The sequence below is a fragment of the uncultured Roseobacter sp. genome (assembly GCF_947488185.1).
GTDB lineage: Bacteria > Pseudomonadota > Alphaproteobacteria > Rhodobacterales > Rhodobacteraceae > Roseobacter.
This window is the reverse complement of the sequence record NZ_CANKYM010000002.1, coordinates 561909-675145: the sequence shown is the minus strand read 5'-3', so window position 1 is coordinate 675145 and position 113237 is coordinate 561909. Positions and strand designations below refer to the sequence as shown.

The window sequence follows — 113237 nt, the reverse complement described above, 5'->3', positions numbered from 1 at the left end:
AGAGATCGAAGACCCGGTCAGCGGGTCCGACCTGATGTCTGCCGGACTGGTCAAAGCATTGACCGTCGGCGACGAAGGGGCTGTGCGTTTTGTGATCGAGGTGCCGCCCTCGCAGGCGGATCTTTACGCGAAGGTCCAGAAGACAGCGGAGGCGGCGGTGCAGGCGCTGCCCGACGCTGGCACCGTCTCGGTGGTCATGACCGCGCACAGCACGCCCTCCGCCCCGCCCGATCTGAAGCCGCAGAAAACCGCGCCCAGCGGTCCGCAGAAAGTGCCCGGCATTGACCGGATCGTCGCCATTGCGTCCGGCAAGGGCGGCGTAGGCAAATCGACCATCTCGTCGAACATCGCCTGCGCGCTGGCCGCCGAAGGCCGCCGTGTCGGTTTGCTCGATGCCGACGTCTACGGCCCGTCGCAGCCGCGCATGCTGGGTGTCTCCGGCCGTCCCGCCTCGCCCGATGGCAAGACCATCCTGCCAATGCGCAATTTCGGCGTGACCATGATGTCAATCGGGTTGATGACCAACGATGATCAGGCGACCGTCTGGCGCGGACCGATGTTGATGGGCGCCTTGCAGCAGATGATGAACCAGGTGCAATGGGGCGCTCTGGACGTGCTGATTGTCGATCTGCCCCCCGGCACCGGAGATGTTCAGATGACCCTGGCGCAAAAGTTCCAGGTCGACGGCGCGGTTGTTGTTTCGACGCCGCAGGATGTAGCGCTGCTGGACGCGCGCAAGGGGATCGACATGTTCAACCAGTTGGGCACGCCGATCCTGGGTATGATCGAGAACATGTCGACCCACATCTGCTCCAACTGCGGGCATGAGGAGCATGTCTTTGGCCACGGCGGCGTGGCGGCGGAGGCGGAAAAGCTCGGCGTGCCCCTGCTGGCGGAAATTCCGCTGCATCTGGATATCCGCATGGCGGCGGACGGCGGCGCGCCCATCGTGGTCTCCAAACCCGAAAGCCCTCAGGCAGAGGCGTTCCGCGCCGTGGCCCGTACCCTGATCGCCGACGGCAAGGCATGAACGGCGCGCAATTCCCGCCACTCTTCTCGGGTCTCGTGACCGCCGGGGCGGATCCGTTCCGTGTTGCCTGTGAGGAGGCAACCAAGGGCTGTGATGCGGGTCTGGTGACCTATGACATCGCGCCGGATCGGCTGCGTGCGGCGATTGTCTTTGCCCCCGAGATTTCCCTGCGTGATGCGATGGTCATGCTGCCGGTCTGCGGGGTTGGGTTTCAGAACGCCTTTGGCGCGCTGGCCCCGCCGGAAGTGTCCGTACATCTGGATTGGAACGGTGGCCTGCGGCTCAATGGCGCGCGCTGCGGCATGCTGCAGGCCGCGGCGGCCCCGGGTGATCCCGACAGCGCGCCGGATTGGCTGGTGATCGGGCTCGACCTCACGCTCTGGTCTGATCAGGAAGAGACCGGCACCACGCCGGACATAACCTCGCTCTCTGCCGAAGGCTGCGGTGAGGTGGACCCGGTGGAATTGCTGGAAGCCTGGGTGCGGCACACACTGGTCTGGATCAACCGCTGGGACGATGAGGGCGTGAAACCGGTGCACAACGAATGGACCGGGCTGGCCCATGGGATAGGCGATCCGATCACCCTGCAGGGCAAAACCGGCACCTATCGCGGCATCGACGAAACCTTCGGTTTGCTGTTGCAGCAGGAGGACGGCTCGACAATCATACCGCTGACCAGCACCTTGAGGAAGATGCCATGAAACTGGCCCGCGCCATTCATTTCGACGACAGCGACACCCGCGTCTTTCACAGCCCCGCGCGCACCGGCGAATGGTGCATTTCCGGCGGGTTCGAGTTTTCCAACTGGTCGGAGGCCGATCTAACAGGCAAAGCAAAACAGGCCTTCACCAACGGCTGGATGGGTGTGGAAACCTTTGGCCGCGCGAGCTTTGTCGCCGTCACCCAGATCGAGGAAAACGAGCGCGACGCCATTGCCACCGCCCTCGCCCAGCATTTCGTGGACATCTACGGCGCCCCGTCGGTCGAGGCGGCAATGGGGGTGGCGATGGAAGAGATCAACCAGATGTTGGAACTCTGTGAAGATCAGGACTTCAACACGCTGCTGACCGTCACGCGCGAGCTGACCGAGGCGGGCGTGAAGGAAAGCTACCGGATGATCGAACCACAGGACGCCGGCATCGAGCAATTCGCCATCCATGGATCACTGGATGACGACCCGCATCAGCATTAGGCAGACGAATTGGGCAAACTCTGGTAAAACTCACAAAAATAATGGCCGCGAAAAGCGCCTTAGTATCAAAGAGTGCAATGCGGGACCAAGTGTGAATTCGCTGCAGTTGCGCCAATGGCTGCTTTCGCTGTGCTCCAAAAATTGTCAGTCCTGATTGTCAGGCGGCCACAGAGAACACTTACGATAAGCTGAAAAGAATCTTACTACAAATAGGACATTGTGTTGATCAGGAGGCCTGAAATGCGAGTCGGGTTCTGGACAGTCGTAAAATCGGCGGCCGAACTTCAAATTCTAACCCGAGCGTCATACTTGATGCTCCTCTTGGTGCCAGTAATGGCAGGAGTTTGGACAACCGTCGAAGGTTTACTACCCACTGGGAATTTTGCCGCTCATCCGCTGCCTACATCGTGGGTATTGATCTACTTTGCCGCCGTTTTTGCAGTGTTGGGGCAGCTAATTTATCAAGCACGGGTTCCGTATCTCATCCAAAGGTTCTCCGAGAGCGAATATTTGGACGTTTGTCGAAATGAGTGGCAGAAATCACCAAATAACGAAGTGCTCGCCGCAGCCGCTGGTAGAGCGGGCCTCACACATAGTGACCGACTTGCGTTGCGTGATCGCGTTGGGGCGCATGTATTTGATTCATTTTATCATTTTTCAGACGAAGGAGCAAAAAAAGAGTTTCATGACAGTGTTAAGAACAACCAGTCCTTTGGCTTGGGAACGCCTAACGAAACTCAACACAAAAATTTCACTCCAACAGATGAAATGACGCTGATCTCAAAGATCGTGCGGCATTCTGCTATCAAAGACTATCAAGTCTACAACTGCCGGAACAGATTCTCATCGATTTTCTCGCTGATGCTTTACTTCGTTGCAATCATCTTAATACTTTATGTCGGGTTTGAGCAGACAAAGAATGTTCTCCTAGCCGCGCACATCGAACTATTCAAATAGCGTCCTTTTGGCGCCCTGTCCTTCCCCGAAATGCCAAAACTATAGTTCTCGATTTATTCAGGCGTTCTTACGGCACCGATCCAGAACTGGTTTCTGAGACAAGCGCGAAGCCGACATGGGTGCAGCTTGCAGCATCAGTCAGACTGGGCTCCAAGCGGTCACTGCGTTCAATTCATCGCCCTGACCGCTCGGACGCCATATTCACTCCGGTTTCGCGTTAAAGATAAAAAGCGTCTCACCATTGATGGTGTAGCCGTTGATCAGCTCTGCCGCGCGCGGGCTGGTCAGCCAGTCTTCCAGTTGCACGGCCAGATCATTCCGGACATGGGCGTGTTTTTCGGGGTTCACGGCCAGAAAAGCGTATTGATTGAAGAGTGCCGCGTCTCCGGCATAGAGCAGATCAAGATCCGCCTTGTTGCCAAAGTTGAGCCAGCTCGCGCGATCGGCCAGAACATAGGCGTCAAGGCCCGCCGCTGTGTTCAGGCTCGCGCCCATGCCCGCGCCCACCTCCCGGTACCAGTCGCCGAAGGTGTCAGGGGCCAGATCAGCCGCGCGCCAGAGGGCGATTTCCTTTTTGTGGGTGCCGCTGTCATCGCCGCGGCTGACAAAGGCGGGTTTGACCACACCGATACGCTTGAGAGCTTCGGCAGCTGAGCCTGCCTTGGCCACGCCAGCCGGATCCTCCTTGGGCCCGATGAAGACAAAATCATTGTACATGATCTCGCGCCGATAGGTGCCATGGCCTTCGGCCACGAATTTTTCCTCCGCCGTGCGGGAGTGCACGAGGATGGCATCCACATCCCCCGCCTGCCCCAGCCGCAAGGCCTGACCGGTGCCGACCACAAGCAATTGAACATCCAGATCAAGGTCTTCCTTGATGGCCGGCAACAGCACATCCGCCAGGCCGGAGTTTTCAAATGAGGTGGTCACGGCCAGCTTGATATCTTCAGCCATTGCGGCGGTGCCCAAAAGCACCGTTGTTAAAAGTGTTGCGATGCGCGTCATCATGCGATGATGTCTCCTCTGAAGAATGCCTGCAATTCGGCGGTCTGCGGCGTGCTGAAGAAATCCGATGCGGGACCCCTTTCATGCACGACGCCATGCAACATGAAGAGTGCATCACCCGCGAGACGTCTGGCTTGACCCAGATCATGTGTGGTCATGATTATGCGGGTTTTTTCGGTGAGCGCGGTCTGCAGAATGCTCTCGATATCGCGCGTCGAGGCGCCGTCCAGATTTGCACAGGGTTCGTCCAGAAACAGCACATCCGGTTTGCGGATCAGGGCGCGCGCCAGCGCCAGCTTCTGTTTCTCCCCGCCCGAAAGCCGCGTGGCCTGCAGTCCCATCCGCGCCTCCAGCCCGATCCGTCTGGCCCAGTGGTTCACGCTGGTCTCGATCTCCGCGCGGGGCGTTGCGATTAGTTGCAACGGATAGCGCAGATTGTCGGCCACCGTGCGTCGTAGCATGATCGGGGTTTGAAAGACATAAGCCTGACGGTGACGTGCCTCTTCCTCGGCCACAGCCCATGTCGCACTACCGTCGCTCAGCCGTTCCACCCCATGCATGACCCGCAGCAAGGTGGTCTTGCCGCTGCCGTTGGGACCCACAATCATGGTCAGCCCCTCCGGACGCAGGGTCAGGTTCACGGGTCCCAACAAACGCTTGCCGCGTCGGCGCACCACGACGTCCTTGAGGGTCAAGGGCAACATCATGCTCACCACCGCCCCTCCCGTTCCGTGCGGGAAAGCCAGTGAATGCTGATGTTGATGCCGATGGCCAGCGCAATCAGCACAAAGCCCAGGGCCAGCGCCAGGGCGAAATCGCCCTTGCCGGTTTCCAGTGCAATGGCCGTGGTCAGCACGCGGGTGGCGTTGTCGATGTTACCGCCCACGATCATGATCGCGCCGACCTCACCAATGGCCCGGCCAAACCCGGCCAGCGAGGCAGTCAGCAGGTTGCGCCGCCCGTCCCAGATCAGCGTCTTGATCCGCTGCCAGCCGCTGGTGTTCAGCGAGATCAGCAGGTCGTGGTATTCCGCCCAGAGCTCGCGCATCGCCTGATGGGTGATCGAGGCAATGAGCGGCGTGATGATGATCACCTGCGCGATGATCATGGCCGTTGGCGTAAAGAGCAGCCCCAGCACACCAAACGGCCCCGAGCGCGACAGCAGGATGTAGACGATCAGGCCGACTACCACCGGCGGCAGTCCCATCAGCGCGTTCAGCAAGGAGATCGTCAACCGCCGGTATCGGAACCGCCGGATCGCCAGAAAGGTCCCCAGCGGCAGCGCGATCACCGAGGCAATCACCAGCGCCGAGAGGCTGACCTGCAGGGAGCGCAGCGAAATTTGCATCAGGTCGGTGTCAAATGTGACTACCAGCCAGAATGCCGACACCAGACCTTCAAGAATATCGTTCATGTCTCAGGCCGGATCATCTGCCACGCGTTCACACTTTGGTTGATCCGTCCTAGGACATCGCCGGGGGCGGTGCAATCGGATCAGACGAGATCGGCGTCTGTCATGATTTCAACCAGGGCCGGCCCCTTGTGGTCCAGCGCTTCCCTGATCGCCGCCTCCAAGTCGCCTGCATCCGTGACCTTGACCCCGTGACCACCGCAGAGCCGGGCAAAGGCGGCAAAGCCGGGGTTCTGCAGATCGGTTTCCCAGACCGGCCATTCGCCCGACCGCTGCTCCTTGGAAATCTTGCCCAGCTCGCCGTTGTGCAGCAGGATATGGGTGATATCCATGCCGTATTTGACGGCCGTGGTGAACTCCATCGGGTATTGGCCAAAGCCGCCATCGCCCGAGATCGACACCACCTTGCAGCCGTTCAGATCGGGTTTGTCCTGTGTCGCGGCCCAAGCGCCCAAGGCGGCAGGCAGGCCGAAGCCGATGGAGCCCAGATAGCCCGACATCAGCACCCGCTGCGTGCCCTTGGTTTCCAGATAGCGGCCAAAGGAATAGGTGTTGTTGCCCACGTCCACAGCGAAAATGGTGTTCTCCGGCACCAGTCGCCCCAGCGCCTCGAAAATCGCAAAGGAATGGATGCCCTTGCCGAGATCTTCCGCCAGCCGCTGTTGCTTTTCACGCCGCCAGATGCCCCAGCGGTCGGCCAGTTCGGTGATCTGATCCACCGCATCGGGGTTTTTGTGATCCGCCTTGGCGATGGCATCGCAAAACGCGCCCACATCCCCCCAGATCGGCAGGGCCACGGGGTGGAATTTACCCAGCTGCATGCGTTCATGATCAATCTGGATGATCTCCTTGCTGCGCTCGATCCCGGTGTGGTTGGAAAAGCTGGTCCCGAGCGCGATGATCAGATCGGCCTCGTTCATGAACCAGCTGGCGATGGGGGTGCCGGACCGGCCCAGCACGCCGCCCGCGCAGCGGTGATCGTCCGGCAAGAGCCCCTTGGCCTTGAAGGTGGTCAGGACCGGTGTGCCGAGGGTTTCGGCCAATGTCGCGATCTCTTCGCGCACCGGATAGGCGCCGTGGCCGACCACGATGATCGGGCGTTTCGCGGCCTTGATCATTGCCGCCGCCTTGTCGATCTCACTTTGCGCCGGGATGACGGGGGCTACTGTCACGCGCCCGTCTGGCGCGCCAGCCGGTTTGTCGGATGGGTTCGTCTGCACGTCGTCCGGGAAGATCAGATGTGCGACGTTCTGCTCCACGATGGCCGTCTTGCAGGCGAGCGAGGCCAGTTCCGCGTGGTTGGAGCTGCCCAGCACAGGCTGCGAGAAGCTGGTGACGGCCTGAAACGCCGAGAGCAGGTCAATGTCCTGAAACGCCCCCGGCCCCATGACCTGCGTCTGCACCTGCCCCGTCAGCGCCAGCACCGGCGCGCGGTCGACCTTGGCATCCCAAAGCCCGGTGAGCAGGTTCGTCGCCCCCGGCCCCGCGATGGTCAGACAGGCGGCGGGCGTGCCCGTGAGCTTGCCGTAGGCGGAGGCTGCAAAGGCCGCAGCACCTTCGTGGCGGATGCCGAAATAGGACATCTTGCCATCCACCACAGCCAGCCGGATCGCATCCGACAGCCCCAGATTGGAATGGCCCACCATGCCAAAGACCGATTGCACGCCCCAGTTGCTGAGCGTCTCCACCATGACATCCGTGACCGTGCGTTCATGCGGCGGCTCGGGCGCGATGCCCACGAAAATCTCGCCCTCTCGCACCTCCACCGGGTACATCTGCTGCCCGGTGTCCTCATGCCCGCCCGGCGGCTTGCCGGTCAGCGGGTCGAAATCCCAGCCGTGCCAGGGGCAGCGAATCCAGCATTTGTCGTCGATGCCCTTCTCTATGGAGCCTTCGCCCAAGGGCCCGCGCTGATGCGGGCAGTGGTTGTTCATCGCCGCCCATTGCCCGTCGAAATGCACAAGACAGATTGACGTGGTGCGCGCGGTTACGGTCTTGACCCGGCCTTCGGGCAGATCGTCGGTGTGCCCAACGCTGATCCAGTCGAGGGTGTCGTCACTCATTTGGCTCTCCTGTTTCAGATGGCGTGGTGAAGAAATCATAGAGCTTCTGTGCAAGGCTCAGGATGGCGAAACACCCCAGCGCCCAGATCAGCAGCTCGAACGGGGCGGTGTTGGTGCCCCGCAGCCATTGGCCGACCAGACCACCCTGCGGGCGCAGCGCCTCAAGCCCGAAAAGGCCCGGGCGGTCCCAGAGCGACAGATACCAGAAGCGCGAGAGGTAAAAGAAGATCGCGGCGAGGCAAGCGATCAGGATCAGCATGAGAACGCGGCGCATCACTCCAGCACCTCCAGCGTGTCCGGGTCCAGCCGCAGCACCAGCAGGTCGCCGCGCCGTTCGACTTCGCCTTCCAGCGAGACGAATTGCGCCACATAGTGATAGGCGCTTTCCGGTAAATGCTCCCCGTTCGGTCCGGTGACCAACAGGAATTCGGAGCCATCTACAGGCTGGGTCGAGACAAAGACGGGCGGCACCTTGCCCAGCAGACAGAGATTGGCGCAGGCCTTGTGCGCCAGCCCGCGCCCGGGCCGCATCGCGCCTGCCAGGCACTTGCCGTCACAAATCTCACCCGCCAGCTTCCAGCGACCCAGCGGGATGGTTTCCATCTGCGGCGCATCCCCTTCGGCGGCCTGGATGCCGTTGCGCCCGCCGCGCAGTTGCAGCATATCCAGATCGCCCCGTTGCAGCATAACGCCGGAGACCTGTGCCAATTGGCCTTCCAGCGGAATCGCACGGCTTTCCACATTGGTCTTGCCGCCGCCCGCAAGCATCAGCGTGTGACCTGCCGGAATACGGTCGTTACCCTCGGTGACCCGCAAGAGAGGATAGGGTGTCAGTTCCACGACTCCGGTGACCGTCTGCCGCCCGTAGTCAAAACGAAACGCGCCCTCGCCGGGGTCGTCCTGAGCGATCCCCAGCGCCAGACCGAAACCGGCCAACCCCGAGACAAACAGCACACAGACCGCGAGCAGCAGACCCCGCAGCGCCTTGGGCGTAGGCAAGTAGCCGACGAAGAAGGGACGGTCCTTTGCGCTCATGATGTCACTCCTGCGGGTACCGGTTCCACGTAAGTCCCGGGCGGGTTGGCGCGGGCATCCACCAGCACGGCGGTGCCGTCGGTCTTTAGATTGTACGTGGGGATTTTTTCGGTGAAGGGCGCGGGCGACTGTCCGTTAGTGACATCATATTGAAAGCCATGCCACGGGCAGGTCACCAGACAGTCAATGATCTGCCCCTCACCCAATGGCCCGTTCTGATGCGCACAGGCGTTGGAAATCGCGCTGAGCTTGCCGTCGTTCAGATAGACGGCGACACGTTCGCGATTGGCCAGCAGCTTGATCTTGGCAAAGCCGTCCTTCATCTCAGTGGTGTCGCAGACGTGCACCCAGTCGGCGCTGTCTGCCAAAAGCGTCCGGTCGGTACCGCGTTCCTTCAATGCGGCCATCAGATGTAGAAGGCCCACCGCAGCCGCACCGCCGATGAAAATCACCGTAAAGGCGTGGTTCTGCTGGTCCTGCAGGATGCCAAAGGAGACATGCGCCACGACCGAGAGATAGGCCGGGTAAATCAGATAATGGATACGCTTCCAGACCGGCGGGCTGAGGAATTTCATCCAGAAGTCATGGCTCGTGGCTGCCAGCAGGATCAGCGTGAAGAGCGCAAAAATCCCGAACACCTCGAAGGGGAACCCCGCCAGCTGGCTGTAGCTGGTATTGGCAAACAGCAGCGCCTCGTATTTGTTCGACGACGAAAAGGCGAAGTACCAATCGACGATGTAGCCCGCATGGGTGATCGCCACGAAGACAGTCATCACCCCGAAGTGTCGCCGGTTGTAGAGCAAGGGCAGAAAACGGGGATCGAGCCGCGCTAAGGGACCAATGCAAAGGATCACCGTCAGCATGACAAAGGCGCAGGCCCCGAAGGCACGGGCATTGTGGACCTGGCTGTTGATCGGGCGCTCGTGGCTCAGAATGCCCGGCGCGGCGTAGAGAAACACATAGAGAAAGAGCGCCACGCCCAGCAGCATCACCGCATCGTAGATGTATTTGTTCGGGTTCCACTGGACCGGGATGTATTTGACGCTCATTGGCTGACCTCCGCCGGGGTGGAGAGTTGCACCGGCGCGATCTCCGCCGGCCATGTCTGGCGCAGGCTGAGCCCCGTCAGAATGATCAGACAGATGCCGATGGGCAATATCCACCCCACCGCGAAATGCGCCCGGCGCGGCGGATCATAGCGGCGCGCCCAGAGCTCGCGCCCGCTCTCGTAGAGGTACCAGCGCCAGAGCACCAGCGGCCAGATCACCAGAATACCGGGGATCAGTAGGGGGCGGAAAATATAGGCGCCGCGCGCATCCTCATCGATGCGGTCCATGCCAATGGTCAGGAAAATCGCGGCCACCACAGCGCCGATGCTGCCCCAGATGCGTAGCCCCATCAGAATGGCTTCGGCCTGGTTCATCGCGTTGCCCTGCCCGCTGCGATCTGTCCCTCATCGTGCTGTTGTTTCGGGGCGAAAAGGCAGGCAGGCATCTTGAACTCCGGTCTTTTTCTACGCAGTGGCGTTGTGCTGCGCGTATCCTGCCAAGCCTGCACGAAACCCGCGCCTGCCGCCAAATCACAATTTCAGTTTACTTCGTGAACGCCGGCAAAATGCCGCCAATGTGGTTTTCCTGCGTCACGTGCCACGTTGGCCCGCCCGCGCCTTAGTCCTTCACTTTTGGCGACAGGGCTGGCGTGCCTTTCACCGCCCGCACGCCCGCCCGCACAATCGCGATGATGGTCAGTAGGGTCATCGCCCAGAAGAACCATGTGATCGGGCCGCGCACCAAAATGGACGGGTCGCTGCCGGACATCAGCATCGACTGGCGGAAATTATCCTCCAGCAACGGGCCGAGAATGAAGGCAATCAGAAAGGGCGCGGCGGGGATGTGATAGCGCACCATCATGAAGCCGACCCAGCCCATGACGAACATCACGCCCACATCAAAGATGTTGTTGTTGACCGCAAAGACCCCGTAGATGCAGAGCACCAGAACGGCAGGGATCAGGATGCGCTTGGGGATGTCTGCCACGTATTTGAACCCGCGGATGGCGACGGTGCCGATCAGGAATAGAAACACCGAACTAACGATCAACCCGATAAAGAGCCCGTAAATGATATCCACGTTCAGAATGAACATCATCGGGCCGGGCTGCAGACCGTGGATCATGAAGGCGCCAATGATGATGGCGGTGATCACGTCGCCCGGCACCCCTAGCGCCAGCAGTGGGATCAGCGTGGCCCCCGCCACCCCGTTGTTGCCCGCCTCGGAGGCGGCCACCCCTTCGACCTCGCCCTTGCCGAAATTCTCCTTGTTTTTCGACGTGCGCCGCGCCTCAGAGTAACTGAGGAACGCCGAGGGGGCCGCACCAATGCCGGGGATGGAGCCGAGGAACACCCCGATGAAACTGCCCCGCACGATGGATTTGAAGCTGCGGCGGTAGTCGGCGAAGCTGACCCAATTCTTGCCGAGGCTGCGCGCCGTGCCCACATGCGCCGTCGGGTGCCAGACCATGGCCAGGATTTCCGGGATGGCAAACAACCCGATTAGAACGGCGATGAAGTTCAGGCCCCCCATCATGTTGGGATCGCCAAAGGTAAAACGGTTGGTGCCGTAGACCAGATCGAGGCCAATGGTCGCCAACAGCAACCCGAGCAGCGCCGACAGCGCCCCGCGCAGCAGGCTTTCGCCGGAGACACCCGCGATGATGGTCAGGGAAAACAGGATCAGCGTGAAAAACTCGGGCGGTCCGAAGCTGAGCGCGAAGGAGGCGAGCCAGCCCGCAAAGAGGATCAACGACAGGTTGGAGATCACATCCGCTGTGCAGGAGGCCCAAAGCGCCATGCCAAGCGCGCGGCCCGCTTCGCCCTTTTCCGCCATCGGGTAGCCATCGAGGATCGTGGCCGAAGACGCAGGCGTGCCCGGTGTCTTGATCAGGATCGCCGGGATCGAGCCGCCGAAAATGCCGCCCTTGTAAACCCCGAGCAGAAGCAGAATGCCGGTGATCGGCTGCATCGCGAAGGTGAAGGGCAAGGTCAGCGCCACGGCCATGGTGGCGGACATGCCCGGAATGGCCCCGCCGATCACGCCTATGGCGACGCCCATGAAAAGTGCCAGAAAGCTTTCGATATTGCCAACCAGGCTGAGGCCCGCGGCGAGACTGTCCAGAAAGCTCATGGCAGCCTCAGGATGTTGCCCTGCGGGATCGCGACCCCTGCGACATGCGCAAAAAACGCGTAAAGCACCAGCGGGATGATCACCGCGCAGAACACGGCCGTGACCGGATGGCGCGTGCGCACCAGAAAGGCGGTGGCGCCAAAGATCAGCATCGAGGTCAGCACCATGCCCAGACGCGGCAGGGCGATCATCGTCAGCCCCATGATCACCGCCATGCCCGCCAGCCGCAGCCAGGCGGCATTCGGGTTTTCGCTGGGCGTGTTGACGGGCGTGCCGGTGTCCTCAAGCCGCAACCCCGAAAACACCAGCCCCAGCCCGGCCAGACCCGTGAAGCCCGACAGCGCGTAGGGCCAGAACAGCGGCGACAGGATGACATTGCCCACATTGCTGGGCGAAGACACCCAGGCAGGAATGGCGTAGACAGCCAGAAAAATCGCGGCCAGCAGCGCCCCGAAGCCCAGCCGCAATTGCACCTGCCGTTGTGTCATCCTTCCTCCCCTCGCCCGTTCCGGGTCTCATGAAAAACGCCGGGCAGAGACAGTGCCCGGCGTTTCCGTCTCGCGCGCATCGCGGTCCTTGGACCTAGCCTTCGATCCTCATGCCCAGATCGTCAACAAGTTTCCGAAAGGTATTGTACTGTCCCTCGATGAAGGCATTGGCGTCTTCGGGCGACATCAGCTCGATCACCGACCCCCGTGCGGTCATCTTTTCGAGGAACTCGGGATCTTCCGTCGCGGCCGCCATCCAGGCACCCCATTTATCCGCCACATCATCGGGCAGGCCGTCCGGCCCCGCAATGCCTGTCCAGCCGACCAGCTGGTGCAGCGCGGGTTTACCCAGATCAGCGGCCGTGGGCACGTCGAACCCGGCTACCGGCTCCGCCGTGGTGACCATCAGCGGCACCAGCTGTTTGTTGGCGACAAAGCTCGCGATAGCGGACGAGTTGGTGCAGAGGAAGGTGGCTGTGCCATTGAGCACAGCGGTGGCCGCAGCCCCCCCGCCCTTCTGCGGGATATGCGTGGTCTTGGTCAGCGGTTCCTCGACGCCGAACTCTGACAGCACCATCACGGCGGCCAGATGCAGCAGCGATCCGACACCGGAGGAGGAATAGGTCACGCCCCCTTCGTCCACCTTCGCAATCAGATCCTCCATCGAAGTGATACCGGACGACGGGCTGACCGCGCAGGCCACCGGGTTGATCTCATAGACGGTGACAAAGCGGAAGTCATCCAGCGTATAGGGCAGCGTGGCTTTCATCGCCGGGTTCACCGAATGCGAGCCGACGCGCGCAAAGAGCATCGTATAGCCGTCTTCCTTGGCGTTCTGCACCGCAACGGAGCCTGTCGCCCCGCCTGCGCCGGTGACATTCGCCATCACCAGCGGCTTGCCCACCGCAGCGCCCAGAGGCTCGGCAATTGTACGGGCGGAGATGTCGGTCGCCCCGCCTGCCCCGTACGGAATCACCATGTTAATCGGGCGTTCGGGGTACTCCGCCAGGGCGGCTCCCGCCAGGCCAAGGCTCAAGGCGCAGACCGCGCCCAATGTTCTGAATGTCATCGTTTTCCTCCCAGTCGTGTCTTATTTCCGGACCTCCCCGGGCAAAGCCGACAGCGCCCTTGACAATTGGTAACGTTAAGACATGCTTCATAGAAGTAATAATAAATTACAGAATTGGTAAGTTCTGCTGACAAAAAGGATTTTGCTGGATGTCGATACGCACGCTGCGAACGCTGATCGCGGTGCATGATCACAAGACCTTCAGCGCGGCCGCAGATGCGGTTTACGTCACCCACGCCGCCGTCAGTCAGCAGATGCGCGCGCTGGAGGAAAACTGGGGCATCCAGCTTTTTGACCGTTCCAAACGCACGCCGGAACTGACACCTCTGGGCCGCGCGCTGGTGGCCAAGGCCCGCGATGTCGTGCGCGCCTACGACCAGATGCTGCCCTCCGTGCTGGGCGAAAGTGGTGTCAGCGGCGAGGTCTCTCTGGGCGCCTTGCCCACGACGCTGACCACGATGGTGCCGTCGGCGATTTCCATGCTGGTGGACGCCTACCCGGAGGTGCGCGTGCGTCTCTTTCCGGGGCTGACAATACAGTTGGTATCCCAACTGGAACGCGGGGCCTTGGACGCCGCGATCATCTCACGGCCCCAGCTGGTGCCCGCCGGCCTGGAGTTTCTGGAGATTGCCGAGGAACCGCTGCAACTGCTGGCCTCGCGCGATGTGCAGAGCGATGACCCCTTTGAGTTGCTGGCCAAGCACCCGTTCATCCGCTTCAACCGCGATGCGGTGGTTGGGCACATGATCGAAAGCTGGCTACAGAAAAAGAACATCCGCGTCAGCGAAGCCATGGAATTGGACGGACTGGAGGCAATCTCCAGCATGGTGTTTGCCAACCTCGGTGTGGCGATTGCGCCGAAACGGGCGGTCAAGACCAACAACCCTCTGCCGCTGAAACGCCTGTCGCTGGGGGAGGACGCGCCGGTCCGGCGGCTGGGCCTCGCCTTTCCGCGCGACACGGCGCACGGGCCAATCCTGACGGAACTGCACAGCGTTTGCCTGCGGTCGGTTCAGATCGGCGCCTTCGGCGCACAGACCAGTACAGAACCCGCTGCATGAGCGCCGAAGAGATGACCTATCTGGTGATCGGCGCGCTGGCGGGCGGTTTCATCAACGGTCTGGCCGGGTTCGGCACCTCGCTCTTTGCCCTGGGGTTTTTTCTCACCATCATGCCCGCCGTCGAAGCCGTCGCCATCATCGTGGTGATCTCGGTGGTCAGCGGGCTCCAAGGCCTCTGGGTCGTGCGCGGTGCACTGACACAAAACCCGCGCCGGTTGGCCCGGTTTCTTCTGCCTGCGATCATCGGCATTCCGCTGGGCGTCGCCTCTCTCAAGCAGATCGACGTGACCGCGCTCAAACTGCTCGTCGCGTTTTTCCTGATCCTGTACGGCGGATTTTTCACGCTCCGCCGTACCTTGCCAAAAATCGACCACCCGACCCCGATTATGGATTGCAGCGTTGGGTTTCTGGGCGGTGTCCTGGGCGGTGCGGCCTCTCTGTCCGGCGCGCTGCCAACGATGTGGTGCTCCATGCGGGCATGGCCCAAATATGAAACCCGCGCCGTGCTGCAACCGTTCAACGTGACCGTGCTGGCCCTGACCGCCGTGATGCTCGCCTGGAACGGCGCCTATCACAGACAGACCCTGCTGCACCTCGCCGTTGCGCTGCCCACGGCCATCGTGGCGGCGCAAATCGGCATTGTCGTGTTCCGCAGGCTTGAGGATGAGACCTTTCGCCGGTTGCTGATCGCAGTGTGTTTTATCTCCGGTACGGTCCTGCTGCTGCGCGAGCTGTTCTGACGCGGAGCTAACCGATCACCTCGTCAGACCGGTCGTCCGTCTCGCCGTAGCGCTTGAGCACGGCGGGCCGCGTGCCTTCATAAACCCGATCCAGATTTTGCACGATCTTGGCATTCTCACGCTCGAACAGGCAGTCGCCGTCAAGGTTTGAGGCCACGATGAACGGGCCCATACGCCGCGCCCGGATCACCCACATCGCCTGGGCGATGCCCAGCTCCTCATGCCAATGCACCGCCTCTACCGTCTCCACCCCGCGCCCCAGCAGCGCGCCGGTGCCGTACCCAACCGTGGACAGATAGACCGCCCCGTTCGGCACGAAGTAGTCCTTGTAATCCTTGGACGACATACCCCCCTTCCCGATGATCAGCCGGGCACCGGTCTTGGCCATCCATTCCGGCAACCACTTGGCAAAGCGAAAACTGGCTGTCGCCGTGACCGCGCCCAGATCAAACGACCCATCTTCTCGGATCACTGCGGCGGGCGAGCAGTGGAAATTCGCGGCACTTTGCGAGGGCAGTTCCATGGGAATGTTGGCCTTATCCTCCAGCGCGCGCATGTAAACGCCTTCGCGCGCGGTGTAGATCAACCCATCAAGGTAGACGATATCGCCCAGACGCAGATCAGCAATGGCCTCTGGGGTTGGCGTCGTGGACAGCGTGACCTCGCGGATTTTCATTCTGCAGCCTCCCGCGCCGGTTCCCAGTCTATGGTCTCGCGGCGCTGATAGTCGGTAAACCAATCGGGGTCTGTGCGATGCTCGACGCGGCCATCGGGAAAAATACGTGCAACGGCCCGGCGCGACGACAGGCAGAACGCATGCACCGACATCTGCATACCGCCAGTGTGGCAATATCCGACTTCAATATTGCAGTCTATCACCATGTTTTTACCGACAAATCCCATCGCCCCCATACCGATTGAATTGCCCAGTTCCTTGAACTCATCCTCCATCGCCGCAATCTTTGGATCGGAGTTCCGGCTGCCCACCGTGCGCAGGACCGAGGCGCGCTTGCCCAGCACCATGCAGGTGTCTTTCGATCCCCCGAGCCCGATGCCGATGATCGCGGGTTGGCACGCGAGCCCGCGTTTGCCGAAGGCGACGAGACTGTCGAGGTAGAACCGCTTGATCCCCTGAATGCCGTCAGACGGAAACAGCATCCGGTAATCCGTGCCGAAAAGCCCGCCCTTGTGTACGGTGATCAGATCAATCCACTCCCCTTCCGGCTCGAACCCGTATTCAATCTCCGGCGCGCCGATGCCGACGTTGTTGTTGTGATCCGTGCGCCAGAGCGGGTGCACCCGGTTGGGCCGCAAAGGCACGCCCGTTGTCGCATTGGCCGTGGCCCGACGTAGGGCGGCCTCCAACGCAATGGGCCCCCCTTCAATCCGCGCGTCATTGCCCATCTTCACGAACCAGCGCGGCACGCCCGTGTCGCCACACATCGCGCGCCTGTCTTCCTTCGCAGCTTCGTAATTCTCCAGCATCGCCTGCAAAACGAAGGACGAAAGATCGCCATCTTCCGTTGCCGCCGCAGCGCGCAGCCCGTCGAGATAATCCTGAGGGATCTCGATTGCCGCCTTGTCCATCAGGGTTTCAGCCGTCTTTTGAATGAGATCGATGGAAATCATCTGAAATCCTCCCGGTTGCGCGACACCAGCCCCCACATTTCATCCTCACCGGACCCGGAGAACGCGACCGCCCCCGCCCGGATCAACGCCATGCGCAGCGCATCGTCGTTTTCGAACCCACGCAGGTGGTGCTTGATCTTCTTGAGGCTGCGCTTCTGGTAGCTCTGGTTTTCCAGCAGATGCCGGATCGCGGCTTCGACAGAATAATCCAGCTTCATCTCTTCGCGTAGCTTTTCAAGATCGTTCCGGGCGGACATGCGGGCGGTGACAAAGGCCAGCACGATGCTGCACGCCAGCGTAAGGAATGCGACAACGGCCTCGCTCATTGCGCAGCCACCAGTGTTTCGGGCTCCCCCGCTGGCAAGATCGTCTCACCGGGGCGAACAATAGAGAAATCAACATCCTCCCGGGTGACGTTCACGTTACCCTCCTGCATCTGGGCAACCGTGAAGTAGGAAGCCTCCATCGCGCCTGCCTCCGGGAAATCCTCGCGGTAATGCGCGCCGCGGGAGTTTTCCCGCGCAAGCCCGGCCTTTGCAATCACCTCGGAAACCTCGCAAAGGCTCGCCATGTTCAGCCAGTCGTGCCACGTCAGGTTGAAGGCCAGGTTTTCCGCTGCCACGCCGACCTGCATCAGATCATCCCGGATCGCGCTGATCCTGTCCAACCCACGCGTCATCCCGCTTGCCGTGCGTATAACGCCGACGTCCTCCCACATGGCTTCCTGCAACCGATTGCGCAGCGGTTGAACCAGGTCCGGCGCTTGCGACAGCGGGTGCGTGGCCCGGGTATATTCGACGGCCAGCACCTCTTCATCCGGGTCCCGCAAGGTCGTCATGCTGCGAATGTCGACACCCATCGTATCGCCAGCAATGCCACCGTAGACGGTGGAATTCGCCACCCCGTTGCCACCCAGACGGTTGGACCCATGGGCGCCGCCTGCATCCTCCCCCGCCACATAGAGACCTTCGAGAGCGGTGCGCGTCTCAACGTCGACAACAACGCCCCCCATGAAGTAATGCGCGGTCGGCACCACTTCGACCAGACCACCCGCCAGATCAAAGCCGCTATCCTCGCAGCGTTTTACCATGCCCTTGAACTTGGCGCGCACATTCTCCGGCCCGAGGTGAGACATGGAAATGAACATGCCCACCTGATCGGGGTCGTTGCTCTTGCGCATTTCAGCGTAGATGCCCCGGCTGACCACATCGCGGGTCGCCCGTTCGCCCTTGCCATCGTAGTCAAACATGAACCGTTGGCCGGAGGCATTCAGCAACTGCCCACCTGCGCCGCGCAGCCCTTCTTCGAGAACAGTGCCGGTCATGCGGCTGTGCTCTCCTGCCAGCAGCCCGGTGGGGTGGAATTGCACCATCTCCATGTCCCGCAGCGGCAAGCCAGCCCGCAGCGCCATGGCCAACCCATCCATCGTTTTATCACCGCTGGGCGTGTGATATTTGTACATGGTCGGGCCGCCGCCCGTGGCCATCAGCACCGTCTTGGCGCGCACAAACCGAAAGCGCCCCGTGCGCATGTCGATCATCAGCACACCAGCCAAGGCACTGCCGTCCTTCGTGGGGATCAACCCCACGGCCCGGTGTTCCTGCAGCTTTTCAACAGGGCGGCTCAGCACTTGCTCCATCAGGCGGTTGATGATCTCGATGCCCGTCAAATCGCCCTTGTGCACCGTCCGGTCAGCGGTCTGCCCGGCAAAGGCTTTCTGGTGCAGTGTTCCGTCGGGATTGCGGTCAAAGAAACAGCCGATCTCGTTTTCTAACTCGCGGATGCGTACGACTGCCTGTTCGCAGAGCCGCCAGGCCATGTCCTGATTGGGCAGCCATTTGCCGCCCTCAATCGTGTCCATGAAATGCCGCTCGACCGTGTCGCCACCGCCCAGCGCCACGTTGTAGCCGCCCTGCACCATCCGCGTGCAGCCGCATTTGCCGATCAGCCCCTTGACCGCGACGGTGATTTTTGTGCCTTCTGGTGCCGCCTGCTGTGCGTGCAGCGCGGCGAAAAGCCCCGCTCCGCCCGTGCCGAGGATCAGAATATCCGTATCATGTCGGTCGATGTTGCACGCCATCTGTTACACCACCTGCAAGAGAAACGTGCCGGAGATCAGAACCGCCACACCCAACGCGCCCGCGGCCAGCGATTTCTGTGGGCCAGACCATGGCAGCCATTCCATCGCCATCAGGCGCAAGCCGCCGAAGACATGAACGGCCAGCAGGAAGACCAGTCCGAACTCCGCTAATTTAACAATAGGTTGCTCGGCGAAGCTGAGGAATTCATTGAGCTTTTCTGGCGTTGTCAACGCGTAGGATAAGACCCAGAAATGCACAGGCAGGAAAAGCGCCAATGCCAGACCCGATACCCGGTGCAGCACGAAAGCCAGCCAGAGTGGATGCGCGCGCGCGGGTCTCATGTCATCCCCGCAGGCCAGGTCACCGCAATCAGTGCCTGCGTGCCCATCGCCAGCAGCAACAGTCCCGTTCCCCAGGTAAATCCGGTCAGCGCGCGCCCCGTCAAACCGATCATCTCATGCGCTATCACGCGGAGCCCGATGGCCGCATGTGTCGCGACGGCCAGCACGAAGGAGCCATAGAACGAAAACCAGAAGACAGAGCCTTGCGTGCGGCCCAAAATCTCTTCCGCCGACAGCCCGCCTTGAACAGCGTAGATCATCACCGCGATGTGCCCGAGGGTCAGCGGCGCCATGATCAGGGCCGTGATGCGCTGCAGCATGTAGAGGCGTAGATCCAGCATCGCTTACTTGCGCCTCCGAAAGAAGGATTTCGCCGTTTCCCGCTTCAACCCGGCGATGGCGGACATCGGATCCAGGTCATTCGGGCAAAAGACAGTGCAACTGCCCATCGAATGGCAGTTGTGGCAACCTCCGACACCCGACACCGCATCCAAGATCTGGTGGGGCGCATCATGCTTTGCATCGTTCAGCAGCGTCCAGGCGCGTTGCAACGCTGCGGGGCCGAGATAGTCAGGATTCCCCGCTACCGTGTCACAGGCGGCATAGCAGATGGAACAGTTGATGCATTCTATTCCGGCGCTCGCCTCTACGCGGATCGCGTCTTGGGGATCGACTGGTGGGATGGGATCGTCCCGCGTGGCACTCGGCGCATGGGCACCTCCGGCGGTCACCCACTTGTCGAAAAACGGATCCATATCCGCGACCAAGTCCTTGATCACAGGAAGGTTTCTTAAGGGCCCGATCTGTACCTTCCCGGCCTTCAGCACCTTTTTGACATGGGTGCGGCAGGTCCAGCGGGGTTGACCATTCACCATCATCGCGCAGGACCCGCACATGCCGACACGGCAGGCAAAACGGTAGGTCAGGGTCGCATCCGCGTAGTGCTGTATCCACGACACCACATCAAGAATTGTCTGGTTTTCGAGCGCGGGAACCTCGAAGCGCTGATAATCGCCGCCCTGAGACGTGCCACGCCAGACCGAAACTTCGAGAGTGCCACTTTGCCCGTCCAATGCGCTTTCCTGACTTGTGACCGGTTCCATTGCGCCTATGGTATAACCGCCAGAATAACTAACGAGAAGGAATATGTACTTATGTTTCTTGTAAGTATTTCTTACTATTATCGCAGGTGTTTCAATGTCTGAAACCGCGCTCTCCGCAGCCCTTATCCGGCGCTTTGGCGAGACGCCGGAGGTCCCCGCGGGTCTGGCCGACATTCCGGCGTTGAAGACCCTTGCTGCACGCGGATCCTGCCGCAGCTTCACCGCTCAAACAGTCGATACGGACGTGCTTGAAACACTGTGCGCATTGGCGCTTTGCGCGCCGTCGAAAAGCGATTTGCAGCAGCGCGACATTCTCATCGTGACCGACCCGACACTGCTGGCGGCGCTAAAATCGCTGCTTGATGCGCAGGCCTGGATTGCCGACGCTCCGGCGATGATCCTGTTTCTGGCCAACAACCGACGTCAGCGCCAGGTGCAGATGATGCACGATCAACCCTTCCCGAACGATCACCTGGACGCGTTCTTCAATGCCAGTGTCGATGCGGGGATTGCTCTCGCCTTCTTCATGGCGGCAGCGGAGGCGGCGGGTTTGGGATGCTGTCCGATCAGCACCATTCGCAACCATCTGCCGCAGGTCAAAGACCTGTTGGCCCTGCCAGATCACGTCTTTCCGGTGGCGGGCATGGCCGTGGGATACCCCAGCGCCGCACCGGGCGTCAGCGCCCGCCTGCCCTTGTCCAAGACCGTCCATCGCGACCGGTTTTCGGATATCACCGAGGCAGACATCAAATCCTACGACACCCGCCGTCTGGCCGGGCAAAATGGTCCTGGATGGTCCGAGGCCAGGGCGAAGATGTACGCCACCCCCCAGCGCACGGATTTTGCCGCCTTCCTCCGCAGCATCGGCTTCACGCTGGAGTAATGCGGATCACAGCACCTCGTCGAAGGTCTTTTTCAGTTTCGTGACGATCTCGTCCACATGGGCGTCTTCGATGATGAAGGGCGGTGCCAGCAGCACGTGATCACCGGTCTGGCCATCGACCGTGCCGCCCATCGGGTAGCAGGCGAGCCCGTTCGCCATGGCGGTCTGTTTGATCTGCTTGTTGATGCCCTTCCCCGGATCGAAGGGCTTTTTGCTGGCGCGGTCCTCGACGATCTCCAGGCCCCGAAACAGCCCACGGCCCCGAATATCACCGATATGGGGATGCTGGCCAAACTCCGATTGCAAGGCGGACTGCAATTTCTCTCCCATCACCGCGCAACGCTCGACCAAGCCTCCGGTCAGTTTTTCGAGCACCGCGTTGCCCGCTGCACAGGCGGTGGGGTGACCGATGTAGGTGTGCCCGTGTTGAAAGAACCCTGACCCATCGGCAATCGCCTGATGGATCCTGTCGGTGCACATCATCGCCCCGATGGGCTGGTACCCGGCACCAAGCCCCTTGGCGATGGTCACGATATCGGCGGTGATCCCCTCCTGTTCATGCGCGAAAAGGCTGCCGGTGCGGCCCATGCCGCACATGACTTCATCAAGGATCAGCAGGATGCCGTATTGATCGCAGATCTCCCGGATGCGTTTGAAGTAGCCCTCAACCGGCGGCACCGCGCCAAGGGTCGCGCCGACAACCGGTTCGGCGACGAATCCGATCACCGTTTCGGGCCCCAGACGCAGCAATTCCGCCTCCAGCTCGTTCGCAACCCGTTGGCCGTAGTCAAAAGCGCTTTCGCCCTCCCTCTGACCGCGATAAGCGTAGCAAGGTGAGATCAGCGAGGTCTCCACCATGATCGGCGCAAAGGCCTGCTTGCGCCAGACGTTGCCGCCGGTGGCCAGCGCGCCAAGAGTGTTGCCGTGATAGCTTTGCCGCCGCGCAATGAAATGGCGCCGCTCGGACTGGCCGATCTCCACAAAATACTGACGCGCCAGTTTCAGCGCCGCCTCCACCGCCTCGGAACCGCCGGAGACGAAGTAGACCTTGTCCAGATCGCCGGGTGCGTCTTTCACGAGCCGGTCCGCCAATTCTTCCGCCGGATCGGAGGTAAAGAAGCTTGTATGCGCATAGGCCAGCTGCGCCACCTGCGCCTGAATCGCCGCGATCACATCCGGGTCGCCATGTCCCAGACAGGACACCGCCGCACCGCCCGATCCATCAAAATATTCTTTGCCATCAGCGTCATAGAGGTACGCGCCTTTACCTATAGACGCCCGTCGAAGATTGGTCCTAGAGTGCCGGGCAAACACATGTGACATTCGAAATCTCCCTTGTTGCGCTGCCAATTGTGAAACATATGGAGCCTTCGTTGACAATGCGCTGAAACAAATGAATCCTCTTCTGAGGATTCGTGACGGCTGGGGGAGCCTGCGTGGACGGACCACTCGATATCAGGATATCTGCGAGCTATGACGACCTCAGCGGCAAGCTGAAACAGGCCGCGGATTACCTTGTCGAGAACCAGATTGATATTGCGACCCGCTCCCTGCGGTCCGTGGCCGAGCAAAGCGATATCGCGCCCGCGTCCTTTTCCCGCCTTGCGCGGGCCCTGGGCTACGAGGATTTCGGTGCGTTGCGGGGGGATTTGCGCACCTCTATCGGGCGCCGCGTCAACCGCGCTACCCCGCGCGAGCAACAGCTGTCCACGCTGCAAAGCGAAGGCCAACTCGATTTCCCGGAAAGCTTTGCGGCGGCGTGCATCCGCAACATCGAGACCCTCGCCGGCAGCCTGCCCGCCTCCCAGTTGGACGAGACGGTGCAGAAACTGCACGCGGCCCGCACCGTCCTGGTGTTCGGGGCGCTGAGCTCAACCGGTGTCGCGGAACATCTGACCTATATGGCGGGTCTGCTTTTTGACAACTGGAGCCTGGCCGGACGCATGGGTGCATCGCTGGGCGCGGGCCTCGCCGGGCTGAACGAAGACGATGTGGTGATCGTCATCACCCAATCCCCCTTTTCACCCCGCGCCGCGCGGGCGGCGGAGCTGGCGCGCGAAAACGGGTGCTTTGTGGTGGTAATCACCGACACCCACACCTGTCCGGCGCTTAAATATGCAGCAGCCGGGTTCATCACGCCCTCCAAGACACCACATTTCTTTTCCTCCTACACAGCATCGCTTTTCTTTGTCGAAACCCTGATGGGCCTTCTGGCACGCATCGGGGGCGAGGCGTCGCGGCAGCGTATTGCCGAGGTGGAACAGAATAACCGCCGTTTACAAGAAGTTTCAGACGGCTAACCTACGACTCATAATCCAAATAAGGGAGACAAAAATGTTCAATGGATTGAAAATGACCGCCGCCGGTGCGGCACTGGCGATGTTGACGGCGCCAGTCGCAATGGCGGAGGAATTCATCACCATCGGTACGGGTGGTGTCACGGGGGTTTACTACCCCACAGGTGGCGCGATCTGCCGTCTGGTGAACAAGGGCCGCAAGGAACACGGCATCCGCTGCTCCGTCGAATCGACGGGCGGGTCAGTTTACAACATCAACACCATCCGCGCGGGCGAGCTGGAGTTCGGTGTGGCCCAATCCGACTGGCAGTACCACGCCTACAAAGGCACCTCGCGCTTTGAAGAGCAAGGGCCGTTTGAAGACCTGCGTGCCGTGTTCTCCGTGCACCCGGAACCCTTCACAGTGGTGGCGCGTGCCGATGCCGGCATCACCAGCTTTGCCGATCTGAAAGGCAAGCGGGTCAACATCGGCAACCCCGGCTCCGGTCAGCGTGGCACCATGGAAGTGGTGATGGAGAAGATGGGGTGGAGCACATCCGATCTGGCGCTGGCGTCCGAACTGAAGGCGGCCGAGCAGTCAGCAGCGCTTTGCGACAACCAGATCGACGCGATGATCTACACCGTGGGTCACCCTTCGGGCTCCATTCAGGAAGCCACAACCGCCTGCGATTCCGTGCTGGTTGAGGTGTCCGGCGCCGAAATCGACGCGCTGATCGGTGACAACTCCTACTACCGCTCGGCCAAGATCCCCGGCGGCATGTATCGCGGCACCGATGGTGACGTGGCCACATTCGGCGTGGGCGCAACCTTCGTGACCTCCGCAAGCGTCTCTGAAGATGCGGTCTATGCTGTTGTTTCGGCGGTCTTTGACAACTTCGAAGACTTCAAGAAGCTGCACCCGGCCTTCGCCAATCTGACAGCGGAAGAAATGGCAACAGCAGGTCTGTCCGCGCCGCTGCATCCCGGTGCTGCGAAGTACTACAAGGAAAAAGGCTGGGTTGAGTAAACCCACCTATGCCAACGCGAGGGGCGGTCCGCCGCCCCTTGAAGCCCGCCAAAGGGCACACCAAACGACAAAAAGCCGCATCCAAAAATAACGCGGCACGTCAGGGAGACAGTTAAATGGCAGATAAGACAAGCGGCGGCCGCGCGCTGACCGAAGAAGAACTTCAGGACCTCGTCTCCTCGTCGGACGCAGGGGCCCGTAATCCGGCAGGGTCCGTCGGCACCTTTCTGGCGATTGTCGCAATCGTCTGGTCGCTGTTTCAGGTGATGCTGGCCTCGCCGCTGTCCAATCAGCTGCTGCCCGGCTCCGTGATCAACAATTCGCGCCAGATCCACCTGGCCTTTGCCATTTTCCTGGCCTTCATGGCCTACCCGATGTTCAAGTCGAGCCCGCGCGACTACATTCCGATCCATGACTGGCTGCTGGCGCTCGGGGGCACTTTCATCGCGCTCTACGGCTACATTTTCTACGACAAGATCGTGAATTCCGGCGGCCTCGCCGATGACACAGACAAGTGGTTTGCGCTTGTGGGCCTGATCATCCTCTTTGAAGGCGCGCGCCGCGCACTTGGGCCTGCAATGGCGATCATAGCCACGATCTTCCTGCTCTACGTCTTCTTCGGCGCCTCGCAGGCGGTTCCGGACGTGATCCGCTGGAAAGGCGCGAGCTTGCAAAAGGCGATGAGCCACATGTGGATCACCTCCGAAGGGGTCTTTGGGATCGCCCTTGGGGTCTCGACCAAATTCGTGTTTCTCTTCGTGCTCTTCGGTGCCCTGCTCGATAAGGCGGGCGCGGGCAACTACTTCATCAAGATGGCCTTTGGCGCGCTGGGTCACCTGCGCGGCGGTCCGGCCAAGGCGGCTGTGGTCGGCTCGGCTGCGACGGGCCTGATTTCGGGCTCCTCCATCGCCAATGTGGTCACCACCGGGACCTTCACCATCCCGCTGATGAAACGCGTGGGCTTCTCGTCCGAGAAAGGCGGCGCGGTTGAGGTGGCCAGTTCGGTGAACGGCCAGATCATGCCCCCGGTCATGGGCGCTGCGGCCTTCCTCATGGTGGAATACGTGGGCATCTCCTACGTCGAGGTGATCACTCACGCCTTCTTGCCCGCAACGATTTCCTACATTGCGCTGGTCTATATCGTGCATCTCGAAGCGGTGAAGAACAACATGCCGACCCTGGGCGACCGCGAGGTGTCCATGGTGAAAACCGTTGTCGGCATGCTGTCGTTCTTCCTCGTCTTTGCCGGGCTTTGCTATGGCTCGCAGTTCCCCGTCGAGGCCGTGACCGCCTGGGCGCCGAACTCTGCCGGGCTGATCATGACCGCAATTGTCTGCGGCGTGTATATTCTGCTGCTGGCACTGGCCGCACAGGTGCCGGACCTCATGCCGGACGATCCGAACGCCGAACACGTCGAACTGCCGGTCATCGGGGAAATCTACAAGGCGGGTCTCTACTATCTGCTGCCGATCATCGTGCTGGTCTACTTCCTGATGATTGAGCAGAAATCCCCCGGCCTTTCGGCCTTCTGGGCCACCATGCTGCTGTTCTTCATCCTACTCACGCAGAAACCGCTCAAGTCCATCTTCCGCGGTGAAAACGATATGGTGAACGCGTTCCGCGACGGTGTCGTGGACCTGCTGCAGGGCCTCATTGACGGGGCGCGCAACATGATCGGCATCGGCCTTGCGACGGCCACCGCTGGTGTGATCGTGGGCACGGTGACGCTGACCGGTGTGGGACAGGTCATGGCCAATCTGGTGGAGTTCCTGTCGGGCGGCAATCTGATCCTGATGCTGATCATGGTGGCGCTCCTGAGCCTCATCTTGGGCATGGGGCTGCCCACCACGGCGAACTACATCGTGGTCTCATCGCTGATGGCCGGGGTGGTTGTCGAGCTGGGCGCGCAGTCGGGGCTGATCGTGCCCCTGATCGCCGTGCACCTCTTTGTGTTCTACTTCGGGATCATGGCGGATGTGACGCCGCCCGTGGGGCTTGCCAGTTTCGCGGCTGCCGCCGTCTCGGGCGGGGACGCGATCCGTACCGGCTTCATTGCGTTCTTCTATTCCCTGCGCACGGTCGCCCTGCCCTTCGTCTTCATCTTCAACACGGACTTGCTGCTGATCGATGTGGGATGGGTCCAGGGGATACTGGTCTTCATCACGGCAACCATCGCGATACTTGTCTTCACCGCAGGCACCATGGGCTATTTCCTGACCCGCAGCCGCATCTACGAGAGCGTCGCCCTCGTGTTCATCGCCTTCATGCTCTTCCGTCCGGATTTCTTCATGGACCGCCTGCAGCCTCCGTTTGAGGATATCGCCCCGGCCAACTTTGCCGAGAAGGTGGAGAACGCCCCCGTGGGTCGTGAATTCCGGGTCATCGTCAGCGGCCCTGACTTCGATACCGGCGAGACCAAGGAAACAACGCTGCTGGTGCCCATCGGTGAAGAAGCAGAAGGCACCCGGATGGAGGCTTACGGCCTACTGACCGTGGAGGAAGGGGAAGACATCGCATTGGAGGAACCGCTCTTTGGCACGCCTTATGCGGAGACCTTTCAGGGCTATGACTTCTACGGCGACGAATTCGTGACCGTCAAAGCCGTGAAAGCCCCGGCGGATCAGATGCCCAAGGAGCTAATGTTCCTGCCGGCGCTCTTGTTCCTGGGATTGATCGTCCTGCTGCAACGCGGCCGTGTGGGCAAAGAAGAAAAACAGGAAGGAGTCACCGCATGAGCCGTTCAGTTCTCTGCGCGATTGATGTCAGCCACAAAGGCCAGGACGCGGAGGTTCTGCGCGTGGCCAAAAAGCTCGCCGACCTCGACGGCGCATCACTCGACGTGATGACGGTTGTGCCCGATTTCGGCGAAAGCATCGTGGGCAGTTTCTTCGACGCCGACCACCACGAAAAGGCCGTCGCCGAGGCGCGGCAACTGCTGAGTGACGAAATCACCGCCAGCATTGGCGCGGATGTGGATGCGATGGTGCGCCATGTGGTGGCAACCGGGAACGCCTATGAGGAAATCCTGCATGTGGCGCGGGAGACGGATTGCGGGCTGATTGTGATCGGCGCCCATAAGCCGGACTTCAAGGATTACCTGCTGGGCCCGAACGCCGCCCGGGTTGTTCGGCACTCCAATTGCAGCGTGCACGTCGTCCGCTGATTTCTCAGTCTTTTGACCTCTGGAACGCGCTCCAAAAGGGGCGCGTTTTTCTTTGACCCCACCGCAGATCAGCCTTGCGCAGATCTATATTTCATATATTCATGAAATATGGAAAAAGACGCGCTTCTCCGCCTAACTACACTCAGCCACCCGCACCGGCTGAGTGTCTTTCGTCTGCTGATGCGGCGTTATCCGGATGAGGTTCCCGCCGGTGAAATTGCCGCGGTCCTGTCGCTCAAACCCTCGACAACCTCCGTCTACCTCGCGGCTCTTACGGATGCGGGCCTGATCCGCCAGCACAGGCAAGGCACCTCGCTGCTGTACCGTGCCGCACCCGGCGCGGCGGGGGAGCTGATCGATTTCCTCTTCATTGACTGCTGCCGGGGCCGACCGGAGTTGTGCCCCCCTCTCGCCAAAGGAGCACCAAAGATGACCGATACCCGCTACAACGTTCTCTTCATCTGCACCGGCAATTCCGCCCGCTCGATCTTTGCCGAAACCATTCTGCGCGATCTGGACGGATCCCGGTTCAACGCCTATTCCGCCGGCACGCTGCCCGCATCCGAGCTGAACCCGCTGGCGGTGGAGATGCTGATCTCCAAAGGGCATGACACATCCGCGTTACGATCCAAGCATACCTCGGAGTTTCAAAGCCCTGAGAGCCCGCGCATGGATTTTGTCTTTACCGTCTGCAATCAGGCCGCCAATGAGGAGTGCCCCTCCTGGGAGGGTCAGCCGATCAGCGGCCATTGGGGCCTGCCCGATCCGGTCAAGGCCAGTGGTAGTCTGGCCGAACGTCGGCTCGCCTTTCAACAGACCTATGGCGCGCTGCGCAACCGGCTGAAGGCCTTTGCCGCGCTGCCCATCAACACGCTCGATGCCATTTCACTGCAAGCCGCCATTGATGATATTGGCGCGGACCACCTGGAAGGAACCCCTGCATGACCACTTACGCCCTCAATGGCCTGGGCCGGATCGGAAAACTGGCACTGCGCCCCCTGCTGGAGCGCGGCGCAAAGATCGCCTGGATCAACGATGCTGTGGGCGATCCGGGAATGCACGCGCATCTGCTGGAGTTCGACACGGTGCACGGGCGCTGGCCTGCGGATTTCGCCGCCGATGAGGATAGTATCACCATTGACGGCACCCGGCTGCCCGTAACCGGCGAAACCGATCTGGCGGCCCTGCCACTGGATGGTGTGGATGTGGTGATCGATTGCACCGGTGCCTTCAAGACCGAAGCCGCCCTTGCGCCCTATTTCGCCGCCGGGGTCAAAAAAGTGGTGGTCTCCGCCCCAGTCAAGGACGGCCCGACCGCCAATATCGTCTACGGCGTCAACAATGACGCCTATGATCCGGCGCAGCATCAAATCGTGACAGCGGCCAGTTGCACGACCAACTGCATCGCGCCCGTGGTCAAGGTGGTGCATGAGAACCTTGGCATCAAACATGGCTCTATCACCACGATCCACGATGTCACCAACACGCAGACCATCGTGGACCGCCCCGCAAAGGATCTGCGCCGCGCGCGCTCCGCGCTGAATTCGCTGATCCCCACCACCACGGGCAGCGCCACGGCGATCACCCTGATCTACCCGGAACTGACGGCCCGCCTGAACGGTCATGCCGTGCGCGTGCCACTGCTGAACGCCTCGCTGACCGACTGTGTCTTTGAGCTGGAGCGCGAGACCACGGTCGAGGAGATCAACGGCCTCTTCGAAGCCGCCTCGAAAGCTGAACTCAAAGGCATTCTGGGCTATGAAACCCGCCCGCTGGTCAGCACGGATTACACGAATGATCCCCGCTCCGGGATCGTGGATGCGCCCTCGACCATGGTGGTGAATGGCACCCAGCTGAAAGTCTATGTCTGGTACGACAACGAATGGGGCTATGCCAACCGGCTGGCGGATGTGGCCTTCATGGTCGGCGCTTCCCTATGAGCGCCCCGCATGCAGGTGCGGCCTATGTGGCAGTGACGGCGGCCTATTGGGCCTTCATGCTGACCGATGGCGCGCTGCGCATGCTGGTGCTGCTGCATTTTCACACGCTGGGGTTTTCGCCTGTGCAACTGGCTTATCTCTTCGTGCTCTACGAGATCGCAGGCGTCGTCACCAACCTCAGCGCGGGCTGGATCGCGGCGCGGTTTGGCCTGACCTCGACACTCTACGCCGGTCTCGCGTTACAAGTCGGTGCGCTGGTGGCCCTGGCCCAGCTTGACCCAAGCTGGACGGTCGCCGCCTCTGTGGTCTTTGTCATGGCCGTGCAGGGCGCATCCGGTGTGGCCAAAGACCTTTCAAAGATGAGCGCGAAATCCGCCGTCAAACTGCTGGCCCCTGCCGAACAGGGGGGCCTCTTTCGCTGGGTGGCGCTGCTGACCGGCTCCAAGAACGCGGTGAAGGGGCTGGGCTTCCTGATCGGCGCGGTGCTGCTGGGGTGGGTCGGGCTCAAAGGCGCGGTGCTGGGCATGGCGGCGGTGCTGGCGTTGATCCTGTTTGTGATCGTCCTGAAAATGCCCGCCGGGCTACCCACGGGCCGCAAGGACGCGAAATTCCGCGAGGTTTTCTCCAAGAACGCCAATGTCAACTGGCTGAGCTTTGCGCGCGTCTTCCTCTTTGCTGCCCGCGATGTCTGGTTCGTGGTCGGCATCCCGATCTATTTCTACGCGGTGCTCTCCGATGGCACGGAGGCGGGCAACCGCGCCGCCTTCTTCACCATCGGCAGTTTCATGGCCCTCTGGATCATCCTCTACGGGGCGGTTCAGGCCGCAGCCCCGAAACTGCTGAAAGCCAAATCACGACCCGAAGCCGACATCATCCGCGACGCCCGTGCCTGGGTTGCGGCCCTTGTCATCCTTCCGGCAGGTCTGGCGCTGCTCACCTATGTCACGCCGGAACCCACCGGCTGGCTGACGGCCACGCTGATCGGCGGGCTTTTGCTTTTCGGTGCGCTCTTTGCGGTCAATTCAGCGCTGCATTCCTATCTCATCCTCGCCTTCAGCTCGGGCGAACGGGTCACGATGGATGTGGGGTTCTACTATATGGCCAATGCCGCCGGGCGCCTGCTGGGCACGGTGCTGTCGGGGGCCAGCTATCAGATCGGCGGCCTGCCCCTGTGTCTTGGGACCGCCGCCGCCCTGCTTGCGCTCAGCACCTTTGGCGCAGGCCGTCTAAGGACCTCCGATGCCAGTCAAAGCGCCACAGGCAACGCCTAGCCCGTGCTGGTGGCCAGTATCCGGCTGATTTCCTTCAGCGACCGTCCGGAGGCATGGTGCCACGTCGAAAATGCCTCCTGCACTGCGGTCATGGCCCCTTTGGACGTTGGCGGTTTGTCGATCACCCCTTCGGCAATCAACCGGGTGACCACGTCCTGGGACAGGATGTAGCCTTCCACGCCCATGAACCGCAGGAAGTACTGCCCCGACGTCCCACCGAGCCGTGTCCCTTCGGACTTGAGATGTGCCAGCAGCCCCGAAAAATCATCCACGCCCCAGCTTGCGACAAAAGCCCCAAAGCTGCCATGGGCCTCGGATTGCGCCCGCACATAGACCGCGTTTTCCTGCACGGCGCGGATTTTTGGCCCGTGACGCACGATCGAGGTATCGGTGATCAGCGCGTCGAACCAATCGTCATCCATCATGGAACACACACCCGGATCGAACCCCTTGAATGCGGTTTCAAACCCCGGCCACATTGCCTCCACGACCTTCCAGTTGAAACCGGCATTGAAGATCGCGCGCGACATGGCGGCCAGCCAGCGGTCATCCGAGGTCGCTGCCAACTGGTCCGCCGTCTTGGCAGGCTCAAAGCCTTCGAAGATCGCCGCTTCGGACCCTTTTCGTTCAACGCTGATCGCCAATATCTCTTCCAGGGTGCGCATGTGATCCTCCTCCTCGCTGGCGCATCAGTCTAGCCCCGCCGATGCACCCGCGAAATGCCCATTGTGGCACAGGCGCCTGTGCAAAAATCACGCCCCCGGCAGCATGCCTCGGTCGCGGCCCCTTGCAACCCCCCTGCCTGTGCAAGAATGTAGCCCCATGATCCGAAGGTTCACGAATAAGATTGCGTACGCGGCTCGCCCGACGTGGCGAGAGGCCGAATGATGCGGTTCTTGCTGATCTGCGCGCTCTGTCTCCTCGCTTTCCGTCTTGCACCTGCGCGCGCGGAACAAATCACGGTTTTCGCCGCTGCCAGCCTGAAAACGGCGTTGGACGAGATCACAGCGGGTTTCATCCAAGAGACGGACTATAGCGTATCGCTGTCCTATGCGGGCAGCTCCCTTCTTGCACGGCAGATTTCACAGGGCGCGCCTGCGAATGTCTTCATCTCCGCAAACCGCGCGTGGATGGATTGGCTGGAGGCACAACAGGCCCTGGCCCCGGAGACCCGCGGGGAGTTCATCGGCAACCGGCTTGTGTTGATCGCCCATGGCGCGGAGGCGGCCCCGCTGACGTTGACCCGAGAAACCCTTGCCGATCGTCTGGGTGCCGCACGTATCGCAACGGCGCTGGTCGAGGCGGTGCCCGCCGGCATCTACGCCAAGGCCGCCTTGTCGCATTTTGAGCTGTGGGACGCACTGTCCCCTCAGATCGTACAAACCGACAATGCGCGCACAGCACTGGCGCTGGTCGCTGTTGGTGAAGCGCCGTTTGGGATCGTCTATGCCACCGATGCGCAGGCCGAGCCACGGGTGAGCGTCCTTGCGCTCTTCCCGCTCGAAAGCCATCCGGTGATACGTTATCCGGCGGCCCTTCTTGAGGGGCGCGCATCACCGGCAGCGCAGGCTTTCCTCAATCATCTGACCACAGCCCCTGCGCGTCGGGTTTTTGAAAATCAGGGCTTCACCCTGCCGAGGGCCGCCCCGTGACAGAGTGGCTCGGCCCCGACGAATGGCGCGCCGTTGCGCTTTCCCTGAAGGTGTCCTTCTGGGCAACGCTCCTGAGCCTGCCCGTTGGCCTGTGGGTCGCCTATGTCCTGGCGCGCTATGAGTTCCGAGGCAAACAGCTGCTGAACGGGCTGGTGCATTTACCGTTGATCCTGCCGCCGGTAGTCACCGGTTACCTGCTACTGGCCACCTTCGGCACGCAAGGGCCCGTCGGGCGCCTTCTGGAGCCTTTCGGCATTGTCTTTGCCTTCCGCTGGACCGGCGCAGCCCTTGCGGCAGCCGTCATGGCCTTTCCACTGATGGTGCGGGCCATTCGCCTGTCGATCGAGGCGGTGGACCCAAAGCTGGAAGAAGCCGCCGCCACCCTTGGTGCGTCGCGGTTCTGGGTGTTTCTGACCATCACCCTGCCCCTGATCCTGCCGGGCGTGATCGCAGGCGCGGTGCTTGCCTTTGCCAAGGCCATGGGAGAGTTCGGCGCCACCATCACCTTTGTCTCCAACATCCCCGGCCAGACGCAAACAGTGCCCACGGCCATCTATGCCTTCCTACAGGTGCCGGGCGGTGAAACCTCGGCGTGGCGGCTGGTGATCATCTCGATCATCGTGGCGATGAGCGCGCTGCTGCTTTCAGAAGCACTCGCGCGCCGGGCCGCCAGAAAGGTGCAGGGCACATGACGCTTTCCGTTTCGCTGCAGCACCGCCTTGGCGATTTTGATCTGGACGTCGCGTTCGAGGCGCCACCCGGCATTACCGTGCTCTTTGGCCGGTCCGGTGCGGGCAAGACCACCATCATCAATGCCGTGGCAGGCCTGCTGACCCCACAAGCAGGGCGTATTGCCAGCAATGGTACCGTGTTGCTCGATAGCGCATCCAGGCAGATCGTACCGCCGCACAAGCGCAGGATTGGCTACGTCTTTCAGGACGCGCGACTTTTCCCGCATCTGAACGTCCGTCAGAATCTGGCCTATGGGCGCTGGTTTGCCCCCAAATCCGCCCCCCGCGAGGACAAGGCGCGCATTGTCGATCTGCTGGGCATCGGGCATCTGCTGGACCGCAGACCAACGGGGCTGTCGGGCGGTGAAAAGCAACGGGTTGCCATTGGCCGGGCACTGCTGGCCAGCCCACAAATCCTGCTCGCCGACGAGCCGCTGGCCGCATTGGACGAACAACGCAAAGCAGAGATCCTGCCCTACTTCGAAAGGCTGCGGGATGAGGTGACTGTGCCCATCCTCTACGTAAGCCACGCGGCAACGGAAGTGGCGCGGATTGCAACCACGGTCGTAGCACTGGACGGGGGCCGCGTGGCGCGTCAGGGTCCGGCGGCGGAGGTCATGAGCGATCCGGCGATCACGCCCCTCGGGGTGCGGTCCGCCGGTGCCATGCTCGACGCGCGGGTACAGGCGCATCACGCCGACGGCCTCTGCACGCTGGAAGCCGAAGGCGTGCCCCTGCTGCTGCCACGTATCGACAAGCCTGTAGGCGCCGCGGTGCGGGTCTGGATCGAAGCGCAGGACGTCATGTTGGCGACGGAAGAACCACGCGGCATTTCCGCCCTCAATGTGCTTGAGACAACGGTCACGGAACTGCGCTTGGGCGCGGGTCCAGGCGTGATCGTGCAGCTGTCTTTTGGCAGGGCGTTCCTTTTGGCAAGGATCACACGGCGTTCTGCCGAAGCGCTTGCATTGGAACCCGGCGCGCCTGTCTTTGCGGTCCTCAAGGCGGTTTCCGTGGCACGTGATGCGATCAGCGACGCCCCACGCCCTCAGGCCGAAACACCTAAAGGCGCGCAGGGCAGCTAAGACCATTTTCCAAAGAGCCGTGATGTAGTAGCGCCGAGATGGCGTGCCCGCGACGGATGACGCGCGCCATGCACTGAATCGCGTTTAAGCGCGCAGGAGCGCCTCTACCTCGCTGCGATCTGGCATCGACGGGGCGGTGCCGGGTCGGGTCACGGAAATCCCGGCGGTCGCACAGCCGATCTTGACCGCCTGAAGGGGCGACTGGCCTTCTGCGAGCGCCGCAGCAAACCCACCGTTGAAGGCATCCCCGGCCCCGGTTGTCTCAACCACCGGACCTGCCTTGATTGCCGGCACCAGCCCGTGACCGTCCAGATACGCCCCACGCTCTCCCATCGTGATGATGGGTGTGCCAACGCCAAGCGCCCGAAGAGCCGCCGCCGCGCGCTTTGCATCCGCCTCCGTCTCGACCGTGATCCCGGTCAGCGCTTCGCATTCGGTTTCATTCGGCGTCACGTAGTCACACAGCGCCAGCATCCCTTCCGGCAGATCCGCCGCAGGTGCCGGGTTGAGGATCGTCGTCACCCCAGCAGCGCGCGCAATACCCAACGCATGCAGAGCCGCTGGCATCGGTTGTTCCAACTGCGTAATGAACACATCTGCGCTTTTGATCAGGTCGGCGCGCGCATCAATATCCGCCGCGTCAATCAAGGCCGCCGCCCCCGGTGCCACGATGATGGCGTTGTCGCCGGAGCTTTCCTCGACAAAGATATAGGCCGCCCCGGTATAGCTCTCGCTGATCTGATCCGCATGAGGCGTCACCCCGGCACCCGCCCAGGTGTCGAGCGCGAGCTTGGCAAAATCATCCTGTCCAAGCTTGGAGATCATATGTGTCTCGGCACCAATGCGCGCGCAGGCCACCGCCTGGTTGGAGCCCTTACCCCCCGGCCCCAGCGCAAAACTGTTGCCCATAACGGTTTCGCCCATGCGCGGCATCCGATCCGCGCGATAGGAGGTATCCGCAACGAACACCCCAAGGATGACAACCTTCCCCATGTCTCAGCCCTCTGCCTCCGGCGGCACCACGCCCTTGCGCAGGGCAAAGCAGCCGTAAAACCGCCGCTCGCCGGTCTGGATCACCGCGTAGGCTTGTTTGGCCCGGTCATAAAAGGCAAACCGCTCGATCCCCAGCATCGTGGGCCCCTCTACGGCATCCACTTCGGCCTGCACCTCCTGCATCACCGGCAGGATCGTGTCGGGCTCTCCCACCACTTCCATACGTGCGGCGGCATCTTCGACGAAGGTATCTATCGGATAGACCGACAGAACCGCGCGCACCACATCCGCCGCCGGGCGGTCGATGCGCAACACCTCGCCCAGCACGGTTTCCCGCGCCACGCTGTCGGACGGGAAATTGGTATCGGCAATGATCAGATCGTCGCCATGTCCCATCGCGCGCAATGCATAGAGCACATCCGCGTTCAGGATCGGATCCAGTCCTTTGAGCATGTCTTGCGTCCTTCCTTTGTCAGTCCTTGAAAATGCGTAGCACAGCTTGCGCCATCGCGGCACCAATTGCAGCATGCGCCTCTGCCGTCAGATGGATACCATCAATCGGGTCCACCCGAGCAACGACGTTCACGTCAGTGAAATGCACGCCTTGCCGCTCCGCCACCGTCGCCAGCAGGTTAGGAACCAGAGCAGACTTCGCCTCCGCACCGGCAAAAGTCTCTGCCAGCGCCCCGGTTTCCCGGACCACCGCCGGCGCTGCCACCAGAACCTGCGGGGCGCTGCCGTCCGGTCCGCTATCACATGCCATGATGTCGCGCACCAGTCGCTGCACCCCCAGCGTGATATCATGCGCCGACTGGTTGAACCGGGCCTTAAGGTCATTGGTCCCCAGCATTACGATCACCAGATCGATGGGGCGATGCGTCTCCAGGAGCACCGGCAGCGCAGTCTGCCCGTTTTTGTGCGACCCCTCGATGGGGTCGTCAAAAACTGCTGTGCGGCCAGGGTGACCTTCCGCGACAACATCCCAGTCCGGGCCAAGACCCTCAGCCATGCGGCTGGGCCAGCGCATCTCCTTGGGCAGCCGCCGCCGATCCTCGGCGAAGCGCATCGCACAGGTCCCATGGGTATTGCTGTCCCCAAAACAAAGAACAGTGCGCGGCGACATCGGTTATCCGATCCGCTGACCGGTCGCGGCGTCAAAGCAATGCAGGTGATGCGGATCAGGCGTCAGATGAATGATGTCTCCCGGCGCGAAGGCGTGACGTTCACGAAACACCGCCGTCACATCGCGTCCGTCGAAGGTCAGGAACACCATGGTTTCCGACCCGGTCGGCTCCACCACCTTGACCTGCATCGGCAGCCCCTTGCCTTCGCTGGACAGCGCCAGATGTTCCGGTCTCACGCCCAAGCGCACCTGCCCTGCGCCCTCGACACCCGGCAGCGCAACAGAATGCCCGGCCAGATTGACAACCCCATTTGTCAGCGTGCCATACATCAGGTTCATCGACGGCGCGCCAATGAACGTCGCAACAAACTCGTTGGCCGGATTGTCGTAAAGCTCCAGCGGTGTGCCGATCTGCTCGATCCGGCCCGCCTGCATCACCACGATCCGGTCCGCCAGCGTCATTGCCTCGATCTGATCATGGGTCACAAAGACGGTTGTTGTCTTCAGTCGCTGGTGCAGTTCCTTGATTTCCGTACGCATCTGTATGCGCAGCTTGGCGTCCAGATTGGACAGTGGCTCGTCGAACAGAAACACCTGCGGGTCGCGCACGATTGCCCGGCCCATCGCCACCCGCTGGCGTTGCCCGCCCGACAGATGCCGTGGTTTGCGGTCGAGATATTCGGTGAGGCTCAGGATTTCGGCAGCCTCTCTCACCCGGCGGTCGATCTCGGCCTTGTCCGCACGCGCGACCTTGAGCGCAAAGCCCATATTGGCGGCAACCGACTTGTGCGGGTAAAGCGCGTAGGTCTGGAACACCATCGCGATGTCCCGCTGCGCCGGGGGGAGATTGTTCACGACCCGGTCCCCGATGGCGATGGTCCCGCCGTTGATTGGCTCCAGCCCCGCGATCATGCGCAGCAGCGTCGATTTTCCGCAGCCCGACGGGCCCACGAGGGCCACGAATTCACCGTCGGCGATATCGACATTCACCCCGTGAATAACCTCGACAGCGCCATAGGATTTCTTGATGTCCTGAATTGTGACGCCTGCCATGCGATGTCCCCCCGCCCTCGAATTTTGATGCTAGAGAAAGGAATTTGCCTTGTCCACGCCCGGTTTACAGCTTTTGTTGACTTAAGGTTAATCTCGCCCATAGTGAAATCCCGTGGGGGGATCACCTGGCGCTGCTGATCAAAAACGCAAAAAAAACGCGCGTCCAAACGTCTGCCCATGGACAAGAGAATATCACCAGGTCCCGGGAGGATGGATATGAAAGTTGACCTTTATAACTACATCAAAGCGGCGCAGAAGATGAACCGCAGGCAGGTGCTCAAAGGCACCGCCGCAGTGGGTGCTGTTGCCATGATGCCCAAGGCTGCAGCCTACGCCGACGGGCATGGGAATGTCCGGGCAGAAATCCTGAAAATCCCCGGTGTCGGCGCCGGTTCTCCCACCGACAGCGACTGGCAGAAAGTGGGCGAGATGTGCCTTGGGGCCACCAAGGAAAACGTTGCCGAAGGCGAATTGGCGGGGGTTGAACTGACCTTCATGGGGCTGAACAACCAAAACCTGCACAACTTCCTGTTCCGCGGTTTTCTGAAACCTTGGGAGGCCTACACTGGCGCCAAGATCAACTGGATCGACCTCGCACAGGCCGACTATAACGCGCGACTTCAGCAGTCGATTGCGACCGGCACCGTAGATTTCGACATCATCGAGATGGGCGCACCCTTTGAGGGTGACGTGCTGGGTCGCGGCATGGCCTCGGAGATGCCCGATTGGGTCCGGGACCAGATCGACATGGACGACTATGTGGATTACCTCAAGGCGCCCGTGGGCACCTGGGACGGCAAGACCTACCGCGTCTCCATCGATGGCGACACCCATACGTTTGCGTATCGTAAGGATTACTACGAAAGCGAAGAACTGGCACAGGCCTGGGCCGATGCGGGCAACACCACGCCCTGGGCACAGCCAACCACCTGGGAGGAAGTCAACGCGCAGTCGAAATTCCTCGTTGGCAAGACCGATCCGCTGACGGGCCTTGATGCGCATGGCTATCTTGATCCGCTGAAGGGGTGGGGCGGTTTTGGCTTCTACTTCCTGGAAAACCGTGCGGCACCCTACGCCAAGCACCCGGATGATCCCGCCTGGCTGTTCGACCCCGACACGATGAAACCGCGCGTCAACAACCCTGCCTTTGTTCAGGCGATCCAGGATGTGATGGACCTGATCGCAGCGGATGCCTATCCCGCCGACCAGATCAACGCAGACCCCGGCACAACCGCCTTCCAGCAGTTCCTGGCAGGCACGGGCGGCATGCTGAACTGGTGGGGCGACGTGGGTTCTTCGGCACGCACCTCGGATACCTCGGTTGTGGGCGACGTCGTCGGTTTCGACATCAACCCCGGCTCGGCAAGAGTCTGGAATTCGGCAAGCGGCGCGTGGGACGATACGCCCAATGTCTCGCCGAACAACGCCTACATCGGGTGGGGCATCTACGTCATGGCCACGGTCGACGGGGACGCCAAGAAGAAGAAAGCGGCATGGTCGGCAGCAGCCCACCTGGGCGGCAAGGATCTGTCGCTCTGGGCCTCCGCCTACCCGTCCGGCTTCCAACCTTACCGCCAGTCTCACTTCAACTACGATGAGTGGGAAGAGGCAGGCTATGACCGCGCCTTTGTTGAGGATTACCTCAGCTCGAACGCCGACAGCTACAACCACCCCAATGCCGCGATCGAGCCGCGTATTCCCGGCATCTTCCAATACTACTCCGTGGCGGAAGATGAGCTGGCCAAGGGCTATGCGGGTCAGTATGGATCGGCACAGGAAACGGCGGATGCCATTGCGGCAGCCTGGGAGAAAATCACCGATCAGATCGGACGCGAGAGCCAGATTGCCCTCTACAAGGCCTCTCTGGGCCTTTAGCCTGATATTGACAAGAATCACGAGGGCGCTGAGGTTTCAGCGCCCTTTTTTTGTTGACCCGCGTAAAGAACGCGCGCCAGCGTGAAATCCGAATCCGGCTGATTTCCGCTCAAACCTCTATAATTGTTCACAAATACCGCACTGATCTATTGACGGCAAAAGCCCGCCAAAAATCATTGTTCCCTATATCCGGATAATCCACCAAGTTTTTGGTGATTTTGGCATACACGTCGGATTCAACCTTAAGTTGGCAACTTACTCATTCTAAACGTGTTTTTTCCTCTAAACAGGGTGATATCAGCGTCTCAACGTTGACTCAAATCGGAACGAATCGTATTTTTGCCGAGCAACAGGAATTTGTTCCCGTGCATTGTAAAAGGGGTAAATTGAAGTGAAAAAGACTTTAGCAATATCATGTGTCATTGCGGGGCTTGCCACCGGCGGCAGCGCGGCGACACTTTTCTCCGGTTCCACATCCGGAACATTCAATGATCCAGGTGTGAGTTACAGCTGTACCTACAGCACCGCAGGCGGCAATGGCGTCGCTTGGGGCGAAAGTGGCAGCTGCCCGGACTATGGCGGCTCCGACGAGCATAGCCGTCTCTTCGTGCAGAACTATGAGTTCAGCGAACAGATCACCGGTCATGAGAAAGTTCAGATCGGCCAGATCAAGTGGAAGAACGAACCCAACCCATCGAGCAAAACCACCGATTTCTACGCCGGTCTCAATTTGGCGTTGAACATCGACAGCCCGACGGTCGCGAGTTTCAATGAATTCCTCTGGAATTTCATTGACAACACACCGAACCCGACAGGCGACCGTATTCTGACCTACCGCTGGGATGACTATGGTTTGGACATTCCGTATCTGCTGTCAGGCAGCCTGCGGATCGACGGGTTCTCCTTTGCTCTCGTTGGCAACACCAGTGGCGAAACGTGGTCGGAATCTGAATACGGCAGCGGGTTGAAGTTCAACTGGACCAACAAAGAAAACAACTGGTCCAAGCTGGCTATTTATGCCGAAGTTTCCCAGGTTCCGCTGCCAGCAGCGGGCTGGATGCTGATCGCTGCAGTTGGCGGTTTGGGTGCCATGCGCCGCAAGCGCAAAGCTTCCTGAACACTGCAAAAGACAAACAGATTGACAAAGGCGGCCTTCGGGTCGCCTTTTCTTTTGGCCTCGCGAATGTCTAAATGCGCGCTCAAAAATCTTTCTTCTCAAAGTCTTTGGTGCTTAACACGCTGGGCGGACGCCGCTAGTCTCCCGACATGAACACCGAAGGCGACCTGCTCCACACCGTCACGGCAGATGACATTCCCGAAAGCCGCAAGTTGACTGGCCGTGCCATGGTTTGGGTCACGGCATCGTTTTTTCTGGGGCTGGTTTCCATCCAGTTTGCACATGAATCCGGTTGGACGGAGGCCGGCTTTGAAAACTGGCGCCCTGTTCTTCTTGCCTATCTGCTGTGGGCTACGGCCCTCTGTGCCGCGCAGGTGATCGTGAACGGGGAAAAAGGCAAGCGGACACTTTTCGTCCTGCCCGCAGCCCTTTTCGTGATCAGTCTTGTGGTCTTCCCGCTGCTCTTTGCGCTCTACATTTCGTTTACCGACTGGAACCTCGCCTCGCTTGATGGCGCGCAGCCCAACGGTTGGGACAATATGCGCCAGATGTGGAGGGACGCGTTCTACTGGAACGCGCTGAAGAATATGGCGTATTACGTGGCTGCGGTCAGCGTGGAATACGTGATCGCCTTTGGCCTTGCGCTGCTGCTGAACGCACAGATCCGGGCGCGCAAGTTCTTTCGCGTTGTTTTCCTGCTGCCGCTGATGCTGAGCCCGGTGGCCGTCAGCTGGATGGTCGGCAAGTCGATGCTGGAAGTGCGCTTTGGTCCGGTGTCGCGCCTCGTGCGGGAAATGGGGTTCGAGCCCAGCTTCTTTGGAACCCCGGAGATGGCGCGCTTCATGATCATGGCGATGGACGCCTGGACCTTTATCCCCTTCATGATGATCATGTTGCTGGCGGGCCTGCAGGCCCTGCCCCGCGAGGTGATCGAAGCCAGCAAGGTCGATGGCGCCAGCGGCTGGCAAAGCTTCAAGGAGGTGATCTTCCCGCTGATGCTGCCCGTATCGGTAACCGCCATCGTTATCCGCATCATCTTTAAACTGAAGCTCGCAGACATCATCATCAACGTGACCTCCGGCGGACCGGGAGGGGCCACCGATAGCGTGACCAGTTTCATCTTCCGCGAATACCGGGACCGGTCGAACGTGGGCTATGGCACGCTGCTGGCCATGGTCTATCTGGTGCTGATTATCATTTTCATCACCGCCCTGCTCAAACTGGTGAGCCGCTGGATGGAGCGCCCGGCATGAACGCGATTTTCAAAGACGACGCGGTGGGGCGCAAGATACAAGTCAAGTGGTGGTCGAGCCGCGTGGCAATCTACGGCGCGCTGATCCTCTGGGCTTTGATCTGCCTCTTTCCGATCTATTGGACGCTGACTACCTCGTTCAAACTGGCTCCGGACGTGATGCGCGGGAACATGATTCCCTTCGTCGATTACACCCCGAAATGGAAGGGCTGGGAGAGCCTGGGCCTGTCGCCCCGCCTCATCGGCGAGGTCTCGACCGTGCGCGAGGAGTTCCTGAAACGCTTCTGGAACTCCACCGTGGTTGCCATCTCCGCCTCGACGCTGGCGGTCATGCTGGGATCGCTCGCCGCCTATGGCCTGTCGCGCTTCAACTACCGTTTTGGGTTCATGAGGAACTCCGACATCTCGTTTTTCTTTCTCAGCCAGATGATCCTGCCTCCTGTCGTGTTGGCGCTGCCTTTCCTCGTGCTCTATAAGTCACTCGATCTGCTCGACAGTCGGATCGGGCTCATCCTGCTCTACACGCTGATGGTGCTGCCCATCGTCATCTGGATCATGCGGGATCAGTTCCAGGGTATACCGGTGGAGTTGGAAGAGGCTGCCCTTGTGGACGGTCTCGGCATCTGGGGCGCATTCCTTCAGATTGTACTACCCATCGCCCTGCCAGGCATGGTGGCGGCCTTCATTCTCAGCCTCGTTCTCTGCTGGAACGAATACTTCTTCGCAGCCCTCTTGACCTCTACAGACGCCAAAACGCTGCCGGTGATGGTCGCAAGCCAGACCGGATCGCAGGGCATCAACTGGTGGTCCATGGCAGCCCTGTCGTCTGCTGCGATCCTGCCGCTGGTGATTGTTGCGATCTTTCTTGAGAAGTACATCATCAAAGGCATGGCAGCGGGTGCCGTCAAATAGAGGTGCCATGTGAGAACGGGATGCGCCGGACCCGCCTTAGGAAATCTCAGCCGCGATATCTTTTGTTTGCTCATAGAGCCTGCGAAACAACGTATAACTCTCCCGGTAGACATCGTGCGATTGAGCGGAGACGGTTTCGGTCGCGGGGTTCCAGGTTAGAATATCAGACCGGTCGACAGCCCCTATGGCAAGGGCCGCCAGGAACGCGTCCCCATAGCTGGCACCGGTTGCTTTTTCGCAAACCACCTGATCGATCCCAGTGATGTCCGAGGTCGCTTGCAACCAGAGGCGGTTTTGTGTGCCCCCACCCACGGCCAGCAACCGCTGGGGCGATTGACCAATCTCAGCGAAGGTCTCGGTGACATGCCGCGTGCCGTAGGCGATGCCTTCGATCAGCGCACGGTACATGTCGCCGCGTGTATGTGTCAGGTTCAACCCAAAGAGCGCGCCCTTGGCGTGGACGTCATGGATTGGTGTGCGCTCGCCCGAGAAATAGGGCAGCATGAGCAGCCCGTTCGCGCCCGGCGGAGAGGCCGCTGCTTCTTTGGCGAGTGTGGGGAAGGCTTTAACCGGATCAAGATCGCGGGCGATCTGGTCGCGGAACCAATGGGTGAGCGTGCCGGAGGTGGCAAGGCCGGCCATGGAGGCGTGCTCGCCCTTAAAGAGCCAGGGCGCATACCAGATGCGCGGGTCGGCCACACGCTCAGCGGCGCGCAGGATGATGAAGATGGTTGATCCATACATCATCATCATGTCGCCCGGTTGATCAACTCCGACCGAGAAGGCCTCGGCGGCGGCATCAATGGTCCCGGCGGTCACCGGCGTCCCGGGTGCCAGCCCGGTTGCCGCGGCGGCGGCCTGGGTGATTTCCCCGGCGATCTCGCCCGACCACATCAGCCGCGGCAACTTCTGCAAAGGTAGGATATCATCAGCCAGATCATCGATCCAATCGAGACGCTCGACATCATATAGCGGCGCGAAATTGGCGGCGGTGTAGTGGTCGATCACGACCTCACTGGTCAGCCGTTGTACGAGAAAGCTGGTGGAGGTCAGCACGTGTGCGGTCTGGGCGTAGAGCTCTGGACGGTGGCGTTTGAGCCAGAGGATTTTGGGTCCGACCGATTGCGACGTGAGCGCGTTGCCACAACGGTCGATCAATACGTCCTCGCCAATGCGGTCGGTGAGCTCCCGCACCTCGGCTTCCGCGCGACCATCGACGCCGTAGAGCACGCCGTTCATCAGCGGGGCGCCCTGCGCATCCACCGGCAACATGCAAGGGCCGATGGCGCTGCAGGCGACGGCCTTGATATCACGCGAATCCACGCCGCTGTCACGCAGCAGGGTCTGGCAGACATAAACGAAATCACCCCACCAATCCTCTTCGGGGCGATGCTCGGCCCAACCCGGTTGCGGCACCAGCATCTGGTGGCCCCGCGCTGCTTGCGCAACGACGCGACCTTCAAAATCAACCAGAACGCCCTTGGTTTCATAGGTCCCGATATCGATGCCCAGTGTGTATGCCATCAGGGGGCCTCGTCGCGGTTGAGGGAGAAATCCGGGGTGATGCGCGTGAGCATCTCCTGCAGAAGCCGCGAGAGCTGCCCGAGATCGGTCAGATCACAAACCTCTCGGGCAGAGTGTGAATAGCGCATGGGAAAGCCCAAATCGAGGCAAGCCACGCCTGCGCCCACCAGCTGCACATAGCTGAGGTCCGTCAGCACGCCCGTCTGTGCCGAGCGCTGCAATGGCAGATCAGCGGCGGCGGCGCTGTCTTCGACGAGGCGCACAAGTGCAGGATGCGGGATCACGCCGTTGAGCGTGCCGCGCCCGTGGAAACTGTAGAGGCTCATGCCCGGCCCCTGCCCCAAAGCCATCTCGCCACGCATGGCCATGTCCGGCGTGTCGCTGGCGAGCATCAGGTCGATCTGGAGCGCGATGTCCGGCTGCAGCCGCTGCGCGAGGGGCTGCGCGCCCCGCAAGTTGAACTCTTCCTGTACGATGAAACAGAGATGTACTGGCGGGCCACTGTCGCGCGCGGCGAGGTGCGCCGCCACGTCGATCAGCACGGCACAGCCGGCGCGGTCATCGACGCTGGTGCCCATGATGCGGGTCTCGCCCATCTCCACGGCACGGGGCGCATAGACCACGGGCGTGCCGATGCGGAGGCCTGCCGCCTCTGCTGTCGCTTTGCTGGCAAAGCCCGCGTCCACGAAAAGATCGGCGTAAGGCACAACCTTGTATTTCTCCTCCGGTGCCGTGGCATGATGGCTCTTGTTGGCGATTACGCCGGGGATATCGCGGCCCTCTCCCACGCAGATCAGCACTTCCTGGGCGGCGAGCGCCCGCTCTGGCACGCCGCCGAGACGTTCCAACCGCAGCAGCCCGTCGTCTTCGATCTTACGGATGATGAAGCCCAGCTGGTCCATATGGGTGAAGAGCATGACCGAGGGGCCCTGACCCGGAATGGTAACCCAGAGGTTACCGAGCACATCGGTCTGTGCGGAGTGCCCCATCGCGTCAAGACGGGCGGTGATCGCCCGTCGGACGCGATCCTCGTGCCCCGAGAGCCCGGGCACCTGCATCAGCTGCATCAGGTCGTCTTTTATCCGCCCGGTCATCCGCGCGCGGCCCGGACACGCGCCATGAAATCCGCAGCCCGTGTGGGATCGACCGGGTTCCAGGTGTCGCCGTCCACCTTCAGTGAGGAGCCGACGATACAGCCATCGGCCACGCGCAAAACATCCGCCACCGTATTGTGCTTCACGCCGGTGTTGGCCATCACGGGCGTGTCAGGCAGCACCGATTTCACCGCTTCGAGATCACTCATCGCCGCCGCTTCGCCGGTAATCTGGCCCGAGACCAGCACCGCGTCCGGAATCGAGGAAAACACCGCCGAGCGCGCCCGGTCGGGCAAGGGCCGCGCATCCAGCGAATGGGCGAACTCTGCCGAGACGTTGAAGAGCATCGCCATATCCGCTCGCCCGAGCCTGTCGCGGTAGCGCATCGCCGTACCCGCGTCCGGCGACCAGAGCCCCATATCGGAGGCATAGGTGCCCGTGAAAATCTCGCGCACGAAGCCCGCACCCGTAGCGGCCCCGACAGCCACGCTCGCCATTGGGTCCCAGAGCATGTTCACACCGAAGGGCACAGTGATCTCGTCGCGCAACTGGCCAATCACATAGGCCATCATCGCGGATGAGGCAGGATCCACGGTGAATTCATACGGCCTGTCGTTCTCATTCCCGAACATCACCGCGTCGAAACCCGCCGCTTGCAGAGCATGCAGATCAGCGCGAGCCGAGGCCACCAGATCAACCTCCGGATCATACAAGGGTGACCCCGGCAGTGCGCCCAGATGCACCATGGCGATCACCGGTTTTTCTGTTTTGAAAACCGTCCGGAACCGTTTGGTCATGCACCCTCTCCCCTTTGTGTCCGAGCTTAGGTTTTGTGACCTGTTCACGCAAAGGGAAACTGGTTTATGGTAGCGCCAACAGAATTGGGAGGCCCGCATGGCACTGAAGACAAGGCATTGGGATCGGATCGGAAATGGCGGTGTGACCTTTACCGAGCTGGGGTTTGGCACCGCCCCGCTGGGCAATCTCTACCGCGCGATTTCGGACGAGGACGCGCGCGCCACGCTGGATGCGGCCTGGGACGGCGGTGTGCGCTATTACGACACCGCCCCGCTTTACGGCATGGGTCTGTCAGAGACGCGGCTGAACCCATTTCTGCGCGGCAAACCCCGCGACGAATATGTGCTGTCGTCAAAGGTCGGGCGGCTGATGCAACACTGCGCACCCGAGCATCGGTCGGGTGTCGGCAAGTGGTTCGAGGTGCCGCAGCGACGCGAGCAGTATGATTACACCTATGACGGGGTCATGCGCTCGGTCGAGCATTCGTTTTCACGGCTGGGCGTGGACCGGATCGATATACTTTACGTGCATGATCTCTGCATCTTCAGCCACGGGTCCAAGGAAATCTCGGACATGCGGATCGAGGAATTCTTTGGCGGGCGCGGCTATGATGCGATGGTCAGTCTGCGCGACCAGGGCATGATCCAGGCAATTGGTGGCGGCATCAACGAGTGGGAAGTCTGTCAGACACTCGCCGAGCGGGGCGATTTCGATCTCTTCCTGCTCGCTGGCCGCTATACGCTGCTGGAGCAGGAGGCGCTGAATTCCTTCCTGCCACTCTGTGAAAGCCGGGGTATCGGGATCGTCACCGGTGGCCCCTACAATTCCGGCATTCTGGCCACCGGCGCAAAACCGGGCGCCTACTATAACTACGATCCCGCGCCCCAGCCAATCATCGACCGGGTGAACGCCATCGAAGCGGTCTGCAAAGAGCATGGCGTGCGCATGGTGGATGCGGCCTTCCAGTTCCCATTGCTGCACCCGGCGCATGTGGCGGTGATCCCCGGCGGGCAGGGCGTGTCCGAGATGCAGGCAAACCTGCAGGCGGCACAGGCCGAGATCCCCGCCGCGCTTTGGGACGATCTGAAGGCGAAGGGCCTGATGCGGGAAGACGCGCCGACGTGAAGATCGATGCGCATCAGCACTACTGGCAGCCCGCGCGCGGCGATTATGATTGGATGCCACAGGACAACCCGACCCTGAACCGCAGCTATGTGCCCGCCGATCTGGCCCCGTCACTGGCGCGCCAGCAGATTGACGGCACCGTGCTGGTACAGGCCGCCGCAACAGTGCGAGAGACCGAATACATGCTGGGGATCGCCGATGCGACGCCAAGCATCAAGGGGGTTGTCGGGTGGATCGATTTTGAAGATACCGGCCACCTTGCGACGTTAAAACAGCTTGCCAAACACCCCAAATTCCTCGGCGTGCGTCCGATGATCCAGGACATTCCGGACGTGGATTGGATGCTGCGCGACGATGTGCAATGGGCGTACCGCGCGCTCATCGACCTGAACCTGACGTTCGACGCCCTTGGCTTTCCACAGCATCTGCCTAATTTTCATAGCCTGCTGACGCGCTACCCGATGATGCGGGTGGTGATCGATCACGTGATGAAGCCCCAGATTCGCGATGCCATGACGGGACAAGATGCGTTCTCAGACTGGGCTGAGGGCATGCGACACCTCGCTGAAGACACACAGGCCTTCTGCAAGTTCTCTGGCATGGTCACCGAGGCGCGGGATGGGTGGCAGTTGAGCGATCTGCGTCCCTTTGCGCATCATGTGCTTGAGGTGTTTGGCCCGTCGCGCGTGATGTGGGGGTCGGATTGGCCGGTCTGCCGGTTGCAGGCGGAATACGACCATTGGCACGACATCGCCCAGGCGTTGACGGCACATCTTTCTGAAACCGAGCGCGCGGAGGTCTTTGGCGGCAGCGCCAGACGGTTTTACTACCTACGCTGATCCCGCAGAAACGTCTCGACCCTGTTGCGCGTGAGGTTTGCGCGCTCCGGCACCGGCGACGCCACATGCAAGGCCGCTGCAGCCTGCGCAAAGGGGATGGCGCCTTCAATACGGTGCCCACCCAACACCTGTGCAGCCAGCGCACCGGCAAACATATCGCCCGCCCCATGCGTAGAAGCTACATCGACTGGAAACCCGGTCATGTGCACTCCGCCGTAACGCACCCCGTCTGCCCCCAGCGTTTCTAGTTTTGGCACATCGACACCCGCATAGTGCGCCGCTTCGACCCGGTTCACGATCATCAAGTCCAACTCGTCCGACAGGGCGCCGGGCAGAGTGCGCGCCGGGGCCGCGTTCAGCCAGACAACCGCACCCGCGGCCTTTGCCCGCCGCGCAACCGAGAGGTTCACTGTTTCAGGCACTTCATTCTGAAGCAGAACCAGCTTTGTGCCGGGCGGGATCGAAACCCTGTCGGCCTCAATGTTCAAATTGGCCGCCGACACGATCACGGCGCCATACTCACCCTGCGCATCGACAATTGCCGCACTCATCCCGCTGGGGCCGGGATCGGTTTGCAATTGGGTAAGCTGGACGCCGCTGGCCGTCAGGGTATCGCGGATCATCACACCAAAACCATCGGTCCCCACCCGCCCGGCGAAGGCGACCTCGGCCCCCATGCGTGCGGCAGCTACGGCCTGATTGCCACCCTTGCCGCCAAAGACATAATCGACAGAGGACCCCGCAACCGTTTCATCAAGGGCCGGAAGATGCGGAGCGCGCAGGACCACATCGAGGTGCAAGGCACCAACAACAAGCAGGCTCACGCCAGCATCGCCCTGTTCACCAGACGCATGGCCAAAGGCGCATCCTGGGCCGCGATGGCGGCCCGCAATTCATCGTTCTGTACCAAACCGGCAGCGATGGCGCGCAAGCGTTCGACAACCTCGATATTGGTTTGCGCCTCGGCGACAGGGTCGAGACCGGAATGATCCGGGAAGGTGTCAAAGTAGATCGCCCCATCATATCCTGCCCGCTCCAGCTCGACCAATAGTTCGATCGTCTGAATGGGATGTACCGCCCCCACCATAAGCCCGTTGTCCCATTTGCCATACCCGTCGTTGAGGTGCACACCCAGGATTCGAGAATGGCGCGCCACCAGCGCGGCGGCAAAGGCAGGCATCTCATCAGCATAAAGCACATGGGCAAAGTCCAGCGTCACGCCGGTGTTGGCGCGGTCCAGCTCCTTGATTGCCAGCAGCGTGGTGGCGGCATCCGGCATCAGCGCAAAGGCGCGGGGCTCATTTGGTTTGTATTCCAACGCGATGTCGATGTCGGGGTTATGATCGGCCACCTCAGCCATGGCGGCGAGGGTGTGATCCCAGCCGCGCGCGTAGTCCATCTGGAACGAATAGTCGAAACCATCCTGCCCCATCCAGAGCGTCATCAGCCTGCCGCCCATCTCCGCCAACACGTCGAGACCACGCTTGGTTTCGTCAATGGCCGCGCGACGCACATCCTTGTCCGGGTGCGTAAACGCACCGAGTTTGTACCCCGGATCGGTGTAATAGCGCATGGCCATGCCATTCAGCACCATACCATTGGCATCCAATGCGCGGGAAAGATCGGCGGGCCGGTCAGCCACGAAATGATCCGGGTAGTTGAGATCAGCAGCGGTGAGCCCAGCAGAGGCAGCACGTGCCAGAAGGTCGGCGGTGGTTATGGAGTTCTTGCCCGGCCAATAGCTATCCGCTCCAATCTTGAATGCGTTCAGACGGGCGGCGTAACGGGGGCTTGGCGTACTCTTCATAGTCGCGAGCCTAACCGCAACCTGGGCCGGGTAGCAATTTGCATTTACCTGCATGTGCGGTCTGTGTGTCTTCCCGAAAGTGCCGATGTGGGTCAGCCGGGGCAATTCAGGCTGAATTGCCCCGGCGCACGTTTTGCGAACCGGCACCTGCCGGGCAAAAGCATCCTGAGGGTGGAGAGGGGAAACGCCCTCAGGCCAACGAAACGCACTGTCTGTCCGAAAAAAGTGCGTCTCGAAATCTCAGGCTCAGACCCCACCCGCTCTTGGCAGAGACGGATCCTGACCCCATTCCGCCCACGATCGGTGGTAGACGCGGACGCGAGGGTAGCCCAGCAGACGCAAGGCGACGTAGCTATGCGAGGACGCAAGACCGACTTCGCAATGGATCACGATGTTCTTGTCAGGGGTTACACCGTGCTCTGCGAAATGCGCCTGCAACGCATGCGCGCTCAAAAACAAGCCCTCCGCATCCAGATTTGCACTCCACGGGACATTCTCGGCCCAGGGAATGTGCCCCTTGGCGAAGGTCTTCGGCGGGCGCACATCGATCACCATGGTGTCGCGGTCGCGGCGATGCGCCATGATGTAATCGGCACTGGCGAACCGGCGTGGCATCGGAGCAGAGACAAAACGTCCGGGTTTGGGATCTGATTTCCGGCTGGCCAGCTTGCCGCCCTTCGCAATCCATGCCTTGAGCCCGCCATTCAGCAGGGTCACCTTCTGATGACCGAGGTATTCGAGCAGCCAGAACATGCGCGATGCGTGGAATCCATCACGATCATCATAGAGGATGATGTGACGGCTGGGCAGAAGGCCATGCTCTCCCAAAAGAGCTTCGATTTCCGCTTGCGATCGCAGGGCACCTTTGACCGGTCCTCCTTGGGCCACAACCGCATTGGCGTCCAGAAGGATGGCGCCCGGAATGTGCCCGGCGGCGTATTCCTTGGCGTTCCGGACATCGACCAGAACGGCAGGTTCGTCACCTTCCATCCAGACCTTGGCATCAAGATCTGCGGCACGGATCAGCAAGTCGGGGTGGGCATAGTCTGTGACATCGGCGACGGCCAGACGCGGCAAGGCAGTTGCCGCCAGCATCAGTCCGCCAAGTCTACGGCGTGTGAGTTTCATGGTCATTTTTCAATTCCTGAGGTTGGAGTTCAGCCTGGCTGCGCCACAAGGCGCAAATAGGGGCGCGGCGCGTCCCATCCGCCGGGAAATTTTTCACGGGCCTCTTCATCCGAGACCGCAGGCACGATGATGACGTCTTCACCCTGTCGCCAATTCGCCGGCGTCGCCACCTTGTGGCGAGCAGTCAGTTGCAGACTGTCGATCGCGCGAAGCACCTCGTTGAAATCACGGCCAGTGGTCATCGGGTAGAGGATGATCAGCTTGATCCGCTTGTCCGGACCAATCACAAACACACTGCGCGCCGTGGCATTGTCCATTGCCGTGCGATCTCCGGCCTCGCCTTCTGCCTCTTCGGGAAGCATCTGGTACAGCTTGGCAATTTCAAGGTTCGGGTCACCGATCATCGGGAAGTTGGGCGCCATGCCTTGTGTTTCCGCAATGTCCTGCGACCAGCGTCGGTGCGACGAAACCGGGTCAACCGATAAGCCGATGAGTTTAACACCGCGCCGATCGAACTCCGCTTTCATATGCGCCATGGCGCCCAGTTCGGTGGTGCAGACCGGCGTGAAATCCTTGGGGTGTGAAAACAGAAGGCACCAGTCATCACCGATCCATTCATGCAGTCGGATCTGCCCTTCAGTGGTGTCAGCGCAGAAATCCGGCGCTATGGCATTCAACGAAAGCCCCATAACAATCTCCTTTTGATCAAGCCCGGGATACGCAATCCATCCCGCCAGTCCTGACCTAGAGACTCGTGGGTGACTCGACCTGAAGAAATCCTGAACCTTTGTTGAAAGAACACTGCGCGTGAGCGCTCATAATCAATGGGCACGGCCGGATCAGCCTTCAAGCCGTACATCACGAGGCCTTGAGGTGGGGATCAGTTGCCGCTGTGCCCGTCCTGGATCGCATCTTTGAGGTCGTTTTCGTCCCAGAAGCCGATCAGGACGCCCTGATCCACCTCACGGCCCTGCCCCGCTTCGATCTCGGCATCGGTAATGGTCGTGCGGTTGTGGTGACGCCGCGCCCAGCGGTTCATGATCTCGGCAAGGCGTGCCTGCTCCGCCTCATAGGCAGGATCGGCACCCAGATCGTGAAACTCCTGCGGATCGGTTTGCAGGTCGTAAAGCATCGGGCGGAAGCCTTCGCAATGGATGTACTTCCAGCGCCCGTCAAAGACCATCACAAGGCGGCAATCCGCAATCGGCTGGTTCAACGCTTTTTGCGCCATGCGTCCCGAATAGTCATATTCGCTGATCACGGCGCCGCGCCACGGGACATCCTGACCGCGCAGCAAAGGTAACAGCGACCGCCCCTCCAGGATTTGCGGCCGTGCGGCCCCCCCGGCCCAGTCGACAAAGCTCGGGGCAAGATCAATGGCCTCGATCATCTGGTGCAGAACCTGACCCCGAGTCCGGTCCGCCGCCGGGGAGGGGTCGACCACGATCAGGGGCACCTTGACGGATTGTTCGTGGAACAGCTCCTTTTCCCCCAGCCAGTGGTCGCCCAGATAGTCGCCATGATCGGACGTGAAGACAATCAGCGTCTCCGCGGCCCGGCCGGTTTCGTCCAGCCACGCCATGAGCCGCCCGATCTGGTCGTCCAGCTGTGCAATCAGCCCCATGTACGCGGGGATCACGCGGGTGCGGACCTCGTCGCGGGTGAACACCTTGGAGAACCGGTGTTCGAAATAGGTCGCCAGGAGCGGATGCGGATTCTGCCGTTCGACATCAGAGCGGAGGGCGGGCAGCACATGGTCCGCACCGTAGAGATCATGATAGGGCGCGGGCACGATGTAGGGCCAGTGCGGCTTGATGTAGCTCAGATGCAGACACCACGGCTGATCCCCGGCCTCTTCGATGAAGGCCATGGCGCGGGTGGTCGTATAGGGCGTTTCGCTTTCCGGTTCGGGCACGCGCGCCGGTTGGTCGGCATGGGACATGAGCCAACCGGACAGGATCTCGTCATCCTCTCCGGCGGCGGAATTCGCCCATTGCTCCCAAGGGTTCGGCCCGCCGTATCCCAATCCCGCAAGGTGATCGTTGTAGTGAGACGGCGCTTTACCCCCCGTCGGGTGCACGCCATCCAACCGATCCCAGACCTCGAAACCGCATTCGGCAATCCGCGCGCCAATGCCGGAGGTTGGATCGATGCCAAGCCGCTTCATCCCTTCGGTATCCGCTGCCATATGGGTCTTGCCGCAGAGCGCCGTGCGCAGCCCCAGAGGCTCCAGATGATCGCCCAAGGTCATTTCGCCCACGCGCAGCGGCGTCTGGTTCCATGTCGCACCGTGGCTGCGCACATAGCGCCCGGTGTAGGTGCTCATACGGCTGGGCCCGCAGATCGGCGACTGAACATAGGCGTTGTCAAACCGGACGCCCCGGGCGGCCAGCGCATCGATATGCGGCGTCTTCAGATGCGGGTGACCGGTGCAGCCCAGATAGTCAAAGCGCAGCTGGTCACACATGATGAAGAGGATGTTCTTTTGCGCCACGTCTCACCTTCCGCTACCCGCCGCCGGGCTTCCGCACCCAAGCGCATATCACGCATGTCGCGGACAGCCTGAGCGTTTTGGATCGGAATGCCAAGGGCACCGGCAAAGGGTACGCAAATCGATTGCCTGAGCCGACCGGCGAGAAGCGAGGATTGGGCGGCGCGGCTACTTGGTCAGGATCAGCTTGCCCGCCCGCGTGATGCGCAGGAAATAGGGCTGTCCGTCCAGCACCAGCCGCGCTTGCACGCCTGTCTCAATCAAGGCACGGACATCGTAGGTCGCGATGTCATCCGCGATACTGTCTGCAGCGGCGGATTGTACCGGGGGCACCATGGCATTCATAATGTCACCTCCGGGCGGACCAAAAACGGGGCGCGTGTCAGGCGCGGTAAAGCGGGGAAAGGGCATGGCTCCATTGAGACCTCTAGTAAACTGCGTGGCTCCGGGCTGCCCGGTTCGGGTGGCTGGGCCGTGTTGAAATTCTGCGGGAATCCATGCCGGGAGTCAATCCCGACAAAAACACTTGGCTACTTTTCTCCGACGCGGCTTAGGCTGTCGGCGTGCACAAATGAAAAAGGGCGCGACCCTGCCGCGCCCGTCCCAATCGGTGTTCGAAAGGCGTTACTTCCAGCCAACTTCGTTGAAAATCTTCTGCGCGGCAGGCACATTCTTGGCCACGGCGGACAGATCAACCGCATCGGCCTTGTACGCACCCAGTTTCGACACACTTTCGCTCACCGGAACGCCCTCAACGGCCGGGAATTCGTCGTTCCCGGCAGAGAAATACTGCTGCGCCTGATCGGAAGCGAGGTATTCCATGAACTTGACCGCGTTGTCCTTGTTCGGCGCATGGGCGGCCACACCGCCACCGGAGAGGTTCATATGCGCGCCTTCCGCTTCCTGTGCAGGAAACACCCAGCCGATTTTCTCGATATCCGAGGTGACGCCAGAGACATCTTTGCGCAGCGCGCGGGCAAAGTAGTAGGTGTTTGAAATCGATACATCACATTGACCGGACACCAGACCGCGCAGCTGGTCGGTGTCGCCGCCTTCGGGCTCGCGCGCGAAGTTGTCGACCACACCCTGCGCCCAGGCCTTGGCGGCCTCTTCGCCGTGGTTTTCGATCACCGCGGCCAGCAAGGTCTGGCTATAGACGTTGGAGGACGACCGGTGGCAGACCATGCCCTTGTACTTGGGATCGGCCAGCGAGACGTAATCCACTGGTGGCTCTGCCACGTCCGCCTTGTCGTAGAAGATGATGCGCGCACGTTGGGAGAAACCGAACCACTGGTTGTCGCTGTCCTGCAGGTTTGCGGGAATGCGCTCTTCCAGCACCGCGCTCTCGATGGATTGCAGCACGCCTGCATCCTTGGCGCGCTCGAGACGGGAGGTGTCAACGGTCAGCAGAATGTCGGCGGGAGAGTTTGCGCCTTCCGCTTCCATTCGCGCAATCAACTCATCGGCCTTACCTTCGATCCGATTGATGGTGATGCCAGTCTGTTCGGTGAAATCGGAGTAGAGCCGTTCGTCGGTGTCATAGTGGCGGGATGAATAGAGGTTCAGTTCCCCTTCCGCCTGCGCCAGAGAGCCGGTGCTGATCGCAGTCGTCGCGGCCAGTGCAGCAAGCATGAATTTCGATGGTGTGGACATTGGTATCTCCCAAAAGGTTAATCCTTATTGATTTACTCAATTAATGATTCCGACCGGGAAAGCAATATTGTTGATAGAAATTGTTGGGTAAATTATGTGATTTTCCGAGTGTTTTTATAAACTTTAGTCAGCGGAGCGGTTTCAGCGCTTGCTCAACACGCTCGACCTCTTCGAGGCGGCCCGGTTTTCCCAGCGTCACATTTTACCCTTGAAGCGCGCGAAAGCCCGGTATCGTTTCACCAGCAAAACCAACTGCCCGCGACAATCACACAACCTGAAGCTGTTCGTGCATGTTGAAACTTCTTCAGGACTGACCGCTCAATCGGAGAGCTGTGCGAATTCAGCGCCGAGAAATTCGCGTTCCGGGAGCTGGGCAGAGGCGCGACCTAACCCATTGTTTCGATTGCCGTTACCAACCGAAGCAATGGGAATCCCCGTTACCTCATCTACTATGCCTTCAAAAATGAAACGTTTCATATTGACAAGAATCACTTTCACTGGCTTGCTTGGCTCAGGTTGAACATTCGCCGTGGGGGCGGCTGTGCGGCCGAGAATTACTCAGGGAGGCTCACATGAAGCTCATGAAATTCGCTGCCGCGGCAGCGACCAGTATCTTATTGTCTACATCCATCGCAGCTGCCGACGACAAGCCCGTTGTCGGGCTGATCATGAAGTCGCTGGCGAACGAATTTTTCCAGAACATGCTGGCGGGCGCGGAAGCCCACGCGGAGAAACGCGGCGACTATGAGTTGCGCGCGGTGGGCATGCAAAATGAAACCGACTTCGAAAGCCAGATCAACGCGGTGGAAAACTTCATCACGCAAGGCGTGGACGCCATCGTTGTAGCCCCTGCTGATTCCAAGGCAATGGTCCGTCCGCTGAAACGCGCGATGGAGGCGGGCATCGTCGTGATCAACTTTGACGTGGCCTTGGACGAAGGCGCGAAGAAACAGCAGGGCGTCGATTTGGCCTTTGTCGGGCCCGACAACCGCGGCGGCGCCAAAATGGCCGGTGATGCTCTGGGCAGCGCATTGGGCGAAGGTGCAAAGGTCGTGATCATCGAAGGCAACCCGGGCGCGGACAACGCGACACAGCGCCGTCTGGGCTTTGAAGATGCCGTGGCAGAGCACAAGCTGAACCTGCTCGACAGCCGCACCGCCCATTGGGAGACCGAGGAAGCCAACCAGGTCTTTGCCACCATGCTGACGGCGAACCCGGACATTCAGGGGGTGATGGCCGCGAATGATTCCATGGCCATCGGTGTCGTCAAGGCGTTGGAATCCGCAGGCCGCAGCGACATCAAGGTGGTCGGTTTTGATGCCATTCCCGCCGTGCTGCCGATGATAGAAGACGGGCGCCTGCTGGCGTCGGTCGATCAGTTTGGTCAGGAAATGGCGGCAAATTCCATCGACCTCGCCCTCGACGTGCTGGCCGGCGGCCCACAGCTTGAAGGCTGGGTCAAGACGCCAATCGAACTGGTTGCGGGCGAATAAACCGCCCCTTCATGGCATCCGGCGCGTGCCGTCGGATGCCCCACAACAGGATCAGAGCCATGACCGCGTCTCCCCTCCTCTCCGTTTCAGCTTTGCGCAAATCCTTTGGCGGCATTCACGCGCTGGACGGGGTCAGCTTTGAGCTCGAGCCCGGTGAGGTGCATGCGCTGGTCGGTGAGAACGGTGCCGGAAAGTCCACGCTGATCAAGGTTCTCTCGGGCGTACACCTGTTCGACGCCGGAGACATCACGCTGGACGGTGCGCCCTACCGGCCCGCCTCGCCGCATGCGGCAAAGCTGGCGGGCATCCAGGTGGTGCATCAGGAATTCAACCTGCTCAATGATCTGAGCGTGGCCGAAAACATCTCCATCGAGGCGATGCCAAAGACGCGGCTGGGTCTGCTGGACCGGGCTGAGATGAACCGCCGCGCCCGCGCCGCACTGGATGCCATCGGGCTCAGCGATGTGGATGTGACCACGCCCGTGCGGCAGCTTGGGATCGCGCATCGGCAGTTGATCGAGATCGCGCGCGCGCTGCAGAGCGAGAGCCGCATCCTGATCCTGGATGAACCCACTGCCACACTGACCGAACGCGAGACGGAACGGCTCTTTGAAATTGTCGCTGGCATCAAGGCCAAGGGCGTGACGGTGGTCTTCGTGTCGCATCATCTCGACGAGGTGTTTGGCATCTGCGACCGGGTGACCGTGTTCCGCAATGGTGAAACCATCACGACGCAACTTATTACCGATGTGACGCCTGCTGATGTGGTTCGCAGCATGGTCGGGCGTACGCTGGAAGACGCCCAGCATTCCGGGGCCGATGCGCATGCCAGCACCGAGGTCGCGCTGAACGTCGATGGCTTGCGCACCACGGCCAACCCTACCGGCACGCCGGTGAGTTTCGATCTGAAGCGTGGCGAAATCCTCGGCATTGCGGGGCTGGTCGGTGCTGGGCGCACCGAAGTGCTGCGTGCGATTTTCGGCGCCGATCCGAAGCTGGAGGGTCATGTCCGGCTGGACGGTCGGGCCCTGCGGATCAACGGACCCCGTGACGCAATTGCGGCGGGCATTGGCTTTGTCACCGAAGACCGCAAGGAAGAGGGGCTGATCCTGGACATGCCGATCAGCGCCAACAGCTCGCTGGTCGATCTGGGCGCCGTGTCACGGCGTGGCCTGCTGAATTTCGGCAAGGAGCGCGAGATGGCCGCCCGGGCCGGCGCACAGCTCAAGCTGAAATACGGTAAACTGTCTGACCACGCCGCCAGCCTCTCGGGTGGCAATCAGCAAAAGGTGGTGCTGGCAAAATGGCTGGCGAAAACGCCGAAAATCCTGCTGCTTGACGAGCCCACGCGCGGGGTCGACGTGGGTGCCAAAGCGGAGATTTACGGCATCCTGCGTGATCTCGTGGCGCAAGGCATGTCGATGATTGTGGTGTCTTCGGAACTGCCCGAACTGATCACGCTCTGCGACCGGATCATGGTCATGGCCGGTCAGGAAATTCAGGGTACGCTGGCGCGCGCCGATTACTCCCAAGAACGCATCCTGCATCTGGCTTACGGGCAGACGCAGACCGAAGAGAGGATCCCGGCATGAGCGCCGTCGACATCACCCCCCATTCCCCGGAGAAAACCAGCATGTCCATTCGGTCTGTGATCAACAACGCCGGGATCGGCATCGCGCTTTTGCTGATGATCCTGTTCTTTTCGGTGGCGAGTGAACATTTCCTGTCCGCCAACAATATCACCAACATCCTCACGCAGATCACCATCAACCTGGTGCTCGCCGTGGGCATGACCTTCGTGATCCTGATCGGCGGCATTGACCTGTCGGTGGGGTCGGTCATGGCCTTTGCCGCCGTGGTGGCGGGCAAGGCGATCACGCTGCCGGGGCTTGGGGCGACGGAGCTGATCATCCTCGCGGTGCTGGCGGGCGTGCTGGCGGGCATGATCTGCGGCATTCTGAACGGGGTGGTCAGCGCCTATTGGTCCCTGCCCTCTTTCATCATCACGCTGGGCATGCTCAACATCGCGCGGGGGGCGGCACTGCAAATCTCCGGAGCGCAGACGATCTATTCCTTTCCCTTCGCCTTCGAGGAATTCGGCTCGATGCTGATCTACGGGGTGCCGGTGGTTTTCCTTGTGGCGCTGGCGCTGGTGGTGATTGCCTGGTTCGTGCTGAATCGTACGGTCTTCGGGCGGCTGATCTATGGCATCGGCAACAACGAAGAGGCGGTGCGCCTCGCCGGTCACCCGGTGTTTTGGTACAAGGTGGCGGCCTTTTCGATCTGCGGGCTGACTGCGGGGATCGCGGCGATCATCTACATGGCGCGGCTGAACATCTCTTCACCCATCGCGGGCATCGGGTTTGAACTCAACGCCATCGCCGCCGTGATCATCGGGGGCACCAGCCTCTCGGGCGGACGCGGCTCCGTGATCGGGACGCTGCTGGGCGCCTTCATCATCGGCGTGCTGGCCAACGGGCTGATCCTGATTGGTCTCAGTGATTTTGTGCGGCAGATGATCACCGGGCTGGTGATCGTGATCGCTGTCATTCTGGACCATTATCGGGCAAAGTATTCCGCATCATGAGTGATATCGTCGTCGTCGGCAGTGTGAATATCGACCTGACCAACCACCTGCCCCGCTGGCCGCAGGTTGGCGAGACGGTCACGGCCACCCGCACGGAGGCGGGTCTGGGGGGCAAAGGCGCCAATCAGGCGGTGGCCGCAGCACGGCTCGGCGCGAAGGTCAGCCTGATCGGTGCGGTGGGCGCCGATGGCTTCGGGCAGCAGGTGACAGCCCTGCTGGCGGAGGCGAATCTGGATCTCGCCCTCGAAACCCAACCTCGGGACGCAACCGGCATGGCCTTCATCGACGTAGGCCCGGACGGTGACAATATCATCCGCCTCGCGCCGGGGGCGAATGCCTCCCTGACGCCAGAGATCATCCTGCGGCATGCGCCGCTCATCGCGCGATCCAAGGTGCTGTTGCTACAAAATGAAATCCCGCTGGCAGCCTCGCTGCAAGCCGCACAGATTGCGCGCCAACACGCGGTAACCGTGATCATGGACCCGGCCCCCGCCCCGCAGCCCATGTGGGCGGCAGATACGTTGGCACAGTTCGATATCCTTACACCGAACGCCCATGAGGCGGCGCTCATCACCGGCCACCTGCCGGGCGGTTTGCCCGAAGGTGAGATGACGGCAACTGCACTAACGACGCTGGGGCCGCGTGGCGCGATTGTGACCATGGGCGCACAGGGTGTGGCCTGGCAGATCGGCGACGCGCAGGGCCGCAAAGCTGCGCCAAAGGTCGATGCGGTGGATACCGTGGGCGCGGGCGACTGCTTCAACGGCACGCTGGCGGTGTTTCTGGCCGAAGGCGCAACACCGGAGCAGGCGATCACAATGGCGGTGGATGCAGCCGCCCTAGCGACCACACGACCAGGGGCCGCGGCAGCGGCACCCAACCTCTCCGACCTGCTGGCCTTCCGGTCGGAAGAGACCGTGCCAGCCGTCACAACCCATTGACACCAAAGCCGAAGGATCGGAAAAACTCAGGCTGACACAGAGCAGCGAGGACATATGTCGACTGTCAAGGATGTAGCGCGCGAAGCCGGGGTGTCGGTCGGCACCGTCTCAAAGGTGCTGTCCAACAACACCACGGTCAAGACGGCCCTGCGCGAGCGGGTGCTGCAAGCCGCTTCCGATCTAAACTATCGCCCGAATATGGCCGCCCGCGCCCTGCGCACCAACAAGATCAATATCGTCGGACTCGTGGTGCCAGACATCACCAACCCGTTCTTTGCTCAACTCGCCCTGCGAATCGAAACCGAAGCGGCACAGCGTGGGCATACCGTTATGCTGACCAACTCGCATGACGATCCGGCCACGGAAGAGCGCCAGATCGCGGCGCTGCTGGAGCAATCACCACACGGGTTGATCATCGTGGCCTCGAACGATTCCAGTTCACAGCTGTGCAACACGCAGGTACGGGTGGTCTCTCTGGACCGCCGCTTTCACGCCAGCCCCCTGGTCAGCACAGACCATGTGCAGGGATCAGACTGTGCTGCCGAACACCTGATTGGCATGGGGCACACAGGCATCGCCTATCTCGCCGGGCCGCAAAACACCGAAGTCGGGCGCCAGCGCCGATTGGGGTTTGAGCAGTGCGTGGCGCGCCATCAGGCGACGAACCCTAACCTGTCTCTGCGCGTCCTCGAAGGCCATTTTGACTACGAAAGCGGAGAGCAGATGGCGCGGAAGCTACTGATGTCGCCGTCCGACATCCGGCCCACAGCGATTGCCGCCGCCAGTGACCAGATGGCAATCGGCGTGTTGCGCGCTGCACGTGACATGGAAATCGCTGTACCGGAGACCCTTTCGGTGATGGGTTTCGATGACATCACGCTGGCCTCTCTTGTGGTGCCGCGGCTAACGACGATCTCTCAGCCAAGCGCCCTGCTGGCGAAAGAAGCCGTGCGACAAGTTCTGCTGGACAGAGATGCGCAGACGAATGACGCCCTCATCGAGGGCGAGTTGGTCATTCGAGGCTCTACCGCCGCACCGGGAGTTTGATACGCCGTCAGTACGTCAGGACCTGTAATCCCGCTCAAACTGGTACAGCCAGTCACAAAATCTTCCAGCAAACCGAATGCTGCTCTTAACGTTTCCGCAAACCCGGGCAGAAGGCTATGTGAGTAGGCAACTGCCAGTGTGGCACAGATATTGGGCGGACAATACCATCCAGGCGCCCGTGGTCAATCAGCGGGTGACGTAAGCTGCCGCATGGCCTGAGTGTATCCTGCGCCAATACAAGGACGACGGTCTCAGGCGCCGTTACCGCGCGGCGTTTGCGCCTTTTGACGCCGTCTTTTCGGACGTATCGCCAGCCTGAACCTGCAGCTCGACAGAAGTGTCCGTCGGGATGAGCCCCGAGGCATATTTCGATGAAGTGCCCTCGGCATCTCCACCATTTTCGGCGATGTCACCATCTGGCGTAATGGAAGTTATGCCCAGACCACCCCTTCATTTGTGGTCGCCAAGTCTCTCGCCACGACATCAACCCTTTGGATGACCGCGTCACCCTCGAATATGCGACCTCCATACAGATCACGGACCATGCGCGTGATGCCCATTCTGCGCTGCCACCGCGCAAGCGTGCCGTGCAAAACCCGCCGGAAACATCAAAGCAGGTTGGGTGTCGGGTCTGGTTGGGAACCGTGTCACGTCAAGCGCGAAGTGCCAAAACACCACTTGAAGGCGGCGCAAAAACCGGAGCTTCATTGCGTCCAGACGTTTGGATTCCCCAAAAATTGCCACAATTGGCCAGAGCAACGTCACCCTAGTCGATCTGGGTGCCGCGTTCGGCAACACATCGGTTCCTTCGCATCGCAATCCGCAAATACTTAACAATCCGCCGACGCAACCCAAACGCGTTTACGAAGCCTTTACACTTCGTCGAAGCCTGAATGCGGCTAAACTATGAAAACTCAATGTTAACAGTATGTAAATCTCGGATTTGACGTTCGGCGGCACGCAAAATCCATGCACTAAAAAGTTGAATCTAGTTGTTGCGAAATCGCGTTCTGACGTGCAAGTCTATGCACCGGGGGACCAACCTACAGTAGTGTGATTCTACCACATTACCATGCTGCACGCTGGAGAACCGCGAGATGTTTTCATTCCTGAAATGGCTTTACGACACCGGTGGCCTGTCCGATTTCTTTCAAAAGCTGACCGAATATTTCGAAGCGACCCAAGAGGACACGTCAGAGGATCCCCCCGTTGATCCTGCACCCATCGATCCGCCCCCGGACACTGGTGGTGAAGACACTCCGGAAACGCCGCCCGAAGCAGGAGAGGGCCCCGTTTGTGAAGAGCACGATCAGGATCCGGTGACACCGCCCAATGAAGATGGCGAAGACCCTGACCCCCCCTTCACGCCGCCGGAATCAGGAGGAGGTGACGCTCCTCAGGACCCGGAAACGCCGCCGGAAGAGGGACATGGCGACGAGCCGCATGATCCTGAAACGCCACCTGAAGACGGGCATGGGGATGAACCGCATGACCACGGCTCAGACCTGCCACAGACCCCGGAGGAAATCGAAGCATTCGTGGCCGAGGTCAGAGCTGGGCAGGATGGTCACCACCACCACGATCCGGGCTCACCCCAGGGTATGGAACATATGGCGGCGCTGAACCTCGTCTCGCCCGCAGACGCCACGCATATCGCCATCGGCAACGGCAGCTGGTTCGACGCCGACAACTGGTATCAGGGACAAATCCCTGACGCGGATGCACGTGTGGTAATCCCGGATGGGGTGCATATGACTTATGACGCCGTGAGCGACGCCAGTCTCCTTACCGTCCGTGTCGACGGACATCTGGAGTTTGCTCATGACGCCGACAGCCAGATGGTCATTGACACGATGGTTGTCTCTCCCAGCGGCACATTGACCATCGGCACAGAAGAGACACCAGTGCAGGCGGATGTCAGCGTTGATATCGTGTTCGCCGGAAACGGCCCCATCGATACCGATTGGGACCCGACGCTGCTGTCCCGAGGACTGATCGCCCATGGCGAAACAAACATCCATGGTGCAGAGAAAGACGCCCATGAAAAGGTAATTGACGATCCAATGGAAGGCGACACGTGGGTCGAGTTCGACAGTGCCCCGGAAGGCTGGGAGGTGGGCGACACCATTGTCGTGGCGGGAACCCATTATCGCGGGCACGACTGGAATGGCGTCAATGGTGTTGACCCTTTCCCCTCGCAAGACGAGGTGCGCACGATCACCGACATTCAGGACGGCATGGTCTACTTCGACGACCCGTTGCAGCATGACCATGACGCCCCACGCGATGATCTGAGCACGTCCGTGGCGAATTACTCGCGCAATGTCACCTTCTCGTCCGAAGACGGCGCAGATGCGGAAATCTACGCGCGTGGGCATGTGATGTTCATGCACAATGATGATGTGGATGTGCGTTATGCGGCATTTCATGATTTAGGGCGCACCGACAAATCAGAATCCGCGCAGGATGCCAGTGATATCAATGATATCAGCTTTGATGATAACGTAAAAGGCCGCTATCCGGCGCATATTCACAAGGCAGGAGTTGGGGATCTGGAGGATCCGGCAATACTGATGGGCAATGCTGTCTTCGGCTCTCCCGGTTGGGGTATCGTGCACCACGATTCCAATGCGATTGTCGATGGAAACGCGACTTTCGATACCTTTGGTGCCGGCTATGTGGCCGAATCCGGGAATGAAACCGGTGTTTGGAGCAACAACATTGCCATTTACGCCGAAGGCAACAGCTGGGCCGCCCCGAAGGACGGCAATGATATTGCCAATTTCGATCTGGGTCAGACCGGCGATGGCTTCTGGTTCCAGGGGCGCATGGTGGAATCCACCGACAACATTGCCGCCAGCGTAAATCACGGGTTTGTCTACATGCACCGCGGGTTCGAAGAGGGTCTCTATACCGCTGACTCGGATGTCTTTGCGGCGCCGGATGCCTTCTTTGGCGACGAGACGGTATTCCTTGATCACTTCCCTGTGCTGGGTTTCGACGGCAACGAGACCTTTGCCGCCAAGGAAGGCCTGCATGTGGTGAAATCCAACCCCAACCAGGGCCACGATCTACACAGTAAGTTCAGCGATTTTACCGCGTGGAACGTGCGGTCGGGCGCGCATTTCGAATATACCTCGCACTACATCATCGAGGATTTCGATCTGATCGGGGAAGGTCCAGGGGTCAGCTACAGCTCGGCACAGGTCGGCGTCGATTTCGGCCCGAACACAACTGACATGACCCTTATCGGGACGCAGATCTCGGGGTTCGATACGGGCATGGATTTGTTCAAATGGTTCACACCGAACAACCCCGGCACGCCGGATCAGTTCCAGCATACGATCATTGATCCGACCTTCGAGAACGTCAATCAGGAGTACGAGAACTTCAATCCAGCGATTGATGAGATCGTGAACTCTGCCGATCTGCCGGAGAACTTGCAGCCCGATCTGGTGCTGGATCCGATGACCTACCGCGAGGGCTGGCCTGATCCGGGTGCCCGGATCGTGGAAATCAGCGGCACCAAGACCGACAGCCTGGGGCAAACCAGCTTTCCGGCAGGAACCGACAGCTACAACATGGATATGGAGGACGTGCTCCGGGTTCTGGAGACGGATGGCTACTATTCGACGTCTGGCGGCGAAAACTACTTCATGGTCGATCTCTACTTCTCTGACCGGATTACCGGTGACATCTACACCGAGAGCCATCCGGTGATGATCGATCCGAATGTCCCGCTGGGCAATCAGTTCACCTCCTATGGAGATGTAGTCTTCAACGGGGTAGCTGATCTGGATGGTAGCGAAAGCGATCCGACGCAGGAAGCCGCCGACCTCTTTGCGCAGTTGACGGACGGTCAGGTGATCCTCGCCGAAGACCCACCTGACCCGGAAGAGGAGGAGTTGCCGGAAGAGGCCACGGCCTGAGGAGTTCGTGACGGGTTGGCACTTGCTGACCGCTCAATGTCTGGCGAGATGAAGGCTGGCAGCGCGACGCTGCCCGCCTTCATTTCATCATTGTAAGCCAGGACACCATGCTTCTCGTTCTACGTGTCCAAGATTACAGACAGGCCCGTCATGATTCCCATACCACTGAGCCACTTCCCGTAATTCCGTTGCTTTTCTGATGGGTACGGTAGTAAAAAAGGTAGTTAACCAACGGACTGTAGTTTCTCGCGAAGCCCGATCACCGGCGTTGTAAAACCCGTTTGTGAGTTCCGGGCTTGGCTGGAAGGATAAAGATATGACTCACGAAACTACAGCGATCATCACCTGGCGCCCGATGGGGCTGGAAGATATCCCCCGGATTTCGGGCTGGTTCTGGAACTTTACGGATGTTGCTCTTTTTGACCGCGCCCTTCCCGTACCGGTGAGTGTCGATGCATTGCGCGAAAGCTGGCGGGAATCGATGATGCAGAAATCCTCGCCGGGGGCCTATTGGTTCATGGCAGAGGATGACAACGGCAATCCAATCGGGATCGCAGGGTTGGAATCAGTGAATTATATCCAAGGCGATGCGGTTTTGCCCTTCTTCGTCACGGAGGATTTTCGTAAGAAAGGTCTGGCGACGGCAATGACCGTCTCGATGCTGGATTTTGCCTTCAAGCGGCTGCGCCTTCACCGGGTGACCACCTTCTACCGCTCGGACAACGCCGCGACACAGCGCGTGTTGGAGAAATTCGGTTTTGCCGAAGAAGGTCGTTTCCGCGAAGGCTGGTTTGTCGACGGCATCCGAAAGGATACGGTAATTGCTGGCATTTTAGGAACGGAATGGATTGCAACTCGCGGCGAGGTCATTGAAACTGTCGCGGGGTCCTGCAATCTCTCGTTCTCGCCAACCTGTTGGAAAGAAAATCTTGGCTGATACTGCAAACAAACCCGGGTCACGCGAAACCCTGAAACGTCGTCTGGTGGCGATCGTCTTTGCTGATGTGGCGAACTTCAGCACGATGATGAGCGTGGATGAGGTCAAGACGACGATCTCGGTCACCAACCGGTTGGAAAAGTTTCGCGATGTCATCACGTCCTACTCGGGTGAGTTCAAAGGCTCTGCCGGTGACAATGCCTTCATGGTTTTCGAAAGCGCCGTGGACGCGGTGACCTTTGCGGTTGAAATGCAAAAGACGCTGGAAGAAGAGAACAGCGGGCTGCCGGAAGAAGAACAGATCCACTTCCGCTTTGGCATCAATCTGGGTGAGATCCTGATCAGCGGCAACGAAATCACCGGCGAGAGCATCAACATCGCCGCGCGCATCGAAGCCTTTGCGGCACCGGGACAGGTCTGCATTTCAGGCGCGGCCTATGATCACGTCTGCACCAAGCTGAAATACGGCTACGAATACCTTGGCGGTCAGGACTTCAAGAACATTGGCCGGACCATCGATGTGTTCCAGGTGCACGAGAACCCGACCACGGCTGCGATGACGCCAGGGCTGCGGCGCAATCTGGAAAACTCCGCCGAGTTCAAGGAGCGCCCGGTCGCCAACCAATCTATCGTTGTCCTGCCCTTTGGGTTCCAGGGCAGTGACCAGGGGGACCAGTGGTTTGCCGAAGGTCTGACCGAGGACGTGACAACCAACCTGTCGCGCTTTCAGGAGTTCTTTGTCATCGCGCGCGGATCGGCCAATATGTTTGCGGATCGCACCAAGTCGCCGGCGCAGGCCGCGCGGGAACTTGGCGTGCGCTATGCGGTCGACGGCACGGTGCGCAAGGCTGGCAAACGTATCCGGATCACGCTGCAGCTGCTGGATGCGCTGCAGGATCGCACCATCTGGGGTGAACAGTACAACCGCGATATCGAGGATATCTTCGATTTGCAGGACGAGATCACGCAGATCATCGTCTCCGCAACCGCAGCCCGGATCGAGGCCACAGAGCGCGACCGCATGCGCCTGTTGCCCCCTGCCAACCTCATGGCCTACGGATTCGTGCTCAAAGGCCACAGGCATGTGCTCAAATACACCCAGCCGGAAGTGAAACAGGCGCGCCATCTCTATGAAGATGCCATTGGCAGCGATGCACGCTACGCGCGGGCCTATGCGGCCAAATCCCGGACCTTCAATCTGGATTGGCGGTATGATTGGGCAGAGCAGCCGGATCTTGCCCTGGACGATGCGTTGAGTTTCGCCCGCGAAGCGATTGATCTGGACGAAGCGGACGCCCGTGGTTTCGGAGAGCTTGGGTTTGCCCATCTCTACCGCAAGGAGCATGATCCGGCGATCAACGCCTATGATCGCGCGCTCAAGCTCAATCCAAACGACGCCGACCTGATGTCGGACATGGCCGACGCACTGGCTCACATGGGCCGGTCAGAGGAGGCGGTGGAGCTTTTGCAGAAAGCCATGCGGCTCAACCCGTTCTATCCGGATCAATACATCTGGCACCTCGGCGGCGCCTACTTCAACCTGCAGCGCTACGAAGATGCGATCAACACCATTCAGAAAATGCAGAACCCGACCGAAGGGCGCCGCATCCTTGCCGCCAGCTATGCCCATCTTGGGCGCACCAAGGAAGCGCGCGCGCAAGCCGATCTTGTGCGTGAAGCGCATCCAAATTTTTCGGTGGAACGTTGGGCAGCCGTCCAGCCCGACAAGTTCGAGGAAGATGTTCAGCACTTCCTCGATGGCATGAAGCGCGCGGGCCTCTGAGGCCCGCACCCCTTTCCTGATTAATCGCTGGCGTCGCCGCCGCGCGCACCGCTGATCCGGGCGCCGGAAATACGTGCCCCCGAAACCCGTGCACCTGCCACGCGGGCACCGGACACCCGGGCACCCGATACACGCGCACCGGAAACGCCACTGACACCGTCAGCAGCCATGGCCAGAAGCACATCCTCGAACTTACCCTGATCGACATCAAGCCGGATGGTGTCGTCGGATTGCTTCACGATCCAGGCACGCAGGTCCGCATAGAACTTCTTGTCCCGCGGATTAGGTCCGGGCACCGGCACCTTGTCGGGGTCTTTGCTCTCGCCTTTCACCATGAAAAGAACAGGTGTCGGGATCTCAAAATAAGCGCCATCGTAGCTGAACCCGTAAATGCGGGCAAACTGTCCATCCGCCTTGCTTAGCACCTGGTTGTCGCGACTGGCGGACACCACCGCCAGATCGTCGACTTCCCGTCCGAACAACACGATAGATGCAGATGTATAAAGGGTTTCTTTCATAATGTTTGTCCTTTCGTGAGGGAAATCTGCCCCCTCAGCCTTCAGCAATTACAGTGTTAACCTATTCTGGTTTTTCAGTCCATCGGAAGCATCGTTCTGACCGAATTTGCGTGGCTGTCTTTTCCGAGCGGTTCGAGCTGCGGACCCACCGCAACAAGCCCGATGTCGCGCATTCTGAAATTACCAAGGATGAGCTTCTCGAACCGGCCGCCGGTGTGTGCGCGATCCACGTCGAGGAAGACCTCCGCAACGTCGACGAAATTCAGGCCCTGCTCATCCAGCCGCTCCCAGGTATCGGCCAGGTAGGTGCCCATGATATCGCGCGCATCCAGCAGCGCCATCTTGAATTTGTCCGGGTTGGCGGCATAGGCCTCGTCGAAAAGCTCCTGCATCACCGGCGCGTAATTCGACGTGGCAAGCAACTCGTCCGACAGGTGCTCCATCTGCGGCGTGATTGCCCCATAGTCGAGCAGCATTTCGTGGAAGATATCTACCAGAATATCAAAGAACGCGCCCGTCAGCGGCTGCGACAGGTGGTGCTCCTTGACCCAGCCTTTGGCGAATTCGCCCAATCGCTTGTCATTGGCTGCGATCCTGATCTGTTTGTTTTCCGAGAGCTCTGCAACACGGTTGACCGCGTTCAGCATGTAGAGATTGCCGCGCGTGTTCTCGAGCAGCCGATCGACCAATGAGTTGAAATGCAAAGAGGAAATCAGCGCAACGAGGTCGGCGGCGCTCTCGTGAAAGCCAAAATATTCGCCGGTGACATTCTGCGGATCGGGCACGCCGACCTCGGAATAGATGATCGCATGGCCCACTTCGTGGGCGATCACATCAAAGTTCAGGCTGAAGGGACGCGTCTCGCCAGCGCTGCGGTCTACGCCCATTTCAATAAAACCGTAGCCCGAATAGGCATTCTCCAGCGAATGCAGGATCGTCAGCTCCTGGCGGTCATAGCTCGCCTCTCCCTGCCACGGGATTTCCCGGTCGAAATAGTCTTCCCAGATGTCCATGACAAACCGCACGGTGCCAAAGAGATGCGCCGTCTCGAACTGCGGCGTGCCCGGTTCCAGATAGTCGAAATGGCCGTCGGCATCCGGCACCGCCGGGGCTTCGACCTTGCCGGTCCAAGGTGGCGCCGACGGGTCCGACCCATCGGGCGAAATACCATATGGTTCGGTCTTGCCGATCGGAAAGATGCTGTACATCCGGCGGTCTGATGGCCCCGGCCCGACCGTGCCCGGCGCCGACGACACCTCGACCACCTCCGGCTCGGCATATTCGTCCAGAAACTGGGGCTGTGGGAACAGTTTAAACCGCGTTCCTTGCATGCACTCTCACCTTCAAACCGACCACTTACATTCTATGGCTATCGCAATCGTATCGTTCAGTCCATCACTCGTCTAATCGTCGCGGAAAGACAGCCCGCCGGTCAATCGGTACCCGCCCTGCATCGCTGCAACTTCCTGTCGCGCGCGCTGCCGCCAGATTTGCACCACATCGTGCCAAAGCGCCGTCTGCTCAAAGTGAAAGGATGCGGAAGGGGGCCGATGCGCTTCCTCGGCCATGTGGCGCAGGAGAAGCTGCGCATCCAGCCGCTTCTGATCCACCTCGTTTTGCGCGATCCACGTTTGTAACGTCGGCAGCGCGCTATCCCCCTGCCCCCCGGTCTCACCGGTCCGGAAAATGCTGTCCCATGTGCGGGTCTTGTAGAACTCTGTCTTGGCCCGCGCGATCAGGGTTTCGGCTGTATTGGACGAAACGACACCCGCCTCTTGTGCGGCCTTCAGCGTCGCCCGCACATTCACCATGGCAAGGCTCAAACCGGGGTATCCGACCTCTGCCGGGCCATGCAGCAGGGCAACCTCGTCATCGTCTTCCAGCACGTCATCGCGGTAGTCCTCGTAGATGGCGCCAAGGCCGATCATACCAAAGGCATCCAGTTCCGCCGCCCGCAACGCCCCCATGCTGGAGGCCCCGTAAACTGCGATCCCTTGCGTCAGAGCCCAAAGAATTTCCTTGTGCCAGACAGCGGGCACGCCTTCGAAATACCCGTCGATGATGCCAATGGCACGGGGGGTCTCCAACGTCGCCAGGTAAACATCCCCCTGCTGCGCGGGTGGCCGCATGTCGAATGTATCAGGCACCTCTGCATCCGCGCCTGCCAGCGATGGACCTGCAAAAACGATCATGACCCTGCGCTTTCGTTTTGCACCTGCACAGCGCGCGGGCCGGCCACGTAGGCGACGTCATCATGCGGCGCCTCAAGACCGGGGATGATTACGCGCACCACGGGTATTTCAAAATCCGCATGCGTCAGATCGACAACCGCAATCTCTTCGATCCCGGCCCCTTTCAGGCAGTTTTTCAACCACGCAAGGTCCTCGCCCAGCGTCCGATTGGTCGCCCCTGCGACCTCATCGAAGCGGCGTTCACCCGTGGAACCAATCAGCAGATCTTCAAAGGCCTGCGCCTTCGCCTGCCGTCCCTCGGCGCTGTATTCGTCATGAAACAGATCCTCGCGCGCGCCAGAGATGTAGTTCAGCCGGGTCTGCGCCGCTTCGTTCAGCGCGCGGTGCAGGGCAATTGTCGGGTCCGGATGGGTGCCAGAGCCGAGGCCCAGATGATCCGCCTGCGCGCCGGGATCAAAGACGATGCTCAGAAAGCTCGGCACCCCGGTATCGCAGGTCACATCCCAGATGGCACAGTCCAGCCCCGCGCGTTTGAACTTGCCCAGCGACGCCTGCAGGGCGGCATCCTCAATCGATCCCGGATCGAGCCGACTGTCGCGTTGCGCTTCGATGGGCCGTGCGTGCCAGATGGCCAACGCGTCCCGCTCCGCGACTTCGCAAATGCCATGACAGATGGCCTCCAGCAGGTGATTGCCGGAGGCAAGGCCGTTCGTGCTGGCCGGATAGCGCCCGGCTTCGGGCGACACCGGGTGCGTGTAATCCGCATGCACCATCTCGAAGGGTACCAGCTTGTCCCGCCCGCTCAGGATGTCAAAGGCCGTAACCCAATGCTGCCGTTCCGTGCGATGCGGGCGCGGGTGCGGCGTCTGCGGCAAGCGGTCCAGATCGACAAAACAGTGCCGCGCCTCCAGATCGGCGATGCTGGCGTAGAACACCGGCATGTCGATGCGCTCCGCATGCCAGATTTCTATCGCTTCCATCAACGCTGAGGCCTTGGCATGCGCCAGCGTCATCCCCTTGCCCTGCGAGATCGCAATGGACCGCGCGTTGGGCCGCACGGCGATAACCACGGGCAGACCCACGCTGTCGAGCCCGGTCACATTTGCCAGCCGGGTGATCCCGAACTCGTGCTTGAGCGGGAGGATGCGCGCCAGGGTGTCGCTCGCCGCGCAGATGCGCTGCGATCCTTTGAGGAATTGCTTTTCGACATGCGCCGTCAGGTCCATAGGTCCGCCCGTGGGAAATGTGCTGGCGTCCTTCAAACCATATCCGGGGTGATTGCGGAACGGGAATTTCACCTCTGTCGGATGTGCGGCCAAAGGTTTTTGCGAAATCCGCTGCACTGGCGCATAAACGATGACAACACCGCCTTGCTGCACCCTGATCGAAAGGACCCCGAGATGAGCTTGAAGGACGCCCCTGAGAACACGCAGGCCCGTCAGCAGTTCTACGACGCGATCGAGCCGGAATCGATGCGGGCGCTCTGGTCGGTCATGGCAGGCATCATCACGCCGGAACCCAAATCGGACTGCATTCCATTCAAATGGCGCTACAGCTCTGTCCGTGCGCGGTTGCTGGAAGCGGCAGAGCTGATCACGGCGAAAGAGGCGGAAAGACGTGTGCTGATCCTCGAAAACCCAGGGTTGGCGGGCAGTTCCAAGGTCACGACCAGCCTCTATTGCGGCGTGCAATGTGTGATGCCGGGTGAAGTCGCACCGGCGCACCGGCATACGCAATCCGCCCTGCGCTTTGTGCTTGAAAGCGAGGGCGGCTTTACGGCGGTGGGCGGCGAGAAAACTGAGATGTCTTTCGGCGATTTTGTCATCACGCCAAACTGGGAATGGCACGACCATGGCAACGACACGAATGAACCGATTTTCTGGCTCGACGGGCTGGATATTCCGGTGGTGCAGTTCTTTGACGCCTCCTTTGCCGAAGGGCTGGGCGAGGATCAGCAACCGATCACAAGGCCCACGGGCGACAGCACCGCCCGATATGGCGCCAACATGCTGCCGCTGGGCTACGCGCACCAAACGCCGACCTCGCCGATTTTCAACTACCCCTACACCCGGTCCCGCGAGGCTTTGGAGCAGATGCGCAAATACGAGGAGTGGGATCCCTGCCACGGGCTGCGCATGCGCTACATCAACCCTGTCGATGGCGGTTGGGCGATGCCGACAATCGGCACTTGCCTGCAACTGATGCCCAAGGGGTTTCAGAGCGCGCCGTATAAATCCACCGATGCGACGGTCTATGTCGGGGTGGAGGGGCGCGGACGCCTGCGTGTCCGCGACGAGGTGATCGACTGGGGCCCGAGGGATGTCGTTGTCGTCCCCTCCTGGCATGAAATCACGCATGAGACGGCGGAGGATGCGGTGCTGTTTTCCTATTCGGACCGGCCCATTCAGGAGAAACTGGGGCTCTTTCGCGAGCACCGCGGAAACGCATAGCGCACCGGCATTCATCAAAAAGCGAGAAGAAAAGTTTCAGGATACAGTCTGATCTTGACCTGCGAAAGAATGCTCTTTCTATTGTAAAGCTGTAAATTAACGCGCGACAAATATCGAAAGAGGGCCAGTTTCTGAACGGCGGCATCCTTTAGCGGGATCAATGCATGCGCCGAAGGCCAGAGTTGAGGCATGAGCGAGAGCAAGATCAAGAACATGGCGGAGTTTGCGAGCGTGAGCGGGATATCCCGCCCGACGATCTCCAAATACTTCAATGATCCCAGCAGTGTACGCGCCACCATCCGCACGCGGATCGAAGCGGCGCTGGAAGAGCACGACTACCGGCCCAACATCTACGCAATGAACCAGAACCGGCGGCTGACCAAGAACATCGGCATCGTCGTGCCCTATCTGTCGGACCCGTTTTTTGCCGAAATTGCCCGTAACATCGAACAACGCTGCATTGCTGCCGGGTTCTGGCCCACGCTGTTCTCTTCCCACGGCTCGCGCGAGTTGGAGTGTAACATTCTCGACAGCTTGCGGTCCCTGAAACCTGCGGGCGTGCTCTTTGCGCCGCTGGGGCGGGCTTCGGACAGATCGGTCATCGAGAAATTCTGCAAGGACGTGCCAACGGTGCTGTTTGACAGTGATCTCGAAGGGATCGGCGCCGCCTTCGTGGGCTCGGACAACTTCAGCTTCGTTGCGCAAAGTGTCGAATATCTGGTGCGGTCCGGCGCCCCACCCTGCTTTTTCGAAATGCGCACCCCGGCGAACCCAAACGCCAACAAAAGGCGCAAGGCCTATATCTCGATCATGGAGCGTCTTGGGTTCGAACCTGATGTCATCAAGGTGGACGGCGAAGGCTGGGCGTTCGAGGACATCGGATACCGCGGCGCGATGCGTGTGCTGTCGGAAGACACCCTGGCCAGCGACACGGTGCTTTGCAGCAACGACCGTCTGGCGATTGGTTTTCTGGCGGCGGCCTTTGAAAAGGGCATCCGTGTGGGGCGGGAGCCTGACAGCGCGCTGCGCGTCGCAGCCCATGACGATCACCCGTTTTCGCGATTTACCTGCCCGTCGCTGACCACCGTCGCGCATGACTACGAGGCCGTCTCCAACCGCAGTGTCGAGACGCTGTTTGAGCTGATCGAAGGGGGGGGACGACTCACCTCGCGCACCGAGAAACTCTTTGAGGCCCGGCTGATCCTGCGCGCATCAGCTTGAAATCACTCAATATTAACGCGCGAAAAATAAAATATTGACGCGCGTTAAAATTTTTTCGATGCTGACGACGGGACAATCCATAATACTAGGGAGGAATCGGATGTACCTGAGAACCGCACTTTGTGCGGCGAGTGCACTTGCACTTACCGCTGGGGCTGCCATGGCGCAGTCCACCCTCACCATCGCGACCGTGAACAATGGCGACATGATCCGTATGCAGGGGTATACGGGTGATTTCACCGAAAAGACCGGGATCGCTGTGGAGTGGGTCACGCTGGAAGAGAACGTGCTGCGTTCGCGTGTGACGACCGACATCACCACCAAGGGTGGTCAGTTCGACATCATGACAATCGGTATGTACGAAACCCCGATCTGGGGTGCCAACGGCTGGCTCGTGCCGCTGGACGATCTGTCCGCGGAATATGACGTCGATGACATCCTGCCCGCGATGGCCGGTGGTCTGAGCCATGAGGGGACGCTTTATGCGGCACCGTTCTACGGCGAAAGCTCCATGATCATGTACCGCACCGACCTGATGGAGAAGGCCGGGATGGAAATGCCGGACGCCCCTACGTGGCAGTTCGTGCGCGAAGCTGCGGCGGCCATGACCGACCGCGATGCCGACATCAACGGCATCTGCCTGCGTGGCAAGGCCGGTTGGGGTGAAGGCGGTGCTTTCATCACGGCGATGTCCAACTCCTTCGGCGCACGCTGGTTCGACATGGAGTGGAACGCGCAGTTCGACACCGAAGCCTGGGCAAACACGCTCAACTTCTACAAGGGCATGATGGATGAATCCGGCCCTGCGGGCTATGCCACGAACGGCTTCAACGAGAACCTGAGCCTCTTCAACCAGGGCAAATGCGGCATGTGGATCGACGCCACGGTTGCGGCCTCCTTCGTGACAGGCGGCGATTCCACCGTTGCAGATTCGGTTGGCTTTGCTCTGGCGCCGGACACGGGCCTTGGCAAACGCTCCAACTGGCTTTGGGCCTGGGCTCTGGCGGTTCCGGCCGGGACACAGCAAGAAGCCGAAGCCAAGCAGTTCATCGAATGGGCCACCTCCAAGGAGTACATCGCCTTGGTTGCCGAGAACGAAGGCTGGGCCAATGTGCCTCCGGGCGCGCGGACGTCTCTCTATGAGAACCCGGAGTACCAAAAGGTGCCCTTCGCTCAGAAAACGCTGGACTCGATCCTCTCGGCTGATCCGACCGACTCCACCGTCGAGCCAAGCCCCTATGTGGGTATCCAGTTCGCCGCGATCCCCGAGTTTGCTGGCATCGCAACCGAAGTGAGCCAGGAATTCTCGGCGGCCTACGCAGGTCAGCAGTCTATTGAAGACGCATTGGCCAAAGCACAGGCGATCACCAACGAAGCAATGGAAGCGGCTGGCTACAGATAAGCCGCCCCCTTCAATCGGAGGGCGGCGGACAGTTGAGCCGCCCTCCACCTCTCACGTGTCTTTAAGTCCTAGACCCCCAATTCTGCAGTGCTGCCCACCAGAGGCCGCTGCGCACAGAGGAGACGTGTCAAATGGCCACCAAAGCCTCCCGATCAGCCGCCCGCGTGATGATGGCGCCCGCCGTTGTGCTCTTGCTGGGCTGGATGCTGGTGCCCCTGATCATGACCCTGTGGTTTTCGTTCCGCACCTACCTGCCCCTGCGCGGCGGGGATCAGGGATGGACCGGTTTTGACAACTACGTCCGCTTTGTCACCTCCAGCTCGTTCTGGCCCGCGATTTCGACCACGCTGGTCCTGCTGATCGGCGTTCTGACCATCACCATCGTCTTCGGCATCCTGCTGGCGATCCTTCTGGATCAGCCGATGTGGGGGCAAGGGGTGGTCCGCATCCTCGTCATCGCTCCCTTCTTCGTGATGCCCACGGTCTCCGCGCTGGTGTGGAAGAACATCTTCATGGACCCGACGAACGGCCTGCTGGCCCATTTGTGGCGATTCTTCGGGGCCGATTCGGTCAGTTGGCTCTCAGACGCCCCCATGGTGTCGCTGATCATGATCGTCAGCTGGCAGTGGCTGCCCTTTGCCACGCTGATCCTGCTGACCGCGATCCAGTCGCTGGACGGCGAGCAGATGGAAGCGGCAGAGATGGACGGGGCCTCGGTGCTGTCGCGGTTCTTCTATATCGCCCTGCCCCACCTCAGCCGCGCGATCACCATCGTGATCCTGATCCAGACCATTTTCCTGCTGGCCATCTTTGCCGAGATCTTTGTGACAACGGGCGGCGCTTTCGGCACCCGGACGCTGTCTTACCTGATCTTCCAGCGCGTGCTTGAGAGCCAGAACATCGGGCTCGGGTCCGCGGGCGGGGTCTACGCGATCATTCTCGCCAATATCGTTGCCATCTTCCTGATGCGCATCGTTGGCAAGAACCTCGACTAAACAAGGGAGGACGACGTCATGGCACGTGCTGTCACAAACCAACGCAAGATGATCAACACCGGTGCTGCGTGGATCATCGGTCTGCTGATCTTCTTCCCGATCCTGTGGACGATCCTGACCAGCTTCAAGAGCGAGGCGCAGGCCATCGCCGATCCGCCGATCTTCCTGTTCTTTGACTGGACGACCGAGAACTACTCGACGGTCATGGAGCGGTCGAACTATGGCCGGTTCCTCTGGAACTCCATCTTCATAGCCGGGGGCTCGACCATCCTGGGGATCATCATCGCGGTGCCAGCGGCCTGGAGCATGGCCTTCGTCCCCTCCAAGCGCACCAAGGACATCCTGCTCTGGATGCTGTCCACCAAGATGCTGCCGGCGGTTGGCGTGCTCTACCCGATCTACCTGCTGTTCATCCAGTTTGGCCTGCTCGACAATGTTTACGGGCTGACCTTCGTGCTGATGCTGATCAACCTGCCCATCATCGTGTGGATGCTCTATACTTATTTCCGCGAAATTCCGGGCGAGATTCTGGAGGCAGCCCGGATGGATGGGGCCACGCTGCGCGACGAAATCCTCTATGTGCTGACGCCGATGGCCATTCCCGGCATCGCCTCCACGCTGCTCTTGAACTTCATCCTGGCATGGAACGAAGCCTTCTGGACGCTCAACCTGACGGCAGCCAAGGCAGCGCCGCTCACGGCCTTCATCGCCAGCTATTCCAGCCCTGAAGGCCTGTTTTACGCCAAGCTCTCCGCTGCCTCGACGATGGCCATTGCGCCCATCCTCATCCTCGGCTGGTTCAGCCAGAAACAACTCGTCCGCGGCCTCACCTTCGGCGCAGTCAAATAAGGAACGATACCATGGGACAGATTACGCTTCAGAAAGTCACCAAGAGTTTCGGCGACGTCGAAGTGATCCCGCCGCTGGATCTGGATATTCAGGATGGCGAGTTCACCGTGTTCGTCGGCCCCTCGGGCTGTGGCAAATCCACCCTCCTGCGGCTGATCGCGGGGCTGGAGGACATCACCAGCGGCCACATCAGCATCGACGGTAATGACGCCACCGACATTCCGCCCGCCAAGCGCGGCCTTGCGATGGTGTTCCAATCCTACGCGCTTTATCCGCATATGTCGGTGCGCAAGAACATCGCCTTCCCGATGCGGATGGCCAAGATGGACCAGGCAGAACAGGATCGGCGCATCGAGCAGGCCGCCGCCGCGTTGAACCTCACGGATTATCTTGACCGGCGTCCCGGTCAGCTGTCCGGGGGTCAACGTCAGCGGGTTGCCATCGGGCGTGCCATTGTGCGTGAACCGGCGGCTTTCCTGTTTGACGAGCCATTGTCGAACCTTGATGCCGCCCTGCGCGTCGGCATGCGCATGGAAATCAGCGAGCTGCACAAGAAGCTTGCCACCACGATGATCTACGTGACCCACGATCAGGTCGAAGCGATGACCATGGCCGACAAGATCGTGGTGCTGCGCGCAGGCCATATCGAGCAGGTTGGCTCCCCGCTGGAGCTTTACCGCAATCCGCGCAACACCTTTGTAGCCGGGTTCATCGGCTCGCCGAAAATGAACCTGATCGAGGGCGAGGAAGCGGCGAAGAACGGCGGGCACACGCTGGGTATCCGCCCCGAGCATATCGATGTCTCCGCCACCGAAGGTCAATGGCAAGGCACTGTTGGCGTGGCCGAGCATCTCGGCTCTGACACCTTCTTTCACGTGCATCAGACGGGCCTCACGGACACCATCACCGTGCGCGCACCGGGCGAGGTGAGTTTCCGCCATGGCGACACCATCTACATGACCCCGCGCACCGAGCAGCTACACCGTTTTGACGACAAGGGCTTGCGGATTGCATGACGCGACTTGACGGAAAAACGGCCCTGATCACCGGGGCCGCGCGTGGGATCGGTCTTGCCTTTGCACAGGCTTACGTCCGCGAGGGCGCGCAGGTTGCGATTGCCGATATCGACATGGTGCGCGCCCGGCAAGCCGCCGATGATCTGGGCACTGCCGCCATCGCGGTAGAGATGGACATCACTGATCAGGCCAGCATCGACCGCGCCATCGCCGAGACCGTGCAGCAGCTTGGCCAGATCGACATCCTGATCAACAACGCGGCCCTCTTCACCGCCGCGCCGATCACTGAAATCACGCGCGCGGATTATGCCCGCGTCTTCGATATCAATGTGGGTGGCACGCTTTTCACACTGCAGGCAGTGGCACGGCACATGATCGCGCGTAAGGGCGGTGGCAAGATCATCAACATGGCCAGCCAGGCCGGGCGGAGAGGCGAGCCACTTGTCGCGGTCTACTGCGCCACCAAGGCGGCGGTGATCAGCCTGACGCAGTCTGCCGCGCTGAACCTGATCGAACACGGGATCAATGTGAACGCGATCTCGCCCGGCGTGGTGGATGGCGAACATTGGGACGGGGTCGATGCGTTTTTCGCCAAGCATGAGAACAAGGCGCCGGGACAGAAGAAGAAAGAAGTCGGCGAAGCTGTTCCTCACGGGCGGATGGGCACGGCGGAGGACCTCACCGGCATGGCCGTCTTTCTGGCCAGTGACGATGCCGACTACATCGTGGCACAGACCTACAACGTGGATGGTGGTCAATGGATGAGCTGATCCGCCTGTCGAATGCCACGTTGGCCCAGCTGCCCGCCGACGTCCGGGTGCCCACCTATGACCGGAACGCCCTCACCCCCGGCATCGTACACATCGGGCTGGGCAATTTTCACCGGGCGCATCAGGCGTGGTATCTGCACCGGCTCTTTGACGCGGGGATTTGCCACAACTGGGCGATTATCGGCGCCGGTGTGCGCCCGCAGGACGCGGCGCAGCGCGACAAGCTGCTGGCACAGGATTGCCTGACGACTCTGGTGGAGCTCGACCCAAAGGGCAGTGCAGCAGAGGTTGTCGGCTCCATGATCGGCTATGTCCCGGTGGAACCCGGACATGCGCCGCTGATCGCGCAAATGGCGGACCCGGCCATTCGCATCGTGGCTTTGACGGTCACCGAAGGCGGTTACTACATCGACCCGGCCACCGGAGGATTTGACGCAGGCCATCCCGATATTCAGCACGACGCCGCTTACCCCGAGACACCGCGCACCGCCTTTGGTGCGATGATCGCCGCCCTACGGCAGCGCCGGGAGGCGGGCACCGGGCCCTTCACCGGGCAATGCTGCGACAACCTGCAAGGCAACGGCGATATCCTGCGCCAGACCGTGGTGTCCCTGGCGCGGTTGTCAGACAGCGATCTGGCGAACTGGATCGACGACACCTGCAGTTTCCCCAATTCGATGGTCGATTGCATTGTGCCTGCTACCGGCCCGAAAGAGTTGGCGCTGGTGCAGGATATCGGTATCGACGATCAGGCCCCCGTCACCCATGAAACCTTTCGCCAATGGGTGATCGAGGACGATTTCTGTGCAGGCCGCCCGGATTGGGACAAGGTCGGCGCGACCCTTACCAGCGATGTGCACAGCTACGAAGCGATGAAGATCCGCATTCTGAACGCGGGGCATCAGATCTTGGCGAATGCGGGTGAGATCATGGGGTTGGAGACCATTGCCGACTGTATGGCGCATCCGCAGATTGCCGCGTTTTCCCGCAAGGTTCAAACCGAGGAGATTGCTCCCCATGTATCCGCCGTGCCCGGCATGACGGCGGCAAGCTATGTCGATCTGATTGAGCGGCGCTTTGCCAACCCCATGATCGTGGACACCACCCGGCGCGTGGCCTTTGACGGCTCTTCGCGGCATACCGGCTTTGTCCTGCCCACGGTGCGCATCGCCCTGGACGCAGGGACCGGTATCGAGGGGCTTGCACTGGTCGAAGCGCTCTGGGCGCGGATGTGCGAGGGCACGCGCGAAAACGGCACGGTGATCAGCCCCAATGATCCCCATTGGCCGTTGCTTGCGGAGGCGGCCAAGGCCGCGCGCACGCGGCCTGCTGCCTGGTTGGAACAACGCCAGTTTTACGGAGACCTGGGCAGCAACGCCCTCTTTGCCAAGACCTTTGACCGTTGGCTCGAAGCTCTCTGGTCGCAGGGATGTGCTGCCACGCTCAACACCTACATCAGTGACGGATCAATGGCCGCCCGCGCATAACCGGGCGACCCACAAGTTGATCCCGTCAGGCCTCCTGCGCGACCTTTTTGGTTTTAAACATGCTGCGCAGCGTCACGTAAAAGACCGGCGTCAGGAACAACCCCAGGAAGGTCACACCCGACATCCCGAAAAACACCGCCGTCCCCAGTGCCTGCCGCATCTCGGCACCCGGGCCAGAGGCGATCATCAGCGGGATCACCCCGAGAATGAAGGCAAAGGCAGTCATCAGGATCGGACGGAACCGCAGACGGCTCGCCTCGAGTGCGGCCTCGACCGGGTCCAGCCCCCGTTCTTCCTGCGCCTGTTTGGCAAACTCCACGATCATAATCGCGTTTTTCGCCGCAAGACCCACCAGCACGATCAATCCCACCTGCGTCAGGATGTTGTTGTCCATCCCGCGATAAAGAACACCCAGAAGCGCGCCGAGGATCGACAGCGGCACAATCAGGATGATGGCAACGGGCAGGACCCAGCTCTCATAGAGTGCTGCCAGAAACAGGAAGGCAAAGAGGATCGAGAAGGCGAAGATGTAGGCGGCGGTATTGCCCTGGTTCCGCTCCTGAAGGGCCAGCTCAGTCCATTCAAAGTCGACCCCCGGCGGCATGATCGACTGCGCCAGTTCTTCCATCACGATCAATGCGTCACCGGTCGAAACACCGGCTGCCGCTGAACCCTGAACAGGCACGGAGACCTGTTGGTTGTAGCGTTGCACCAGGGCGGGTCCGGCGGTTTCCCGGATGGACACAAGCGTGCCCAGCGGGACCAGAGCGCCGGTGGCAGACCGCACGCGCAGGGTGGAGATGTCCTCCTCCTCCAGCCGGAACCGTTCATCGGCCTGCGCCCGCACCTGGAACAGACGACCGAAGGCATTGAAATCATTCACGTAGGACGAGCCGAGATTGATCGCGAGGGTTTCAAAAATCGACCCGATGGGCACGTTCAGCATCTGCGCCCGCACCCGGTCAATCTCCAGGAACACCTGCGGTGAGGAGGCGGAGAAGGTGGTGAACAGCCCCTGCACCTGATCAGACTGCTGCGAGGCGCCCATGATCGCATAGGCCGAGCCCAGAACGCGGGACATATCCGCGCTTTCGTTCTCCTTGAACTGCAGCTTGAACCCGCCGCCGTTGCCCACACCGCTGACAGCGGGCGGGGCGATGGCGATGATGAAAGCCTCGCGCAGGCTCTGCATGCGGCCAAAGAGCTGGCCGATGATCATGCCCGCCGTGGTGCCGCTTTTCGCCCGGTCCTCGAAGCTTTCAAAGGTGGTGAAGATCACCCCCTGATTGGTTGCATTGGTGAACGTCGCACCAGAGAAGCCGGCAAAGGCAACGGCATTTGTCACACCGGGCGTGCTCAGGGCGACCTCCGTTGCCTGTTTCATCACCGCGTCGGTGCGCTCCAGCGACGCGCCATCCGGCAATTGCACAACGACAATGGCATAGCCCTGATCCGCCTCAGGAATGAACCCGGTGGGGACTTGTTCATTGACCAGATAGGTGGCGCCCAAAAGGCCCACGAAGACCGCGAGCGACAGGACGATCATCGCCGTGGAACCCACCAGCAGCCGTACCACGCGGGTGTATCCGCGCGTCACGGCATCAAAGCCGCGATTGAACCCGCGCGACAGGGGCCCGGTAATCCGCGCCAGCGGACTGGGCCGTTCTGACGCATCCTTGGATTTCAGCAGGATGGCCGCCATGGCAGGCGAGAGGCTCAGCGAGTTGATCGAGGAAATGATCGTCGCCACGGAGATGGTCACGGCAAACTGCGTGTAGAACTGCCCAGTGATCCCCGGCACAAAGGCTGAGGGCACAAAGACCGCGATCAGCACCAGCGTGGTGCCAATGATCGCCCCCTGCACTTCGTCCATCGTGCGGGCGGAGGCATCGCGCGGACTCATCCCGTCCGCGATGTTGCGCTCCACGTTCTCGACCACCACGATGGCGTCATCCACCACGATGCCGATGGCCAGGATCAAGCCAAAGAGCGTGAGCAGATTGAGCGTGTACCCCAGCGCCAGCATCACCGCAAAGGTGCCGATCAGCGACACCGGGATGGCCAACAGCGGGATCAGCGCCGTGCGCCAGTTCTGCAGGAAGACGATGATCACAATGACGACCAGCAGCACCGCCTCGAAGATCGTTTTGTAAACGGCGTTGACCGAAGCGGCGATGAACTCGGTCGGGTTGTAGACCACCTGATATTCAAGACCCGCCGGGAAGTCTTCGGAAAGCTCCTCCATCACCGATATGATCTCATCCGCAGAGGCCAGCGCGTTGGAGCCGGGCCGTTGGAAAATCCCCAGCGCGACCGCCGGTTTATTGTTCAGATAGCTATTCGTGATGTACGACCGTGCCCCGATTTCAACGCGCGCCACATCGCGGACCCGGACCACCCTGCCCTCTTCCGAGGCGCGCACAATGACCCGCCCAAATTCACGCGGCGTCTGCAGGCGTCCTTGCGTGGTGATCGCGACCTGAAAAGCACTGTCGCTGGCGTTCGGCGGCGCGCCCAGCGAGCCACCCGACACCTGCACGTTCTGCTCGCGCAGCGCATCGACCACGTCGCCCGCCGTCAGGCCCAGCGAAGCCAGCTTGTCCGGGTCGAGCCACACGCGGGCGGAGAATTCCCGCTCTCCGAAAATGATCAGATCGCCAACCCCGTCCAGCCGGACCAGCCTGTCGCGCACCCGTGACCGCGCGTAATTCGAGACATAGAGCTGATCAAAGCTCTCGTCCGGGGACAGCATATGCACGACCATCATCAGGTCGGGGGAGGATTTGGTGGTCGTCACCCCAAGCGACCGCACTTCCTGCGGCAGGCGCGGCTCGGCAATCGCCACGCGGTTCTGCACAAGCACCTGTGCGGCATCCAGATCGGTGCCCAACTCGAAGGTGATCGTCAGGCTCATCGCGCCATCGGCTGTCGAATAGGATGACAGGTAGAGCATGTTTTCAACGCCGTTGATCTCCTGCTCCAGCGGCGTCGCGACGGTGGCCGCCACCGTCGCCGCATCCGCGCCGGGATAGTTGGCGCGCACGACAATCGAGGGCGGCGCGATTTGCGGGTATTGCTCAATCGGCAACTGGAAGTAGGAGACGATGCCGACAATGGTCAGCAGGATCGAAATCACCGCGGCGAAGATCGGGCGGCTGACGAAAAAACGGCCCATCTCAGTTTTCCGCGATCAGGGGAAGGTCAACCATTTCAGGCGTTACCACGCTGCCTGGCCGGGCGCGCACGACGCCTTCGACCACGATTGTCTCAGAGCCATCCAGCCCGTCGCGGATCACCCGGTAACCATCAATGCGCGGCCCGGGGCGGACCTCCAGCGGGATCACATTGCCCTGTTCATCGACACTCATCACCAGCCGGCGGTTCTGATCCGCCACAATCGCCTCATCCGGCAGCAACACGCCTTCATAGGGCAACGAGCCGGGCACATTCACCCGCCCAAAAAGCCCCGGCGTGAGCAGCTCATTGGGGTTTTCCAACACCGCCCGGATGCGCATGGTGCCGGTCTCCCGGTCGATCCGGTTTTCGGAGAAATCCAGATATCCCGACTGCGGCGGAATGCTTTCATCCGAGAGGGTCACCTTGACCTCCAGCCCGCCGCCGCCTTCCTGCAGCGACACCCCCCGCGCGCGCGCATCCCGTGCGTAGGCTAGGAAGTAGCGTTCATCGATGTCGAAATAGAAATACACCGGATCAGAGGCCACAATGGTGGTCAGCACCGTCTCGTTGGCGGAAACCAGATTGCCGGGATCGACCTGACGCCGGTCAATCCGCCCGGCCATGGGCGCGCGGATTTGCGAATATTCATAGTCCAGCTGTGCCAGTTCCAGCGCCGCACGCCCCTGCTCCAACGCGCCTTGTGCCGCGAGGTAAGCCTCGCGCCGCTGATCCACCGTGCTTTGCGGAATGTTGCCGTTCTGGATCAGGGACTGCGCCCGTTCAAGCTGCTCTTCGGCGAAATCATATGTCGCCTGGGCAACGTCGATCTGCGCCTGCGCCTGCCGCAGCGCCGTGTCGAACTGGCGCTGGTCAATCGAGAACAAGAGCTGATCCTGTTCAACCAGGCTTCCGTCCTTGAAATGGACCGTCTCCAGGTACCCCGACACCCGTGCGCGCAACACAACTTCCGCCCGGGCTTCAAAACGTCCGACAAACTCGTCGTCCTCGACAATTGTCTTCACGACCGGGTGGGCAACGGTCACTGGCGGAGGCCCCTGCTGTGCCATGACCATAGGAGAGAAAGCAGTCATGCTGACGGCAAGCAGCATCGCGGTAAAACGTTTCATATTTGGGTCCGCCAAATGGATTCTTGCTCCGGGCAACTTAAACCGGGTTCGGAGGATTGAAAGTAGATTTATGAGAATTGGCAACTCTCCCCTGTCAATTGCTGTCAGCATGGAAGCAAAGTCGATGCCAGACGACGCCGAAAGCAGCACCTGCTGCAATATGAGCCAGTGTCTGACGTGACAGTTCGCCGCAAGCTATGCCTTTTCGGAAAATGCATCCGTTGCGGTGTGCAATCGCAAGTGCCGCATAAACGCGCGGGTGATGCTGGGCACCGGGCCATGATCCGGGGTGACGAAGTAGCTGCGGTATTCGATCTGGGATGCAAAGGGGCGGAACACCAGATCGTCAGACCGGTATTGAACGATGGGGAACGGGTTCACGATGGTCACGCCGAGGCCCTCTTTGACAAGGTCAACCGCGGCAACGGAGGTCGATGCCTCCGCCACGATTCGGGGGGTGCTGCGGCAGGCATGTAGCACTTTTTCCAGCTGGGCCCGGCGGGCGTGGCGATGGGTCAACGCAATCAGCGCCTGCCCGTCGAGATCTTCGGGATGGATCTCTGCGCGCCCGGCCAGGGGGTGATCCCGTCCCATGGCGCAGACGGCCGTGGAAGACCGGTAAGGTGTCAGCTTCACCCCATCGCGGGACAGTTCCACCCCGGTGACGCCGAGGTCAAACCGCTGCTCCAGAATGCCGCGGATGACGTCTTCGGAGGGTGAGACCTCAAGGCTGATGAAAAAGTGCGGATTGGTTTTCAGAAAGGTCGCAATGTGGTGCACCAAAAACCGGTGCGCATAGGTTGGGGGCGCGATGATCCGAAGCGATTCCTGCGCCACCTCCGGCGGGCCGTCGATCCGGTCGAGCGCCTCAAACAGCGGATCAAGCCGCCTGTTCATCTGCGCCGCCTCGTTCGTGGGGCGCAGCCGACCACCGTCGCGCTCAAAGAGAATCCGCCCCGTGCGCGCCTCCAGATTGGCGATGGAACGGCTGATCGCGGACTGCGACAGGCCCAGCCGGATCGCCGCCTTGGAGGTCGTGCCACTCTCCATCAAGGCCCGCAACGCCTGGTATTCCGGCAGGCTGTGCCATGTTTTTGTGCCCATTGTGCCCTCTGCGCATTCCTCATTAAGGTATGATATATTATCAAGTCATTGCCTCTGGTCTATGAGAATTACTGACATACAGTGTCTCAGGGTTCCTTGGGGGCAAGACACCGTGACTGATTCCGCGACGCCAGCCATCTTTGATGGCCACAACGACGTGCTGCTGAAACTGCACCGCGCGGGCGGCCTCACGGCAAGCGAAAGCTTTGTCACCGGTCGTGAGGGCGCGATTGATCTGCCCACCGCGCAAGCGGGTGGATTTGGCGGCGGCTTCTTTGCAGTCTACGTCCCCTCGCCCGTCGATCTTGACTTCAAGTTCAAAGAAATGAGCAAGCCCAGGTATGATCTGCCATTGCCGGAACCCATTGATTGGGAAGATGCTTTTCCGGTTGCGATGGCGCAGGCCGCGATCCTTTTCGATCTGGAAAAGCGGGGCGCCTTGACGGTGTGCCGGACGGCGCATGAGATCGAAAACGCACATGCCGATGGCCGAATTGCCGCGATCTTTCACATTGAAGGGGCCGAGGCGATTGACCCTGATCTGCACACGCTGGAGGTGCTCTATCAGGCGGGGTTGCGGTCCATCGGGCCCGTCTGGAGTCGCGAAACCATCTTTGGGCACGGCGTGCCCTTCCGCTATCCCAGCGCGCCCGACACCGGCGATGGCCTGACCGACCATGGTCTGCGCCTCGTAAAACGGTGCAACGAGCTCGGCATCATGGTAGACCTGTCGCATCTGAACGAGGCGGGGTTCTGGGACGTGGCGCGGCATTCCAGCAAACCGCTGGTGGCAACCCATTCCAATGCGCATGCCATCTGCCCGCACAGCCGGAACCTGACCGACAAACAGCTGGCCGCAATCCGCGAGAGCGATGGGATGGTTGGTCTGAATTTCGCCGTCGCCTTTCTGCGGGACGATGGCCGCATGCTGGCGGATGTGCCGCTGGCGCAAATGCTGAAACATCTCGATCACCTGATCGAGCATCTGGGCGAAGACCGCGTGGGCTTTGGATCGGATTACGACGGGGCCGTTGTGCCAGAGGAGCTTACCTCTTGTGCAGCGTTGCCTAAATTGAGGCAAGCGATGGCAAAGCATGGATATGACGATGCTTTGATCACCAAGCTTTGCCACAAGAACTGGCTGCGTGTGCTTAAGAAAACATGGGGGACATGACCCCGGATGCCACGCGCAAAAATAACGGAAACGAAACAGGAGAGGTACTCAAAATGAATGCATTCAACAGACTACTGACAAGCGTGGCGATTGGCCTGGCGGTCAGCGTGACGTCGTTCTCGGCGGTGGCCGAGACACCGGCGAACATGCTGGTGATCGCGCACCGGATTGATGACGTCACAACCGTCGACCCGGCCGAAAGCTTTGAATTTGCGGGCTCCGACATCAGCCGCAATGTCTATGGCCGTCTGGTCAATCTCGACCCGAACGACCTTGCGGCAGGCTACAAGCCCGATCTGGCCGAAAGCTGGGATGTGTCCGAAGACGGCAAAACCATCACCTTCACCATGCGCGAAGGCGTGACATTCCATTCCGGCAATCCGGTGCGGGCCGAGGACGCGGCCTTCTCACTGCAACGCGCGGTGATCCTGAACAAGACGCCCGCGTTCATTCTGACGCAGTTCGGCTTCACACCCGAGAACGCGGCCGAAACCATCCGCGCCGAGGGCAACAAGCTGATCATCACGACCGACAAGAAATACGCGACCTCCTTCGTGCTGAACTGCCTGACCGCGACCATCGGCGGCATCGTCGACAAGGAAGTAGTGATGGCCAATGAAGTCGATGGCGACATGGGCAACACTTGGCTGAAAACCAATTCCGCAGGCTCCGGCCCCTACAAGCTGGACAGCTGGAAGCCAAATGAGAGCGTCACCTTGTCGTCCAACCCCGACTACTACGGCGGTGCCCCGACGATGGAGCGCGTGATCGTGCGCCACGTGATTGAAAGCGCCTCCCAGCGCCTGCTGCTGGAGCGTGGCGACATTGATATCGCGCGCAATCTGAACCCCGAAGACATTGCAGGGGCGTCTGCCGCCGATGGTGTGAAGATCGCGGATGAGCTGAAAGGGCGTCTGATGTATCTGGCGCTGAACCAGAAGCACCCCGAGCTTTCCAAGCCGGAAGTGCGTCAGGCGTTCAAGTATCTGGTCGACTATGAAGGCATGAAGAACAGCTTTCTGAACGGTCAGTATACGATCCACCAGAACTTCCTGCCCGCCACCTATCTGGGTGCCTCCGAGGAAAACCCCTTCTCCTACAACATCGAAAAAGCCAAGGAACTGCTGGCCGCTGCCGGTGTCGAAGGGCTTGAGGTTGAGATCGGTGTGCGCGAAGCGCAGGAGCGCATCGAGATCGGCCAATCCTTCCAGAATGCCGCGGCGCAGGCTGGTATCAAGGTCAACATCACCGTGGGCACCGCCAAGCAGATCCTGGCGCGGTATCGTGCGCGGGAACTGGATGTCTATCTCGGCGCCTGGGGTCCGGATTACCCTGATCCCCAGACCAATGCAGGCACCTTTGCGTATAACCCCGACAACTCCGACGAGGCCAATGCCACCGGTCTTCTGGCATGGCGCAACAGCTGGGACACGGGCGGTCTGACCGAAAAGGTTGCGGCAGCCGTGACCGAAGGCGACCGTGACAAGCGGGTGCAGATGTATCTGGATATCCAGGCCGAATTCCGCGAAACATCGCCCTTCGTGGTCATGTTCCAGCAGATCGAACAATCCGCCCTGCGCGACAACGTAACGGATTGGTCGACCGGTCAGGCGGTCACTGCCGCAGCCTACTGGCAGGTCACCAAGTAAATGGCCCTCACCGAGGACAACAACCAGAGGCGCCCCCAGCGGGCGCCTCTGTCAGAACAGGTTTGGCCGATTATCAGGACCACGCTGCTGACGCTTGGCTCGATTGCGGTGACCCTGCTGGGGCTGCTTTTCATCACCTTCATCATCGGGCGGGTCATGCCGATCGACCCTGTTCTGGCCATCGTGGGCGAGCGCGCATCGCAATCGACCTATGATGCGGTCTACCAACAGCTGGGTCTCGACAAACCGCTCCTGGTGCAATTCCTCTATTACATCTGGGACGTGCTGCATCTGGACTTCGGCACCTCCCTGCTGAACGCGCGGCCCGTCTCCGAAGACATTGCCCGCGTCTTCCCCGCCACGCTGGAACTGGCGACGCTTGGGATCATCTTCGGCATCGTTCTGGGCGTCCCTTTGGGCGTGCTGGCCGCTGTGCGCAAGGGCTCCTGGATCGACCAGATTGCCCGCGTTGTGGCGCTTGTGGGATATTCCATGCCGATCTTCTGGCTGGGCCTGATGGGGCTGCTGATCTTCTACGGAATTCTGGGATGGGTCGGCGGGCCGGGCCGCGTTGGCATTTTCTACGTCGATGTGGTGCCCAGCGTCACCGGCCTGATCCTTGTGGACGCCGCCCTTGATGGCAACTGGGATGTCTTCAAGGACGCCTTTTCTCACATCATCCTGCCCGCCTCCCTGCTGGGATATTTCTCGCTGGCCTACATCAGTCGGATGACGCGCTCTTTCATGCTCGAACAGCTCAGCGCCGAATACATTACAACGGCCCGCGTTAAAGGCATGTCCGAGTGGGATGTGGTCTGGAAACACGCCTTCAAGAACATCCGCGTGCAGTTGATCACCGTCATCGCGCTCAGCTACGCCAACCTGCTCGAAGGCTCCGTGCTGACCGAGATCATCTTTTCCTGGCCGGGCATCGGCAGCTATATCACCACCGCCCTGCTGAGTGCTGATATGAACGCCGTTCTGGGTGGCACTGTGGTGGTCGGGCTGATCTTCATCCTGCTCAATATCTTTTCCGACCTGCTCTACAAGGTCTTCGACCCGAGGGCGAAGTAATGTCTGAAACGCAAACCCTGCGCCAATGGCTGCTGACCGAAACGCCAACTTCGCGGCGGCACGCCAAGCTCTCTGCGCTCTATCAGGGCTGGTTGTCCTTCCGGTCAAACACCATGGCCATGGTCGGTCTTGGCATTCTGATCGCGCTGATCCTGATCGCCTTCGCCGCGCCCCTCCTCGCGCCACATGATCCTTTCAGCCAGGATCTTGGCAACCGGCTGGCGCCCCTGGGCACCGACGGGCATATCTTTGGTACGGACAGCCTGGGGCGCGATATCCTCTCGCGCCTGATCTACGGGGCGCGGATCACCCTCTATATCGTGGCGCTCGTGGCCCTGATTGCGCCCGTTGCCGGCCTGCTGGTGGGCACCGTCTCGGGCTATGTCGGCGGGTGGGCTGACGTGGTACTGATGCGGATTACGGACATCTTTCTGGCCTTTCCCCGTCTTGTGCTGGCACTGGCCTTTGTTGCCGCCCTTGGTGCGGGGATCGAGAACGCCGTGCTGGCGATTTCCCTGACCGCCTGGCCGCCCTATGCGCGGATCGCGCGGGCAGAGACGCTAACCATCCGTTCCTCGGACTACATCAGCGCGATCAAGCTTCAGGGGGCCGGGCCGATCCGGATCATCACCAAACATATCTGGCCGCTCTGCATCTCTTCGCTGATCGTGCGGGTCACGCTGGACATGGCGGGCATCATCCTCGCCGCCGCCGGTCTGGGCTTTCTGGGCCTCGGCGCACAGCCACCCAGCCCGGAATGGGGCGCGATGATCTCCGAAGGGCGCCGCTTTATCCTTGATCACTGGTGGGTGGCGACGGTACCGGGGCTGGCCATTTTCACCGTCTCACTGGCGTTCAACCTGCTGGGCGACGGGCTGCGCGATGTTCTTGATCCAAAGGCAGGTGAATGAGACCGGGTCCCAGCATAACTGACTGGATACAAGCGATTGCGGTTTTGGCTGGTGTTCTTTTTGCCGTTCAACAGATTTTATTCGCGGATGGCTTAAGCAAAAGGGATCAGGCGAAATTCGCTGCGGACCTGATCTCCAAAGGATCTGAAGCACATATGATCGGGTCAATGGCCAACATCGTACGGCTGGAAAAATCACCACGCGTGGCAGGACTGGCATCCTTTGATGTCCTGGTTGAGATGACGCCCATTACCGAACTGATGATACAATGGGCGATCTGCTATGACGAGCGCCTGTGCAACCGTCGCATCGCGCTTGATCACGCCTGCCCAATTGCCGTCTACGCCGAGACCGCAGCAGAGGGGGTATTCAACAAGTATGATATCCCTTTCGATGTTTCTGAAAGGCGCATCCGCAAATTTGAATTCTGGGATAAATGTATGGAACGTGCGACGTGAGTTTGCTGGACGTCAAAAACCTCTGGGTCAAATTCCCATCTCGTCACGGCGTTTTCGATGCCGTGCGCGGAGTGTCTTTTACACTGGGCCGCGAACGTCTGGGGATCGTGGGCGAAAGCGGGTCGGGCAAATCCATGACCGGGCGCGCCATTTTACGACTGATCCGGCCACCGGGCATTGTCGAGGCGGATCACATCAACCTTGAAGGGGTCGATCTGCTGCAGAAGTCTGAAAAGGACATGCGCGCCGTGCGCGGAGAGCGCATCAGCATGGTCATGCAGGACCCCAAGTTCTCGCTGAACCCCGTGATGACCATCGGCGATCAGATCATCGAAGCCTACCGGCTGCACAGTTCCGCCAGCAAGGCGGAGGCCTATACGAAGTCGCTGGAAATGCTGGAGGCGGTGTCGATCCGCGACCCGGAACGCGTGATGCGCGCCTACCCGCACGAGATGTCGGGCGGCATGGGGCAGCGCATCATGATCGCCATGATGCTCATCCCGAACCCTGAAATCCTGATCGCGGATGAGCCGACCAGCGCACTGGATGTCTCTGTGCAGCGGCAGGTGCTCGATATCATGGACAGGCTGGTGAAGGAGCGCGGCATGGGCCTGATCTTCATCAGCCATGACCTCAATCTGGTTGCCGATTTCTGTGACCGGGTGCTGATCATGTATGCGGGCCGGATTGTCGAGGTCTGCGACGCGGACAAGCTGCACGACGCGCAACACCCCTATACCCGCGGGCTGCTGAATTCCCTGCCCCGCTTGGATGCGCCGCGCGACCGGCTTGAGGTGCTCAAGCGTGATCCGGCCTGGTCGGACGCGGAAAGTGTGAGTGGCCGCATATGACGATGCTGGATGTGAATGGGCTGAACGTCTGGTTTGGCAAGAACCGCGACCGGGTGGATGCGGTCAAAGGGGCCAGTTTTCAAGTTGGTACAGGAGAGAGCTTTGGCCTTGTCGGCGAGAGCGGGTCGGGAAAATCCACCATTCTGCGCGCGATCACCGGGCTGGCTCCGGACTGGTCCGGCATCATTACCGTCGATGGCACCCCCATCACCGGCAAAAAACGTCCGCGCGGGTTTTTCAAGACGGTGCAGATGGTGTTCCAGGACCCCTATGCCTCGCTGCACCCGCGTCACTCCGTCGACCAGGTGCTGGGGGAAACCCTGCATCTGCACGGGTTTGACGATATCGACGGCCGCGTTGCGAAACTGCTCGACGATGTGGGGTTGGGGCAGAAATTCCGCTTTCGCTATCCACACCAGCTGTCGGGGGGGCAGCGTCAGCGGGTCGCCATCGCCCGCGCATTGGCGCCCGAGCCTACGTTGCTGCTGCTGGACGAGCCGACATCGGCGCTGGATGTCTCGGTGCAGGCAGAAATTCTGAACCTGCTGGCCGATCTTCGGGCGGATCGGGGATTGACCTACCTGATGGTGTCTCATGATCTCTCCGTCATCGGTCACATGTGCGATCGGCTGGCGGTCATGCGAAACGGTGAGATTGTTGAGATACTAGATGTGGATGCGCTGCGCGCCTCCAATGCGGCACATCCCTACTCACAACAGCTGCTGGAAGCGTCACTCTAGATACACATCCCGCAAATCTCTGCCCGAAAGCAGCCGCCGGTACGCGTTGCTGGACCCTCGTTTGCCTGTTGACGTCGGCAATTCCTACGCCTGCATTCTACGACAAATTAAGATGCCAAGATGCTTTGGTCTTTGCGGGTCACCAAAATGGCAGTAAGAGGAATAGTCTTTCCACTGAAAGAAGACATAAGCGACACGATGACCAATTTTATACTGCGAGACCCCAAGGTTGTCTTTGTCCATCTACCGAAGACTGGTGGGAAAACCGTTCGCAGTGCACTGGGCGGCTGTGTCGAAAACCGGTTCTTCGGTCATATTCCCGACGAATACGCACAGCTTCTCCGATTTGCGATCATCCGTGATCCGAAAACGCGGTTTTTGTCAACCTTTCGCATGTTCAAATATGGCAATGCGCTGGATGGGGACGGTTACGCGGAGCCGCGGTGGCCGGATTTGACCATTTCAACCGCATTGGACGTGCTGGATGACCCGTGGATCGGCTTTGATCGCAGCCACCGCACGCTGACATGGAACCTCAAACACCACATCTTGCCTCAAACACACCCGTTCAATTGTCTTGCGGAGGCGCAGCGGATACTCCGGTTTGAAAATCTGCAGGCTGATTTTGATCAGTTATGTGCGCAGCTCGATGTTCCGTCCAAAGTCATAGAACTGCCCGAGCCGATCAATCAGCAACAGAATGAAGATGTCTGGGGAAGAGAAGACGAAGCGCGTTTTCTGAAAATATTTTATCAAGATTACAAGGCGTTAGATTACTCTCCCAATGGACAGTCTTCCCGCGCTTCTGCAACCAGTGCCACGGTGATCAAACCAGCGAGGGCACTGCCAACGGTGTACAAGCTTTGGTCCGCATATTTCTCAGACCGGTCAATACTGATGGACGCGGCCACAGAGGCGTTGCCGAAGGCCGATTGTCCGTTGGAACCGTTTGTGGATGAGATCATCCCCGGACAACCGGAAAGAACCTGGGCCCGCCGCGCCGATGATCTGATGGTCCATTTTCACAAACTGCAGCCGGAGTTTGCCGGTGCGTCTCGCCTGGCGCATCTGCTGGCCTGCACAATCGTCGTGCTGCGCCGCGATCCAAAGTGCAAAACTGCAGCCACCCTCTTCTGGAGGATACTGGACGAGCAGTTTGACGTGATCCGCTCGGAATTGTCCTTGCGGTGGCTTGTGTCGATTGCCGACACCCTTGCGGATTTTGGTCGGGACACCGAGGAACGCGCAATCGGGCTGAGCGCAAGTGTCTTTGCCAACACCAGCAAACTCTACGAAAGTGAGCGCATGGTCTTTCTGCCCAAGAGACCCTGGCCACCGAAGAAAAGAATGGCCAGGGGCGGCGCATTGTTCGACGGCCTGATCACCTACTGGACCGAAAAGGGTGATTTGATCAACAACATGATCAAGCGCTCGGCGAAGATCGCGGAGTTGTCACCGACCGCTGGCAAGGTCCTGATGGAAGTCGTTGAACGATTGCAAAAAGGTCCGACGGTCTACAGACGATTTGCTCTCATTCGCGGTCAGCCCCCTGTGCCTTTGCTGAGGAAAGAGGATAGAGAAGAAATGCGGCGCATGATGATGAGCAAGCTGTGAGTAGTGATTAAATGGTGACGACCTACGACTACCGCATGGTTTTGGGGCCACATTCTCCTGTGCCGATGCCCCTGCAAAGACTACTGGCCGCCAATCGAACGCTCCTTCATGACGTTGGTACCGAGTTTCCGAAGGTACAGATGCATCGTAAAACCATGGCCAACACACTTGGCCTGCTCGCAGATGGAATGCCAGATCAGACCGCGCACGAGAATTATCTGAAAATGGTGCTGGAGCACAAAGACAGCGGATGCATCGTTTACAGTTATGGCGCATTTCTGAGTAGCCGCAAAAATGCCCTCCGGGCCGGGGTGCTTTACCCCAGTCTGGAAAAAAAGATCGCACCGTTGCGGCGCCTTACGGACGGGCAGCGGGTGACCGTTTTCTTATGCTTGCAACACTTTACGCAGTTTATCGAATTGGAATTGAAACGCAGTCCTCATCTGCAGCATCTTGTCGACTCCTATCCGCACAGTCTCGACTTTTCCTGGGTGCATTTTGTTTACCGTATGCGAGAAGCTTGGCCGGAAGCTCTTTTTGTTATTTTGGACGCCGAAAATCTGGCCGTGAACTGGGCTGCGACGGTTGCTCTGATTACCGGGCATCCTGATACTCATACGTTCAAGAGTATTGAGGAATTCCCTGTCTCCTGCTTGGCGGAGAACGGTAGGGCCTCCTATCTTCAGGCTCTCAAGGCCTCCCCGCCACAGACGGTACCAGAATGGACAGAAATCACATCACGGTTCTTCTCGGAATATGGGTCGCACGTACCTATCATCCGGAAGGTCATCGCCAGCCCCTGGAGCAGCAATCAGATTGAGCATTCGAAACAGAAATACGAGGCTGATCTGGTCAACCTGAGAGCTTTGGACAACGTGATCATGTCCAGCGATGTGGAGTGGGAAGAGCAATGAATGCAGGCCGAAAGCCCGACATCGTCTGCATCGGCGCACAAAAAGCCGGAACTTCGTGGTTTCACGAGACGCTTGCCACGCGACCCGATATCTGGGTGCCGCCGTTCAAGGAGCTGCACTTCTTTGACCACAAGTTCGTAGAGGAATGCCGCCGATGGGCACCTTGGCACGTCAAGAAGGGGCTGAAGGCAGCGCGAGAACGTCATGTGTCCGGTGTCGCTCCTCAAGACGATGCGTATCTTGCTTATCTGGAGCGTTTGGCGACACGCCCGATCCTCAATGGGACGTGGTACAAACACGTTTTCTCGCGGGCGGGCGATGACCAGAAATGCCTCGACGTGACGCCCGAATACTCCTGCATTCCAGACACCGGCGTGGATTTCTTCAAGCGCTTTCTGCCGGACGCAAGATTGATCTTCATCGTCAGGAATCCTCTGGAGCGGCTCAAGTCGCAACTAAGGATGATGGCCCACAGGAAGAACAAGGCGCAGTTAACGGATACGGAATGGGCTGCAATTCTAGAAATGCCGGCATTGAGCACCAGGGGTGACTACCTGCAGAACATTCCACGCTGGGACGACCGTTTTTCGGAGGATCAATTGCTGTACCTGCCGTTCGGCCAGATCAAAAAAGACCCGACCGGCCTGTTGAGAACGGTTGAAAGCCACTGCGGTCTGCCTCCCAGCGAATACAAAAACGCGGACCGGCGGGTGCACCAGACCGAGCCCTTGCATATTCCGAATTTCGTTCTGGATCATGTGGAAAGAAATGCAAGCCTGCAAAACCGGTTTATCGAAGATCGCTTTGGACGCACCTTCTTCATGAACACCGCCTAAACGCGCAAGCGGTTCGTGTCAGTCGGCCCGGTTCGAGGCCAATTGCCAGATCTATCCTCTGGCGCGTCGCAGCAGCCAGACAAAAAACAGCCCGCCGATCAACCCGGTGACAATACCGATGGGCATGTCTTCGGGCGCCATGACCGTACGCGCCAATATGTCGGCCCAGAGCAGAAAGATCGCACCGAAAAGCGCTGAGAGTGGCAAGACACGCGCATAGTCTCCGCCAACGATCAGACGCACGATATGCGGAACCATGAGGCCCACAAATCCGATGATGCCGGAAAAGGCAACCATGACGCCAGTGATCAATGCGCCCACGACAAAGACCGTAAGGCGAAACCGTGCAACCGGAATGCCGAGCGTCGAGGCGGTTTCATCCCCGATGGTCATCGCATTCAGGTTACCGGCATTGCGCCAGAGGTATGCACCGCAGATCGCGAAGACCGCGAGCGGGTAAACCAGCTGGCCCCACTGCGCGAGCCCGAGCCCGCCCAGCATCCAGAAGACGACTGTATGGGTCGCTCGGGGGTCGCCCAGAAAGATCAGCACATTGGCCGCTGACATGACGATGAAACTGACCGCAACACCCGCGAGGATCAGCCGGTCGGCGCTCGTGGCCGTTGCGAATTGCGACACGGCGAGCACCAGCAGTGTCGCACCCAACGCGCCCAGAAAAGCCAGAACCGGCACCGTCAGCAGCCCGATGAACATGCCCGTATGGAGTAGGGCAAGGATTGCGCCAAAGGCACCACCAGCCGAGATACCCAACAAATGCGGATCGGCCAGCGGGTTGCGCGTAACCGCCTGCAGGGAGGCGCCGACCACGGCCAACCCGCCCCCCACCAAACACGCCAGCAACGCGCGCGGAAAGCGGATGTCCCAGATGATCGCTTCCCGCCCCGGCGACCAGTCAGCGATCACCGCGCCCGACACCAGCTTGTTGGCCAGAACCCCCCAAACGGTGTGCAGAGGCACCCGAATGGCGCCGACGCTGACAGCCCAGGACAGTGACAGCGCCAGCACCCCGACGCCAATCGATAGACCAAGCGGAAAGCTCAACCTGCGTGCGGTAATCGATGGGTCTTTCACCGCCACGCGCGCCTAATTCGCGCGGAAGGCGGCAGCCAGCTTCTTGACCGCCTTGATATTGCGCGGCCCCGGTGTCGCCTCGACATATTCCAGCACCACGAACCGGTCATTCCTGACAGCATCGAGATCGGCAAAGGCCGGATTTTGCATCATGAAGGCTCGTTTCTGATCTGCCGTTACGGTGCCGTAGTTCACGATCATAACGATTTCGGGGTTTCTCTCCACAACCGCTTCCCAGCCAATGGTCGCCCAGCTCTTCTCCAAATCATCCATGATGTTACGCCCCCCTGCCGCTTCGATGAGAGCGTTGGGCATGGCATAGCGCCCGGCTGTAAACGGGGCATCCTCGCCACTGTCGTAAACAAACACGCGTGGCGGCGTTTCCAGTGCGGGCTGCGCGGCCAGAAAGCTGTCAAGGTCCGCCTGGTAGCCCCCGATCAATGCCTCTGCCCGGTCACTGACACCGAAAATCGCGCCGAGATTGCGCAGATCATTGTACATATCCGCCATGCTGGCAGCGTCTTTTTCACCGATGTGAATACAGCTTTCAGTCAGCTCGTAGACGTCGATGCCAAAGGGGGCCAAGGTCTCCGGGGTGACCTCACCACCGACTTTCATGCCATAGTTCCACCCGGCAAAGAAGAAATCCGCATCCGCCCCGATCAGAACTTCCTTGGAGGGGTATTTCGCCGAGAGTTCAGGCAGTTGTGAGACCCCTTCCCGCATCTCTTCGTCCAGCGTTTTCCACCCGGAGATACCGGTGTAGCCGACCATTCTGTCAGCCAAGCCCAGAACCAGCATCATTTCCGTTAGGTTGACGTCGTTGGAGATGGCGGCCTTGGGCGGCGCATCGAAGACGACAGTACGGTTGCAGCTTTGCACGACAGTCTGCGCGAAGGCAGAAGTGGCCGCGAGGGAGAACGCAACAGTAGTAAAGAGAAGCCTCATGACGATGCCTTTCAGACGGGGAGATGGAAAGAGAAGTGTCGGTTGTTGCTGGGAGAGAGCTGTTCCTGACGGGCGTCCACGGAGAAAGCGCCGGAAATCAGCCTTTCGGTCAGCACGTCGCTGGGGGCGCCAAAACCCATGCAACGTCCGCCCTGCAGTAAGAGAATGTCGTCGCAGACGCCCGCAGCGACATTGAGATCGTGCAGCGAGACCACGATGGTCAGATCCAGCTTGCGGATCAGCGCCAGCACCTCCAACTGGTGCCGGATATCGAGGTGGTTGGTGGGCTCATCGAGGATTAGCAAGCGCGGCTCCTGTGCCAGTGCCCGCGCAACCATCACCCGCTGCCGCTCGCCCCCGGACAGCGTACCGAAATCGCGGTGTGCCAGGGGGGCAAGATCGAGCGTCGCCAGGGCCTTTGCCACGATTTCCGTATCCAACGCGCCTGATGTCGAATAGCCAAGCCGGTGCGGCGTGCGACCCAGCATCACGATCTCCTGCGCGGTCATGCCAAAACCGGAGGGCTGCTCTTGCAGAACGGCTGCGGTTTGACGCGCGGCGGCGCGCGGCGGCATGGACCAGATGTCCTGACCATCGATTTCGACCGCGCCCGACAACGGTGCATGATAGCGGTAGAGCAAGCGCAGCAGCGTGGACTTGCCCGCTCCATTGGGCCCGACCACTCCGAGTATCCGACCGGGTTTGACGTGAAAGCTGGTCTGGTGCAGCACCAGCGGCGCGCGTTTGGACGGCGCCCAACTCACGTCACATACTGCAAGGTCAGCCGCCGTCATGAAACACGCTCCACCGTGTCTTCCAACGCGATGATCGCGGCGGGGACCCGCGCCAGGGTACTGGTCCGCAGTTTGCCGGGACGCTCTAAGGAAGAGCACCAGCCATCGTGCAGATGCGCGTACTGCTGGGCAAAGGCAACCAGATCGGTAATGTCGTCTTCAGGCGTCATGTCGCCAAAGAGATAGGTCGCCTTGCGCGTGCTGTGAAACGCCACGGTGCAGGGCCTGTCACAACCCGCCATGCAAGCCACACCAGAAATCTCGAACGTCTCCGGTATCGCATCACCTGCCGCCGAAATGGCAGCCCGCAATCGTGCGATCAGCTCATAGCCTGGCAGGCAATTGGTGCCTTTATGCCGACATGAGGTGCACACTGTAATTCTATGAGATATCTGTCTGTCCATTTCGCCCTCCGCGAAGCAGCGGGGCGTCAGGCAGACATGTACTTTTAAACGGAAGACCCCGTAGAACCATCATGATCTCCTAACCGGACACCCCGTCCGGGTTGAGTTGCAGGCAGTGCCGATGGCACCGGTGATGGCAGGTCTCCTGACTTGCGGGTCGCAGCTTACCCGATCCTTCCCGAGCCCATGGCTCAGTGGTGATCTTCGGGGTCGCTCGCCGCTTACAGTTGCGGGGGCAGTTACGGATTTGGCGCCAAATGGCGAACCGCACCGTATTCCCTTTTCATTCCGGGATTTGATGCCGTGAGGCATCCGGAAACCATCTGCCACGTGTGTCATTGATTCTGTCGTCTGGGTCAAGCGCGCTCTTCGATGGGCGGCACCGGATCCTGCGATTTGGACATCAGGGTCCGCCCGCGCGGGACCGACGCCAACAGCCGCTGTGCGACGTCTTGACCGCGGAAGCCGCGACCGCCGTCCGGCCGGGTGATGTGCACCCAAAATACCTCCCCAATCCGCCAAATAAGACTTCACGCGCCGGTCAAAATCAGACACAAGAGCGGCAGATGCAAAGCATCGACAATCAATCATTTTGAGTACCCAGCAGCGCGCTAGGCTCTCTCGCTTTTTTCAAAGGGGGTGGCCGAATGGCACGCATATCTACACGCACAACGAACGGGATTCTGGTCGGGGACCAGCGCAAGGATCAGGTGCTGCTGTTGCAGGATCTGGACGGGGACGGCACGGCAAGCGGTGTGGGCGAGACAACGGTGTTTTTTGATGGCACCAATGCCAGTGGTCTGGCGGATCCGACCAACAACGTCTTCACCGTACATCAGGCCAAAGACAAATCTGTCTACATAGGGGATGGGACCAGCGGCGCCATCTACCGGCTCATGGACGAAAACGCCGATGGCGATGCGCAGGATGCGGGTGAAGCCTCCATCTGGTTTTCCGCCGAGAACGCCGGTGGTCTGTCGACCATTACCCCCAATGGCATCGCCGAAGGGGCGGATGGCGCGATCTACATTGCCAACGCAGGTACAACCTCGACCCCGCAGGATGCGATTTACCGCACCGTCGATCTGAACGGGGATGGAGATGCCAATGACGACGGCGAAGCGACCGTCTGGCTGGACCTGCAGACGATCATCGACACCTCCGTGCCTTTCGATCTGAGCTTTGACGGCAATGTCGCCTATCTGAATGACCTGACGGGTGCGGCCACGGATGTGATCTACCGGATCGAGGACCTCAACGGAGACGGCACCATTCAGACCGGTGAGGTCACCAATTTCATCTCTGATGATATGAGTTTCGGCGCACCGGTCGATATCTCCAGCGCGGTGTCCGTTGACGGCTCCCTCTACACACTCACGTGGTTCCCGGAGGGTGACGAGGTTCTCAAGATCTACCGCCTGAATGACTTCGACGGGTCGGGTCAGATCGACCAGGTCTATGAGGCCACAGAAGTCTGGAATGCAAACATGATGCCGGGTGGCATCGCCGCTGAAATCGGCTTCTCCCTCGCCACGGACAAGGACGGCGGGCTGATCCTGACCGCGAACAGCTTTGCGGGCGACGCCAATGTGGTCAAACTGACCAACCTCAACGGCGACGGCGATTTCTTCGATGCGGGTGAAACGGTGATCTTCGGCTCAGACCAATATGACGGCCAGCTGATCCGCCCGCGCGCGGTCGAGACCTATCAGGGCGAAACGCAGATGGTAGCCAGCACCGTGGGCGCGGGCAATCACTTCTCAGTCTTCCTGCAGGATGGTGTGCTCTATAGCGCGGGCGAAAATGTCGTCAGCCAGTTGGGCAACGGCAGTGTCGGTTTCGACGTCAAGGCGCCGATGGCTGTGGAAATGCCCGAGGGGTTTGACGGCACGATCAAATCCGTCTCTGCCGGCATGCTGCACACGACTTTCCTGACAGAGGATGGCGACGTCTACGCCTTTGGCTTCAACAACCGCGGCCCGCTGGGTGTGGGCGATGAAGAAAGCCGCCAGTCGGCCGTGAAAATCGAGGCGCTGGATGATGTCGAAATCACCGGCATCGAGAATGGCAACGGCGTGTCCTATGCGGTCTCTGCGGACGGGACCCTCTATGCCTGGGGCAGCAACACCAACGGCCAGTTGGGCACGGGTGACCAGGACGAGCGTCTGGTGCCGACGGCGGTCGATGCCCTGTCCGGGGAAACCGTTGTAGGCGTAACCTCCGGCACCTCCCACACCCTTGCGCTGACTGCCGACGGGCAGGTCTATGCCTTCGGCAGCAACACCGACAATCAGGTGGATGACAGCGATGACCGCCGGGTGATTGAGCCGGTACTGGTCGATGGCCTGCCCGACGACATCGTGGGTGTCACGGCGGATGGCAAGACCTCCTTCGCGATCACCTCCGACGGTCGCGTCTTTGGCTGGGGGCAAAGCGACACGGGGCAATTGCTGCAGGGCACCGACAACGGCGATGGCACTTTTACCGCCGATCCGTCGGATGTTGCGATGCCCATCGAACTCACCGCCCTGCCGGAAGGTGTCATCGACGTCAAAGGCGGTGCCCGCTGGGTAATGGCGCTGACCGAGGACGGCGATGTCTATGCCTGGGGGCCGAACGACGAAGGCCCGACCGGTGGGCTCGACGGGGATCCGGAGGCCGAAAGCGACGCGAGCTTCCTGCCGACCAAGATTGCGGAGCTTGATGACGTGAACATCGTCGAAATCCAGACCGGGCCGAATTCGATCATCGCGGTCAGCGACACCGGTGCCGTCTTCACCTGGGGCTCGAATTCGGACGGGCGTCTGGGCTATGCCTCCGACGGGTCGGTCTACACACCGCAGGAGGTTGATTTCGAGGCAGATCCTGCCCCCTTCCTCAAATCCGCGACGCCCTCCGACAACGGTCGGGATGTGGAGAATGACGCAGCCCTGATCCTGACCTTCACCGAAGAGGTCGCGGCTGGTGACGGCACCCTCACGCTGGTCAACCGCGACACTGGCGCGCGCATCGAGATCGACATCACCGATGACAGGCTCGTCAGCTTCGACGGGGATACGGTAACGATCACGCCACCCTCTCATCTGGACACGGATGCGCGTTATGCGGTGGAGATCGAGGACGGGGCCTTTGTGGACAGCGAAGGCCAGAGCTTCGAAGGGATCAAGGAAGGCGACACCTCGACGTTCAACTTCACCACCTCCGAAGAAGCGGCGGCCTCCGAGGATCGCTATCGCGGCACCTTCCAGGATGATCTGTTGCGCGGTGGTGCGGATGACGACCGCATCAATGGCCGTTCGGGTGATGATCTGATCTCAGGTGGTGAAGGCGACGACCGCCTGAACGGCAACTGGGGGGACGACCACCTGCGGGGCGATGCGGGCCGGGATCGGCTCAACGGCGGCTGGGGCGAAGACACCCTCGACGGCGGCGCGGATAACGACGTGCTGAATGGTGGATGGTCGAACGACGTGCTGTTGGGCGGCGACGGCGATGACCGACTGAACGGTGGCTTCGGCAACGACCTGCTGGAGGGCGGTGCCGGGGATGATCTGATGAAGGGGGGCCGCGGTGTCGATACCTTTGTTTTCAATGGCGGGGACGACGTGATCCAGGACTTCGATACCGGGTTCGATTGGTGGTTCTTCAGCCGCCCCTCCGATCAGGTTGTGATTGACGTCGAAGGTATCGACAGCTTCGAAGACCTGATCGTCGGTGCAAACCAGTCAGGGCGCGCGGTGACCTTTCAGTTCAGTGAGGACGACAGCCTGACCCTGCGAAACACCCATCTGGACGCGCTTGACGCGGATATGTTCAGCTTCGTTTGAGACATGGGCCGGGGGCTGGCAGTGCTGGCCCCCGCCCTTTTCCATCTGGTCCCACGACTTGAAAAATGTACGGAAGCCAGGCGAATGGCGTGCATAGGCACATTTGTCTGGTACAGCCGTGCCTGAACACCAGAGAGCAGCACATGTTTCAGTCCGGAGGGTCAGACCTGCGCCAAGAGGTCCCGAAAGGCCTTTCTGGCGCGGCCCGGATGCCTGATCTTGCGCACGGCCTCCAGGTTCGCAGACGGGTCACCCACGACAATCACCCCCACCATGCCCATCTCATAATGCGGCACGCAGATGTAACCGTAGACGCCCGGCACGGTCAGCGTGACCGCATGCACCACGTCCAGCGAACTGTTCCACGGTTCCGCACCGTCGGGGATCATGCCGCGCTTGGAGGCAGTGTTGTGCCCCGCGTGGGTTGGGTGAAAGGTCACCGTGTCGCCGGGCGCCACATGCAGCACCGCAGGTTCGAACACATTGGTCTGCTGCGCATCTCCGCAGGCGGCGTTCAACATCAGAACAGCGTGCTGGCCGCCCTGTGATACCGGTGGTCTGCAGGCCTCTGCCCATAGGTATGCAGGATAAATCCCAGCGGCCGCGGATGACAGCAAAAGACTACGGCGCGTAAGCATGCACGGAAATCTCCTGTTTCGGGCCTTGCGCCACTTCGATGGCCACCCTGTAGACATCAGACAGATCGGGCGTGCCGAGCACGTCCGCCGGAGCGCCCTGCACCCGAACCCGCCCCTCGCCCAGCAAGATCAGATGATCGGCAAAGCGCGCGGCAAGGTTCAGATCATGCAAAGCGACGATGCCAATGGCGTTCCGGGCGATCATCTGCGCACGGATTTGCGCCAGCACATCCAGCTGGTGGCGCAGGTCCAACGCAGATGTCGGCTCGTCAAAGAGATAAACCTCCGACCGGCGCACCAGCGATTGCGCGACGGAGACCATTTGCGCCTGCCCGCCTGAGAGCTCGCCGATGTAGGCATCCGCCAGATGCGCGATCCCGCCCGCTTCGAGCGCGGCGGCGACCGCCGAGACATCCGACGGTAAGACCCGCCAGCCGGACAGATTCTTATGCGCCATCAGGACCACGTCAAACACGGTGAGGGCGGCGTTGGCGGCAAAGAACTGCGGCATGATGCACACCCGCTGCAACCGGGCCTTGCTCCGCAGCGTGGCAAGATCGGTGTCCCCCAGCCAAACCGATCCGGAGGCGGGTTTGAGCAGCCCCGCGATACAGCGAAAGAGCGTGGATTTGCCCGAGGCGTTGGGCCCGATCAGCGCGGTCAGCGTGCCCGGCTGCAAAGGGGCCATGCTGACCTCTTCCAGAACGGGCCGGGCACCATAGGCGAAGGAGAGGGTGTCGATGCGCAGCCCACTCATTGCCAGTGCTTCCGGCGCTGGCTGAGGATCAGACTGACAAAGAACGGAATGCCAATGAGCGAGGTGATCATGCCGATCGGGTAAACGATGCCCGGGGTGATCGCCTTGGACGCAATCGACGTGCCCGACAGGATCAGCGCCCCGGCAAGGGCCGACATGGGCAGGAAACCGCGCTGGTCCTCACCCACGATGATGCGCGCGATATGCGGCCCGACCAGCCCGACAAAGGCAATCGCGCCGACAAAGGACACCGCGACAGCAGCCAAAAGCGACACACCCGCCAGCACCGAGAGACGCAGGAGCGAGACGTTGACGCCGAGGCTGGCCGCCTTCTCCTCGCCCATACGCAGCGCGGTCAGTGCCCAGCTACGGTGAATGAAATAGGGCAGCACGATCATCAGAACGGCGAGGCATACGCTAACCTTTGCCCATGTGGCGCGGGCAAGCGAGCCCAACTGCCAGAAGATGATCTGGGCCAGTTGCAGCTCTGAGGCACCGTATTGCAGAAAGGCCAACAGGGCGTTGAAGGTAAAGAGCATGGCGATGCCCACGAGGATCATCGCCTCGGGCGTCACGCCGCGCAGTCTGGTGAAGCCAAAGAGCGCCAGCGACGTGAGCATCGCCAGGACAAAGGCGTTCACCGTCACAAACAGCCCGCCAACGCCGGGGATGACCGACCAGCCTAGAACGATGGCAAGGGCTGCGCCGAAACTGGCCGCCGACGACAGGCCCAGCGTGAAGGGATCAGCCAGCGGGTTGTTGAGGATCGTCTGCATCTCGGCCCCTGCGACGCCCAGCATGGCCCCAACGGCAATGGCCATGCAGGCCACCGGCAGGCGCAGGTCCCAGATGATCACCTCTTCCGTCACCGTCGCCACGGAGGGGTTGAGGATCACCGTGAAGGTGCGCCAGAAACTCAGATCGGCAGGGCCGGTGATGACGTCGATGGTCAGCGTGACGAGCAGCAGCAAAAACGCCCCGGCAATCAGCGCGACGCGCTTGATGGAACGGGCGCGATAGCCTTCGGCGACAAAGTTCGCCGGAAGGGATGGAACAGAAGTCATGGCAAGAATCCCGCAGTGGATGTGGCCCCGCGGGCGCGGGGCCACGGGCCGGTCAATTTAGGGTCACCCAGAACTGCCCGCTGTTTTCATAGGGCATGAACTTGCTGTGCAACTCGTCAAAGGTCGCCTGCGGATCGAGATCCTCAAAATCGGCAGGGTGCAGCCACTTGGCGATCTGCTGAATCGCGATGAAGTGGTAAGGCGAGTTATAAAACTGGTGGTAGATGGAATGCATCCGCCCCTCCTGCACCGCCCGCAGGTCCTTGAAGCCGGAGCGTTCCGCCAAGGCTTTGATTCGTCTGGCGTTTTCGTCGGCATCGGCCTCGTAGCCCAACAGAGTGGCCGTGACCTCCGGTCTGGCCTCGGCCCAGTTCGCACCGGTGCCGATCACGACATCCGGGTCGGCGGTCAGAATGCCCTCAAGGCTCAGATCGACCGAATAGGCATTGGCCAGTTTGGACCCGTAGTTGGTGCCACCTGCCAGTTCGACGAAACGACCGTAGTTGTAGGGGCCGAAGGACGAGCAGCAGAAATCATTCTGCCACCCGGCGGCGTTCTCAACCACGACCAGCGGACGTTCCTCCGCCGGCATACCCGCGACCACGTTGGAGACCTTGCGCATCTGCGCCACATAGAAATCAATGAATTCTGCCGCGTTCTGCTCTTCACCCAGCACGCGGCCCAGCAACAGCATTGATGGGATCGCGTTTTCGGTCGGATTCTGCCGGAAGTCGATGAAGGCAACCGGCACGCCTGCCTTGTCGAGCTTGTCGATCAGGCCGGTCTCCTCCGCTTTGAAGAGATTACCGAGATCCAGCAGCACAAGATCAGCCTCGTTTTCCAGAACCGCTTCAATGCTGAAATCCCCGGCATAGGGGTTGCCGAAATTGACCATGCGTGCGGCATCCTGTGGAAAGGCCGCCTCGAATTTGCGGAAGGCATCGGGATCGTACTGGATCAGGTCATCTTTCCAGCCGACGATCTTTTCAAACGGGTTGCCGTCGGTCAGCGGCGCAATGGCATACATCATGCGCCCCTCCCCCAGAATGATCCGGGTGGGCGCCTGCGGCAGCGTGATTTCACGCCCCGCGATATCGGTGAGTGTCACAGCTTCGGCAGATGCGTCAGGGGCGGATGCGACGAGGGTCGCACTGGCTGCTATTGCAAGAGCGAAACCATGCACATGCGGTGCAAGTGTCATGGTGTTCTCCTGATGTCAGCGGGGGTCAGATGTGCCCGCTCTGATCGGCAGCTTTCAGTATCTTACTTTTTTTGTCAATTACTCTGTTGCTTTTTCCGATTAAATCACTCAACTTTAATCCGAACCAGCCAGCCCTGCGATTCCGGGTGAGCCAACGCAGCAGCGACGTCTCGATCGGAGGAACCAATGCAAGTTGAAGTACGCCAGACTATGGACCGCCTTTTTGACCCTCAGAGCCGCATGGAAATGATCTGTGCCGCCGTGGAATGCGGCGTGCCTACCTATCTGAACCTGGAATGGGTTCTCGACGCCGTCGAGCGGGAAGAATGGGGCGGGCTATGGTGGTGAGCGTGGCAAAGGAATTCGATCATTTCTCGGTGGAAAAACTCCCGGTCTATGAGGCGCAGGACCTCACCAAAGGGGGCTATCTGGCGAAGATCAAGCTTCAGGATCAGCTCTACACCCTGCGCATCACCCGATCCGGAAAGTTGATCCTGACCAAATGACGGACAAGACCCCACATCGCGGCGGTGCGCCGGTTGGATATGTCGCGGAGCTTGGCGCAGTCGAAGCTGGTGCCGTTCTTTATCTGAGGCTCTGGTGCACGGGCCCCGACGCGCAGCGTCAGGTCTGGAACGACTTTGCCACGGCCCTGGGCCCGCAAAGCGGGCGGCAGGCACTCAAGTCTTTTGAGATGCTCTGCGATCTGTGCGCACGACATGGTCGGCGCCCGTTGATGCGGCACAATGTGACCTGCAAATGCCTGGGCGCGGATGAATCCTGCTTTGCCAATTTCGTCGGCTATGCCAGCGAAGGCGAGCACGAGGATGCCCTGATGATCGCCACCACGATCGTGCGCCCGGATATGGCAGGCGCGCTGGTCGGGGCCGCACAGGAATTCGGTTTCGCCCTGCGGCGCATGGCGCTGAAGGCCGAAAGCTTCCCGCCCCCTCATTCAAACACGACCCCAAAATCAAAAACGACACTTCACTGAAAAGGACAGTCAGAACCATGAAACCTCTTACCCTTGCCACGAGTGCTCTGGCCCTGTGCGTCGGCCTCGGCACCGCAGCCACGGCGGATCCGGATGCCAGAAAAGACGAAGTGCTCGACACCTACGCCGATATTGCCGCGGCCAAATACGAAGACAGCCTGATCACCGCACAACGCCTGCAACAGGCCGTTGCTGCGCTGATCGCCGACTCCTCGGCAGAAAACCTGACCGCCGCCCGGGCTGCATGGGTGGCCGCGCGCGTGCCTTACCAGCAGACCGAAGTGTACCGGTTCGGAAACGCCATCGTCGATGATTGGGAAGGCAAGGTGAATGCCTGGCCGCTCGACGAGGGCCTGATTGACTATGTCGATGCCTCCTACGGCGGGCCATCGGACGAAAACGAATTTGCCGCGCTGAACGTGGTGGCAAGCCCTGCCTTCACCCTGTCGGGCAAAGAGATCGACGCCGCTGAAATTACCCCGGCCCTGCTGGCGGAAACCCTGCATGAGGCGGATGGGATCGAGGCGAATGTTGCCACAGGCTACCACGCCATTGAATTCCTGCTCTGGGGGCAGGACCTGAATGGCCACGGGGACGGCGCGGGCAATCGCCCGTGGACAGATTTCGCAGCCGGAGATGCCTGCACGGGCGGCAATTGTGACCGTCGCGGCGCATATCTTGCGGCCGCCACCGATCTGCTGGTCTCCGATCTGGAATGGATGGCGGCGCAGTGGGGTGATGGCGGTGCCGCGCGCACGGAGCTGACATCGAATGTCGACGCCGGGCTGGCCGCGATCCTGACCGGCATGGGCTCTCTCTCCTACGGCGAGCAGGCGGGTGAACGCATGCGTCTGGGCCTGATGCTGAACGACCCCGAAGAAGAGCACGATTGCTTCTCCGACAACACCCACAACAGCCACTACTACGACGGCTTGGGCATCCAGAACGTCTATCTGGGCGAATACATCCGCGTCGATGGCACGCTGGTCTCCGGCCCCTCCCTCTCCGACATGGTGGCTGCCGTCGATGCCGATCTCGACGCTGAAATGTCGGGTAAGCTCGGCAACACGATGATGGCCCTGGGCCGGATCAAGACAGCAGCCGAGGCCGGTTTTGCCTATGACCAGATGCTGGAGCGCGGCAATGCTGCTGGTGAGGCCCTGATCATGGGCGGCGTCAACGGTCTGATCGATCAGACCCGCTCCATCGAACGGGTTGTCGCGGCGCTGGGTCTCGACCAGATCGCCTTTGAAGGATCAGACAGCCTGGATGATCCCGAAGCGGTTTTCCAGTAATCTGAAACAGGTCTTGTCATCATGCGTACATCGAAAGGTTGCACAGAATGATCGTCTGCCACTGTCAAAGCATCACGGATCACGACATCCATGCCGCGATTGACTGGATGCGGGCATCGGATGACAAGACCATCGTCACCCCAGGCAAAGTCTATCGGGCGCTTGGAAAGGCAGCGGATTGCGGCGGCTGCATGCCGCTTTTCCTCTCCACCATGCGCGCGAACGACAATCTGGAAGTCCCCATGCACCTCCGCAATCTCAAGAGCGGAGCACCACAGGAAACCCAAAATGAACGGCGACAAGAAAGTTATCGAATATCTCAACTCCGCGCTTCGGAGTGAACTGACCGCAGTCAGCCAGTACTGGCTGCACTACCGGATGCAGGAAGACTGGGGTCTGGGCCACATGGCCAAGAAATCCCGTGAAGAAAGCATCGAAGAGATGAACCATGCGGATAAGATCATTGCGCGCATCCTGTTTCTGGGCGGTCACCCGAACCTGCAGAAACTGGACCCTCTGAGGATTGGCCAGACGCCCAAGGAGACGCTGGAATGCGATCTGGCGGCGGAGCATGACGCCCACACGCTTTACACGGAGGCGCGCAAATACTGCGAATCCGTGGGGGATTTCGTGTCAAAGAACGTCTTTGAGGAATTGCTGACCGACGAGGAAGGTCATATCGACTTTCTCGAAACGCAGCTCGATCTTGTGGCCAAACTCGGTGAAGAAAAATATGCCCAGCTCAATGCGTCAAAAATGGATGAAGCCGAATAACATCCTGCTCGTCACCCTGGCGGTGACGGGCACTTTCGCACTGGCCGATGGTGCCACATGGGACCTCGGCGATCCCCATCTGAATGTCGTCCCCCGCACCCCGGACGAAGCCGCCCGGATTGCCGCCGTGACGGCGCCGACAAGTGATTTCACGGCCCCCACACGCTTCGAGGACAAACCCGCCGGGGCCGCGACCGTGCGCGTGGCCAGGACGGCAGATGCCTTCTCCAAACCCTCGGGCAACATCAGCTTTGAGGATGAGTTGGATTTCAAGGTCGGCAACGGCCTCTTTCGCAAGCTCTGGGTATCGTCGCCCTCCTCGACACTGGCCTCGGACGGTCTGGGGCCGCTTTTCAACGCCCGCTCCTGCCAGCGCTGCCACATCAAGGATGGGCGCGGGCACCCGCCGGAAACACCGCAGGATAATTCGATCTCGATGTTCCTGCGCATTTCGATCCCCGGCACGGCGGAGGACGGCATCGCCGCCATCAAGGATTACATCGCCACGGCCCCTGATCCGACCTACGGCACTCAGTTGCAGGATTTTGCCGTGCAAGGCCACGCCTCCGAATATCGGCTCGACATCACCTATGAGGAGGAAATCATCACGCTGGCCGATGGGGGGGAGGTCTCTCTGCGCCACCCGACCTATAACGCCGCCGATCTGGGTTATGGCCCCTTGCACCCAGATGCGATGCTCAGCCCGCGCATCGCGCCGCAGATGATCGGCCTGGGGCTGCTGGAAGCGGTGCCTGCTGCCGACATCCTCGCCAATGCAGACCCCGATGACGCCGATGGTGACGGTATTTCCGGCCGCCCAAATGTGGTCTGGTCGGTGGAGTTTGATCAGCCGATGCTGGGGCGTTTTGGTCTCAAGGCGGGAAATCCCACGATCCGCGAACAGTCGGCCTCCGCCTTCGCAGGCGATATCGGCATCTCCAACCCGTTGTTCTCGGCGGGCAGCGGTGAATGCACCGATCTGCAGGCTGATTGCCTGGCCGCCATTCACGGCGATGGCGACGACCGCGGCACGGAGATCGACGCCGAAGGGCTGGATCTGGTCACCTTTTACAGTCGCAACCTTGGCGTGCCCGCGCGCCGAAACGCAGGCGATCCGCAGGTCTTGCGGGGCAAGGAGATTTTTTACAATACTGGCTGCACCTCCTGCCATACGCCCAGCTTTGTGACCCACCGGCTGGCAGATCAGCCCGAACAAAGCTTCCAGTTGATCTGGCCTTATACCGACATGCTGCTGCACGACATGGGTCCTGGCCTGGCCGACAACCGCCCCGAAGCGCGCGCCACCGGTCAGGAATGGCGCACGCCGCCGCTCTGGGGCATCGGGCTGACGCAACAGGTCAGCGGCCACACCTACTTCCTGCACGACGGGCGGGCGCGTTCCCTGCTGGAGGCCGTTCTATGGCACGGGGGCGAGGCACAGCCGCAGCGGGACGCGGTGATTGACCTGTCCACCGAAGACCGTGCGGCGCTGATCGCCTTTCTGGAGAGCCTATGAAACATCTCATCCTGTCGGCGGTGGTGCTGTTGACCCCCGTTGTGGCCGCCTCCCAGAGCGCGGCACCCGTGATCGACGACATCCTGACGGGCCATATCCTGCCGCGTTTCGAGGTTCTGGCCGAGCGCTCTCGGACCCTGGCAGAGACGGCAGCGGGGGATTGCACCCCCACTTCTGACGCCTTTCGCAGTGCCTATGGCGACGCCTTTGATGCCTGGATCGCGGCGAGTCACCTGCGCTTTGGTCCGACGGAGGCGGCGGACCGTGCCTTTGCCCTCGCCTTCTGGCCGGACAGCAGAGGGGCCACGCCGCGTGCGCTGAATACGCTGATCGCCGAGGCTGATCCGATTGCCGCATCGCCGGAAGATTACGCCGCCGTCTCTATCGCGGCGCGGGGGTTCTATGCGGTGGAATTCCTGCTCTACGACGATACCCTGATGGCGGCAGGCGATGCCGGATACCACTGCCAACTGGTGCAAACCATCAGCGCGGACATTGCCGCGCTTTCCTCGGACATTCTGAGCGATTGGCAAAACGGCTACGCGGAGAAGATGCGGAACCCGGCGCCCGGCAGCCTCTACCGCAGCGAAGAAGAAGTCCTGCAGGAGGCTTTCAAAGCGTTGACTACCGGACTTCAGTTCACCTCGGACGCACGGCTGGGCAGACCGCTCGGCACCTTCGACCGTCCGCGCCCAAACCGCGCCGAGGCGCGCCGCTCTGCCCGGTCGTCCAGACATGTCACCCTGAGCCTGACATCGCTGCGTGACCTGGCCCAGCGCCTTGCGGCGTCAGATGCTCCGCTCTCGGCCACCCTTATCAAGGGCTTTGATCGGGCGCTAACCCGGCTGGCCACACTGGAGGATCCAGTCTTTGCCGGCGTGGCAGACCCGCAGGGGCGCGTCAGGATCGAAGTGATCCAGCAATCGGTTGATGTCATTCGCGCGACGGTACGCGATGAACTTGGCCCGACACTCGGCGTGGCGGCAGGGTTCAACGCCCTGGATGGGGACTGACATGCGCAAGCCAGCAACCGGTCGGCGACAGTTTTTGGGCGGCCTGCTCGCGGCAGGTCTGCTGCCCAGACCGACCTGGGCGGATGCAGGCTCCCCCGCTTATCTCTCCGCCGCCGCCCGCCCGGATGGCCGCTACGTGCTCTGCGGGATCGGCGCGTCGCTTGACGTGCGGTTTCAAATCCCCCTGCCCGCGCGCGGCCATGCCGCCGCTGCGCACCCCACCCGCCCCGAGTCCGTCGCTTTTGCCAGGCGCCCCGGCACCTTTGCCATAGTGATCGACTGTGCAACCGGGCGCGCCCTGCAAACCCTCACCACTCCCGAAGGGCGGCATTTTTACGGCCACGGCGCCTATTCGGCAAATGGCGAGCTGCTGTTCACCACGGAGAATGACTTTGAGGCTGGCGTGGGACGGATCGGCGTCTGGGATGTCACCCGCGGCTATACGCGCGTGGATGAATGGGGCAGCGGCGGAATC

At 60.6% G+C, this 113237-nt stretch carries 110 protein-coding genes and 1 riboswitch (2 of these 111 cut by a window edge); of the genes, 59 read left to right on the top strand and 51 right to left on the bottom strand.

Annotated features, from left to right (window positions below; all coding sequences use genetic code 11):
- The 4 genes from Q1A52_RS09235 to Q1A52_RS09220 form a co-directional block, all read left to right on the top strand.
- Positions 1 to 1030 carry the 3' portion of an Mrp/NBP35 family ATP-binding protein gene (locus Q1A52_RS09235; protein ID WP_300013905.1) on the top strand. 38 nt of this gene lie to the left of the window's left edge, so the window shows 1030 of its 1068 coding nt (coding positions 39–1068); the start codon falls outside the window, past its left edge; its stop codon occupies positions 1028 to 1030.
- Positions 1027 to 1731 (top strand): biotin/lipoate--protein ligase family protein, encoded by a 705-nt coding sequence (locus Q1A52_RS09230; RefSeq protein ID WP_300013902.1) that lies wholly within the window; start codon positions 1027 to 1029, stop codon positions 1729 to 1731. Before Q1A52_RS09235 ends, Q1A52_RS09230 begins: the two co-directional genes overlap by 4 nt.
- Complete coding sequence (locus Q1A52_RS09225; RefSeq protein ID WP_300013899.1) at positions 1728 to 2222, top strand: DUF6505 family protein; 495 nt, start codon at positions 1728 to 1730, stop codon at positions 2220 to 2222. Before Q1A52_RS09230 ends, Q1A52_RS09225 begins: the two co-directional genes overlap by 4 nt.
- Positions 2223 to 2462: 240 nt before the next feature.
- Positions 2463 to 3179 (top strand): hypothetical protein, encoded by a 717-nt coding sequence (locus tag Q1A52_RS09220; protein ID WP_300013895.1) that lies wholly within the window; start codon positions 2463 to 2465, stop codon positions 3177 to 3179.
- A 201-nt stretch (positions 3180 to 3380) separates the two neighbouring features.
- Here Q1A52_RS09220 and Q1A52_RS09215 read toward each other — a convergent pair whose 3' ends face one another.
- The 11 genes from Q1A52_RS09215 to Q1A52_RS09165 all read right to left on the bottom strand — a co-directional run bounded on the left by Q1A52_RS09215 (position 3381) and on the right by Q1A52_RS09165 (position 13432).
- The gene (locus tag Q1A52_RS09215; protein ID WP_300013892.1) at positions 3381 to 4187 is read right to left on the bottom strand and encodes a substrate-binding domain-containing protein; all 807 of its coding nucleotides are present in this window, start codon (positions 4185 to 4187) and stop codon (positions 3381 to 3383) included.
- The gene (locus Q1A52_RS09210; RefSeq protein ID WP_300013889.1) at positions 4184 to 4900 is read right to left on the bottom strand and encodes an ATP-binding cassette domain-containing protein; all 717 of its coding nucleotides are present in this window, start codon (positions 4898 to 4900) and stop codon (positions 4184 to 4186) included. Before Q1A52_RS09210 ends, Q1A52_RS09215 begins: the two co-directional genes overlap by 4 nt.
- Positions 4894 to 5598 carry an ABC transporter permease gene (locus tag Q1A52_RS09205; RefSeq protein ID WP_300013886.1) on the bottom strand — a complete coding sequence of 235 codons (705 nt, stop codon included), beginning with the start codon at positions 5596 to 5598 and terminating at the stop codon, positions 4894 to 4896. Before Q1A52_RS09205 ends, Q1A52_RS09210 begins: the two co-directional genes overlap by 7 nt.
- Positions 5599 to 5678: 80 nt before the next feature.
- On the bottom strand, positions 5679 to 7658 hold the full coding sequence (locus Q1A52_RS09200) for a thiamine pyrophosphate-dependent enzyme (protein WP_300013884.1): 1980 nt from the start codon (positions 7656 to 7658) through the stop codon (positions 5679 to 5681).
- The gene (locus Q1A52_RS09195) at positions 7651 to 7932 is read right to left on the bottom strand and encodes a hypothetical protein (protein WP_300013881.1); all 282 of its coding nucleotides are present in this window, start codon (positions 7930 to 7932) and stop codon (positions 7651 to 7653) included. The genes Q1A52_RS09200 and Q1A52_RS09195 overlap by 8 nt, the downstream gene beginning before the upstream one ends.
- A complete protein-coding gene (locus Q1A52_RS09190; RefSeq protein WP_300013878.1) occupies positions 7932 to 8693 on the bottom strand; it encodes a hypothetical protein in 762 nt (253 codons plus the stop codon). The genes Q1A52_RS09195 and Q1A52_RS09190 overlap by 1 nt, the downstream gene beginning before the upstream one ends.
- Entirely contained in the window at positions 8690 to 9742 is a 1053-nt protein-coding gene (locus Q1A52_RS09185) for a Rieske 2Fe-2S domain-containing protein (RefSeq protein WP_300013875.1), read from the bottom strand. Before Q1A52_RS09185 ends, Q1A52_RS09190 begins: the two co-directional genes overlap by 4 nt.
- Positions 9739 to 10116: a hypothetical protein gene (locus Q1A52_RS09180; protein WP_300013872.1), complete on the bottom strand. Its 378-nt coding sequence runs from the start codon at positions 10114 to 10116 to the stop codon at positions 9739 to 9741. The genes Q1A52_RS09185 and Q1A52_RS09180 overlap by 4 nt, the downstream gene beginning before the upstream one ends.
- A 244-nt stretch (positions 10117 to 10360) precedes the next feature.
- A complete protein-coding gene (locus tag Q1A52_RS09175) occupies positions 10361 to 11875 on the bottom strand; it encodes a tripartite tricarboxylate transporter permease (protein WP_300013869.1) in 1515 nt (504 codons plus the stop codon).
- Entirely contained in the window at positions 11872 to 12363 is a 492-nt protein-coding gene (locus Q1A52_RS09170; RefSeq protein WP_300013866.1) for a tripartite tricarboxylate transporter TctB family protein, read from the bottom strand. Before Q1A52_RS09170 ends, Q1A52_RS09175 begins: the two co-directional genes overlap by 4 nt.
- 94 nt (positions 12364 to 12457) lie before the next feature.
- Positions 12458 to 13432, bottom strand: coding sequence for a tripartite tricarboxylate transporter substrate binding protein (locus tag Q1A52_RS09165; protein ID WP_299777367.1), 975 nt, complete (start codon positions 13430 to 13432; stop codon positions 12458 to 12460).
- Positions 13433 to 13581: 149 nt separating this feature from the next.
- On the opposite strand from Q1A52_RS09165, the gene Q1A52_RS09160 reads away from it, so the two are divergent.
- Together Q1A52_RS09160 and Q1A52_RS09155 are read left to right on the top strand one after the other, a co-directional pair.
- A complete protein-coding gene (locus tag Q1A52_RS09160) occupies positions 13582 to 14493 on the top strand; it encodes a LysR substrate-binding domain-containing protein (protein ID WP_299777369.1) in 912 nt (303 codons plus the stop codon).
- Positions 14490 to 15233, top strand: a complete 744-nt coding sequence (locus tag Q1A52_RS09155) for a sulfite exporter TauE/SafE family protein (RefSeq protein WP_300013863.1) — start codon at positions 14490 to 14492, stop codon at positions 15231 to 15233. Before Q1A52_RS09160 ends, Q1A52_RS09155 begins: the two co-directional genes overlap by 4 nt.
- A 7-nt stretch (positions 15234 to 15240) precedes the next feature.
- Here the strand turns inward: Q1A52_RS09155 and Q1A52_RS09150 are convergent, their stop codons facing one another.
- The 7 genes from Q1A52_RS09150 to Q1A52_RS09120 are packed head-to-tail and all read right to left on the bottom strand — an operon-like array spanning position 15241 to position 20387.
- The gene (locus tag Q1A52_RS09150) at positions 15241 to 15909 is read right to left on the bottom strand and encodes a fumarate hydratase C-terminal domain-containing protein (protein ID WP_300013860.1); all 669 of its coding nucleotides are present in this window, start codon (positions 15907 to 15909) and stop codon (positions 15241 to 15243) included.
- On the bottom strand, positions 15906 to 16862 hold the full coding sequence (locus Q1A52_RS09145; RefSeq protein ID WP_299829688.1) for a fumarate hydratase: 957 nt from the start codon (positions 16860 to 16862) through the stop codon (positions 15906 to 15908). Before Q1A52_RS09145 ends, Q1A52_RS09150 begins: the two co-directional genes overlap by 4 nt.
- Positions 16859 to 17188 carry a hypothetical protein gene (locus Q1A52_RS09140; RefSeq protein WP_299777377.1) on the bottom strand — a complete coding sequence of 110 codons (330 nt, stop codon included), beginning with the start codon at positions 17186 to 17188 and terminating at the stop codon, positions 16859 to 16861. The genes Q1A52_RS09145 and Q1A52_RS09140 overlap by 4 nt, the downstream gene beginning before the upstream one ends.
- Complete coding sequence (locus Q1A52_RS09135; RefSeq protein ID WP_300013857.1) at positions 17185 to 18942, bottom strand: FAD-binding protein; 1758 nt, start codon at positions 18940 to 18942, stop codon at positions 17185 to 17187. Before Q1A52_RS09135 ends, Q1A52_RS09140 begins: the two co-directional genes overlap by 4 nt.
- Before the next feature lie 3 nt (positions 18943 to 18945).
- On the bottom strand, positions 18946 to 19284 hold the full coding sequence (gene sdhC, locus Q1A52_RS09130) for a succinate dehydrogenase, cytochrome b556 subunit (RefSeq protein ID WP_300013855.1): 339 nt from the start codon (positions 19282 to 19284) through the stop codon (positions 18946 to 18948).
- Positions 19281 to 19625 (bottom strand): succinate dehydrogenase, encoded by a 345-nt coding sequence (locus tag Q1A52_RS09125; protein WP_300013852.1) that lies wholly within the window; start codon positions 19623 to 19625, stop codon positions 19281 to 19283. The genes sdhC and Q1A52_RS09125 overlap by 4 nt, the downstream gene beginning before the upstream one ends.
- A 3-nt stretch (positions 19626 to 19628) precedes the next feature.
- Positions 19629 to 20387 (bottom strand): 2Fe-2S iron-sulfur cluster-binding protein, encoded by a 759-nt coding sequence (locus Q1A52_RS09120; RefSeq protein ID WP_300013849.1) that lies wholly within the window; start codon positions 20385 to 20387, stop codon positions 19629 to 19631.
- Positions 20388 to 20481: 94 nt separating this feature from the next.
- Here Q1A52_RS09120 and Q1A52_RS09115 point away from each other — a divergent pair, with 94 nt between their 5' ends.
- Positions 20482 to 21270 carry a nitroreductase family protein gene (locus Q1A52_RS09115; protein WP_300013846.1) on the top strand — a complete coding sequence of 263 codons (789 nt, stop codon included), beginning with the start codon at positions 20482 to 20484 and terminating at the stop codon, positions 21268 to 21270.
- A gap of 6 nt (positions 21271 to 21276) precedes the next feature.
- Here Q1A52_RS09115 and Q1A52_RS09110 read toward each other — a convergent pair whose 3' ends face one another.
- Complete coding sequence (locus Q1A52_RS09110) at positions 21277 to 22593, bottom strand: aspartate aminotransferase family protein (RefSeq protein WP_300013843.1); 1317 nt, start codon at positions 22591 to 22593, stop codon at positions 21277 to 21279.
- 113 nt (positions 22594 to 22706) lie between these two features.
- Between Q1A52_RS09110 and Q1A52_RS09105 the strand changes: the two genes are divergently transcribed.
- The 7 genes from Q1A52_RS09105 to arsJ all read left to right on the top strand — a co-directional run bounded on the left by Q1A52_RS09105 (position 22707) and on the right by arsJ (position 30947).
- A complete protein-coding gene (locus Q1A52_RS09105; protein ID WP_300013840.1) occupies positions 22707 to 23570 on the top strand; it encodes a MurR/RpiR family transcriptional regulator in 864 nt (287 codons plus the stop codon).
- Between the two features lie 52 nt (positions 23571 to 23622).
- Entirely contained in the window at positions 23623 to 24573 is a 951-nt protein-coding gene (locus Q1A52_RS09100) for a TAXI family TRAP transporter solute-binding subunit (protein ID WP_299779113.1), read from the top strand.
- 116 nt (positions 24574 to 24689) lie between these two features.
- Positions 24690 to 27308, top strand: coding sequence for a TRAP transporter permease (locus Q1A52_RS09095; RefSeq protein ID WP_300013836.1), 2619 nt, complete (start codon positions 24690 to 24692; stop codon positions 27306 to 27308).
- Entirely contained in the window at positions 27305 to 27736 is a 432-nt protein-coding gene (locus tag Q1A52_RS09090; protein ID WP_195818894.1) for a universal stress protein, read from the top strand. The genes Q1A52_RS09095 and Q1A52_RS09090 overlap by 4 nt, the downstream gene beginning before the upstream one ends.
- Before the next feature lie 108 nt (positions 27737 to 27844).
- The gene (locus Q1A52_RS09085) at positions 27845 to 28681 is read left to right on the top strand and encodes a helix-turn-helix domain-containing protein (protein WP_300013833.1); all 837 of its coding nucleotides are present in this window, start codon (positions 27845 to 27847) and stop codon (positions 28679 to 28681) included.
- Positions 28678 to 29676, top strand: a complete 999-nt coding sequence (locus Q1A52_RS09080; RefSeq protein ID WP_300013830.1) for an ArsJ-associated glyceraldehyde-3-phosphate dehydrogenase — start codon at positions 28678 to 28680, stop codon at positions 29674 to 29676. The genes Q1A52_RS09085 and Q1A52_RS09080 overlap by 4 nt, the downstream gene beginning before the upstream one ends.
- Positions 29673 to 30947 (top strand): organoarsenical effux MFS transporter ArsJ, encoded by a 1275-nt coding sequence (gene arsJ, locus Q1A52_RS09075; RefSeq protein ID WP_300013827.1) that lies wholly within the window; start codon positions 29673 to 29675, stop codon positions 30945 to 30947. The genes Q1A52_RS09080 and arsJ overlap by 4 nt, the downstream gene beginning before the upstream one ends.
- Here the strand turns inward: arsJ and Q1A52_RS09070 are convergent.
- A complete protein-coding gene (locus Q1A52_RS09070) occupies positions 30944 to 31612 on the bottom strand; it encodes a DNA-3-methyladenine glycosylase I (protein ID WP_300013823.1) in 669 nt (222 codons plus the stop codon). The two genes, arsJ and Q1A52_RS09070, sit on opposite strands and share 4 nt — an antisense overlap.
- Before the next feature lie 219 nt (positions 31613 to 31831).
- On the opposite strand from Q1A52_RS09070, the gene modA reads away from it, so the two are divergent.
- From modA to modC, 3 genes are read left to right on the top strand one after another with little or no spacing between them, the layout of a single operon-like run.
- Complete coding sequence (gene modA, locus Q1A52_RS09065; RefSeq protein WP_300013820.1) at positions 31832 to 32599, top strand: molybdate ABC transporter substrate-binding protein; 768 nt, start codon at positions 31832 to 31834, stop codon at positions 32597 to 32599.
- Positions 32596 to 33291 (top strand): molybdate ABC transporter permease subunit, encoded by a 696-nt coding sequence (gene modB, locus Q1A52_RS09060; protein WP_300013817.1) that lies wholly within the window; start codon positions 32596 to 32598, stop codon positions 33289 to 33291. Before modA ends, modB begins: the two co-directional genes overlap by 4 nt.
- Positions 33288 to 34415, top strand: coding sequence for a molybdenum ABC transporter ATP-binding protein (modC, locus tag Q1A52_RS09055; RefSeq protein ID WP_300013814.1), 1128 nt, complete (start codon positions 33288 to 33290; stop codon positions 34413 to 34415). Before modB ends, modC begins: the two co-directional genes overlap by 4 nt.
- A gap of 84 nt (positions 34416 to 34499) precedes the next feature.
- Here the strand turns inward: modC and rbsK are convergent, their stop codons facing one another.
- The 4 genes from rbsK to Q1A52_RS09035 are packed head-to-tail and all read right to left on the bottom strand — an operon-like array spanning position 34500 to position 37584.
- Positions 34500 to 35408 (bottom strand): ribokinase, encoded by a 909-nt coding sequence (rbsK, locus tag Q1A52_RS09050; protein ID WP_300013811.1) that lies wholly within the window; start codon positions 35406 to 35408, stop codon positions 34500 to 34502.
- A gap of 3 nt (positions 35409 to 35411) precedes the next feature.
- Entirely contained in the window at positions 35412 to 35861 is a 450-nt protein-coding gene (locus Q1A52_RS09045) for an RbsD/FucU domain-containing protein (RefSeq protein WP_300013808.1), read from the bottom strand.
- A 19-nt stretch (positions 35862 to 35880) separates the two neighbouring features.
- On the bottom strand, positions 35881 to 36531 hold the full coding sequence (locus Q1A52_RS09040; protein ID WP_300013805.1) for an SGNH/GDSL hydrolase family protein: 651 nt from the start codon (positions 36529 to 36531) through the stop codon (positions 35881 to 35883).
- 3 nt (positions 36532 to 36534) lie between these two features.
- On the bottom strand, positions 36535 to 37584 hold the full coding sequence (locus Q1A52_RS09035; RefSeq protein ID WP_300013802.1) for an ABC transporter ATP-binding protein: 1050 nt from the start codon (positions 37582 to 37584) through the stop codon (positions 36535 to 36537).
- 216 nt (positions 37585 to 37800) lie between these two features.
- On the opposite strand from Q1A52_RS09035, the gene Q1A52_RS09030 reads away from it, so the two are divergent.
- The 4 genes from Q1A52_RS09030 to Q1A52_RS09015 all read left to right on the top strand — a co-directional run bounded on the left by Q1A52_RS09030 (position 37801) and on the right by Q1A52_RS09015 (position 42740).
- Entirely contained in the window at positions 37801 to 39459 is a 1659-nt protein-coding gene (locus Q1A52_RS09030) for a substrate-binding domain-containing protein (RefSeq protein ID WP_300013799.1), read from the top strand.
- Positions 39460 to 39850: 391 nt separating this feature from the next.
- Complete coding sequence (locus Q1A52_RS09025; protein WP_300013796.1) at positions 39851 to 40576, top strand: choice-of-anchor K domain-containing protein; 726 nt, start codon at positions 39851 to 39853, stop codon at positions 40574 to 40576.
- Positions 40577 to 40725: 149 nt separating this feature from the next.
- Entirely contained in the window at positions 40726 to 41829 is a 1104-nt protein-coding gene (locus Q1A52_RS09020) for a carbohydrate ABC transporter permease (protein ID WP_299777423.1), read from the top strand.
- Entirely contained in the window at positions 41826 to 42740 is a 915-nt protein-coding gene (locus Q1A52_RS09015) for a carbohydrate ABC transporter permease (protein WP_300013793.1), read from the top strand. Before Q1A52_RS09020 ends, Q1A52_RS09015 begins: the two co-directional genes overlap by 4 nt.
- Before the next feature lie 36 nt (positions 42741 to 42776).
- On the opposite strand, the gene Q1A52_RS09010 is transcribed toward Q1A52_RS09015, so the two are convergent.
- The 3 genes from Q1A52_RS09010 to Q1A52_RS09000 are packed head-to-tail and all read right to left on the bottom strand — an operon-like array spanning position 42777 to position 46155.
- Complete coding sequence (locus Q1A52_RS09010; RefSeq protein WP_300013790.1) at positions 42777 to 44264, bottom strand: FGGY-family carbohydrate kinase; 1488 nt, start codon at positions 44262 to 44264, stop codon at positions 42777 to 42779.
- A complete protein-coding gene (locus Q1A52_RS09005; protein ID WP_300013787.1) occupies positions 44264 to 45358 on the bottom strand; it encodes a M20/M25/M40 family metallo-hydrolase in 1095 nt (364 codons plus the stop codon). The genes Q1A52_RS09010 and Q1A52_RS09005 overlap by 1 nt, the downstream gene beginning before the upstream one ends.
- Positions 45355 to 46155 (bottom strand): BtpA/SgcQ family protein, encoded by an 801-nt coding sequence (locus Q1A52_RS09000; protein ID WP_300013784.1) that lies wholly within the window; start codon positions 46153 to 46155, stop codon positions 45355 to 45357. The genes Q1A52_RS09005 and Q1A52_RS09000 overlap by 4 nt, the downstream gene beginning before the upstream one ends.
- A 97-nt stretch (positions 46156 to 46252) precedes the next feature.
- Here Q1A52_RS09000 and Q1A52_RS08995 point away from each other — a divergent pair, with 97 nt between their 5' ends.
- Positions 46253 to 47281, top strand: a complete 1029-nt coding sequence (locus tag Q1A52_RS08995) for an aldo/keto reductase (RefSeq protein ID WP_300013781.1) — start codon at positions 46253 to 46255, stop codon at positions 47279 to 47281.
- On the top strand, positions 47278 to 48120 hold the full coding sequence (locus tag Q1A52_RS08990; RefSeq protein WP_300013778.1) for an amidohydrolase: 843 nt from the start codon (positions 47278 to 47280) through the stop codon (positions 48118 to 48120). The genes Q1A52_RS08995 and Q1A52_RS08990 overlap by 4 nt, the downstream gene beginning before the upstream one ends.
- Here Q1A52_RS08990 and Q1A52_RS08985 read toward each other — a convergent pair.
- From Q1A52_RS08985 to Q1A52_RS08950, 8 genes are all read right to left on the bottom strand, one after another.
- On the bottom strand, positions 48108 to 48944 hold the full coding sequence (locus Q1A52_RS08985; RefSeq protein ID WP_300013775.1) for a PfkB family carbohydrate kinase: 837 nt from the start codon (positions 48942 to 48944) through the stop codon (positions 48108 to 48110). The genes Q1A52_RS08990 and Q1A52_RS08985 overlap by 13 nt on opposite strands.
- Positions 48941 to 49927, bottom strand: a complete 987-nt coding sequence (locus tag Q1A52_RS08980) for a TIM barrel protein (RefSeq protein WP_300013772.1) — start codon at positions 49925 to 49927, stop codon at positions 48941 to 48943. The genes Q1A52_RS08985 and Q1A52_RS08980 overlap by 4 nt, the downstream gene beginning before the upstream one ends.
- Positions 49928 to 50173: 246 nt before the next feature.
- Positions 50174 to 51061: a sulfurtransferase gene (locus Q1A52_RS08975; protein WP_300013769.1), complete on the bottom strand. Its 888-nt coding sequence runs from the start codon at positions 51059 to 51061 to the stop codon at positions 50174 to 50176.
- A gap of 23 nt (positions 51062 to 51084) precedes the next feature.
- Positions 51085 to 51744 carry a peroxiredoxin gene (locus Q1A52_RS08970; protein WP_300013766.1) on the bottom strand — a complete coding sequence of 220 codons (660 nt, stop codon included), beginning with the start codon at positions 51742 to 51744 and terminating at the stop codon, positions 51085 to 51087.
- 191 nt (positions 51745 to 51935) lie between these two features.
- Positions 51936 to 53549: an alkaline phosphatase family protein gene (locus Q1A52_RS08965; protein WP_300013763.1), complete on the bottom strand. Its 1614-nt coding sequence runs from the start codon at positions 53547 to 53549 to the stop codon at positions 51936 to 51938.
- A gap of 165 nt (positions 53550 to 53714) precedes the next feature.
- Positions 53715 to 53891 (bottom strand): hemin uptake protein HemP, encoded by a 177-nt coding sequence (gene hemP, locus Q1A52_RS08960; RefSeq protein ID WP_300014956.1) that lies wholly within the window; start codon positions 53889 to 53891, stop codon positions 53715 to 53717.
- Positions 53892 to 54170: 279 nt separating this feature from the next.
- The gene (locus Q1A52_RS08955; protein ID WP_300014953.1) at positions 54171 to 55178 is read right to left on the bottom strand and encodes an extracellular solute-binding protein; all 1008 of its coding nucleotides are present in this window, start codon (positions 55176 to 55178) and stop codon (positions 54171 to 54173) included.
- Positions 55179 to 55517: 339 nt separating this feature from the next.
- Positions 55518 to 55697 carry a hypothetical protein gene (locus Q1A52_RS08950; protein ID WP_300013760.1) on the bottom strand — a complete coding sequence of 60 codons (180 nt, stop codon included), beginning with the start codon at positions 55695 to 55697 and terminating at the stop codon, positions 55518 to 55520.
- Between the two features lie 74 nt (positions 55698 to 55771).
- Here Q1A52_RS08950 and Q1A52_RS08945 point away from each other — a divergent pair, with 74 nt between their 5' ends.
- From Q1A52_RS08945 to Q1A52_RS08910, 8 genes are all read left to right on the top strand, one after another.
- Positions 55772 to 56692 (top strand): sugar ABC transporter substrate-binding protein, encoded by a 921-nt coding sequence (locus Q1A52_RS08945; protein WP_299777446.1) that lies wholly within the window; start codon positions 55772 to 55774, stop codon positions 56690 to 56692.
- A gap of 59 nt (positions 56693 to 56751) precedes the next feature.
- The gene (locus Q1A52_RS08940; protein WP_300013757.1) at positions 56752 to 58284 is read left to right on the top strand and encodes a sugar ABC transporter ATP-binding protein; all 1533 of its coding nucleotides are present in this window, start codon (positions 56752 to 56754) and stop codon (positions 58282 to 58284) included.
- Entirely contained in the window at positions 58281 to 59279 is a 999-nt protein-coding gene (locus Q1A52_RS08935) for an ABC transporter permease (RefSeq protein WP_300013755.1), read from the top strand. The genes Q1A52_RS08940 and Q1A52_RS08935 overlap by 4 nt, the downstream gene beginning before the upstream one ends.
- The gene (locus Q1A52_RS08930; protein WP_300013752.1) at positions 59276 to 60220 is read left to right on the top strand and encodes a ribokinase; all 945 of its coding nucleotides are present in this window, start codon (positions 59276 to 59278) and stop codon (positions 60218 to 60220) included. Before Q1A52_RS08935 ends, Q1A52_RS08930 begins: the two co-directional genes overlap by 4 nt.
- 54 nt (positions 60221 to 60274) lie before the next feature.
- Complete coding sequence (locus Q1A52_RS08925; RefSeq protein WP_300013749.1) at positions 60275 to 61267, top strand: LacI family DNA-binding transcriptional regulator; 993 nt, start codon at positions 60275 to 60277, stop codon at positions 61265 to 61267.
- A 1097-nt stretch (positions 61268 to 62364) separates the two neighbouring features.
- Entirely contained in the window at positions 62365 to 65196 is a 2832-nt protein-coding gene (locus Q1A52_RS08920; RefSeq protein WP_300013746.1) for a G8 domain-containing protein, read from the top strand.
- A gap of 316 nt (positions 65197 to 65512) precedes the next feature.
- On the top strand, positions 65513 to 66133 hold the full coding sequence (locus Q1A52_RS08915; protein WP_300013743.1) for a GNAT family protein: 621 nt from the start codon (positions 65513 to 65515) through the stop codon (positions 66131 to 66133).
- On the top strand, positions 66126 to 67916 hold the full coding sequence (locus Q1A52_RS08910) for a tetratricopeptide repeat protein (RefSeq protein ID WP_299777460.1): 1791 nt from the start codon (positions 66126 to 66128) through the stop codon (positions 67914 to 67916). Before Q1A52_RS08915 ends, Q1A52_RS08910 begins: the two co-directional genes overlap by 8 nt.
- Before the next feature lie 20 nt (positions 67917 to 67936).
- On the opposite strand, the gene Q1A52_RS08905 is transcribed toward Q1A52_RS08910, so the two are convergent.
- The 4 genes from Q1A52_RS08905 to Q1A52_RS08890 form a co-directional block, all read right to left on the bottom strand.
- Complete coding sequence (locus Q1A52_RS08905) at positions 67937 to 68434, bottom strand: hypothetical protein (protein ID WP_300013741.1); 498 nt, start codon at positions 68432 to 68434, stop codon at positions 67937 to 67939.
- A gap of 74 nt (positions 68435 to 68508) precedes the next feature.
- Positions 68509 to 69765, bottom strand: a complete 1257-nt coding sequence (locus Q1A52_RS08900) for a hypothetical protein (RefSeq protein ID WP_300013739.1) — start codon at positions 69763 to 69765, stop codon at positions 68509 to 68511.
- 72 nt (positions 69766 to 69837) lie between these two features.
- Positions 69838 to 70626 (bottom strand): TfuA-like protein, encoded by a 789-nt coding sequence (locus Q1A52_RS08895; protein WP_300013737.1) that lies wholly within the window; start codon positions 70624 to 70626, stop codon positions 69838 to 69840.
- Positions 70623 to 71924: a YcaO-like family protein gene (locus Q1A52_RS08890; protein WP_300013735.1), complete on the bottom strand. Its 1302-nt coding sequence runs from the start codon at positions 71922 to 71924 to the stop codon at positions 70623 to 70625. Before Q1A52_RS08890 ends, Q1A52_RS08895 begins: the two co-directional genes overlap by 4 nt.
- Before the next feature lie 102 nt (positions 71925 to 72026).
- Between Q1A52_RS08890 and gtdA the strand changes: the two genes are divergently transcribed.
- The 8 genes from gtdA to Q1A52_RS08850 all read left to right on the top strand — a co-directional run bounded on the left by gtdA (position 72027) and on the right by Q1A52_RS08850 (position 80816).
- Positions 72027 to 73076 (top strand): gentisate 1,2-dioxygenase, encoded by a 1050-nt coding sequence (gene gtdA / locus Q1A52_RS08885; protein ID WP_300013733.1) that lies wholly within the window; start codon positions 72027 to 72029, stop codon positions 73074 to 73076.
- A gap of 189 nt (positions 73077 to 73265) precedes the next feature.
- Positions 73266 to 74297 (top strand): LacI family DNA-binding transcriptional regulator, encoded by a 1032-nt coding sequence (locus Q1A52_RS08880; protein ID WP_300013731.1) that lies wholly within the window; start codon positions 73266 to 73268, stop codon positions 74295 to 74297.
- 100 nt (positions 74298 to 74397) lie between these two features.
- The gene (locus Q1A52_RS08875) at positions 74398 to 75699 is read left to right on the top strand and encodes a sugar ABC transporter substrate-binding protein (protein WP_300013729.1); all 1302 of its coding nucleotides are present in this window, start codon (positions 74398 to 74400) and stop codon (positions 75697 to 75699) included.
- Between the two features lie 131 nt (positions 75700 to 75830).
- Positions 75831 to 76694, top strand: a complete 864-nt coding sequence (locus Q1A52_RS08870; protein ID WP_299829775.1) for a carbohydrate ABC transporter permease — start codon at positions 75831 to 75833, stop codon at positions 76692 to 76694.
- Positions 76695 to 76712: 18 nt separating this feature from the next.
- Positions 76713 to 77543: a carbohydrate ABC transporter permease gene (locus Q1A52_RS08865; protein ID WP_299777476.1), complete on the top strand. Its 831-nt coding sequence runs from the start codon at positions 76713 to 76715 to the stop codon at positions 77541 to 77543.
- A gap of 11 nt (positions 77544 to 77554) precedes the next feature.
- Complete coding sequence (locus Q1A52_RS08860; RefSeq protein ID WP_299829777.1) at positions 77555 to 78559, top strand: ABC transporter ATP-binding protein; 1005 nt, start codon at positions 77555 to 77557, stop codon at positions 78557 to 78559.
- The gene (locus tag Q1A52_RS08855; RefSeq protein WP_300013726.1) at positions 78556 to 79329 is read left to right on the top strand and encodes an L-iditol 2-dehydrogenase; all 774 of its coding nucleotides are present in this window, start codon (positions 78556 to 78558) and stop codon (positions 79327 to 79329) included. The genes Q1A52_RS08860 and Q1A52_RS08855 overlap by 4 nt, the downstream gene beginning before the upstream one ends.
- Positions 79317 to 80816: a mannitol dehydrogenase family protein gene (locus Q1A52_RS08850; RefSeq protein WP_300013725.1), complete on the top strand. Its 1500-nt coding sequence runs from the start codon at positions 79317 to 79319 to the stop codon at positions 80814 to 80816. Before Q1A52_RS08855 ends, Q1A52_RS08850 begins: the two co-directional genes overlap by 13 nt.
- Positions 80817 to 80841: 25 nt before the next feature.
- On the opposite strand, the gene Q1A52_RS08845 is transcribed toward Q1A52_RS08850, so the two are convergent.
- From Q1A52_RS08845 to Q1A52_RS08835, 3 genes are all read right to left on the bottom strand, one after another.
- A complete protein-coding gene (locus tag Q1A52_RS08845) occupies positions 80842 to 83991 on the bottom strand; it encodes an efflux RND transporter permease subunit (protein ID WP_300013723.1) in 3150 nt (1049 codons plus the stop codon).
- A gap of 1 nt (position 83992) precedes the next feature.
- Entirely contained in the window at positions 83993 to 85120 is a 1128-nt protein-coding gene (locus Q1A52_RS08840; protein ID WP_300013721.1) for an efflux RND transporter periplasmic adaptor subunit, read from the bottom strand.
- Between the two features lie 195 nt (positions 85121 to 85315).
- Positions 85316 to 86224, bottom strand: coding sequence for a LysR family transcriptional regulator (locus Q1A52_RS08835; protein ID WP_300013718.1), 909 nt, complete (start codon positions 86222 to 86224; stop codon positions 85316 to 85318).
- Positions 86225 to 86336: 112 nt separating this feature from the next.
- On the opposite strand from Q1A52_RS08835, the gene Q1A52_RS08830 reads away from it, so the two are divergent.
- The 10 genes from Q1A52_RS08830 (at position 86337) to Q1A52_RS08785 (ending at position 96445) form a co-directional block, all read left to right on the top strand.
- A complete protein-coding gene (locus Q1A52_RS08830; protein ID WP_300013715.1) occupies positions 86337 to 87398 on the top strand; it encodes a dipeptidase in 1062 nt (353 codons plus the stop codon).
- A 53-nt stretch (positions 87399 to 87451) separates the two neighbouring features.
- Positions 87452 to 89047, top strand: a complete 1596-nt coding sequence (locus Q1A52_RS08825; RefSeq protein ID WP_300013712.1) for an ABC transporter substrate-binding protein — start codon at positions 87452 to 87454, stop codon at positions 89045 to 89047.
- Positions 89048 to 90121 carry an ABC transporter permease gene (locus tag Q1A52_RS08820; protein ID WP_300013709.1) on the top strand — a complete coding sequence of 358 codons (1074 nt, stop codon included), beginning with the start codon at positions 89048 to 89050 and terminating at the stop codon, positions 90119 to 90121.
- Complete coding sequence (locus tag Q1A52_RS08815) at positions 90121 to 91032, top strand: ABC transporter permease (protein ID WP_300013706.1); 912 nt, start codon at positions 90121 to 90123, stop codon at positions 91030 to 91032. Before Q1A52_RS08820 ends, Q1A52_RS08815 begins: the two co-directional genes overlap by 1 nt.
- A complete protein-coding gene (locus Q1A52_RS08810) occupies positions 91029 to 91490 on the top strand; it encodes a hypothetical protein (RefSeq protein WP_300013703.1) in 462 nt (153 codons plus the stop codon). Before Q1A52_RS08815 ends, Q1A52_RS08810 begins: the two co-directional genes overlap by 4 nt.
- Positions 91487 to 92341, top strand: a complete 855-nt coding sequence (locus Q1A52_RS08805) for an ABC transporter ATP-binding protein (RefSeq protein WP_300013700.1) — start codon at positions 91487 to 91489, stop codon at positions 92339 to 92341. The genes Q1A52_RS08810 and Q1A52_RS08805 overlap by 4 nt, the downstream gene beginning before the upstream one ends.
- A complete protein-coding gene (locus Q1A52_RS08800; protein ID WP_300013697.1) occupies positions 92338 to 93081 on the top strand; it encodes an ABC transporter ATP-binding protein in 744 nt (247 codons plus the stop codon). The genes Q1A52_RS08805 and Q1A52_RS08800 overlap by 4 nt, the downstream gene beginning before the upstream one ends.
- A gap of 198 nt (positions 93082 to 93279) precedes the next feature.
- Positions 93280 to 94695, top strand: coding sequence for a sulfotransferase family 2 domain-containing protein (locus tag Q1A52_RS08795; protein WP_300013694.1), 1416 nt, complete (start codon positions 93280 to 93282; stop codon positions 94693 to 94695).
- Positions 94696 to 94706: 11 nt separating this feature from the next.
- Complete coding sequence (locus Q1A52_RS08790; protein WP_300013691.1) at positions 94707 to 95609, top strand: hypothetical protein; 903 nt, start codon at positions 94707 to 94709, stop codon at positions 95607 to 95609.
- On the top strand, positions 95606 to 96445 hold the full coding sequence (locus tag Q1A52_RS08785) for a sulfotransferase (RefSeq protein WP_300013688.1): 840 nt from the start codon (positions 95606 to 95608) through the stop codon (positions 96443 to 96445). The genes Q1A52_RS08790 and Q1A52_RS08785 overlap by 4 nt, the downstream gene beginning before the upstream one ends.
- Positions 96446 to 96496: 51 nt before the next feature.
- On the opposite strand, the gene Q1A52_RS08780 is transcribed toward Q1A52_RS08785, so the two are convergent.
- The 5 genes from Q1A52_RS08780 to Q1A52_RS08760 form a co-directional block, all read right to left on the bottom strand.
- Positions 96497 to 97522 (bottom strand): iron ABC transporter permease, encoded by a 1026-nt coding sequence (locus Q1A52_RS08780; protein WP_300014950.1) that lies wholly within the window; start codon positions 97520 to 97522, stop codon positions 96497 to 96499.
- A gap of 27 nt (positions 97523 to 97549) precedes the next feature.
- The gene (locus Q1A52_RS08775; protein ID WP_300013686.1) at positions 97550 to 98485 is read right to left on the bottom strand and encodes an ABC transporter substrate-binding protein; all 936 of its coding nucleotides are present in this window, start codon (positions 98483 to 98485) and stop codon (positions 97550 to 97552) included.
- A gap of 11 nt (positions 98486 to 98496) precedes the next feature.
- Positions 98497 to 99279: an ABC transporter ATP-binding protein gene (locus tag Q1A52_RS08770; protein ID WP_300013684.1), complete on the bottom strand. Its 783-nt coding sequence runs from the start codon at positions 99277 to 99279 to the stop codon at positions 98497 to 98499.
- Positions 99276 to 99653: a DUF1636 domain-containing protein gene (locus Q1A52_RS08765; protein WP_300013681.1), complete on the bottom strand. Its 378-nt coding sequence runs from the start codon at positions 99651 to 99653 to the stop codon at positions 99276 to 99278. Before Q1A52_RS08765 ends, Q1A52_RS08770 begins: the two co-directional genes overlap by 4 nt.
- Before the next feature lie 147 nt (positions 99654 to 99800).
- Positions 99801 to 100022, bottom strand: a riboswitch (cobalamin riboswitch).
- Between the two features lie 17 nt (positions 100023 to 100039).
- Positions 100040 to 100180, bottom strand: coding sequence for a hypothetical protein (locus Q1A52_RS08760; protein ID WP_300013678.1), 141 nt, complete (start codon positions 100178 to 100180; stop codon positions 100040 to 100042).
- A 150-nt stretch (positions 100181 to 100330) separates the two neighbouring features.
- Between Q1A52_RS08760 and Q1A52_RS08755 the strand changes: the two genes are divergently transcribed.
- Positions 100331 to 103510 carry an Ig-like domain-containing protein gene (locus Q1A52_RS08755; protein ID WP_300013675.1) on the top strand — a complete coding sequence of 1060 codons (3180 nt, stop codon included), beginning with the start codon at positions 100331 to 100333 and terminating at the stop codon, positions 103508 to 103510.
- 161 nt (positions 103511 to 103671) lie between these two features.
- Here Q1A52_RS08755 and Q1A52_RS08750 read toward each other — a convergent pair whose 3' ends face one another.
- From Q1A52_RS08750 to Q1A52_RS08735, 4 genes are read right to left on the bottom strand one after another with little or no spacing between them, the layout of a single operon-like run.
- Positions 103672 to 104148: a pseudoazurin gene (locus Q1A52_RS08750; RefSeq protein ID WP_300013672.1), complete on the bottom strand. Its 477-nt coding sequence runs from the start codon at positions 104146 to 104148 to the stop codon at positions 103672 to 103674.
- On the bottom strand, positions 104132 to 104905 hold the full coding sequence (locus tag Q1A52_RS08745) for an ABC transporter ATP-binding protein (RefSeq protein WP_300013669.1): 774 nt from the start codon (positions 104903 to 104905) through the stop codon (positions 104132 to 104134). Before Q1A52_RS08745 ends, Q1A52_RS08750 begins: the two co-directional genes overlap by 17 nt.
- Positions 104902 to 105969, bottom strand: coding sequence for an iron ABC transporter permease (locus tag Q1A52_RS08740; protein WP_300013666.1), 1068 nt, complete (start codon positions 105967 to 105969; stop codon positions 104902 to 104904). Before Q1A52_RS08740 ends, Q1A52_RS08745 begins: the two co-directional genes overlap by 4 nt.
- Positions 105970 to 106021: 52 nt before the next feature.
- The gene (locus Q1A52_RS08735; protein ID WP_300013663.1) at positions 106022 to 107170 is read right to left on the bottom strand and encodes an ABC transporter substrate-binding protein; all 1149 of its coding nucleotides are present in this window, start codon (positions 107168 to 107170) and stop codon (positions 106022 to 106024) included.
- 186 nt (positions 107171 to 107356) lie between these two features.
- Between Q1A52_RS08735 and Q1A52_RS08730 the strand changes: the two genes are divergently transcribed.
- The 9 genes in view from Q1A52_RS08730 to Q1A52_RS08690 are tightly spaced (at most 47 nt apart) and all read left to right on the top strand, a layout consistent with a single transcriptional unit that may run on beyond the window.
- Positions 107357 to 107518, top strand: coding sequence for a hypothetical protein (locus Q1A52_RS08730; protein ID WP_195818839.1), 162 nt, complete (start codon positions 107357 to 107359; stop codon positions 107516 to 107518).
- Complete coding sequence (hemP, locus tag Q1A52_RS08725) at positions 107509 to 107676, top strand: hemin uptake protein HemP (RefSeq protein WP_300013659.1); 168 nt, start codon at positions 107509 to 107511, stop codon at positions 107674 to 107676. The genes Q1A52_RS08730 and hemP (Q1A52_RS08725) overlap by 10 nt, the downstream gene beginning before the upstream one ends.
- The gene (locus Q1A52_RS08720) at positions 107673 to 108164 is read left to right on the top strand and encodes a hypothetical protein (RefSeq protein WP_300013655.1); all 492 of its coding nucleotides are present in this window, start codon (positions 107673 to 107675) and stop codon (positions 108162 to 108164) included. The genes hemP (Q1A52_RS08725) and Q1A52_RS08720 overlap by 4 nt, the downstream gene beginning before the upstream one ends.
- 17 nt (positions 108165 to 108181) lie before the next feature.
- Positions 108182 to 109459 (top strand): imelysin family protein, encoded by a 1278-nt coding sequence (locus tag Q1A52_RS08715; RefSeq protein WP_300013652.1) that lies wholly within the window; start codon positions 108182 to 108184, stop codon positions 109457 to 109459.
- Between the two features lie 47 nt (positions 109460 to 109506).
- Entirely contained in the window at positions 109507 to 109800 is a 294-nt protein-coding gene (locus Q1A52_RS08710; protein WP_195818835.1) for a (2Fe-2S)-binding protein, read from the top strand.
- Positions 109748 to 110233, top strand: a complete 486-nt coding sequence (bfr, locus tag Q1A52_RS08705) for a bacterioferritin (protein ID WP_195818834.1) — start codon at positions 109748 to 109750, stop codon at positions 110231 to 110233. Before Q1A52_RS08710 ends, bfr begins: the two co-directional genes overlap by 53 nt.
- A complete protein-coding gene (locus Q1A52_RS08700; protein WP_300013649.1) occupies positions 110220 to 111749 on the top strand; it encodes a di-heme oxidoredictase family protein in 1530 nt (509 codons plus the stop codon). Before bfr ends, Q1A52_RS08700 begins: the two co-directional genes overlap by 14 nt.
- Positions 111746 to 112762 carry an imelysin family protein gene (locus Q1A52_RS08695; RefSeq protein WP_300013647.1) on the top strand — a complete coding sequence of 339 codons (1017 nt, stop codon included), beginning with the start codon at positions 111746 to 111748 and terminating at the stop codon, positions 112760 to 112762. The genes Q1A52_RS08700 and Q1A52_RS08695 overlap by 4 nt, the downstream gene beginning before the upstream one ends.
- A gap of 1 nt (position 112763) precedes the next feature.
- A protein-coding gene (locus tag Q1A52_RS08690) for a DUF1513 domain-containing protein (RefSeq protein ID WP_300013644.1) crosses the window boundary here: on the top strand, positions 112764 to 113237 show its 5' portion. Its footprint extends 609 nt past the window's final position; 474 of the gene's 1083 nt are visible here — the first part of the coding sequence; it begins with the start codon at positions 112764 to 112766; its stop codon lies off the right edge, out of view.

What these genes read in the sequence shown, in the direction of transcription:
- Q1A52_RS09230 (WP_300013902.1), top strand. Translation starts at nt 1,027, where the DNA reads ATGAACGGCGCGCAATTCCCGCCACTCTTCTCGGGTCTCGTGACCGCC.
- Q1A52_RS09225 (WP_300013899.1), top strand. Translation starts at nt 1,728, where the DNA reads ATGAAACTGGCCCGCGCCATTCATTTCGACGACAGCGACACCCGCGTC.
- Q1A52_RS09220 (WP_300013895.1), top strand. Translation starts at nt 2,463, where the DNA reads ATGCGAGTCGGGTTCTGGACAGTCGTAAAATCGGCGGCCGAACTTCAA.
- Q1A52_RS09215 (WP_300013892.1), bottom strand. Translation starts at nt 4,187, where the DNA reads ATGATGACGCGCATCGCAACACTTTTAACAACGGTGCTTTTGGGCACC.
- Q1A52_RS09205 (WP_300013886.1), bottom strand. Translation starts at nt 5,598, where the DNA reads ATGAACGATATTCTTGAAGGTCTGGTGTCGGCATTCTGGCTGGTAGTC.
- Q1A52_RS09200 (WP_300013884.1), bottom strand. Translation starts at nt 7,658, where the DNA reads ATGAGTGACGACACCCTCGACTGGATCAGCGTTGGGCACACCGACGAT.
- Q1A52_RS09195 (WP_300013881.1), bottom strand. Translation starts at nt 7,932, where the DNA reads ATGCGCCGCGTTCTCATGCTGATCCTGATCGCTTGCCTCGCCGCGATC.
- Q1A52_RS09190 (WP_300013878.1), bottom strand. Translation starts at nt 8,693, where the DNA reads ATGAGCGCAAAGGACCGTCCCTTCTTCGTCGGCTACTTGCCTACGCCC.
- Q1A52_RS09185 (WP_300013875.1), bottom strand. Translation starts at nt 9,742, where the DNA reads ATGAGCGTCAAATACATCCCGGTCCAGTGGAACCCGAACAAATACATC.
- Q1A52_RS09180 (WP_300013872.1), bottom strand. Translation starts at nt 10,116, where the DNA reads ATGAACCAGGCCGAAGCCATTCTGATGGGGCTACGCATCTGGGGCAGC.
- Q1A52_RS09175 (WP_300013869.1), bottom strand. Translation starts at nt 11,875, where the DNA reads ATGAGCTTTCTGGACAGTCTCGCCGCGGGCCTCAGCCTGGTTGGCAAT.
- Q1A52_RS09170 (WP_300013866.1), bottom strand. Translation starts at nt 12,363, where the DNA reads ATGACACAACGGCAGGTGCAATTGCGGCTGGGCTTCGGGGCGCTGCTG.
- Q1A52_RS09165 (WP_299777367.1), bottom strand. Translation starts at nt 13,432, where the DNA reads ATGACATTCAGAACATTGGGCGCGGTCTGCGCCTTGAGCCTTGGCCTG.
- Q1A52_RS09160 (WP_299777369.1), top strand. Translation starts at nt 13,582, where the DNA reads ATGTCGATACGCACGCTGCGAACGCTGATCGCGGTGCATGATCACAAG.
- Q1A52_RS09155 (WP_300013863.1), top strand. Translation starts at nt 14,490, where the DNA reads ATGAGCGCCGAAGAGATGACCTATCTGGTGATCGGCGCGCTGGCGGGC.
- Q1A52_RS09150 (WP_300013860.1), bottom strand. Translation starts at nt 15,909, where the DNA reads ATGAAAATCCGCGAGGTCACGCTGTCCACGACGCCAACCCCAGAGGCC.
- Q1A52_RS09145 (WP_299829688.1), bottom strand. Translation starts at nt 16,862, where the DNA reads ATGATTTCCATCGATCTCATTCAAAAGACGGCTGAAACCCTGATGGAC.
- Q1A52_RS09140 (WP_299777377.1), bottom strand. Translation starts at nt 17,188, where the DNA reads ATGAGCGAGGCCGTTGTCGCATTCCTTACGCTGGCGTGCAGCATCGTG.
- Q1A52_RS09135 (WP_300013857.1), bottom strand. Translation starts at nt 18,942, where the DNA reads ATGGCGTGCAACATCGACCGACATGATACGGATATTCTGATCCTCGGC.
- sdhC (WP_300013855.1), bottom strand. Translation starts at nt 19,284, where the DNA reads ATGAGACCCGCGCGCGCGCATCCACTCTGGCTGGCTTTCGTGCTGCAC.
- Q1A52_RS09125 (WP_300013852.1), bottom strand. Translation starts at nt 19,625, where the DNA reads ATGCTGGATCTACGCCTCTACATGCTGCAGCGCATCACGGCCCTGATC.
- Q1A52_RS09120 (WP_300013849.1), bottom strand. Translation starts at nt 20,387, where the DNA reads ATGGAACCGGTCACAAGTCAGGAAAGCGCATTGGACGGGCAAAGTGGC.
- Q1A52_RS09115 (WP_300013846.1), top strand. Translation starts at nt 20,482, where the DNA reads ATGTCTGAAACCGCGCTCTCCGCAGCCCTTATCCGGCGCTTTGGCGAG.
- Q1A52_RS09110 (WP_300013843.1), bottom strand. Translation starts at nt 22,593, where the DNA reads ATGTCACATGTGTTTGCCCGGCACTCTAGGACCAATCTTCGACGGGCG.
- Q1A52_RS09100 (WP_299779113.1), top strand. Translation starts at nt 23,623, where the DNA reads ATGACCGCCGCCGGTGCGGCACTGGCGATGTTGACGGCGCCAGTCGCA.
- Q1A52_RS09095 (WP_300013836.1), top strand. Translation starts at nt 24,690, where the DNA reads ATGGCAGATAAGACAAGCGGCGGCCGCGCGCTGACCGAAGAAGAACTT.
- Q1A52_RS09090 (WP_195818894.1), top strand. Translation starts at nt 27,305, where the DNA reads ATGAGCCGTTCAGTTCTCTGCGCGATTGATGTCAGCCACAAAGGCCAG.
- Q1A52_RS09085 (WP_300013833.1), top strand. Translation starts at nt 27,845, where the DNA reads ATGGAAAAAGACGCGCTTCTCCGCCTAACTACACTCAGCCACCCGCAC.
- Q1A52_RS09080 (WP_300013830.1), top strand. Translation starts at nt 28,678, where the DNA reads ATGACCACTTACGCCCTCAATGGCCTGGGCCGGATCGGAAAACTGGCA.
- arsJ (WP_300013827.1), top strand. Translation starts at nt 29,673, where the DNA reads ATGAGCGCCCCGCATGCAGGTGCGGCCTATGTGGCAGTGACGGCGGCC.
- Q1A52_RS09070 (WP_300013823.1), bottom strand. Translation starts at nt 31,612, where the DNA reads ATGCGCACCCTGGAAGAGATATTGGCGATCAGCGTTGAACGAAAAGGG.
- modA (WP_300013820.1), top strand. Translation starts at nt 31,832, where the DNA reads ATGATGCGGTTCTTGCTGATCTGCGCGCTCTGTCTCCTCGCTTTCCGT.
- modC (WP_300013814.1), top strand. Translation starts at nt 33,288, where the DNA reads ATGACGCTTTCCGTTTCGCTGCAGCACCGCCTTGGCGATTTTGATCTG.
- rbsK (WP_300013811.1), bottom strand. Translation starts at nt 35,408, where the DNA reads ATGGGGAAGGTTGTCATCCTTGGGGTGTTCGTTGCGGATACCTCCTAT.
- Q1A52_RS09045 (WP_300013808.1), bottom strand. Translation starts at nt 35,861, where the DNA reads ATGCTCAAAGGACTGGATCCGATCCTGAACGCGGATGTGCTCTATGCA.
- Q1A52_RS09040 (WP_300013805.1), bottom strand. Translation starts at nt 36,531, where the DNA reads ATGTCGCCGCGCACTGTTCTTTGTTTTGGGGACAGCAATACCCATGGG.
- Q1A52_RS09035 (WP_300013802.1), bottom strand. Translation starts at nt 37,584, where the DNA reads ATGGCAGGCGTCACAATTCAGGACATCAAGAAATCCTATGGCGCTGTC.
- Q1A52_RS09030 (WP_300013799.1), top strand. Translation starts at nt 37,801, where the DNA reads ATGAAAGTTGACCTTTATAACTACATCAAAGCGGCGCAGAAGATGAAC.
- Q1A52_RS09020 (WP_299777423.1), top strand. Translation starts at nt 40,726, where the DNA reads ATGAACACCGAAGGCGACCTGCTCCACACCGTCACGGCAGATGACATT.
- Q1A52_RS09015 (WP_300013793.1), top strand. Translation starts at nt 41,826, where the DNA reads ATGAACGCGATTTTCAAAGACGACGCGGTGGGGCGCAAGATACAAGTC.
- Q1A52_RS09010 (WP_300013790.1), bottom strand. Translation starts at nt 44,264, where the DNA reads ATGGCATACACACTGGGCATCGATATCGGGACCTATGAAACCAAGGGC.
- Q1A52_RS09005 (WP_300013787.1), bottom strand. Translation starts at nt 45,358, where the DNA reads ATGACCGGGCGGATAAAAGACGACCTGATGCAGCTGATGCAGGTGCCC.
- Q1A52_RS09000 (WP_300013784.1), bottom strand. Translation starts at nt 46,155, where the DNA reads ATGACCAAACGGTTCCGGACGGTTTTCAAAACAGAAAAACCGGTGATC.
- Q1A52_RS08995 (WP_300013781.1), top strand. Translation starts at nt 46,253, where the DNA reads ATGGCACTGAAGACAAGGCATTGGGATCGGATCGGAAATGGCGGTGTG.
- Q1A52_RS08980 (WP_300013772.1), bottom strand. Translation starts at nt 49,927, where the DNA reads ATGAAGAGTACGCCAAGCCCCCGTTACGCCGCCCGTCTGAACGCATTC.
- Q1A52_RS08975 (WP_300013769.1), bottom strand. Translation starts at nt 51,061, where the DNA reads ATGACCATGAAACTCACACGCCGTAGACTTGGCGGACTGATGCTGGCG.
- Q1A52_RS08970 (WP_300013766.1), bottom strand. Translation starts at nt 51,744, where the DNA reads ATGGGGCTTTCGTTGAATGCCATAGCGCCGGATTTCTGCGCTGACACC.
- hemP (WP_300014956.1), bottom strand. Translation starts at nt 53,891, where the DNA reads ATGAATGCCATGGTGCCCCCGGTACAATCCGCCGCTGCAGACAGTATC.
- Q1A52_RS08955 (WP_300014953.1), bottom strand. Translation starts at nt 55,178, where the DNA reads ATGCTTGCTGCACTGGCCGCGACGACTGCGATCAGCACCGGCTCTCTG.
- Q1A52_RS08945 (WP_299777446.1), top strand. Translation starts at nt 55,772, where the DNA reads ATGAAGCTCATGAAATTCGCTGCCGCGGCAGCGACCAGTATCTTATTG.
- Q1A52_RS08940 (WP_300013757.1), top strand. Translation starts at nt 56,752, where the DNA reads ATGACCGCGTCTCCCCTCCTCTCCGTTTCAGCTTTGCGCAAATCCTTT.
- Q1A52_RS08935 (WP_300013755.1), top strand. Translation starts at nt 58,281, where the DNA reads ATGAGCGCCGTCGACATCACCCCCCATTCCCCGGAGAAAACCAGCATG.
- Q1A52_RS08930 (WP_300013752.1), top strand. Translation starts at nt 59,276, where the DNA reads ATGAGTGATATCGTCGTCGTCGGCAGTGTGAATATCGACCTGACCAAC.
- Q1A52_RS08925 (WP_300013749.1), top strand. Translation starts at nt 60,275, where the DNA reads ATGTCGACTGTCAAGGATGTAGCGCGCGAAGCCGGGGTGTCGGTCGGC.
- Q1A52_RS08920 (WP_300013746.1), top strand. Translation starts at nt 62,365, where the DNA reads ATGTTTTCATTCCTGAAATGGCTTTACGACACCGGTGGCCTGTCCGAT.
- Q1A52_RS08915 (WP_300013743.1), top strand. Translation starts at nt 65,513, where the DNA reads ATGACTCACGAAACTACAGCGATCATCACCTGGCGCCCGATGGGGCTG.
- Q1A52_RS08905 (WP_300013741.1), bottom strand. Translation starts at nt 68,434, where the DNA reads ATGAAAGAAACCCTTTATACATCTGCATCTATCGTGTTGTTCGGACGG.
- Q1A52_RS08900 (WP_300013739.1), bottom strand. Translation starts at nt 69,765, where the DNA reads ATGCAAGGAACGCGGTTTAAACTGTTCCCACAGCCCCAGTTTCTGGAC.
- Q1A52_RS08895 (WP_300013737.1), bottom strand. Translation starts at nt 70,626, where the DNA reads ATGATCGTTTTTGCAGGTCCATCGCTGGCAGGCGCGGATGCAGAGGTG.
- gtdA (WP_300013733.1), top strand. Translation starts at nt 72,027, where the DNA reads ATGAGCTTGAAGGACGCCCCTGAGAACACGCAGGCCCGTCAGCAGTTC.
- Q1A52_RS08880 (WP_300013731.1), top strand. Translation starts at nt 73,266, where the DNA reads ATGAGCGAGAGCAAGATCAAGAACATGGCGGAGTTTGCGAGCGTGAGC.
- Q1A52_RS08875 (WP_300013729.1), top strand. Translation starts at nt 74,398, where the DNA reads ATGTACCTGAGAACCGCACTTTGTGCGGCGAGTGCACTTGCACTTACC.
- Q1A52_RS08870 (WP_299829775.1), top strand. Translation starts at nt 75,831, where the DNA reads ATGGCCACCAAAGCCTCCCGATCAGCCGCCCGCGTGATGATGGCGCCC.
- Q1A52_RS08865 (WP_299777476.1), top strand. Translation starts at nt 76,713, where the DNA reads ATGGCACGTGCTGTCACAAACCAACGCAAGATGATCAACACCGGTGCT.
- Q1A52_RS08860 (WP_299829777.1), top strand. Translation starts at nt 77,555, where the DNA reads ATGGGACAGATTACGCTTCAGAAAGTCACCAAGAGTTTCGGCGACGTC.
- Q1A52_RS08855 (WP_300013726.1), top strand. Translation starts at nt 78,556, where the DNA reads ATGACGCGACTTGACGGAAAAACGGCCCTGATCACCGGGGCCGCGCGT.
- Q1A52_RS08850 (WP_300013725.1), top strand. Translation starts at nt 79,317, where the DNA reads ATGGATGAGCTGATCCGCCTGTCGAATGCCACGTTGGCCCAGCTGCCC.
- Q1A52_RS08845 (WP_300013723.1), bottom strand. Translation starts at nt 83,991, where the DNA reads ATGGGCCGTTTTTTCGTCAGCCGCCCGATCTTCGCCGCGGTGATTTCG.
- Q1A52_RS08840 (WP_300013721.1), bottom strand. Translation starts at nt 85,120, where the DNA reads ATGAAACGTTTTACCGCGATGCTGCTTGCCGTCAGCATGACTGCTTTC.
- Q1A52_RS08835 (WP_300013718.1), bottom strand. Translation starts at nt 86,224, where the DNA reads ATGGGCACAAAAACATGGCACAGCCTGCCGGAATACCAGGCGTTGCGG.
- Q1A52_RS08825 (WP_300013712.1), top strand. Translation starts at nt 87,452, where the DNA reads ATGAATGCATTCAACAGACTACTGACAAGCGTGGCGATTGGCCTGGCG.
- Q1A52_RS08820 (WP_300013709.1), top strand. Translation starts at nt 89,048, where the DNA reads ATGGCCCTCACCGAGGACAACAACCAGAGGCGCCCCCAGCGGGCGCCT.
- Q1A52_RS08815 (WP_300013706.1), top strand. Translation starts at nt 90,121, where the DNA reads ATGTCTGAAACGCAAACCCTGCGCCAATGGCTGCTGACCGAAACGCCA.
- Q1A52_RS08810 (WP_300013703.1), top strand. Translation starts at nt 91,029, where the DNA reads ATGAGACCGGGTCCCAGCATAACTGACTGGATACAAGCGATTGCGGTT.
- Q1A52_RS08800 (WP_300013697.1), top strand. Translation starts at nt 92,338, where the DNA reads ATGACGATGCTGGATGTGAATGGGCTGAACGTCTGGTTTGGCAAGAAC.
- Q1A52_RS08795 (WP_300013694.1), top strand. Translation starts at nt 93,280, where the DNA reads ATGACCAATTTTATACTGCGAGACCCCAAGGTTGTCTTTGTCCATCTA.
- Q1A52_RS08790 (WP_300013691.1), top strand. Translation starts at nt 94,707, where the DNA reads ATGGTGACGACCTACGACTACCGCATGGTTTTGGGGCCACATTCTCCT.
- Q1A52_RS08785 (WP_300013688.1), top strand. Translation starts at nt 95,606, where the DNA reads ATGAATGCAGGCCGAAAGCCCGACATCGTCTGCATCGGCGCACAAAAA.
- Q1A52_RS08775 (WP_300013686.1), bottom strand. Translation starts at nt 98,485, where the DNA reads ATGAGGCTTCTCTTTACTACTGTTGCGTTCTCCCTCGCGGCCACTTCT.
- Q1A52_RS08770 (WP_300013684.1), bottom strand. Translation starts at nt 99,279, where the DNA reads ATGACGGCGGCTGACCTTGCAGTATGTGACGTGAGTTGGGCGCCGTCC.
- Q1A52_RS08755 (WP_300013675.1), top strand. Translation starts at nt 100,331, where the DNA reads ATGGCACGCATATCTACACGCACAACGAACGGGATTCTGGTCGGGGAC.
- Q1A52_RS08750 (WP_300013672.1), bottom strand. Translation starts at nt 104,148, where the DNA reads ATGCTTACGCGCCGTAGTCTTTTGCTGTCATCCGCGGCCGCTGGGATT.
- Q1A52_RS08745 (WP_300013669.1), bottom strand. Translation starts at nt 104,905, where the DNA reads ATGAGTGGGCTGCGCATCGACACCCTCTCCTTCGCCTATGGTGCCCGG.
- Q1A52_RS08740 (WP_300013666.1), bottom strand. Translation starts at nt 105,969, where the DNA reads ATGACTTCTGTTCCATCCCTTCCGGCGAACTTTGTCGCCGAAGGCTAT.
- Q1A52_RS08735 (WP_300013663.1), bottom strand. Translation starts at nt 107,170, where the DNA reads ATGACACTTGCACCGCATGTGCATGGTTTCGCTCTTGCAATAGCAGCC.
- Q1A52_RS08730 (WP_195818839.1), top strand. Translation starts at nt 107,357, where the DNA reads ATGCAAGTTGAAGTACGCCAGACTATGGACCGCCTTTTTGACCCTCAG.
- hemP (WP_300013659.1), top strand. Translation starts at nt 107,509, where the DNA reads ATGGTGGTGAGCGTGGCAAAGGAATTCGATCATTTCTCGGTGGAAAAA.
- Q1A52_RS08720 (WP_300013655.1), top strand. Translation starts at nt 107,673, where the DNA reads ATGACGGACAAGACCCCACATCGCGGCGGTGCGCCGGTTGGATATGTC.
- Q1A52_RS08715 (WP_300013652.1), top strand. Translation starts at nt 108,182, where the DNA reads ATGAAACCTCTTACCCTTGCCACGAGTGCTCTGGCCCTGTGCGTCGGC.
- Q1A52_RS08710 (WP_195818835.1), top strand. Translation starts at nt 109,507, where the DNA reads ATGATCGTCTGCCACTGTCAAAGCATCACGGATCACGACATCCATGCC.
- bfr (WP_195818834.1), top strand. Translation starts at nt 109,748, where the DNA reads ATGAACGGCGACAAGAAAGTTATCGAATATCTCAACTCCGCGCTTCGG.
- Q1A52_RS08700 (WP_300013649.1), top strand. Translation starts at nt 110,220, where the DNA reads ATGAAGCCGAATAACATCCTGCTCGTCACCCTGGCGGTGACGGGCACT.
- Q1A52_RS08695 (WP_300013647.1), top strand. Translation starts at nt 111,746, where the DNA reads ATGAAACATCTCATCCTGTCGGCGGTGGTGCTGTTGACCCCCGTTGTG.